The organism is Streptomyces sp. NPDC004327, assembly GCF_042873935.1.
GTDB lineage: Bacteria > Actinomycetota > Actinomycetes > Streptomycetales > Streptomycetaceae > Streptomyces.
The window spans coordinates 849,398-959,646 of sequence record NZ_JBIAME010000001.1 but is presented as its reverse complement, the minus strand read 5'-3'; the positions used below and the strand labels follow the sequence as shown (position 1 = coordinate 959,646).

Sequence of the window (110,249 nt, the reverse complement as noted above, 5' to 3'; positions counted from 1 at the left end):
CGGCGGCGGCTTCGGCGGAGGCGGCGGCGAGGGCCTCGGGCACGGCGGCATCTACGAGGGCGGCGAGGACGGCGGAGACTCCGGCGGAGGCGGTGAAAGCGGCGGGGGCGGCGGCGAAGGCGGCGGGGGCGACGGCAGCAGCAGCGAGAACGGACGACGGCCCGGCGGCGGCTCCGGCGGGGGTGACGGAGGCGGCGGTGACGGCGGCGGTGGAGGCGACGGCAGCAGCAGCGAGAACGGACGACGGCCCGGTGGCGGCTCCGGCGGGGGTGACGGAGGCGGCGGTGACGGCGGCGGTGGAGGCGACGGCAGCAGCAGCGAGAACGGACGACGCCCCGGCGGTGGCGGCCCCAGCGGCGGCGACGGCGGCGGTGACGGCGGCGGAGGTGGCGACGGCAGCAGCAGCGAGAACGGACGACGCCCCGGCGGTGGCGGCCCCAGCGGCGGCGACGGCGGCGGCGATCCCGGTGGCAGCAGTGGGGAGAACGGACGCCGGCCCAGCGGTGGCGGCGGGCTGCTGCGTCCCGGTCTCGACCGGCTCGCCGGCGGTGAGCTGCGCACCACCGGGCCCGGCCACGACACGCTCGGCGGCCCGGCCGCCGGCGGTTCCTTCGCCACCGGTTCCTGAGGCGCGGGACCGGACACCATGCTCTGCCATGCCTGTCGCGTCCACGTGCGGCGCGACTTCCCGTACTGCCTGCGCTGCGGCACGCTGCGCCGTGGCGCGGCCCCGGCGTCCTTCGCCGCGCCCCGGCTGCGCGGCGTCGACGACCCTGACCTGCTCGTATCGCTGACGGCCGAGGTCACGACGCTGGGCCGCGGCGCGGACAACGACGTCGTCCTGGCGGACGGCAGCGTGTCGCGCCGTCATGCCCGCGTGCTGCGTGACGCGTCGGGCTTCCGGGTCGAGGACCTGGACTCGTTCAACGGCACGGCCGTGGCCGGGGCGACCCTGCACGGCGGTTCGGCGCGCCTGGACGACGGCGCCGAACTGTCGGTCGGCGACGTACGGATGGTGTTCGAGCAGCCGCGTGACGCGCGGATCGGTTCCCGGACCGTCGTGGTCGGCACGCAGCTCACCGGACTGCCGGCGGGCGCCGCCCCGGAGCAGGACGCGCCGGAGGCGCACGGTCCGCTGACCGCGCGGCCGCGCCGCCGCGGCGGGTGGGCGCTCAAGCAGGTGCCCACGAGCGGCCGCGCGGAGCCGCACTGGGTGCTGAGCAACACGCGGACCGGCGGGTACCTCCGGCTCGACGAGCGCGAGGTGTTCCTGTGGAACGCCCTCGACGGCGACACCACCGTGCGGGACCTGCTTTTCGCGTACGCGAACGAGTTCGGGGAGCTGGCGCTGCCGCGGATCGAGGCCGCGCTCGCGGCGTTCGACGGCGCGGGACTGCTGCGCGGGCTGCCGGGCCGGCCGCAGGAGCGGGCGGTCTTTGGAGCGCGCCGGCTGTGGCGGGCGGTGTACCGGGCCCTGCTCAGGCTGGAGCTGTCGGTACCGGGCCTCGACGGGATCGTGACGCGGCTGTACGCCGGCGGCGGCTGGCGGTTCTTCACCCGTACCGGCGTGGCGCTCGTCTGGCTGTCGCTGCTCGGCGGCCTGGTGGTGTTCTTCGCGGTGGCACAGGGCCGTCAGCGTCTCCTCGACTTCGGCGGGTCCGGCGTCTGGGGCCCGGTGGCGCTGGCCGCCGGCTATGTGTCGGCGCTGGTGGTGCACGAACTCGCGCACGCCCTCGCGGTGAAGTCGTACGGCCGCAGGGTCCGGCGGGGCGGCTTCATGCTGATGATGGGGATGCCGTTCGCGTTCGTGGACACGAGCGACATGTGGTTCGGCACGCGCTGGTCGCGGGTCGTGGTGGCGCTGTCCGGGCCGGTGTCGACGGCCGCCCTGGCGGGCTGGTGCGCCGTGGGCGCGGCGTACCTGCCGGTGGGGCCGGTCTCGGCCGTGCTGTTCCACCTGTCGTTCGGGCTGTATCTGAACACCCTCTACAACTTCAATCCGCTGATGCCGCTGGACGGTTATCAGGCGCTCGCGGACGCGCTGCGCGTGCCGCGGCTGCGCGAGGAGGCGAGCGCGTACTTCCGCGCCGGGCTCTGGCGCGACCTGCGTGCGGGCCGCCGGCCGGGGCCGCGGCAGGCGGGCATGGCCGCGTACGGCCTGGCGGTGGTCGTCGGGACGTACGGCTTCCTGGTGCTCGCCCTGCTGGCCTGGCGGTCGCGGCTCGGCACGTGGCTGGAGGGGCGGGTGCCCGCGCCGTGGGACTCGGTGATCGTGGCCGTGGTCGTGGCGCTGGTGGCGTTCCCGGTGTGGGCGGCGCCGCTGCGGTGGCTGGTACGGGTGGTGAAGCGGCGCCGCGCGGCGGCGGCCGGGGGCCGGGCACATCCGGCGGACGGGGCGGCCGTGGACGGCACGGCCGTGGAGGGGACGGCATGAACGGCGCGGGGAACGGCACGCGGGGCGACGGCGGGGTGCCGGACGGAGGCTGGGCGGTGCCCGGCTACGCCGCCGTGCGCACGCTCGGCAAGGGCGCGGGCGGGCGGGTCGTCCTCGCCCGCCACGAGGCGACGGGGGTGCCCGTGGCCGTCAAGTACCTGAGCGAACGGCTCCACGGCGACCGGGACTTCCTGGCCCGCTTCCGCGCCGAGGCGCGGCTGCTGGGCGAGCTGCGGCATCCGAGCGTGGTGCGGCTGTACGAGTACGTGGAGGCACGGCGGGGCGCGGCGATCGTCATGGAGGCGGTCGACGGGGTCACCCTGCGCGCGCTGCTGCGCGAGCACGGGGGCACCGGCCCGGAGGCGGCCCTGGTCCTGCTCAAGGGCTCGCTGCTCGGGCTGGGCGCGGCCCACGCGGCCGGGGTGGTGCACCGTGACTACAAGCCGGAGAACGTGCTGGTGCGGGCCGACGGTTCGAGCGCGCTCGCCGACTTCGGCATCGCCGTGCGCGCGGGCCGCGAGGCGGAGGCCGCGGGCACGCCCGCGTACATGGCGCCCGAGCAGTGGGACGGCGAGCCGGCGGGCCCCGCGGGCGACGTGTACGCGGCGGCGGCCGTGTTCTACGAGTGCCTCACCGGCCGCCAGCCGTTCGTCGCCGACGACCTGATCGCGCTGCGGCTGCAGCACCTGCGGGCGCCGGTCGAGGTGGCGGACGTGCCCGAGCCCGTGCGCGACCTGGTCCGTGCGGGCCTGGCGAAGGACCCGGCGGACCGGCCCGGTATCGCGGCCTTCCTCGCCGGCCTCGAACGCGCCGCCGCGGACGGCTACGGCGCGGGCTGGGAGGAGCGCGGGCGCCGCGCGCTCGGCAGGCTCGCCGCCCTGCTCGCCCTGTTGTTCCCGTTCGCGACGACGGGAGCCGTGTACGAGGCGACGCCGGCGCTGACGCTTCTGGGACGCCTGCGGGGCGTCCTCGGCCGGACGCTGGTCGGGGCGGCCGTGCTGGCCGTGGTCGCGACCGGTGCGGTGGCGGTGGCGACGGCCGGATCGGCCGACGACACGACGACGACCGTGGCGGACTCCGTCCCCTCGGGAACTCCCCCCGCCGGTGTCCCGGTCCCGTCCTCCCTCTCCCCCTCGGCCTCGTCGACGCCGAGCGGATCGCCGTCCGCCGACGCCTCCGCCGAGCCGGCGCCGAGCGGCACGACGACGCCACCGGCCACGGACGGGACGCCGACCACGGACGCGCCCGGCCCGGGTCCCACGGCCACCACCCCCGACCCGACCACCACGACCGCGCAGGCGCCGACGCCCGGCACGGTCACGATCACCATCGGCCCGCTGCGCCGCGGGGCGGGCAGCAGGCTGATCGCCGACGTCACCGTCGACACCACCGGCACCGGGCCGCTGACGCTCACCGCCGACTTCTACGTGGACACGCCCGCCGAACCCTACGGTTCGCAGTCCCGCCGGCTGGAAGGCGGCACGCGCTACTCCGTGACCTTCGAGGGCGACTTCTCGAACCACCCGTGCCGGGACGCCTGGACGATCGCCGTCAGCAGCAGCCCGCAGTCCCCGGGCGGCACGCGGACGGCCTCCGTCGACGCACCGCCGTGCTGAGCCACCACCGAGGAGAACGAGGAGAACCACGCACGATGAGCACACCGCCGACGCCACCGACGCCCGCGGCACCCGCCACGGTCGCCGGGCGCGCCCTGTCGGACTGGTCGCGGGACGGGCGGTTCGGCACCTGGTACGCGCTGGGGCCCGCCGACGCGGACGAACCGCCGCTCGGCGTCCTGCGGATCCACCGCGCCCTGCTCGCGCCGGACGGTGCGCGCGAGCGGCTCACCGCCGCGGTGCGCTCCGTGGCGAAGCTGCGGCTGCCGGGTGTGCCGGCCACCGTCGACCTGCTGCGGGAGGCGGGTGACGTGTGGCTGGTCGTCGCGCGCCCGCCGGCCCGGACCGTCGCCGACCTGCTCGCCACGGGTGCGGCCGGGCTCGACGAGGGCAGTGCGGCGAGCGTGCTCAACGAGACCGCGCAGACGCTGCTCGCCCTGCACGCGGCCGGCCTCGCCCACGGTTCGCTCACCGCCGACCACGTGGTCCTCGCCCCGGACGGCACCGCGCTGCTCACCGAGACGTCGCTGGCCGGCGCACTGGCCGCCGACGGCGACGCCCCGGCCGGCTCCCTCCAGGACGCGGACATCACGGCGTGGGCGGCGCTCGCCCGTACCCTCGGCACCGCCTGGGCGGAGCCCGGCACACCGGCGGCCGGTCTGTTCGCCCGCTGCTCCGCCACGGCCGAGTCCGGCGGCCTGGCCGCCGCCCGTACGACGCTCACCTCGGGACGCGCCGCGCTGCCGCGGGACTTCCTGCGCAGGACGGCGCTGCGGACGGCGGCGGCCGCGGCCCTGGCGGAACTGACCGTGCCGGCCGTGGAGTCCCCGCGGCCCGCCGAGGCGCCGGAAGCGGTGGCGCGAGAGGTGCCGGACGCGGAGACGGACGCCCCGGGCGGCGTCGCGCCGCCCGGCATCGCCCCGGACGAGCGGGACACCGTCCTGGGCAAGCGTCATCGGAGCATGCCCGCCACGCCGTTGACGCCCACGTCCGCGCCGGGCGGCGGCGAGGACGGCGCGGAGGGCGCGGAGGACGACGGCGAGATCGTGCTGCGTTTCGGCCCGGGTGTCCCGCGCTCCGAGGAGGAGGCCCTGCGCGCCCTGTGGGCCGCCCCGGCACCCGCGCCCGTTCCCGCGCGCCGGCGGCGGCGCCGGGCCGGCCTGCTCGGCGCCGCCGCTGCCTTGGCGGCGGTCGCGGTCGTGCTGTGGCTGCTGCTGCGCCCGACGGCGGGCCCAACGGTCACGGCGGTCCGCGTCACCGCCGGGCCGCAGGCGTTGACGTGCGGCGGGACCGCCGACGTGACCGGCGTGGTGACCACGGACGGCCACGCCGGCCCCGTCACGTACCGCTGGCTGCGCAGCGACGGGCAGCGGTCCGGAGTCCTGACCCGGACGGCCCGCGCCGGCGAGGACGAAGTGGCGGTGCACCTGCGGTGGACCGTCCGCGGCCCGGGCCTGTTCCACGGCACCGCCCGCCTCGAGGTCCTGCGCCCCGGTACGACCCCGCTGGAGGCCGAGGCCGCCTTCGGCTACGCGTGCGCCGGCTGACGGGCCCGGCGGTCAGCCGGTGCGGCGCGGGGTGTCGCCGGCCCTGTCCGTGATGCCGCGGGTCAGAACGGCGGTGGTCGCGGTGATCTGGCCGGACCTGGCCCACGCGGTGTCCTCGGCCATGACGCTCCGCTCGCCGAGGAACTCCAGGGTGTTCCGGTCGAAGATCCACTCGGTGCGCTCGCCGGCGTGGACGCGGGCGACGGCGACGCCGTGGCGGCCGGCCGCGTCGACGGCGTCGTCGACGACGGTGACGCCGGGGATCCGCGCGGCGGCCCGGTAGAGGGCCGCAGCGACCTTCGGCGGAGCCACCTGCTCGCGCAGCAGGTCGCCGATGGTCACGAACGCCTCCTGGTCAGGCCCCGGTCCTGAGCCCCTGGTCTCGTCGTAGATCTTCTTCAGGAGCGTGCCGGGGTCGGTGGGCAACGACTCCAGGTAGCGGTAGGTGGGGTTGCCGAGGGTCGGAGCGGGGTTGCCGGCCGGGTGGTCGGAGACGGGCCGGCCGCTCTTGTCCACGTCGCCGGCGAGCGGGATCTCCATGCCCTTCTCGCGGAGCAGGCCGGGGCGGCTTCCGTCGACGGAGAGCCAGATCCTGCGGCTGTGGGGGGTGTCGAGCCGCGGGGCGGAGCCGTCCGCGCCCCGGCTGGACCAGGCCACCGTGCTGGCGACGTAGACGTACTGGTCGTCGCGGACGGCGGGTGCGGGCCTGGCCGCGGCGACGGTGGCGACGCGGTCCAGGAGCACCACGGCCGGCGACCGGTCCGGTGCGGGTGCCACGCCGGCGTGCGGGCGGGCGCCGGGCTCCCGGTCGAGCGCTCCGCTCGCCGCCAGGGTGACGGCCAGGGCGCCCGCGGCGAGCGGAACGGCGACGGCCGTCAGGCGGCGGGCGGCGGAGCGGGGCCCGGCGGCGGGAACGGTGTCCTGCCGGAACTCGCGCAGCAGCTGGTCCCTGAGGGCCTGGCGGTGACGGCCGGACAGCTCCCGCTCGGGCGGGACCGGCAACAGCCGGGCCAGCTCCTCGCGTTCGGCCGGGGTGGGCCGGACCGGTGCGGGCCGGGACGGGGTGGTGCTCATCGGGCGTCCTCCTGGGTGAGCCGGGACGGGGCGGTGTTCATCGGGCGTCCTCCTGAGTGGGCCGGACCGCGGGAGCGCGGTCACCTTCTTTCTGTCCGCGTGCCGGATCCGGGTTCCCGTCCCAGGGCGGTAGGCCGGATCCGGCGTACTTGTGCAGCTTCTTGCGGGCGCGGGACAGCCGGGACCGTACGGTTCCCACCGGTACGCCCAGTGCCTCGGCCGCGGCCGCGTAGTCCAGGCCCGACCAGACGCACAGGGCGACCACCTCGCGCTCCGGGCGCCGCAGCCGCGAGAGCGCAGCCCGCAGTCGCGCCACCCGCTCGGCGTCGTCGATGCGGCCGACCAGCTCGTCGGCGAAGTCGGGCAATGCCTCCTCGCGCGGCAGGCGGTTCACGGCCGCCTCGTGACGCCGGGCCGCGCGGCGGGTGTTCCGCACGACGTTGGTGGCGATCCCGAGCAGCCACGGCCGCAGCGACCCGCCGTCCGGATCCACCGACGCCCGCAGCCGCCACGCCTCCAGGAACGTCAGCGACAGCACGTCCTCGGCGACGGACCAGTCCCCGGTCAGCCGGAAGGCGTGGTGGTGCACCGCCCGCGCGTAGTCGTCGAAGAGACACCCGAACGCGTCGGGGTCCCCGGCTCGTATTCGAGCACGCACACTCATCTCCATATCCCCGGACTGTCCGGCCGCCCCGAAGCGGTTCCCGTTACGTGACGCACGCCACAGCCGTCCCGGCCGCCCGGGGCGCCGGGCGCGTGACCTAGAGTGCGGACGTGCCGTCGTACAGCATTGGGCAGGCAGCGCAGCTGCTCGGAGTGAGTTCGGAGACCGTTCGCCGGTGGGCGGACGGCGGCCGCCTCGCCATGGAGCGGGACGGCTCCGGCAAGCGGGTGATCGAGGGCACGGCCCTGGCCCGCTTCGCGCAGGAGCGCGGCGCCGGGCTGCACGCCGTCCCGGAGGACGACGTGGCCACCTCCGTCCGGAACTCCTTCGTGGGCATCGTGACGGGGGTGCGGGTCGACGACGTGGCCGCGCAGGTGGAGGTGCAGTCGGGCCCGCACCGGCTGGTCTCGCTGGTGACGCGGGAGGCCGTCGAGGAGCTCGGGCTCGACGTCGGCGTCACCGTGACCGCCCGGGTGAAGTCGACGAGCGTGCACATCGACGTGCCCTGACGGCCGCTCCCGCCCCACCGCGTGCCCCGTCCGCTCGCGGGGCGCCGTCCGTCAGCGGCCGAGCAGTCCGCGCGCAGGTCCGCCTTGTGGTCGAGCCGCGACAGGTCGCGGCCGGTGCGCGCCTCGATGCGGTAACGGGCCTGAGTGAGGGCGGCGTTCAGACCGTCTGCGATTTGCGGGCTCGCTCCCGCCGGCGTGCGGGCGGCGTTCAGACCGTCTGCCATTTGCGGGCTCGCTCCCGCCGGCGTGCGGGCGGCGTCCGGGCGGCAGCCCGTGGATCAACGGCCGGACGTCGCCCAGCCGCCCGCGTACGTCGGTCCGCGGCGCCGCGCGGCACCGATCCGTCCGCGGACTGAGACCGGCACGCGCCCCGCTCGTCCCTTCCTCCAGCGCTCTCTCATTCGCGATGGAGAGTCCCACGACTTTGTTGCAGATGAGAGCGATTCCCGCCTACGGTGTCGCACATGCAGTCCTACACCATCGGGCAGGCCGCGCGTCTGCTGGGCGTCAGCCCCGACACGGCGCGCCGCTGGGCGGACGCGGGCAGGGTCGCGACCCACCGCGACGAGAGCGGCCGGCGGGTGATCGACGGCAAGTCGCTGGCCGCGTTCTCCGTGGAGCTCGCGCAGGGCGACGAGGACGAGGACGCGTCGTACACCTCGGCGCGCAACGCCTTCCCGGGCATCGTCACCGCGATCAAGCTCGGCGACATCGCCGCCCAGGTCACGATCCAGGCCGGTCCGCACCGCCTGGTGTCCCTCCTCACCCGGGAGGCCGTGGAGGAACTGGGACTGGAAGTCGGCATGCAGGCCACCGCCCGCGTGAAGTCGACCAGCGTGCACATCGACCGCACCTGACCACCCCTCACGCACGACGCGACGCCCCTGGCCGTGTGCGCGGCCGGCCGCTGTCCCCGTACTTCCCTTTCGTCCCCCAGGAGTTCAGACCCTCATGTCCCTCACCCTCACCCTCACGCCCGCCAGACGCCGCGCCGCCGCTGCCGCCCTCACCGCGGCCCTGCTGGTCCCGCTCGCGGCCTGTTCCAGCGACGACACCAAGAAGGACACCGCCGGGTCCACGGCCTCCGGCTCCGCGAGTGCCGCACCTGAGGCGAACCTGACGGTGCTGGCCGCGGCCTCCCTGACCGACGTCTTCAAGACCGCCGGTGCCGCGTACGAGAAGTCGCACCCGGGCACCCGGCTGACCTTCTCCTTCGCCGGCTCGCAGGAGCTCGTCGCGCAGGTGTCGCAGGGCTCGCCCGCCGACGTCCTGGTGACCGCCGACACCAAGAGCATGGACAAGGTGAAGGCCGACACGAGCGCGCCGACGGTCATCGCGAAGAACCGCCTCGTGATCGCCACGGGCGAGGGCAACCCGCACAAGGTCGCCGCGCTCAAGGACCTCGCGGACACCAAGCTGAAGGTCGTCCTCGCGGCGCCCGAGGTGCCGGCCGGCAAGTACAGCAAGAAGATCCTCGACGCCCAGAAGATCATCGTGAAGCCGGTCTCGCAGGAGCCGAACGTGCGCGCCGTGCTCAGCAAGGTCGAGCTGGGCGAGGCCGACGCCGGGCTCGTCTACAAGACGGACGCCGAGAGCGCCAAGGACAAGGTCGACGCGGTCGAGATCCCCGACGACCAGAACGCCGTCGCCTCCTACCCGGCCGCCACGCTGAAGGACTCCAAGAACGCCGAGGCCGCCACGGCCTTCGTCGCCTGGCTGTCCTCGCCCGAGGGCCAGAAGATCCTTCAGGACGCCGGCTTCCAGAAGCCGTGACCGACGGGATCGCATGACCCGAGGGGCTGTCCGCCCGGGGGGACGGACAGCCCCTCTTCCTCTTCGGCCGCGTGCCCACGGCGGCGGCCCCATGACCCCATGGCGGCCCCGTCACCGCGTGGCCCCATGTCTCCGGGACCAACGATGAAACGAGCAGGCGTACGCACGCCCGGCAGCCGGCCGCCCCTGGCGCTGGCGCTGCCCGCGGTGGTGGCCGTGGCCTTCCTGACGCTCCCCCTGGCCGGCGTCCTCGTACGGACGCAGTGGGGCGAACTCGCCGACCACCTCGGCTCGCCGGGCACCGTCGAGGCGCTGAAGCTGTCGCTGCTCGTCTCCTTCTGGGCGCTCGGCCTGTCCCTGCTGCTCGGCGTCCCGCTGGCCTGGCTGCTCGCCCGGGTGTCCTTTCCCGGCAAGGCGTTCGTCCGCTCGCTCGTCCTGCTGCCCATGGTGCTGCCGCCGACGGTCGGCGGTGTCGCGCTGCTGCTCGCCTTCGGGCGGCGCGGGCTCCTCGGACCGTGGCTGGAGCACACCTTCGGCATCACCCTGCCGTTCCACACCTCGGGAGCGGTGCTGGCGGCGACGTTCGTCGCCATGCCGTTCCTGGTCATCAGCCTGGAGGGCGCCCTCGGCGGGCTGCGGCCGAGCTACGAGGAGACGGCCGCCTCGCTCGGCGCCTCGCCGGTCCGGGTCTTCTTCACCGTCACGCTGCCGATGGTGGCGCCCGGTGTCGTCGCGGGCGCGGCCCTCACCTGGGCCCGCGCGCTGGGCGAGTTCGGCGCCACCATCACCTTCGCGGGCAATCTGCCCGGCACCACCCAGACGCTGCCGCTCCAGGTCTATCTGCTGCTGCAGGACGAGCCGGAGGCCGCGACCTCCGTCTCGCTGCTCCTGCTCGCCATCGCCATGACCGTCCTGGTCGCGCTGCGCGGCCGGTGGACCGGCACGCCCGCCGACCGGGCGCGGCGCTCCACGCCCGGGGCGGGGGTGGACGCGGTCGCCACCGGGCGACCGACGGCCGACGTCCTCCCGCCCGGACCGCCCGGCGCAACCGCCCAGCCCGTCTCGGCCCAGCCCGCCGCGACCGCCCTGCCCGTCTCGCCCGGCGAACGCTGGGCGCTGTACGCCGAGGTCACCGGCTTCACCCGGCTCACGCTGGAGGCGGAGCCCGGCACCACCATCGCCGTCGTCGGCCCCAACGGGGCCGGGAAGACCACGCTGCTGCGGGCGCTCCTCGGGCTGACGCCGCGGGCCCACGCGGACCTCACGCTCGGCGGCACCGATGTCACCGCCCTGCCGCCGCACCGGCGACGGGTCGCGTGGGTGCCCCAGGACGGGGCGCTGTTCCCGCACCTGACGGCCCTCGCCAACACGGCGTACGGGCTGCGCGCCCAGGGCGTCGCGCGCGCGGAGGCCCGGCGCGAGGCCCAGGGCTGGCTGGACCGCCTCGGCGTGGGTCACCTGGCGCACCGCCGGCCGGCGCAGCTGTCGGGCGGGCAGGCCCAGCGGGTCGCGCTCGCCCGGGCGCTGGCCGCCCGCCCCCGGCTCCTGGTCCTCGACGAGCCGCTGGCCGCGCTCGACCAGACCACCCGGGCCCATGTCCGGCACACCCTGCGCACCCACCTCGGCGGGTTCGGCGGTGTCTGCCTCATCGTCACCCACGACCCGGTCGAGGCGGTCTCGCTCGCCGACCGGGTCCTCGTCCTCGACGAGGGGCGGGCCATCCAGGACGCGGCACCCGCCGAGGTGACCCGCAATCCCCGCTCGCCGTGGGTGGCGCGGATGCTCGGCCGCAACGCCTGGCCGGGCAAGACCACTGCGGAGGGCCTCGCGCTCGACGCCGGCGGCACCCTGGTCGCGGCCGAACCGCCGCCGCCCGGCACCCCCGCCCTCGCGATCGTCGCGCCCGAGGCGGTGTCCGTGCACCGCGAGAAGCCCGCCGGCAGCCCCCGTAACGTCTGGCCCGGCACCGTACGCGAGATCACCAGCAGCGGCAGCCGGCTGCGGCTGCTGATCACCTCCGACGAGGCCCCGGATCTCGTCGCCGAGATCACGCCGCAGGCGGCGGCCGAACTCGGCCTCGCCGACGGGGTGTCGGTCTGGACGAGCGTGAAGGCGACCGAGGCGACGGTCGTGGCACTCTGACCCGCCCGGAGAGGACCGCGCCGGAGCGGTGACCGCCCGCGGGCGCGGTCCCCTGTCCGGCCGCGTACGGGAGCGGCGGCGCCGGAGCCGGTCCGGCGCCCCGCGGCTCACGCTCCCGGAAGCAGCAGCACGTTCGGGGGCCGCGCTGCGGCCGTTCACCACGCCGCCCCCGGCGACGGCCCAGCCGACCACGCCGTAGCCCTTCCTCGGCGTCGTCGCCACCCACGCCTCCGACGTGGCCTTCACCAGGCACGGCGGGGTGGCGAGGAGGCGCGGCCCTCGTGTGCGGCTGAGGCGGCGGTCAGGCGGCGGCGAGGGAGATCTCGGTCGACTTGATCAGGGCGACGACGGGCGTGCCCACGCTCAGGCCGAGGTCCTCGACGGCGTCCCTGGTGATCGCGGCGGTCAGTTCGCCGCCGTCGACGGAGACCCTCACCGAACCCATGGCGCCGCCGGTCGAGACGTGGGTGACGGAGCCGGCGAGCTGGTTGCGGATGGAGATGCCCGCCACCGGGCCGGTCGCGAGGGCGACCTCGGTGGCCTTCACGAGGGCCCTGACCGCGGAGCCCTCGGCCAGGCCCAGGTCTTCGACGGCGTCGGCGGTGATGGCGGCGGTGACGTCCTGGCCGCCGGCCAGGCGCACCTTCACGATCGCCATGGCCTCGCCCGTGGTGACGGCGGTGACGGTGCCGGGGATCTGGTTGCGGATGGACAGGGTCATGGGAAGCACGCCTCGCAGAGCCGGAATCGAGCAGTCGTCACGTCTGTGACCTGCGCCACGGCCGACGCTACCGGAAGGGAATTCGCCTTTCTCCGCTCGCGTCGCATCCACCAGCCGAACGGACGCAATGTCCTCGCATTCCCGCACTCCGCACCCTGACAGCGGCAACTCCTGCCACACATCTGCAAGGTAAATCGCTTATGCGGGATGCAGATGTGAATCACTCACACTGCTAGAGTCCGCATCTGCGCCGCATGAGTGACCCTCAGCGCGAGAGCGCCGGGGCTCCCGTCCCCACATCAACGACCGGGCTTGCGGCGAACGAGCCGCCCGGCCCGCCCGTCCGCAGGGGAACGCCCCTCAGAGCCGTACCGGCCGGCCGACAAGAGGCCCTCCTCCCTCCCCCCTCCCCCTTCCACGGCGCTGCGCCCGAACGGGATCTCCGGTCCCCGGTCGCCGTGCCGGCCATCAGAGCCAGAGAGATGGACATCCGATGCCAAGAAACCTGTCGTGGCGCCCTGTTCCGAACAGGGCGCTGATCCTGGGCGCGATGCTGGCCCTGGCGACGCCGGGGACGGCGTACGCCAACACCGTGGCCGTCACCGTCAAGACGCCCGGGGCCACCAGCGGTCCCGCCTCCGCCAACTCCGAGGTGTCGACGCACGCCGACTGTTCCGGCGGGCTCGTCTCCGGCGGCGGGATCAACCAGGCCATAGGCACCGGCGCGAGCGGGAACGGCAACCACGTCGACGGCACCGCGCCGAGCTCCGACGGCACCACCGAGTACACCGGCTCCACGGGAGTCGTCGGCACCGACGTGACGCACTGGCTCGGCGTCGGCGGAAGCGGGGGCCAGGTCAACGCCTCCTTCTCCACCACTCCGTACGCCATGTGCCTCTCCAGCAGCCTGCTCAACCACACCCAGGTCGTCATGAACAAGGCCAACACGCCCACCACCGGGGCGACCGTGGGCCTCGTGACGGCGACCTGCCCGGCCAACACCCGGCTGATCGGCGGCGGCGCCCGGACCACCCCGGGCAACACGGGCGGCTTCAAGACGATCGCGAGCTTCCCCACCTTCTCCAACTCCGCACACGCCTTCGGCGCGAAGGCCGCGGCGGACGGCGAGACGAACCCCGACTCCTGGTCGGCGGTCGGCTGGGACTCCGGCGCCGACAGCGCCGACTACACCTACGCCTACGCGATCTGCAGCGGAAGCGGCATCAATGTCAGCGGCGCCACGGTGAAGGTCCGCTTCGCCGAGGTGAGCGGCCCGACGACGGGCAGCACCGGCCAGACGGCGACCGCGGGATGCGCCCAGGGCGACGGGAAGCTGGTCGGCGGCGGCGCGGCGGTCAGCGGGGGCAGCGTGACGACCACCGCCTTCACCGGTCCGGGTTCGCACGGCGACCACCTCAACGGCAGCTTCCCCAGCACCTCGGGCGGCGTCGCGGTCGGCGACGGGACCACGACGGCGGCGTACTGGACGGCCTCCTCCCACACCGGCGGCCAGTCCTCGCCCGGCACCGCCACCGACGTCTGGGCGCTGTGCGCCGACGACGGTGTCTGATCCGGCCGTTCCCGCCGAGCCGACAGCGGGCCACGCGCCGGCCGGTCACGCACGTGAACACAACAGGGAGAATCCGATGAGTACGCACCCCCGGCGGAGTTCCGCCACGGCCAGGGCACTGGTCCTGGCCGGCCTGCTGACCGTCGCGGTGCCGGGCGCCGCGTACGCCAAGACCGCCGACGTCACCGTCGTCACCCCCGGGGCCACCGCGGGCCCCGCGACCCCCTTCACCGGGGTCTCCTCGCACGCCGACTGCACCGGCGGCCTGGTCTCGGGTGGCGGCGCCGACCAGGCCATCGGCGACGACGAGATGTCCAACGGCAACCATGTGATGGGCATGGTGCCGAGCGCCGACGGCGCCACCGAGTACACCGACACGCCCGGGATCGTGGGCGGCGACGCCACGCACTGGATGGCGTTCGGCGGAAGCGGCAGCCGCAGCAGCGACGCCTTCTCCACCACGCCGTACGCGATCTGCCTGCGCAGCAACCTGATCAGGCACACCCAGGTGGTGATGAACAAGGTGTCCGGGCCGACCAGCGGGCTGTCGTCCAAGCTCGTGACGGCGACCTGTCCGGCCGGCACCGTCCTGATCGGCGGCGGCGCCCGCACCACCCCGGCCGACGTCGGCAGCCTGAAGCCGATCGCGAGCTTCCCCACCTTCGCCGATGCCGCGCACCACTTCGGCTCGATCGCGGCCGGCGACGGCGAGCGCGACCCGGATTCCTGGACGGCCGTCGGCGGGATCGGCGGCGGTCGCGGCGCGGACAACATGACCTACGCCTACGCGATCTGCGGCGCGGCCGGCATCGACCTCGACCACGTCGCCACGACGGTCCGCTTCACCGAGGCCAGCGGCCCGAACACGGCCTCCACGGGCCGGACGGCGACGGCCGGCTGCTCCCGCGAGGACGGACAGCTGGTCAGCGGTGGCGCGGCCATCAGCGGCGGCGACGTGACCACGACCGACTTCAGCAAGGCGACCTCGGGCGGCCCCCACCTCAACGGCAGCTTCCCGAGCGACGCGGCCGGTGCCCCGGCCGGCGACGGGGACGCCGACCCGTCGTACTGGACGGCGGCCACCCACAGCGGTGGTTCACCGTCCCCGGGCAGCTACTCCGACGTCTGGGCGCTCTGCCTGGACGTGCGCCACGGCCGGAAGCGGTAGCTCCGAGCGGCATCTGGCGGCATCTAGTTTTACTTTCAACAATCATGGAGGATGATAGACACCAAGGCGACCGAAGGAGCGACAGGTGAGCGACGACACGGCACTGACCCCGGCGACCGGGCGGATCCATCTCGACAAGCAGAGTCCGGCGGCGTACCAGGCGCTGGTCAGGACCGCCGAGACGGTCCGCACGACGGCCGCCGAGGCCGGACTCGACCGGATCCTGGTGGAACTGGTCAACCTGCGCGTGTCGCAGCTCAACGGCTGCGCCTCCTGCCTCGACGTGCACACCAGGGCCGCGCTGCGGGCCGGCGAGACCACCCGGCGCCTCGGTGTCCTCGCCGCGTGGCGGGACACCGAGCTCTTCACCCCGCGCGAGCGCGCGGCCCTGGCCCTGGCGGAGGCCACCACCCACCCGGCGGACGCCCTCGCCCAGGAGCGGGCCTACACCGCCGCCCGCGCGGTCCTGGACGAGGACGAGCTCTCGGCGGTGCTCTGGGTCGCCATCACCATCAACGCGTTCAACCGGGTCTCCATCCTCAGCAAGCACCCGGTGCGCGAGCAGGCCGCCACCCGCTGAGCCCCTCCGGTTCCTAGGGCGCGGCGGCCCAGCGCACGTCCGGCCCGGACACCCGCCACAGGACCGCCGCGCCCGCGACGAGGAGGGTCAGCGCCACGCCCAGTGCCACGGGCATCCCGGCCTTCAGGAGCAGCGCCCCCACCAGGGCGCCGAGGAACATCGCCAGGACGTTGAGGATCCGCCGGCCGCCCGCGCCGGCGTCCGCGGCGATCCCGGTCAGCGTCATGGTGAGCACGGTCGTGACGAGGTTCGGCACGCCGAGGCGCCGGGCCACCGCGTTCTGCAGTCCCATGGCGAGGGCGAGGAGCACGATCAGCGTGTACTGGGCGCCCGTGCCCACCCGCGCGTGCGCCCCGCCCTGCGCCGCGTCCCGCACCGCGCCCGCGATGCCGAGCGCCACCGCCACCAGCACCGCCTGTACGGCCATGGCCGAGGCGAGCAGCCGGCCGCGGTGCGCCCCGAACCGGAATCCGAACCGCAGCCCGAAGCGCCCGCCGACCGCCGCGCCCGCGAGGAAGGCCGCGAGCGAGGCGGCGGAGGCGGTCGCGGACAGGCCCGAACCGCCGGCGAGGGCGAAGCCCAGGAACACCACGTTGCCGGTCATGTTGGCGACGAAGACCTGCCCGAGCCCGAGGAAACTCACCGCGTCCACGAGCCCCGTCACGACCGTCAGCGCCAGCAGGACCGGCGGCAGCGGCCCGTGCCGGTCCCCTTTCGCCGGGACCAGCGTGCGGACCGCTTCGACCAGCAGCGTACGCATCCTCGTGACGCTCCTTCCGCGACGGGCCACGGCCGCGGTCCTGACGGTCAGTCGACCGCCGGGAGGCTGTCCATGAAGGACGACACCGAGAAGACCGCGCGGCCGGGGCCCGCCGGGCCGTAGCCGGGCGGTGAGCTGAGGCCGTGGGACTCCATGGTCGCGCGGTACGCCTCGAGAAGCCGGATGTGGTACTCCAGCGGCGCGCCCGCCGGGTTGGCCTTGCCGAGCGGGGTGGTGGGCTCGGGGCACCAGGTGGTGAAGCGGGGCGTGATGCCCCGGGACATGAAGTACTCCAGGCCCTCCGTCGTCGAGGCGATGGCCTCGTCGACCGTCGTGAAGCCGAAGGGCTCGGCCATCTCCACGCCCGCCACGAAGTTGGGGATGACGTTGCGCGGGCCGAAGACCTCCGCGGAGTCGAGGATGCGGCGGTGCCACTCGTCGCGGCCCACGTAACGCTCCTTGCCCGGGCAGTACAGCTCGAACAGGCGCTTGTCCCACACCTCGTAGTTGGGGTGGTAGATCTGGATGCCGTAGTCCTTGAAGCGCTGCACGTCCGCCTTGGGCAGCGCCTGGGCGACGACCTTGCCGATCCAGCGGCCGGGGAAGCGCTCCTCGATGGCCTCGGCGTACTGGCCGTAGAAGTCGGCCTCGTCCTTGCCGCCGATGTGCGAGGTGACGGCCCCTCCGGTGAGGGTGTACGCGGTGGAGGAGCCGGTCGTGTCGTACTTGTCGATGATCGCGAGCGCCTCCAGGACCTCCTCGACCGGCTTCACGCCGGTGTAGGGGCGTCCGGCGGCCTTGTGCTGGCGCCAGTTGTGGTTGATGTCGCAGTACTGGCACTCCTCCTTGGCGCCGAAGTACTGGCACACCCGGAAGACCGTCAGATAGATGAGATAGCCCCACTGGATGGTGGGGGCCACCTCCATCACGGACTTCCCGTTGGCGAGCGTGTGCCGGTAGTACTCGGGCATCGGCGGCAGACCGACGTCGGCGATCCGGCGGCCGTCCAGGTACAGCCCGAGCATCCCGTCGTCGCCCGCGGCGACCCGGTACGGCGAGGCGGGGTTCACCCGGACGGAGACCACGGTGCGGCGCAGCTCGTACGGGCCGCCGGTGAGCACGATCTCCTCCGGCGGCCGGCGCAGTGCGGCCTGCCCCAGCTCGGGCAGGGTGCGGTGGTCGAAGGAGAAGATGAAGTACGACTTGGGCTTGACCTCGCCCGACGCCTCGTCACCCGAGTCGGTGAGCGCCGAGTCGTCGAACGCGATGCCGCCGCGCAGCAGATCCTCCTTGATCACCGCCTCCTTGGGGACGTGCGGGAAGCGGTGCATGAGGTCTTCGACCTCGTCGGTGCGGCGGATCATGCGCGGATACATCTCCTCGGTCGTGCGGTCGCGAGCCGTGCGTGGCGGAACCCGCGTGGTGGGACCACCGACCTACCCTAGGACGCCGCCGCGGCGCCCGGCATCCGCCCCCGGTCGCAGAGCGGCCTCCGCCCCGGGACCGAGGCCGCCCGGCGCACGGGACACGTCCCGGTGCTCAGAAGTTGCCGTAGTTGACCTGCCAGGTCGGCAGGCCCATCCGGCGCCACACCGCGACCACCCGGTCCCGGTCGTCGAGCGAGACGCGGACCGCGTAGCGGTGCCGCACATGGGTGTCGAACAGCTCGGCCTTGACCAGGTCGTCGGAGCGGCCGTCGCCGGAGGGGCGCATCCACAGCTCGTCGTACGGGACCTCGTGGCGCGCGAGCCACGTCTCGGTCAGCTCGCGGTGGTCCTCGCTGCGGCCGGAGAGCAGCACGATCCTGTCGCGGTGGGAGCCCTGGAAGGCGCGCAGGGCGTCGCGGACCGGCACGTTGAGCAGGTCGAGGTCGCAGCGGCCGAAGTCGTACGGGCCGCGGTCGCCGCGCAGCGCGAGGGTGCCGTCGATGTCGCAGAGGACGGCGGACGGCAGGGCGGGGTCGGCGACGTACGGGGTGACGGCGGGTCGGTCGTTGAGCCAGTCGTCGGTGAGCCGCCAGCCGCCGCGGGTGGCCTTGGCGTGCTTGTCGGCGAGGATGCGGATGATCTCCTCGCCGACCGGGCGGGCGCGTGCGGCGTCGCGGCGCAGGCACTCCTCGACGGGCACATGGGTGAAGTCGTGTACGACGAAGGTGGCCTCGCGGCCGGCGACGGCGGCCTTGAGGCGCTTCGGGATGTGCGGGGTGAGGTGGGTGTTGTCGACGACGACGTCGAAGCCGTCGTCGACGGCGGCGCGGACCGCCGTGTCCTGGATGCCGAGCACGGTCTGCTCGTGGACGTGCGAGCGGCGGCCGTCGCCGGGCAGGTCGAGCATGGTGCGCAGGTCGTCGAGGTTGACGCGGCGCATCCGGCCCTCGGCCTGCTCCTGCAGGGCGCGGGCGGCGGTGGTCTTCCCGGAGGCGGGCAGTCCGGTCATGACGTGGACCACGGGCACGGTCAGTTCTCCTCGTCGGTGGTGAAGGGATCGGCGGTCTCGGGGCGCAGCGAGCGCCAGACCAGAAGGTCGGTGGGACGCCCGTCGAGGCGCATGAACAGGGCGGAGCGCACGTCCCGGTCGGGCAGCGCGCGGACGGCACGGGCGAAGGCGCCCCGGTCGCCGGCGAGGTGGGTCACCGTCGCGTACGCCTCGTCGATGGCGCGCTCGCGGGCGGCGAACTCCTCCTCCAGGCGGGCGATCACGGAGCGCACCCAGGCGTCGAACTCGTCGGGCACCTGCTCCAGCAGGGCGTCGAGCGGGCGCCCGCCCTCGGAGCGGATGCCGCCGAGCTCGGCCATGGAAAGGCCGAGGCCCTGCGCCAGGATCCTGGCGGAGGTGCCGGCGAAGCGCTGGATGCCGTGGCTCCGCCAGATGTCGCGCTCGGTGACGCCGGTGACGACCTTGTGGAGCCGCACGTACTCGGCGATCTTCGCCTTGGCGCGGACGCCGGAGGCGAAGCGCAGCACGAAGCCCTCGGCGTCGGTGCCCGTGGCCGGGCTGCCGTCGGGCAGCGTGCTGGTGTCGGTGAGCTTGAGCAGCTCGTCGAGCGGCATGGCCGGGTGCACGGTGACGACCGAGCCGATGCCCTGCCAGTCGGCGGCGGCCTCGGCGAGCGGCACCTCCGTGCCGTCGGGGCCGAACGCGGCGAGCAGCACGAGGTCGCGGCGCTCGCCGTAGTCGACGACGATCCGGTTCTGCGGGTAGACGATCTCGGCGAGGTACGTCACACCGGGTGCGAGCCTCGCGGTGTCGGCGGCGTCGAGGCGGCGCTGCGCCCAGGTGGCCTGGGCGCTGATGAACGAGCCCTTGGAGGCGACGTGCCAGCGGCCCTCGTAGTGGAAGACCACGCCGAGGCTGCCGTCGACCTTCTCGTACACCTCGAACGGCTCCTCGGGCAGGGCGGGCGCGTAGGCGCGGCCGGCGCGGTGCTCGGAGACGTTGAAGAACTTGGGCAGCGGCAGGGCGACGATCCGGCCCGTGCGGTCGTCGGCGACGAGGCCGCGGCAGCGGGTGGTGACCTGGTTCCAGACGCCCTCGTACTGGCAGGCCCTGGTGTACGTGTAGATCGACAGCGGCAGCTCGGGATGTGCCTTGCGGGTCACATGCCCGGCGTCGACGGCGGCGGCCAGCTGGTCGCGCGGCAGCAGCGCGTCGAGAGTCAGGTGCGTCGGGTACGCCTGGCTCATGGGTTCCCCTCCCGTGGTTCGTTCGGGCCCATTCTTCTGTGCTGCCGGGGACCTGACCAGCGATTTAGCGGCCTGCCGAGCGGGGCGGGCCGACCGGTGGCACGGGTGGCCGGCCGCGGGCGGGTCCGATGCCGCAGGCGCGGGATCCGGGGCCGCGCCGGTGGGCGGGCGTCCGGCCCCGTAGACTCGCCGCCCGAGAAGACTTTGCGGAAGCCGAGGAAGCGAGCCCATGAACTACGCGGACACCACCGCCCCCATCTACGCCGAGCTCATACGCGAGCAGGGGGACGTTCCCGGCGAGGTCCGTCGGACCGCCGAGGAGGTGCTGCGTGACCTCAGCCGTGTGATCCAGATGCCGCCGGCCGGGCTCGCGCCCACCGGTGCTCCGGCGGGCGCCCAGGTGGCGCCGACCGGTGCGCAGCTGGCGCCGATGGCGCCCTCGATGCAGCCGATGCCGTCCATGCAGCCGATGGCGCCGATGCAGCCGATGCACCCGCTGCAGTGACCGGACCGGCGCGGCCGGCACCGCGCCACCACGGCGACGACACGACCGGGGGGCCGTGGGCATGACGGGTACGGACGGCCAGGCGGGCGGGACCGGGGCGGGACCGGCGCCGGATCCCGCGGGCGACGGGCACGCGCGCGTACGGCGCAGCTACGACACCGTCGCGGAGGAGTACCGCGCCCGCATCGGCGACGAGCTCGCCGGCAAGCCCCTCGACCGGGCGCTGCTCGGCGCGCTCGTCGAGGAGACCGCCGACGGGGCGGTGATCGCCGATCTGGGCTGCGGGCCCGGGCACATCGCCGCCTGGCTGGCCGGGCGGCAGCGGCGCGTGGTCGGGGTGGACCTCTCCCCCGCCATGGTCGCGATCGGCCGTGACCGGCATCCGCAGGCCGAGTTCCGCGAGGGCGACCTGCTGCGACTGCCGGCCGGCGACGCGGAATTCGACGCGGCCGTCGCGCTCTACTCCCTGATCCATCTCGACCCCGGCGAACTCTCCCCCGCGCTCGCCGAGTTCCGCCGGGTGCTGCGCCCCGGCGCCCCGCTCCTGGTCGCCTTCCACATCGGCACCGAGGTGAGGAACCTGACCGAGTGGTGGGGGCACGCGGTGGACGTCGACTTCCATCACCTGCGGCCGGACGCCGTCGCCGGCGCGCTGCGGGAGGCCGGTTTCCGGATCGAGGCGGAGCTGGAGCGGGCGCCCTACCCCCATGAGGCCGCGACGCGGCGCGCGTATCTGCTGGCCCGCCGGGAGGACTGAGCGGGCGGGACGGACCGAGGGACAGGGGACGTTCGCCCGCTTGCGTGGTATACCAAGCAGGCGTCGCCGTTTTGTATACCAAGCCGTGCGGGGGCCGCACGGCCCGCTCCGCACCGGGCCGAGTGCACGCCGGCGTCCGCTGCTTCCCGTCCCGCGACCCACAGGAGACCCCGTGGCATCCCAGCCCTCCCCCGGCCCTTCCGTCACCGTGTTCCGCGACGTCCGCCCGTTCGGCGGGCCGGCCGTGGACCTCGTCGCCGTCGACGGGGTCCTGGTGGACTCGATGCCGGACGGCGCCGTGGCCGAGGTCGTCGACGGCGGCGGACGGATGGCGCTGCCGACGCTGGTCGACGCGCACATCCACCCGGACAAGACGGCGTGGGGCGAGTCCTGGCGGAGCCGGAAGGCCGCGCGGGGCATCGCCGACTACGTGGCGGGGGACGTGGAGCTGGCCCGGGCGCTGCCCACGCCGGTGGGCGAGCGCGCGTACCGGCTGATGGCGCACGCGGCCGCGCAGGGCACCCGGGCGATGCGGGCGCACGCGGACGTGGCGCCCGCGTTCGGGCTCGCCGGACTGGAAGGGATCGCCGGGGCGCGGGAGCGGCTGCGCGGGATCGTGGACGTGGAGCTGGTCGCGTTCCCGCAGCACGGCGTCCTGCGGATCCCGGGCGTGGTGGAACTCCTGGAGGAGGCCGCGGCGAGCGGGCTGATCACGCACGTGGGCGGGATCGACCCGGCCGGGTTCGACGCGACGGGCGGGCCGGGGGCCGTGGACGGCGACCAGCTGGACATCGTGTTCGCGCTGGCCGAGCGGCACGGCCTCGGGATCGACCTCCATCTGCACGACCGGGGCGAGAGGGGCCTCGTGCCGCTGCGGGACATCGCCGCCCGCGCCAGGGCGCTGGGCCTCGGCGGCAAGGTGAGCGTCGCCCACGCCTTCGCCGTCGCGCAGCTCTCCGGCAAGGAGCTGGACGAGACGGCGGACCTGCTGGCGGACGCCGGGGTGGCGCTGACGACGGTCGCGCTGTCCGAGGTGACGGTCCTGCCGTTCCGGCGGCTCGCCGAGCGCGGTGTGCGGGTCGGGCTCGGCTCGGACGGGGTGCGGGACAACTGGAGCCCGTTCGGCAACGCCGACATGCTGCACCGGGCCTGGCTGGCCGGCTGGGCCCTGGACGCGCGGCTCGACGAGGAGCTGACGGCCTGCTTCGACCTCGCCGCGCACGGCGGCGCGGAGCTGCTCGGCCTCGAGCGGGCGGACCTGCGGCCGGGTGCTCCCGCGGACTTCATGCTCGTCGACGGCGAGTGCGTGCCGCAGGCCGTGGTCGACGTGCCGCGCCGCGAGCTGGTGGTGCGGGCGGGCCGGGTGGTCGCCCGGGACGGCGCCCTGGTCTGAGGCCGCCGTCCCTCCGCCCCCACGGTCAGGCCGTGAGGGTCCGCCACAGGAAGGTGTGTTCCAGGGCGCTGTTGTAGGCGGTCTGTTCGTGGTCGCTGGCCCCGGCATGACCGCCCGACAGCGTCTCGTGCAGCAGCACCCGGTGGCCCAGCTCGCGCAGCCGGGCGGCGGCCTTGCGGGCGTGGCCGGGGTGGACGCGGTCGTCGCGGGTCGAGGTGGTCAGCAGCACGGGCGGGTAGGGGCGGCCGGCCTCCAGGTGGTGGTAGGGGGAGAGCGCGGCCAGGTGCGGCCGGTCGGCCGGGTCGTCGGGGTCCCCGTACTCGGCGGTCCAGCTGGCGCCGGCGAGCAGCGTGTGGAAGCGGAGCATGTCGAGCAGCGGGACGTGGCCGACGATCGCGCCGAACAGCTCGGGGCTGCGGACCAGCATCGCGCCCATCAGCAGGCCGCCGTTGCTGCCGCCGGTGATGCCGAGCCGGTCGGGAGTGGTGATGCCGCGCGCGACCAGGTCGCGGGCGACGGCCTCGAAGTCCTCGTAGGCGCGCGGCCGGTCGGCCTTGAGGGCGCTGCGGTGCCACCGGGGGCCGTACTCGCCGCCGCCGCGGATGCCGGCCACCACGTACGTACCGCCGCGGGCGAGCCAGGCCCGGCCGCGCACGCTGTCGTACGAGGGGGTGAGGGAGACCTCGAAGCCGCCGTAGCCGGTGAGCAGGGTGGGGCCGGGGAGCGCGCCGTGGCGGCCGACGACGGTGTACGGGACGCGGGTGCCGTCGGCGGAGGTGGCGAAGTACTGCCGGGCGTCGAGGCCGGTGGCGTCGAAGCGCTCGGGGGCCTGCTTGATCCGCTCGCCGGGGCCGCCGATCTCGCCGCGGTGCAGGGAGGGCGGGATGAGGTGGCCGGTGACGGAGAGGAAGTACTCGTCGCCGGTGTCGGGGTCGGTGTCGGTGAGGGCGGCGGAGGCCAGCGGCAGGATGTCGGCCAGCTCCTGGCGCTTCCAGTCGCCCGGTCCCGCGGGCGGGGTGAGGACGTGCATCCGGCTGGCGACGTCCTGGAGGGTCTCGACGACGAGGTGGTTGCGGGTCCACGAGTGGCCCGCCAGGGCGGTGCGCTCGTCGGGCGTGAAGAGGACCTCGGGCTCGCGCCGGCCGGCGAGGAAGGCCTCGAAGCGGAAGGCGAGCAGCGAGCCGGCGGGCCGGCCGAGCCAGGGCGCCTTGGGGGTGACGAGGAGCCAGTCGCGGTACACGGAGCTGTCGGCGTCGTCGGGGACGTCGATGCGGCGCAGCTCGCCGTCCTCGGTGATCAGGTGGGTCTCGTGGTGCCAGAAGTCCCGGTAGCGGGCGACGAAGTCGCGCTCGTAGCCCTCGGTCGGGTCGTGCCAGGCGGAGACGGCGAGGTCGGACTCGGCGCCCTCGTGGACGAGCTCGGCCCGCTCCAGCGGGGTGCCGCGGCGCCAGCGGCGGACGGTGCGGGGGTAGCCGGAGGCGGTCAGGGAGCCGGGCCCCTGGTCGGTGCCGACGAAGACGTGGTCCTCGTCGATCCAGCCGATGTCGGTCTTGGCCTCGGGCAGCCGGAATCCGTCCTCGACGAAGGCCCGCTCCACCAGGTCGTACTCGCGCACCACGACGGCGTCGCCGCCACCGCGCGCGAGGCTGACCAGCCCCCGCCGGAACGCCGGGCGCAGCACCTGCGCCCCCGCCCACGTCCAGTCCTCGCCCTCGGCGTCGGCCAGCGCGTCGAGATCGAGCAGCACGTCCCAGGCGGGCTCGTCGGTGCGGTACTCCTCCAGCGTCGTGCGGCGCCACACGCCCCGGGTGTGCCCGGCGCCCTGCCAGAAGTTGTAGAGGTGCTCGCCGCGGCGCCGGGTGTACGGAATCCGGTCCGGCGCGTCGAGCACTTCCCGCAGCCCGGCGACGAGCCCCGCGAACTCCTCCCCGCCGGCGAGCTCCGCCTCCGTCTCGGCGTTGCGCTCCCGCACCCAGTCGAGGGCGCGCTCGCCCTCGACCTCCTCCAGCCACAGATACGGGTCGTCGCTCACGCCCGGACCTGCTTCGGTTCGGTCGTCCGCCCGATGCCCCTCGTGTCCCGTCATGTCGACCATGGTGGACCATGCCACCGACAACGTCCGAGGCCGCCCATGCCGGAGCACTATTGGTTCGCCGCTGAACCAATTCGCCTCCGCCCCCACCCCCACACCTCACCGTCCTCCGCATGTTCACCAATCGATTACTGCACGACTGTATACCTTTGCGCCTCGTTCCCTCATCCTGTCCTCGGCGTGCCACCCGGGCACACCGGGACTGGAGAGGCGGGGCATGATTCCCATCAGCCGCAGAGGCTTCGTAGGGATCGGGGCGGGGCTCGTCGCAGGCGCGGCGCTGCCCGCCGGGGCGGCGCAGGCGGCCGGGGAGGCGGGCGTGGCGACGTCGGCGGCCGCGGCGGCGGCCACCGGGGCGATCACGGACGTCAAGCACGTGGTGATCCTGATGCAGGAGAACCGGAGCTTCGACCACTACTTCGGCCGGCTGCGCGGTGTGCGGGGCTTCGGCGACCGGGCCGCGGGCAACATCCCGGGCGGCTGGGGCACCTTCAACCAGCCCAACTGGGGCGGCCGCCAATACCCGTGGAAGCTGAGCTCCACCCCGCCGGCGGGCGGCGTGGACGGCGAGACGCTCGCGCAGTGCAACGGCGACCTGCCGCACAGCTGGACCTCGCAGCACGCCGCCTGGAACAAGGGGCGGATGGACAACTGGGTCACCGGCGTCGGCAACGTCCGCACGCTCGGGAACCTGGACCGCGGCGACATACCCTTCCACTACGCCCTCGCGGACAACTACACGATCTGCGACGCCTACTTCTGCTCGACGCTCAGCGCGACCGGCCCCAACCGCACCTTCCTGTGGAGCGGCAAGGTCGACTCCACCAGCAAGGACGGCGGCGAGGAGTCCGGGCTGACCTGGGAGACGTACGCGGAGGCGCTGCAGCGGGCCGGGGTGAGCTGGAAGGTGTACCAGAACGCCCAGGACAACTACGGCGACAACGGCCTCGCGTACTTCAAGAAGTTCACCGACGCCAAGCCGGGCGACCCGCTGTACGACCGGGGCATGGGCTCGGTGCCCAAGGTGACCGGCTCGACCCCGGACGACATCGCGGCCGCGATCCGCGCCGACGTCGTGGCGGGCACGCTGCCGCAGGTGTCGTGGGTGGTGGCGAGCGAGGCGTTCTCGGAGCACCCGTACGCCCCGCCGGGCGACGGCGCCCACTTCGTCGACCTGGTGTACCGGGCGCTCGCGGCGAACCCCGAGGTCTTCGACTCGACGGTCCTCTTCCTCAACTACGACGAGAACGACGGTTTCTTCGACCACGTGCCGCCGCCGGTCGCCCCGCCGGGGACGCCGGGCGAGTACATCGACGGCGTGCCGATCGGCCTGGGTTTCCGGGTCCCGATGATTGTCATGTCCCCGTGGACCCGGGGCGGCTGGGTCAGCTCCGAGGTCTTCGACCACACCTCCGTGCTGCGCTTCATGGAGGCCTGGACGGCCGCCCTCGGCACCCCCGCCACCTGCCCCAACATCAGCGACTGGCGCCGCCGGGTGAGCGGCGACCTGACCGGGGTCTTCGACTTCACCCGTCCGGTCTACGGCGTCCCGGCGAACCTGCCGTCCACCGCCAAGGTCATCGGCCAGGCCACCTGCGGCCCGCTGCCCAACCCGGCCCCGCAGGACAACGCCCTGCCGGCACAGGAGGCGGGCACCCGGCCGGCACGCGCCGTGCCGTACCAGGTCAACGGAAATCTGGACCGCTTCGAGTTCGGCGCCGCCGGCAAGATCCTCGCCTGGTTCTCCATGACCAACCAGGGCACCGAGGCGCGCCGCACCGCGCACTTCTCGATCCACCCGCACCAGTACCGGGACACCGCCGCCTGGCAGTACACGGTCGACCCGGGCACCACCGCCACCGACTACTTCAACATCGGCTTCGGCTCGGGCTCCGGCAAGTACGACATCTCGATGATGGGCCCCAACCGCTTCCTGCGCCGCTTCATCGGCGACGCCTCCAAGGCGGGCAAGGACATCGAGGTCGCGGCGCGGTACGCGACGGAGGCGGGCACCGGGAAGACGGCGATCAGGTTCAAGATGACCAACAACGCCTCCACCGCGGTCACCTTCACCATCCGCTCCGACGGCTACCGCTCGGACGGCCCCTGGACGTACACCGTGCCGGCGAAGTCGTCCCGCGAGGACTACTTCAACGCGGTCGCCTACACCGACGGCTGGTACGACTTCACGATCCTGGCCGACATCGACGGCACCTGGTCGCGCCGCTACACCGGTCACATCGAGACGGGCGCGCCCAGCGTCTCCGGCTGAGCCCGGCGGGTCCTGGCGGGCGGATCCTGGCGGGTACTGGCGGACGGACCTGGCGGGACCTGCCGGACGGGTCCTGACGGACGGGTCCTGGCGGGTCCCGCGGCCGGCTCAGCGCTGCGGCAGGACCGTCAGGACCCGCTCGATGAAGGTCTTGAAGTCCGCCATGAAATCGGCGAGGAACTGCTGGGTGGTGGGGTCGGTGACCTCGCCGTCCTCGCCGAAGAGCCCCGGGGTGAACTGGATGTACGCCTCCGGGGCGTTCATCTGCGGGGAGTTGCAGAAGCTCAGAACGGAGCGGAGGCTCTGCTGGGCCACCGCGGTGCCGATCTTGCCGGGCGAGGCGCCGATCACCGCCGAAGGCTTGTGGGTGAAGGAGTTGGTGCCCCACGGCCGGCTCGCCCAGTCGATGGCGTTCTTGAGCCCGCCCGGGATGGAGCGGTTGTACTCCGGGGTGACGAACAGGACCGCGTCGGCGGCGGCGATCGCCTCCTTGAGCGCCCTGCCCTCGGGCGGGTAGTCGGCGTCGAAGTCGTGGTTGTAGAGCGGCAGGTCCTTGATGGAGATCTCCCGGAACTCCAGGCCTTCCGGCGCGACCCTGATCAGGGCCCTGGACAGGATCCGGTTGATGGACTTGGCCGACAGGCTGCCGACGAAATAGCCGACCTTGTACGTGGTCATGCGCGTTGCCGTCCTTCGTCGCTCGTCGTACGTCTCACGTCGCTCGCCGCACCTCGTACGCCGCACCTCGTACGTCGTACCTCGCACGTCGCTCGTCACTCGTCGCCCGCGACCTCGTCGTGCGCGAGCGGGGTCCCGGCGAACGTAACCCGGCCCCGGGGTGTCGGCGACCGGTGTGCGTGAGACGTGCACACCCTTCCCCCAGCCTCTTGTCCTTTTGCCGGATATCAATGCTTTTCGGATGATGGGTTCGATCAGTGAGGGTGGACAAGGCGTGGAAAGGCGGTCTTACCCGTGGCTCGACCGAGAATCCTCGTGGTGGGCGCCGGCTTCGCCGGGGTCGGGTGCGTACGGCGCCTCGAACGCCGGCTGACCCGGCAGGAGGCGGCGATCTCCCTGCTGTCGCCCTTCTCGTACCAGCTCTATCTCCCCCTGCTGCCGCAGGTCGCCTCCGGCGTGCTCACCCCGCAGTCCGTGGCCCTGTCGCTGCGGCGCAGCGAGCGGCACCGGACCCGGATCATTCCCGGCGGCGCGGTGGGCGTCGACACCGACGCCAAGGTGTGCGTGGTGCGCACGATCACCGGGCAGCTGACGACGGAGCCGTACGACCATCTGGTCCTGGCCCCCGGCAGCGTCACCCGTACCTTCGACATCCCCGGCCTCGCCGAGCACGCGCGCGGCATGAAGACGCTCGCCGAGGCGGCGTACATCCGCGACCACGTGATCGCCCAGCTCGACCTGGCCGACGCCAGCGAGGACGAGGCCGAGCGGGCGGCGCGGCTGCAGTTCGTGGTGGTGGGCGGCGGTTACGCGGGGACCGAGACGGCGGCCTGTCTGCAGCTGCTCACCCGCAACGCGGTCAAGCGCTATCCGCGGCTCGACCCGGCGCTCATCAGATGGCACCTCGTCGACATCGCGCCCACCCTGATGCCCGAGCTCGGGCCCAAGCTGGGCGGGGCCGCCCTCGACATCCTGCGGCGGCGCGGCATCGAGGTCTCGCTCGGGGTATCGGTGGCGTCCGTCGACGACGAGAACGTGACGCTCACCGACGGCCGGGTGCTCCCCTGCCGCACGCTCATCTGGACGGCGGGCGTCGCGGCGAGCCCGCTGATCGGGACGCTCGGCGCGGAAACCGTCCGCGGCCGGCTCATGGTCGACCCGGACATGAAGGTGCCGGGACTCGACGGCGTGTACGCGATGGGCGACGCGGCCGCCGTGCCGGACCTGGCGAAGCGCCAGGAGGGCGCGATCTGCCCGCCGACCGCCCAGCACGCGATGCGCCAGGGCAAGGCGCTCGCGGACAACCTGGTCGCGTTGCTGCGGGGCGAGCGGACCTATCCGTACCACCACAAGGACCTGGGCCTGGTGGTGGACCTCGGCGGGCTCGACGGCGTCTCCAAGCCGCTGGGTGTCGAACTGCACGGCATGCCGGCGCAGGCGGTGGCCCGCGGCTACCACTGGTCGGCGCTGCGCACGAACGTGGCGAAGACCCGGGTGATGACGAACTGGCTGCTCAACGCGGTGGCCGGCGACGACTTCGTCCGCACGGGCTTCCTCGCCTCGAAGTCCGGCACGCTGAAGGACTTCGAGTACACGGACGCCTATCTCACCCCGGACCAGGTCCGCGCCCACACGGCGTCGCTGCGCGCCGGGAAGGCCTGAGCGGGCGGGGACCGTCCCGAGGGCCCGGGGACGTCCCCAGGGCCTCGGGGTCCCGAGGGCCTGGGGACGTCCCCTAGGGTGGGCTCCATGGAACCCGCCCGCCCCGCGTCCGTCCTGGTCAGTGCCTGTCTGCGCGGGATTCCGTGCCGTTACGACGGGCGGGCCAAGCCCTCGCCGGCACTGGACGCGCTGCTCGCCGGGCGGACGGCGGTGCCGTTCTGCCCGGAGCAGGCGGGCGGGCTGGACACTCCGCGGCGGCCCGCCGAGCTGGTCGGCGGTGACGGGCACGAGGTCCTGGACGGCACGGCCCGGGTGGTGGACGACGAGGGCACGGACGTGACGGCCGCGTTCGTCGACGGCGCCCGGCGTGCGCTCGCCGCGGCCCGCGAGGCGGGCTGCGGCGAGGCGGTACTGATGCCCCGGAGCCCTTCGTGCGGCCGGGGCCAGGTGTACGACGGCACGTTCGGCGGCGGTCTGGTCACGGGCGACGGGGTCACGGCGGCGCTCCTGGGGCGCCACGGAATCGCCGTGACGCCCGCCCCCGGGGTCTGATCCGGCCGTACCCCCGAACGAGCCGGATCCACCCGGCTCCGGGCCGGCAGCTGGAAGTTGCCGCCGCCAGCGGAGATGGCGCCGACCCGCCCGTGATTCGTCTCCAGCAAAGCCGGGCGCGCGGGCAGGGGCGGGTCTGGGCCTGAGCACCGGGAGGGCTTCGCCACTCGCCGGTTGGGGAGATGGTATTGACGCGGACATGAAGTCAGCGTTTCCTTTTACCTCACCGCGTGCGATTGCGATGCTTTTTGATTACTTGTGTGCTTCTCGTCAAGCGACCCCTCACCCCAGGAGCGCCGACCATGCACCTCGCCGTCCGTCACCGCGCGGCCCGGACCGCCGCGCTGGGCCTCGTCACCCTCCTCGGCCTGACCGCGTGTTCCTCCGGACAGACGTCCTCTGGCGGCGACGCCCCGGTGGCGAAGACGTCCGGCAGGATCTCGATCACGTACCTGCAGAAGCAGGGGGATCAGCAGTACTTCGTGGACGAGGCCGCGGGAGCGCAGGCCAAGGCGGCCGAGCTGGGCGTCGACCTGAAGGTCGTCAACCTCGGCAACGACGCCAACAAGACGGTCGGCGAGGTGCAGTCCGCCATCGCGCAGAAGAGCAACGGACTGATCATCGTGGTGCCGGACCCGGCCGTGGGCCCGCAGGTGGTCCAGACGGCCCGGGACGCCAAGACCGCGCTGCTCACCTCGGACGACCAGGTCTGCGCGAGCGGCCCCTCCCCGGCGCAGTGCGCCGCGGACGACCTGGTGCCGCGGATCGGCTTCTCCGGCAAGCAGATGGGCCAGGAGGTCGGCCGGCGTGCCGCGGAGGAGTTCAAGAAGGCCGGCTGGAAGGCGGCGGACACCCGGATCATCTCCGCGTGGAAGCAGGACGTCACCGTCTGCGGTGACCGCGTGAAGGCCGCGAAGGACGCCTTCGACCAGGCCGTACCGGGCGTCCGGGTCATCGACGTCGCCACCGACAACACCCCGACCGGCGCCCAGGACAAGACCGCCGCCACCCTCACCGCCAACCCGGGCGTCAAGCACTGGGTGGCCTGGGGCTGCAACGACGAGAACGTCCAGGGTGCCGTCACCGCCCTGCAGAACGCCGGGGTCGGCCCGGCCGACATCGACGGCGTCGGCCTCGGCGCCTACCTGGCGTGCAAGGACTGGACGTCCGGCAAGCCCTCCGGCATGAAGGCCGCGCTGTTCATCAACGGCAAGGACGTCGGCGCGCTCGCGGTGCGGACCATGTTCGACAAGCTCAGGAACGGCAAGGACTTCCCGAAGGAGGCGTTCGCCCCCACCAGGATGGTCGACGCCGCCACCTGGCGTGCCGCCGGCGTGTCCTGCAGCTGACACCGCGTCGGGCCACCGGTGCGGCGGACCCGCTCCGCTCCGCCGCACCGGGCCGTGCCCGCCCTCGGCCGCGCCTCCCACCGGGCCGCGCCTTCCCGAAGACCGAACCTCCGTGCCGTCGACGAGGCCCCGATGAGCGTTTGTGAACCCCACTCCACACCACCGCCGAGCACTCTGCCGGGCACTGTGCCCGGCGCCTCGCCCGGCCTCAGCGCCGAAGGCGTCTCCAAGAGCTTCGGCACCGTCCGGGCGCTGAGCGACGTCACCCTCACCTTCCCGCCCGGCGAGGTCACCGCCCTGATGGGCGAGAACGGCGCCGGCAAGTCCACCCTGCTGCGGATCCTCACCGGCGACCACCGCCCCACCGCGGGCCGCGTCCTGCTGGACGGCGAGGCCCTCGACCTGCACGCGCCACAGGACGCCCGGCGCGCCGGGATCCGGATCGTCCCGCAGGAACCCGAGATCATCCCGCACGTCTCGGTCGCCGAGAACGTCTACGCCGGCTCGCTGCCCCGCACCGGGCCGCGCCGCCTGGACCGCGCCGAACTCCGCCGCCGGATCACCGCCGACCTGCACCGGCTGGGCTTCGACAAGGTCCTCGACCCCGATCTGCTCGGCTCCGAACTCACCGCCGCCCAGCGGCAGCTGGTCGAGATCCTGCGGGCCCTGAACGGTGCCGTCCCGCCGCGCGCGATCGCCTTCGACGAGCCGACCTCGTCCCTCTCCGAGCACGAGGTCAAGGCCCTGTTCGCGCTGATCGGGAGGCTGCGCGACGAGGGCATCGCCGTCATCTACGTCTCGCACCGGCTGAAGGAGATCTTCCGGCTCGCCGACGGCATCGCGGTGCTGCGCGACGGCATGGTCGCCGGAGTGGTCCGGGCCGCGGCCACGGACGAGAGCGCGCTCGTGCGGCTCATGGTCGGCCGTGACCTCTCCTCCCTCTTCGCACGCCGGCAGGTCGCCACCGACCGGGTCGTCCTGGACGTGCGGAACCTCACCACCGACGACGTCAGCGACATCAGCCTCACCGTCCACGCCGGAGAGGTCGTCGTCCTCGCCGGCCTGATCGGCGCCGGGCGCTCCGAACTCGCGCTCGCCCTGGCCGGCGACGCACCCGTCCGCTCCGGCACCGTCGCGCTGGGCGGCCGGGTGCTCCGGCTGCGCGGCCCCCGGGACGCCATCACGGCCGGCATCGGCCTGGCCCCCGAGGAACGCAAGGCGCAGGCCCTGTTCCTGCAGCGCTCCATCCGCGACAACACCTCGCTGGTCAGCCTGGGCCGGCTGCGCCGCTGGCGGTTCGTCAGACAGCGCAGGGAGAAGGAGCTCGCCCAGCGGTACGCGGACCGGCTGCGGGTCCGCGCGCCCTCCGTGGAGGCGCAGGTCCGCACGCTGTCCGGTGGCAACCAGCAGAAGGTGGTCCTCGCCCGCTGGCTCGCCCGCAGGCCCGACCTGCTGGTCCTGGACGAGCCGACCCGCGGCGTGGACATCGGCGCCAAGGCCGAGATCTACCAGATCATCGCCGACCTCGCCCGCGAGGGCACGGCCGTCCTGGTCGTCTCCTCCGAACTGCCCGAGGTCCTCGGTCTCGCCGACCGCATCGTGGTGATGCAGAACGGCCGCACGACCGGCGAACTCACCCGCGACCAGGCCACCGAGGAGGCCGTCCTGGCCCTCGCCATGGCCGACGACCTCGCAGCCGGCATCACCGCCCCCGCCCCCGCACCGACCGGGCCGAGCATCTCCAAGGACGAGCGATGACCGCCACCACCTCCCCCAGCGCCCAGCTGCCGGACGACCGTCCCGGGGACGACCGGCCCGGCGGTCAGCACGGCCCGCGCGGCGCGCGCGGACTGCTCACCGCGATCGGCGGGCAGCAGCTCAGCCTGATCGGCGCCCTCGTCGCCGTCGTCGCCCTCTTCGGCACGCTCGACGCGAACTTCGTGAGCTGGGACAACATCCAGGTCATCGCCGAAGCCGCCACCATCTCGGGCCTGCTCGCCGTCGTCCAGACCGTGGTCATCATCTGCGGCGGGCTCGACATCTCCGTCGGTTCCCAGGCCGGGCTCGCCTCCGTCACCAGCGCCATGGTCTTCACCTCGACCGGCAGCAGCCCCTTCCTCGGCATCGGGGCCGCGCTCGCCATCGGGGCCGCCATCGGGCTGATCAACGGCATCGTGATCATCTACGGCCGGGTCAACCCGACCATCGCCACGCTCGCTGGGCTGGCCGCCTACAAGGGCGTCGCCCAGCTCGTCTCCGACGGCCGAGCCCAGGGCTACGTGCTGGGCGACCCGGTCTTCGTCTTCCTCAGCCGCGGGAAGATCGCGGGCCTGCCGACCATGGTCTGGCTGCTCGTCCTCACCGCCGCCGCCGTGCACGTCCTGCTCACCTACACGGACATCGGCCGCAACATCTACGCGATCGGCGGCAACGACACCGCCGCCCGGCTCGCCGGCATCAACCTGAACAAGTACCTCATCGCCGCCTACGCCCTCTCCGGCACGATCGCCGCCCTCGCGGGCGTCCTGCTCACCGCCCGCACCGGCTCCGGCCAGCCCGTCTCCGGCAGCGAGGGCCTGGAACTCCAGGCCATCACCGCCGCGGCCCTCGGCGGCTGCGCCCTCAAGGGCGGCAAGGGCACCATCGGCGGCACCCTGCTCGCCGTGGCGCTGCTCGGCGCGCTGCAGAACGGCCTCACCGTCCAGGGCATCAACACCTTCTGGCAGAACGTCGCACAGGGCGCGCTCCTGGTCGCCGCCGTCGTGATCCAGCAACGCCGCAACCGGGAGCGCGCGGTCGGGCTCCCCGCCTGACCGTCCGTCCCGAAGGGCCCGCGCGGCGTCCGGTGGCGGATCGGCGCCGGCGCGGGCGCGGGCGCGGGCCCAGGTCACGTTGACTGGGGGGCGGCCCACCGTCCCGCCCTGGTGCTCGCGTCCCGTTCGCCGGGGCGGCCCGCCGGCCCGCCCCGGTGACGGACGGGCCGGCGGGACTCAGCCGGCGATGACCGGCGCCGGGCCCATGACCACGACCGGCTCGCGCGCCGGGTCGAGGGCGCGCAGCAGCGCCTCCATGTTCTCGCGGGGCAGCGAGACGCACGCCTGGGTGGGGCCGCCGTGGTCGACGTGGATCCAGACGCCACCGCCCTTCTCCGGGCCGAGCGGACGCTCCTTGTCGAGCGGCGTGGTGCCGGAGACGCGGTTGTAGTCGATGGCGACGACGTAGTCGAAGGACCCTTCCAGGTCCTCGCCGAGGAAGCCGGTGCCCGACACGGCGAACTCGTCGTCCTGGTCGTACGGGAGGCGGGAGCCTGGGTCGGGGAGCCGGCCGCCGGCGTCGCCGAGCCGGAAGACTCCGGTCGGCGAGCGCAGATCGCCCGCGACGTGGTCGTCGGTCCAGCCGTCCAGGGCGTTGTGGCCGGTCCAGGGCCCGGCCGCCCGGTGCCATCGGCCGGCCGGGTCCCGGTCGTAGAGGACGGCGGTGGCGACGTTGCCGTCGGCCTTTTCGCCGCGCACCACGAGGACCTGGCGGGTGGCGGAGGGGATCCGGGCCTGGGTGCGCGGGCCGATGCCGGGAATGCGCGCGGGGGCGCCGGCGGGCGCCCGGGCGGGTGCGCGGCCGGCGGCTTCGGGTCCCGCGAGGGCGACGGCGGGCGCCCGGCCGGCGACTTCGGGTCGCGCGACCGGGGGCGGCTTCGCCGGGGCCGCGGCGGGCGGGGCGGCCGGCGGCCGCTGCGCGGCGGTGCAGCCGGTCAGCGCCAGGGCCGCGGTCAGGGCGCAGGTGAGCACCGTGGCGCCTGCAGTGCGGACGGGCATGCGGACGGGCATGGGTCGGCGACCTCCGTGGCGGGGACAATGCGGTCATGCGTACCCGGTCCGTACGCGGGCCTGTCGCCCCGCCCCTACGCCCTCACCCGTCCGGGCGACCTGCTCAAAGAAGTTGACGGAGTGCCACGCGCCCGGGTTACCTCGCCCCATGACCGACCTGCGCATCACCTCCGTCGACCCGGCCGGCCCCGCGGCCACGCCCGCGCCGCTCGCCGACTGGCGGCTGATCCACAACGCCATCATCCCGACCGCGCCGCTCTCCGAGGCCGACGTGCGCGAGCGCGCGGGCCGCAACCGTCTGGACGTCGCCTACGTGGACGGCGTCCCGGTCGGCTGCTCCACCGTCCGCCCGCCGGACGAGGAGACGTCGGCCGCCACGGTCATCTCCCGGATCCTGCCGGAGTACCGGCGCCGGGGGTACGGGACGGCGCTGTACGAGCGGGGCCTGGCGCACGCCCGGACGCTGAGCGACGCGGGCGTGGAGACGGTGGTGCTCGCGAGCAACACGGAGGGGCTGCGGTTCGCGCTGGCCCGCGGCTTCGTGGAGACCGAGCGGTATCTCCTGCCGGGCGACACGGTGCCGTTCGTGACGCTGCGCCTCGACGAGGCCGCGGCGGCGGCCCCGGACGCGTAGAGGAAAATCCGCTGGACCGATCGCCCGGGGTGCGGCACCATCGGGGCATGATCAACGGAATCGAGTACACCTCCGCCTGGTGAGCGCCCAGGAAGAGCGCACGGCGCTCACCTCCCGGCCCTCCCTGTACGCCTACGCCCTCCGCGGCACGAGCGACGCCCTGCCCGACGAGCCGCCCGGACCCGAGGGGCCGGGACTGCGCGGCCCGGAGGCCGCCGCTGCCGTACGGGCCTCCCTCGGCCCGCTCCTCGCCGGGCCCGACACCCCCGAAGCACTCGACGAGCTGCACCGCCGGCTCGCCGAACTCCCCGTCCTCACCGGCCATGTGGTGTCCGTCGCCTTGTCGATGCCGCTCGACGACGAGGCCGCGGCCCGTGCGATCGGCCGCCGCCTGGTCCGCACGGGCACGACACGCCGGCCGGTGAGTCTCGGCCTGGCGCTCCTGCGGCGGCTCGGCGAGCCCGAGGACGTGCCGAGTATCGTGGCGCTCTCCCGGCTGCGCCGGCTCTCCCGCCTGGCGGTGACTGCCCTGGAACGGCTGGATCCGCGGACCGCCGCGCTGCGCTGGCTGGACAGCCGGATCCGGGAGGCCGAACTGCGCCCGCTGGTGGACGCGCTGCTGTCCGACCCGGTGCCCGACATCCGCGAGCTGCTGATCCGGCAGCCCCTGGCCGCCCGGAGCATCGGGCCCGCGCCGGCCCGTCGCGTCGCCGAGGCCACCGGCCTCGCCGGGCTCCTCGCCCGCGACCCCGTGGACCCCCGTCTCCTCGCCCAGGCCGCCCGGCTGCTCGTCCGGATGGCGAGCCAGCAGGACTACGAGGCCGAGATCCTCCACTACGACGGGGCCGCGGCGGCGTGCGAGGCCCTGGTCCGGCGTGCCTCGGTGCTCCCGCCGACCGTCGAGCATGCCGCCGTGCTCCTCTCGCTCGCCGTGGACCTGCACAGCGGTCCGACACATCTGCTGCCGTGGCGGGACGGGCAGCGCGAACAGCTCCTCGACGCACTCGGCGCGCTGCTCGGCTCCCCCGCCTGGGCCGGCCTCTTCGCGGCGCCCGCCGCGGACGCGCCGCCCGCCGTGCGGCGCCGCGCGGCCTGGCTGACCTACACCTCCGACCGCGTCTTCCGGGCGCCCGGGCCTCCCGGCCGGCTCCGGATCGAGGTGCTCTCGCGCGATCCCGCCGATCTCACGGAGCGGGTTGAGACCCGGTTCCTGATCGACGGCCGCCCGCTGGTGCCCGAGGTCTTCGGGCGGGGCGCGGGCCATCCCCCGGAGGACTTCCTCGACACCGGCGCGCTGCGCGCCACCGAGGAGCCGCGTGAGGTGCAGCTCGCGGAGGCCTGGTGCACGGAGGGCTGCTGCGGCGCGCTGTACGTGACGGTCGTCCGCGAGGGCGGGACGGTGGTGTGGCGCGACTGGCGGCGCCCCGCCCGGCTCCCGTCCGGCGCGCCGGCGCCGGTGCTGCCCGCGTACCGCTTCGACGCCGCCGCCTACGACGCCGAACTCGCCCGCGCAGCCGGCGACGAGCGCTGGTCGTGGCCCGCCCGGACGACCGGGCGGCTGCTCGACGCGGCGCTGCGCAAGCGCCCGGAGCTGCTCGCGCGCTGGGACGCGCGGTTCCACTGGGCGGGCGCGGACTACCGGGACCCGGACACGACGGCGGTGTGGTTCAGGGAGACGGGCGCGCCCGGAGCGGATGGTCCCGTATCGCAGTTCGTCTGGCGGCTGCCCGACGACGGGGCGCCACCGGACGAGCGGGCCGCGGCCGCCCTCGACCGCCTCGGGCGGGAGGACCCACGGGGATACGCAGGGCCACCGTGACGCGACGGCGGACCCGGACCCGGACGCGAGCCCGTACTGACACTCCGTCAGATCAGTGCGGTCACGCCTCTGGGAACCTCACCTCCCCGGCGCTACCCTCCGCGCATGATTCCGACCGTGGTGTGGGGAACCGGGAACGTCGGGCGCGCGGCCATCCGGGCCGTCGACGCCCATCCGGCGCTCGAACTGTCGGCCGTCCTCGTCGCGAACCCCGCCAAGGTCGGCCGGGACGCGGGCGAGCTGGCCGGGCTCGGGCGCCGGCTCGGGGTCGCCGCCGAGGACGACGTGGCCGCCGTCCTGGCGCGCGGCCCGCGGGCCGTGGTGTACGCGGCGTCCGGCGACCTGCGCCCCGACGACGCGCTGGCCGACGTCGTACGGGCGGTGCGGGCCGGGGCCGTCGTGGTGACGCCCGCGCTGTATCCGCTGTACGACCACCGCGGCGCGCCGCCCGAGTTCCGCGAGCCGGTCCTGGCGGCGGTCGGGGAAGGCGGCGGTTCGCTGTTCGCCTCGGGCGTGGACCCGGGCTGGGGCAACGACGTGCTGCCGCTCCTCGTCAGCGGCCTCGGCAGCACCGTGGAGGCCATCCGCTGCCAGGAGATCTTCGACTACTCGACGTACGAGCAGGAGGAGTCGGTCCGCTATTTGGTCGGCATGGGGCAGCCGATGGAGTACGAGCCGCCGATGCTGCTGCCCTCGGTGCCGACCATGGTGTGGGGCGGTCAGCTGCGGCTGATGGCCCGGGCGCTCGGCGTCGAGCTCGACGAGATCCGCGAGACGCTCCAGCGCCGGCCGCTCGCGGCGACCGTGCGGACGCGGACGATGGGCGAGTTCGCGGCGGGCACCCAGGGCGCGGTGCGCTTCGAGGTGCAGGGCATTGTCGACGGCGAGCCCCGCCTGGTGATCGAGCACGTGACCCGGATCCATCCGGAGTGCGCGCCCGACTGGCCGGCGCCGCCGGACGGTTCGGGCGCGCACCGGGTGATCGTGGAGGGCCGGCCGCGGATCGAGGTCACGGTCGAGGCGTCGGACGAGGGCGAGAACCGGTCCGCGGGCGGGAACGCGACCGCGGTGGGCCGGCTCGTCGGGGCCGTCGACTGGCTGGTGGACGCGGAGCCGGGACTGTACGACGCGCTGGACGTGCCCTTGCGCCCGGCGGTGGGGAAGCTCGGAAGGAGACCGCGGTGATCATCGACATTCCCGAGGGGCAGGAGCCGATCGGGTACGTGTGGGGCGACATGGTGCCCGGGATCGGGATGGCGGCGGCGAACTTCTCGCTGTCCGTGTACGCCCATACGACCCTCGGGCTGCGCGAGTTCGAGGCGGCGCGGCTGCGGATCGCGCAGATCAACGGCTGCCGCTTCTGTCTGGACTGGCGCACGGACCGGGACGGCGAGAAGGTCGAGGAGGCGTTCGCGGACGCGGTCCTGCAGTGGCGGACGACGGACGCCTTCGACGAACGGACCCGTCTCGCCGCGGAGTACGCGGAACGCTACGCGCTCGACCACCACCACCTGGACGAGGAGTTCTGGGCGCGGATGACGGCCGCGTACAGCCAGGTGGAGATCGTGGAGCTGACGATGAGCCTGGGCTCGTGGCTGGCGTTCGGCCGGCTCAACCGGGTGCTCGGGCTCGACACGGTGTGCGTGCTGCCGACGCACTGATTCGCGCCGCGGGGCCGTGGGCGGTCCTGCGGGAAGGGGCCGGCCGGGATCTCCCGGCCGGCCCCCTCGTCGTCCCCCCGGGCGCGCCCGGCCCTCACAGGTCGGTGGCGATGATCTTCTCGATGTTGCGTTCGGCGAGCGCCGTGATGGTGACGAACGGGTTGACGCTGGTACTGCCCGGAATGAGGGCACCGTCGATGACGTACAGCCCGTCGTACCCGTACAGCCGGCCGTAGTTGTCGGTGGCCTCGCCGAGGACGGCGCCGCCGAGCGGGTGGTACGTGAGATGGTCGCCCCAGATCTTGTAGGCGCCGAAGAGGTCGGTCCGGTAGATCGTTCCCTCCTTGGCGTTGATGGTGTCGAAGATGGTCTTCGCCGCGTCGATGGACGTCTGCTTCCAGGCCCGGTCCCAGCCGAGGTCGACGCGCCCGGTGGCCGGGTTCCAGCTGAACTCGGCGCGGTGCGGGGTGCGGGTGATGGAGAGGTAGAAGGAGGCGTAGGTCTCGATGCCGGTGGGCAGCGGGGCGACCTCGGCGAAGGCGCCGCCGCGGTCCCAGTTGTCGATGCCGGCGGTGGGCATGGAGGACTGGAGCGTGCCGGTGGGGTCCCACATGTGGTTGGCCCGGCCGCACATGACGTTGCCGTTGTCGCCCCAGTTCTTGCCGACCCGGTCGTTGAGCGCGGGCAGCGCGCCGGTGGCCTTCAGCCGCGTGAGCAGCTTGCTGGTGCCGACGCTGCCGGCGGCGAAGAACACCCGGCCTGCGGTGACCCTCTTGGTCTCGACGACGGTCCCGGTGGTGTCGAGGCGGTCGATGGTGACGGTGTAGCCGCCGCCGGCCGCCGGGGTGACGCCGGTGACCCTGTGCAGGGGCGAGACGGCGACCCGGCCGGTGTCGGCGCACCGCGCCAGATAGGTCTTCTGCAGACTCTTCTTGCCGTGGTTGTTGCCGTAGATGACCTCGGCGTCCAGCGCGGACTTCGGTACGGCCCCGGTCGCCTCCTGCTTCATGTAGTCCCAGTCGTAGACGTTGGGCACGAAGACGAACGGGAACCCGGAGCGCTCGGCGTGCTTGCGGCCCACCCGCGCGTACTGGTAGCAGTCGGCGTTCTCCCACCAGGTGCGGTCGACGGAGCTGACGCCGAGACCCGCGTTGGCGCGCGGGTAGTAGACCCCGTACATCTCGGCGGGGTCCACGGTCGGCAGCAGGCTCGGGAACACCTCCTGGCGCGGGGTGACGGCCATGCCGCCGTTGACGAGCGATCCGCCGCCGACGCCCCGCCCCTGGTAGACGGTGATGCCGGCGAAGTCCTCGGCGTCGAGGATGCCGGTGTAGAGGGGCACGTCCTTGTCGAGCGGATAGCCGAGGAACTGGCTGATCGGCTGCTTGGTGCGGGTGCGCAGCCAGAACGAGCGGTAGTCGGGCCGGGTGGTGTTGGCGAAGATCTTCCCGTCGGACCCGGCGGTGTCCCAGGCCATCCCCATCTCGACCATGTGCACGTCCACCCCGGCCTGCGCGAGCCTGAGCGCGGCGACGGAGCCGCCGTACCCGGTCCCGACGACGAGCGCGGGCACCCGCGCGCCGTCCGGAATGGGCGCGCAGAGCCCGGCGGGCGTGGGGGCGACGGGGGTGTCCGCGCTCGCCGGGCCGGCGTGGCCGGCGAGCGCGAGACCGCCCAGAAGAGAACCTGTTCCCGTGACGAACCGACGACGTGTCAGGCCTCTGGATGCCGAGGCCGAATAGGATCTGTCACTCACGTGATGTTCCTCACTCTGGAGTGAATGGGAACATGTTCTACTGGCGGGTTCTTGGGAAGTCACGAGAAACCGACAGGTAACTTCGGCCGGATTTCACCTTTTGCGATCACCGGTCCGAGCGCGCGCGTGACACGCGCATCAGCCGGCCAGGAAGCCCTCGATCGCGTCCGCCAGTGCCTTCGGGGTCTCCTCCGGGGCGTAGTGGCCCGCGTCCGGGAGGACCGTGAGGCGGGCGTTGGGGTACCAGCGCAGCCAGGTGGCCTCCATGGCGGCCGCGCCGAGGGCCGGGTCGTGGGCGCCGACGACGAGGAGGACGGGGGCCGGGTTGTCGCGGACGCGCTCGTGGAAGTCGGTGCGGGACCAGGAGTCCAGGTAGGCGCGGAAGGCGATGGCGGAGGAGCGGGTCACCGAGCGGTCCACCAGGGCGGCGAGCCAGGCGTCGTCGTAGCGGCCGCCGGTGGTGTTGTCGATGATGGCCCGGCGGTTGCCGTGGTTCTCGGCGGCGCCGGCGAACAGCTCCCAGGTGTCCGGGTCGAGCGGGAAGCCCGCCGCCGAGACCGGGGAGATCCCGATGACCGAGCGCACCCGCTCGGGCGCGTCGAGCAGCATCAGCTGGGCCGCCTTGCCGCCCATCGAGTGGCCGACGACGGAGAAGGTGTCCCAGCCGAGGTCGTCGGCGACGGCGAGCGCGTCGGCCGCGACCTCCTCCATGGTGTACGCGCCGTCGGCGTCGATCGCCTCCCCGTAACCGCGGCAGTCCAGGAAGGCGTAGCTCGCGGCGGAGCCGTCGAGGTGCTCGCGCAGCGGCGCGAAGCTCGTGCGGTCGCCGAACCAGTTGTGCAGGACGAGGACGCGGTGCGGACCGCTGCCCTCCACGTCGTAAGGAAGAACCCGGCCCGTCATCGTGCCCCCTGGTCGTGAGATCCGTTGGAGCCCTCGAGTCTTCCGACCGCCCGTGGCCGCGGTCAATGCCCCCTGAGGGTGGTTCGGGGGGCGCCGGTTCCGGATGCGTGGGGCTTCCGGGCGGGCGCATCCTGGCTGTGTGACCTCGTACGGCGCGGCAGGCCCCGCCCCGTCGGCCGGGCCCGGGCCGCCGCCCCGGGACGGTGGTGCCGACGGGTCCGCGGCGGACGCCTTGACGGTGGTGCTCGCGGAGTCGGTGCTGCGGGCGGTCGAGGCGGCCGGCGGCTATGCGGGCGGGGTCTATCTGCAGTCGGGGACGCCGGGGCTGCTGCGTCTCGCGGTGCTCGCGGGGCTGCCGGGTCCGCTGTTCCGTCCGTGGTGGCGGATGCACGTCAACCGCCCGTTCCCGGTGGCGGAGGCCCACCGCTCGGGGCAGCCCGTCCACCTGGGGGACGTCGAGGAGGCCATGCGGCTGTTCCCGCAGCTCGTGGCGAGCCTGCCGTTCCCCTTCGCCTCCCTCTACACGCCCGTCATCGGCGGCCGCGAGCGCTTCGGCGTCCTCGTCATCCTGCGCGCCCCGACGCCCGGAGTGCCGGTCGACGCCCGGGACCGGACCCGGATGCTGCAGGAGGCGCGGCGGCTCGGAACCACCCTGAGCGGCCTGGCCCGGCACGGGACGCGGGTGGAGTGGCCGGGCGAACCCGTCTCCGTACAGCTGCCGGCCCCCATCGGGCCGCCGGTGCGGATCGGCTACTTCGACTGGAACCTGGCCACCGGCGCCGTCACCGCGGACTCCGGACTGCGGGAGATCCTCGGGGAACCCACCCCGCTCCCGTGGACCGTCGAGGCGCTGACCGGCCGGCTCGTACCGGAGGACGCGTACGCCCTGTGGGCGCTGGCCCGGCAGGCGGCCGAGTCGGGCGGTCCGGCCGCGCGCCGGATCCGCCTGAAGGGCCCGGACGGCGGACTGCACCTCCTGGAGATCACCGCGCGCACGGACGGGAACGTGCTGACCGGCTCGCTCGTCGACCTCGGCAGCGGGCTCGTCGGCTCGGACGCCACCGACCGGCTGCCACGGGCGATCCTCGCCATCGACCGGCTCGGCCGGATCACCTACGTCAACGAGCGCACCGAGGCGCTGCTCGGGCGGCCGCGCGGGGCGCTGGCGGGCCTCCCGCTGTGGGAGGCCCTGCCGTGGTTCGCGCATCCGTACCACGAGGAGCAGCTGCGCGGCGCGCTGCTGTCGGACCAGCCGATCCACTTCCTGGCCCACCCGGGGCGCGGCGAGTGGCTGTCCCTCTCGCTCTATCCGGGCCAGGACGGGGTCACGCTCGTCATGGAGCCGGAGAGCGACCCCGCCAAGCCGCTGCGGATCACGCCGATCGGCGAGGGCGACGGGGTGTCCTCGCCGGAGAGCCGGGCGGCGGCGCTGTACCGCCCGGTGGCGCTGGCCATCGCGCTCTCCGAGGCGGTGACCGCCCGCCAGGTGTCCGCGGTGGTCACCGACGAGCTGCTGCCGGCCTTCGGCGGCCGGCAGCTGGCCATCTACCTGCTCAGCGAACGGCACCTCTACCTGGCCTGGGAGACCGGCTTCCCGCCGGGCTTCCTGGAGCCCTTCGACGGCGTCGGCCTGGACGCCCACGTGCCCGGCGTGGAGACGCTGACGACCGGCCGGCCGCTGTTCTTCGAGTCGATGGAGCAGCTCGGCGCGGCCTATCCGGACATGCCGCTCGACGCGAACACGGGCGCCCGGGCGTTCCTGCCGCTGATCGCCTCGGGCCGGCCGGTGGGCACCTGCATCCTCGGCTTCGACCAGCCGCGCGGCTTCACCGCAGAGGAGCGCACCGTCCTCACCGCCCTCGCGGGCCTGATCGCCCAGGCCCTGGAGCGGGCGCAGCGCTACGACTCCGAGTCCGCGCTCGCCCGCGGCCTGCAGGACGCGCTGCTCCCGCACCGGCTGCCGGTGTACGAGGGCGTGGACACCGTCGGCCGCTATCTGCCGGGCACCCAGGGCATGGACGTGGGCGGCGACTGGTACGACGTGATCGAGACGGACGACGGCCGGCTGGCCCTGGTGATCGGCGACGTCCAGGGCCACGGGGTGGCCGCGGCGGCCACGATGGGTCAGCTGCGCAGCGCGGTACGGGCGTTCGCGCTCGGCGGGCACCCGCCCGAGGACGTGGTGCGCGGAACCAACCGGCTCCTCATCGACCTGGACCCGGGCCAGTTCGCGAGCTGCTGCTACGTCGCCCTCGACCCGGCGACCGGCGCGGCGGAGGCGGCCCGCGCCGGACATCCGCAGCCGCTGCTGCGCCGGTCGGACGGCACCTCGGAGGTGGTGGACCTCGCGGGCGGCGTGGTCCTCGGCGTCGACGGCACCGCCACGTATCCGGTGACCCGGCTGCGGCTCGCGCCGGGCGAGGTCCTCGCGCTGTTCACGGACGGCCTGGTCGAGCGACCGGGCAGCGACATCGACGAGGGCATCGAACGGCTGCGCCGCAGCTTCGCCGCCACCGGCACGGCCGCCCTCACCGAGACCGCCGACCGCCTGATGCGCGAGGCCCGCCAGGCCCCGGACCGGCCGGACGACATCGCGCTGCTGCTGGCGGCACGCTGGGGCCCCCGAAGGCAGCGCGCGTGACGGCGGGCCGGACGCGGCCGGACGGCGAACCGGTCAGGACAGGTGGTGGTTGTCGGTCGTCGGCACGCCGGACCGCACGTTGACGGACGAGGAGTTCATCCGGTCCCGATGCGCCTGTTCCCGGCGGGCCCGCTCCAGGACGAGCCCCTCGGCGTTCTCGGTGGAGCCGCCGCGCCTGCGCAGCAGGACGGCGATGAGCAGCCCGGCACTGGCCGCGAGGACGCCGAACAGTGTGAGGAGTGCGGTCATGGGATTCCCCCTTCGTTCCCCTGCCCGACCCTAACGCGCCGTCGTCGACACGGGAATGGCCGCGCCGCCCGGCTCGTCGTGCCGTGGCACAGCGGCCTCGCGGGCGCGGTGGCGGCCGGGTGCGGGGCAGCCGCCGTCACCCGGTCGGGTGGGCGGCGTGGTCGTGCGGGCGGTGCGCGGGGAGGCTGGGCAGCACCGGGGGATCGCTGGCAGGGCGTCCGAGGAGGAGATGTGCAGCAGGACAAGCAGCCGGAGTACCGGGCCGTGGTGTTCCGCGACAAGTCGGCCGGGTTCGCTTTTCTGACCCGGTCCACGGCGACGAGCGACCAGACCATCGACTGGGACGACGGCAACACGTACCCGGTGGTGGACGTGGAGATCTCGTCGGAGAGCCATCCGTTCTACACGGGCAAGGCGCGGACCGTGGACGCCCAGGGACGGATCGCGAAGTTCGAGGGCCGCTACGGCAAGAGCGACGACTGAGCCCGCCGCTTCCGAACAGCCGCGGAAAGTGGCCAGGAGATGGCCAGTTCACCTTCCAGGATGAGTGTCGTGACCACGGCGGGGCGGTTCCGCCCCGCCGGGTCGCTTCCTGATGACTTCTTGGAAGGAACACATCATGATCGTGGTCACCGGAGCGACCGGGAACGTCGGACGTCTGCTCGTGGCGGCTCTCGCCGGGGCCGGAGAGGACGTGACGGCGGTGAGCCGCCGGGCGGGCGCGGAGCCGCTGCCCGCGGGCGTGCGGCACCGGGCCGCCGACCTCGCCCGGCCGGAGGGACCGGCCGTCGCCTTCGCGGGCGCCGACGCGGTGTATCTGCTGGTCGCCGGGGTCGGTGCGGAGCTGGACCCGCGGGCGATCGTCGGCGCCGCCGTGGCGGCCGGGGTGCGCCGGATCGTCCTGCAGTCCTCTCAGCTCGCCGGCACCCGCCCCGACTCGCCGTCGCACGCCCCGCTGCGGGCGTTCGAGGCGGCGGTACGGGACTCCGGTGTGGAGTGGACGGTGCTGCGGCCGTCCGGTTTCGCCTCCAACGCCTTCCTCTGGTCCGAGTCGGGGCGCGCCGCCCGGACCGTCGCCGCGCCCTTCGCCGAGACCGCGCTGCCGGTCGTCGACCCGGCGGACATCGCTGACGTGGCCGCCGCCGCGCTCCGCGAGGACGGGCACCACGGACGGACGTACGTGCTGACCGGCCCGGCGGCGGTGAGCCCGCGCGAGCAGGCGGCGGCGCTGGCCCTGGCCGTGGACGCGCCGGTGCGGTTCGTGGCGCAGACCCGCACGGAGGCGCGCGCCCATCTGGTGCGGTTCCTACCGGAGCCGGCCGTCGACGGGATGCTGTCGGTGCTGGGCGAGCCGAGCGCCGAGGAGCGGCGGGTGAGCCCGGACGTGGCCCGGGTGCTCGGGCGCGCCGGGCGGCCGTTCGCGGCGTGGGCGGAGCGGAACGCGGCCGCGTTCGCCTGAGGTCCGAGCCGGTTCCCCGGGCGTTGTCAGTGGTGCCTCGTAGGGTGGTCGGTGCCGGTGGGGAGCCGGTCCTACGGGGAGAGTGCGGGAGGCAGGGCCATGCGGGAGCTGTATCTGACGGAGACGCGGGCGCACGTGCGGTGGCTCGATCTGCCGGGCGGCGGCGAGGGGCCGGCACGGGTGTTCGTGCACGGCCTCGGCTGCACGGCCGCCTCCGACTTCGCGCACGTCGCGGTGCATCCGGAGCTGGCCGGGCGGCGTTCGCTCCTGGTCGATCTGCTGGGCTTCGGGCTGAGCGACCGGCCGGCCGGTTTCGACTACCGGATGGAGTCGCAGGCGGCGGTCGTGGCCCGGATCCTCGACCACGAGGGCCTGACCGGCGTGGAGCTGGTGGGGCACTCGATGGGCGGGGCCGTCGCGATCCATCTCGCCGCGGCGCGGCCGGATCTGGTGGACCGGCTGGTGGTGGCCGAGCCGAATCTGTACGCGGGCGGGGGGATGTTCTCCTCCCCCGTCGCCGCGCAGGGGGAGGACGCCTTCGTGCGCGAGGGCTTCGCGGCGATGCTGGCGGCGCAGCGGCGGGCGGACTACGCGGCGCGGCTGCGGCTGGCGGATCCGCTGGCCGTGCACCGCAGCGCCGTGGCGCTGGTGGAGGGTTCGGTGCCGGCGGCGGGCGAGCTGTTCGCGGCACTGCCGCGGCCCCGGGCGTTCCTGGTGGGCGAGGCGAGTCTGCCGGACGCCGATGCCGAGAAGGTGGCGGCCGAGGGCATACCCGTGCTCGTGGTCCCGGCAGCCGGCCACAACATGATGATCGACAACCCGGACGGCTTCGCCAGGGCGCTGGCCCGGGCCCTTCGCTGACGGACAGGCGACCGCCCCCGGACCGGATGCGGCACGGGGGCGGGTGGTCGACGCCCGGCGCGGGGCCGGGCTGTCGGGAACCTCAGTCTCAGACGGTGCCGGAGGCGGCGACGCGGATGTCGGCCTTGGTGCGGCCGGACGGGGTGCCGTAGGACTCGATCTTCGTGACGATGTCCATGCCCTCGACGACCTCGCCGAAGACGACGTGCTTGCCGTCGAGCCAGGGGGTCACGACGGTCGTGATGAAGAACTGGGAGCCGTTGGTGCCGGGGCCCGCGTTGGCCATCGACAGCAGACCCGGGCGGCTGTGCTTGATCTGGAAGTTCTCGTCGGCGAACTTCTCGCCGTAGATGCTCTTGCCGCCGGTGCCGTTCTCGTTGGTGAAGTCACCACCCTGGAGCATGAACTCGGGGATGACACGGTGGAACGGGGAGCCGGCGTAGCCGAAGCCGTTCTGGCCGGTGCACAGCTCACGGAAGTTACGGGCCGTCTTCGGGACGACGTCGTCGTACAGCTTGAAGACGATGCGGCCGGCCGGCTGCTTGTCGATGGTGATGTCGAAGTAAACGTTCTCGCTCATGGGGACATCCTGTCATTTCCCAGGTACTGCGCGCGCACGGGCCACCGCCTGACGGGTGGTGGGTGGCATGGACGTGCCCCGCACGGCCCTGCCGGGAGGGCGGTGCGGGGCACGGACACCACGGGGGACGCGGTCAGAGCACGCCGCCGGTGTGCAGGGTCTGGACGGTGTCGCCGGCCTTCTCGACGGCGCCGTGCAGGAGGGCGCCGGCGCCCTGGTCCTCCTGGAGCAGGCCGGTGATCCCGTCGACCGGGCCGCTGCTCTCCGCGGCGGAGGCGTGCGGGGGCGGGGAGACGAGGGCGGTGACGACGCCTGCCGCGAGGGAGGCGATGGCGAGCATGCTGCGCTTCTTCATGGCCTGGTCAACTGACGAGGAGCGGCGAGGTTACGGGCGGCGGCGCGCCGGTTCCCGTACGCCCGCCCCGTTTCCCTGCGAATCGGAAGAAGTTCTCATATAAGGAGGAACCGTACGACCGTGGCGTATGTCTCTCCCAGTGACACCACTGTCCCCGCCACCGAAGAGATCCGGGGGACGTCATGCTCCACCGTCAGAGCCTCGCGGCCGCGGCCGCGGGCATCCTCCTCGCCGCCGGGATCGGGGCCACCGTCCCCGCCGGCGCCACCACCGCACCGCCCCGGACGACGGCCCCGCCGGCCACGGCCCAGGTCGTCGACGTCCGCTGGGGCGGTCACCCCGCCTTCGACCGGCTCGTCATCGACGTCCGGGGCAAGCTGCCCCCGGTGACCGTCAAGCCGGTGAAGGTGCTGCGCTACGACGGCTCGGGCAACAGGGTTCCGCTCCCCGGGACGTTCTTCCTGGAGATCAGGCTCTCTCCGGCGACCGCGCACAACGCCGCCGGCCAGTCCGTCTACCGCGGACCCCGGCTGGTCAGGATCCAGCTGCCCGCGCTCAAGGGGATCGCCCTGACCGGTGACTTCGAGGGCGTCGTCACCGTCGGAGCGGCCTTCCACGCCAAGCCCGTCTACACGTCCTTCGTACTGCACTCCCCCGAGCGCTTCGTGCTCGACATCGCCCACCCGATGGGCCACTGCGGGCGGTGAGCCCGCTGGCGCCCCGCCCCGGGGCGGCGACCGTCCTGCGACGGCCACCGCCCCTCGTCGCGCCCGGGCTTCCCAAGGCTCCGGCTCAGCAGTCGTAGCCGGACTCCAGGTACAGGGTGGCGCCGGTCCTGCGGGCCCGGTCGACCTCGGCGAGACGGCGGAAGGAGCGCGGGTCCATCTCCGTCTCCCACTCCGCGAGGGTCCGCAGCCGGTACTCGGTGTGCTCGGTCGGGTCGAGCACCACGGCCGCGATCTGCTCGTCGGTCAGCTCGCCGCCGTCGAAGATGAAGCCGATGTGGTTCGCCGGCCACTGCTCGCCGCGGTCGGTGGTGAAGTGGGCCGCGAGCAGTCGCTGTTCGCCCTCGTGCACCAGCCCCGTCTCCTCCCGGCACTCCCGGACGGCCGTTTCCCAGGGCGTCTCCCCCGGGTCCATGTTCCCGCCGGGCCACTGCCAGACTCCGGGCTCCCAGGTCGCGCGCAGCTGGAGCGGGCGGCCGCGGGTGTCGGTGAAGTAGAGACAGGCGTACGCGGTCGCTCTCGGCAGCGTCGCGATGAACTCGGCGGGCGGCAGCCAGGTGTTCGCCATGGGCGGCTCTCTCTCGGCGGGCGAATGGATCACCACCCATCCAAGCGGTCCGGGCGCCCCGGCCGGCCCCGGAGCCCGGTCATCACCCCGATCGGGTGATCGCCCGGCATCGCCCCTGACCAGTGCGTCTCAGGGCTGGTCGGAGCGGGGCGGCTCGCGGTTGAGCCGGCGCAGCAGGAGGAGCTCGTGGACCAGGCGGCCGACGAGCGCGCCGCCGTAGACGACGAAGCCGACGCCGACGAGCCAGGACTGCAGGACCAGGACGGTGCCGAACTGGCCGTACGTCACCGCGTTGGAGGCGATCAGCGGGGAGAAGACGTACTGAGAGAAGACCCGCAGGCCGAGCAGGCCGAACGCGGTGAGGACGGCGCCGGGGAACAGGGCCCGCCAGCGGATGCGGCCGCACAGCAGGAAGCGCTGCGACCACCAGAAGAACAGGAAGGTGCCGGCGACGTCGCCCGCGGCGACGAGCGCGGTGACTCCGGCGGAGGCGTGGTCCGGGGCGGGGGTGGCGACGTACAGCAGGAGCGCGGCGACGAGGACGGCGAGCCAGACGACGTGACGCCACATGGTGTGCCAGCGGGCGGTGGGCAGGTCCCAGACGCGTTCGTAGCCGGTCTGCACGGCCGAACCGAAGGTCACGCCGAAGGCGGCGAGCGCGGCGAGGCCGAAGGCGGTGGTGCGCTCCAGGGCAGCCCCCGGCTGCCCGAAGAGCCGTTCGACCTCCTCCCGGGAGACCGCGGAGACGCCGAGGCCCTCGATGAGCCAGCGGGCGAAGCCGTGGCCGCTGGCGAGGTCGGCGGCGGCGACCACGATGAGGAGCGGGACGAGGGTGAGCAGGCTGAGCGCGGCGAACCCCATGGCGCGGTGCATGAGCTCCATCTCGCGCCCGCGGTTCCACACGAGCCCGACGGGTGACGTGAGGACCCGGGCGTGCAGCCGGGGGAGCCAGTGGCCGTTCTCGCTGAGGGGACCGCCGTGCGGCGCACCGGAATTCGGGGGCATGCCTCGTGGGGTACCCCGCGAGGCGGCCGAACCCGTCCGGTGTGCCGCCGAACGGGTGGGTCCGGGTTCAGAAGCGGGCGAACGGGCGCCCGGTGCGGGTGCAGTGGTCGGGGGCGGTGTCGTCACCGGGGTACGGGTCCCCGGTGGCCTGGAGGGCGGCGCTGACGAGGGTCGCCAGGAGGTCGATGTCCGATCCCATGTCCAGACGGACCGTCACCCAGCCGGAGCCGGCGCGCAGTCGGAGCGCGCTGGAGCCGAGGAGGGCCGGCCGGAGCCGGGCGATCATGGCACGGGTGAGGTGGACCTCGGCCTCGTGCTCGCCGTGGAAGTGCACGATCTCCTGCGTCGCGGTGCGCAGTCCGAGCTCGGCGCCGCACGGCGTGCGGTCGGCGATCAGCGAGGGCCAGCTCATCAGGCGTTCACTGGCGTGCCTGGCTGTGTTCATACCGAGGAGACTGCCGCGCCGCGCGGACCGGCACAAGCGTCCGGCCGAAAGAATCCCGCCTTGACCGAAAACCGTTGACTCGCCTCAGTGGACGGGGCGTTCGCGGACCCGGGCGGCGAGCACGGCGACGTCGTCCTCGGCGGTGTGCGCGTCGAGCCGGCGCAGCACCTCGCGGACGACCGCCTCCGGGCCCGAACCCGCCGGCAGTCGCAGTGCGGCGAGCCGGGCGAGGGAGACGTCGATGTCCTCGCCGCGCCGTTCCACCAGGCCGTCGGTGAAGAGCAGCAGGGTGTCGGCGGGGGTGAGGGTGCGGACGGCCGGCTCGTAGCCGCCGAGGCCGGTGCCGAGCGGCGGGCCGACGGGGAGGTCGACGAGTTCGGCGGAGCCGTCGGCAGCGAAGACGACGGGCGGCAGATGGCCGGCACTGGCGAAGGTGGCGGTGGAGCGGGCCGGGTCGACCTGGATCAGCAGACAGGTGGCGGGGCGGCGGCCCTCGTCCTCGGCGACGACGGCGTCCAGCTGGCGCAGCACCCGGTGCGGCGGCAGGTCGGTGGCGGCGACCTCGCGCAGGGCGCCGCGGTAGGCGTTCATGTCGACGGCGGCGTCCAGGCCGTGGCCCATGACGTCGCCGACGACGAGGAGGCTGCGGCCGAAGTGGAGCCGCACGGTCTCGAACCAGTCGCCGCCGACGAGGGTGCGCGGCCCGGCCGGCAGATAGCGGCCGGCGATCTCCAGGTTGGGGTGCGGGCGGCCGGGTTCGGCGACCAGGGCGCGCTGCAGGTGCAGGGCGGTGGCCTCGGTGGCCGCCAGCCTGCGGGCGTGTCCGAGGTGGACGCCGGCGAGCCGGGCGGCATGGGCGAGAACGGCCGTGTCGTGTCCCGAGAAGCCCCCGCCGGCCCGGGCCACCCGCACCCGGCCCAGCTCCTCTCCCGTGGCCGCCAGCAGCGGCACGGCGAGGACGGTGCGGCCCGCGCTCTCGGCGTCGGGGACTTCGGCGTCGAGGTCTTCGGCACCGGGGGTTTCGGCGCCGGGAGCTTCGGCGTCCTTCAGCAAGGCGGCGTTTCCGGCCACCGCGGCGGGTCCGGGAAGAGCCGGGGCGCCGTCCTGGCGGCGGAGGTCGACCGCTGCCGCATCGGCGACCCGGCGCAGGAGGAATCCGGCCAGTTCGGCGCAGATGACGTCCTCGTCGAGCCGCGTCCCTATCTCCGCGGCGGCGTGCTCCAGGGCGTCGACCCGGGCGAGGACGGCCTCGTACTCCCCCACCGGCAAGGACCGCTCCCCTGCTCGTTCGGACACCGTGCCTCCACCGCCGTTCCGCCTCCCCCCATTCCATCAGCGGCCCGCCCGCGCCGCGCGCGGCACCCTCCGGACCAGCGAAGGTTCACCCTCCGTGAGGCTCAGGGGCAGACTTCGGCAGGCGGCGGCATCGTACCCGTGGGGCAAGCCTGTCGCATGGAGACGCGCCGGACGCTACGCTGCGACTACTGGCCGGTAACCATTGCTCGCACTCCGGGGGAACAGCCATGACGACCGGGTACTTCAGCTCCGTCGACGACGTCGCCGCACGCCTCGCCGCCACCGGCTATCTGGCCTCGCCCGCCGTCGCCACCGCCGTCTTCCTCGCCGACCGGCTGGGCAAGCCGCTGCTCGTCGAGGGGCCCGCCGGGGTCGGCAAGACCGAGCTGGCGAAGGCGGTCGCGCAGGTCGCCGGGGCACGGCTCGTCCGGCTGCAGTGCTACGAGGGCGTCGACGAGTCCCGGGCACTGTACGAGTGGAATCACGCCAAGCAGCTGCTGAGGATCACCGCGGGCCGCGGCGAGAGCTGGGACGAGACCCGCACGGACATCTTCGGCGAGGAGTTCCTGCTCCCCCGGCCGCTGCTCACCGCCATCCGCTCCGCGGAGCCGACCGTGCTGCTCGTCGACGAGACGGACAAGGCCGACGTGGAGGTCGAGGGGCTGCTCCTGGAGGTCCTGAGCGACTTCCAGGTGACCGTGCCCGAGCTCGGCACCATCACCGCCACCCGCCGCCCCTTCGTCGTGCTCACCTCCAACGCCAGCCGCGAGCTCTCCGAGGCCCTGCGCCGCCGCTGCCTCTTCCTGCACATCGGCTTCCCTGAGGAGGAGCTGGAACGCCGGATCGTGCGGAGCAAGGTGCCCGGCATCGACGAGGCGCTCGCCGCCTCCCTGGTCCGAGTGGTCGGCGCGCTGCGGGCCATGGACCTGCGCAAGGCGCCCTCGGTCGCGGAGACCGTCGACTGGGCCCGCACACTGCTGGCGCTCGGCGCGGACACGCTCTCGGAGGAGGTCGTGCGCGAGACCCTGGGCGTGATCCTCAAGCACCAGGAGGACATCCGGAAGGCGGCGGCCAAGCTCGACCTGGACGCGGCGTGACGCCCGGCCGGGAGCCGGCCGGGGCGGGCGACCGGGTCACCGGCCTCGTCCGGGCCCTGCGGGCGCACGGCTTCTCCATCGGCACCGGCGAGACCGTCGACGCCGGGCTCGCGCTCACGGCGGTGGGCTTCGAGGACCGGGGACGGATGCGGGAGGCGCTCGCGGCGACGCTGCTGCACGGCGAGGGACAGCGCACGGTGTTCGACCGGGTCTTCGACCTGTACTTCCCGCTCGTCGAGGGACGCGAGACGGACCCCGGCCCGGCGGCGGCCGACGACCCGGCGGCCGACCCCGCGGCGGCCCTCCGGGAGCTGCGGGAGCGGCTCGCCGCCGCGCTCGCCGCGGGCGACGGCACCGGGCTCGACGCGCTCGCGGCCGAGGCCGTCGGGACGCTCGGCGGCTACGGCGCCACGCCCGGCTCGGACGGCTGGTCCTCGTACCAGACCCTGTCCCGGCTGCGCCCCGAGACCCTGCTCGCCCGGATCCGGACGGCGCTGCGCCAGGAGGAGAGGGGGCCGGAGTTCACCGACCGGCTCACCGACGACGAGATCCGCCGGCGCATCGAGGACTTCCGGGAGCGGGTGCGCACCGAGGCGCGCCGCCGGGTCGCGCAGCGGCAGGGCCGCGACCGGGTGGCCCGGCGCGCCGTCGAGGCGAGCGCGGACCGGATCGACTTCCTGCTCGCCGGCCGGGCCCAGCTGGACGAGCTGCGACGTACGGTACGGCCGCTGGCGCGGCGCCTGGCGACCCGGCTCGCCGCGCGCCGCCGGCGGGCCGCGCGGGGCGAGATCGATCTGCGGCGCACCCTGCGCCGCTCGCTGTCGACCGGCGGCGTGCCGATGCGGCCGGTGCTGCGGCAGCGGCGCCCGGGGCGGCCCGAGCTGGTGCTGCTGTGCGACGTGTCGGGCTCGGTGGCGGGCTTCGCGCACTTCACGATGCTGCTCGTGCAGGCGCTGCACGACCAGTTCAGCCGGGTGCGGGTGTTCGCCTTCGTCAACCGGGTCGACGAGGTGACGGACCTGGTGGCCCGGGGCCGCGCGGACCCGGCGGGGCTCGGTGAGCGGATCCTGGCGGAGGCGGAGCTGACCGGCTGGCACGGGCAGAGCGACTACGGGACGGCGCTCGGCGAGTTCGCCGAGCGGTACGCGGACGCGGTGGGCCCGCGTACGGTCGTCTTCGTCCTCGGCGACGCCCGCACCAACCGGAGCGACCCGAACCTGCCGGCCCTCAAGCGCATCGCGGACCGGGCCCGCCGGGTGTACTGGCTGAATCCGGAGCAGCCCGCGCTCTGGTCCACCGGCGACTCCGTCGCGCACGCCTACGCGGACCTGGTCGACATGCGCCCCTGCCGCAACGCCCGCCAGCTCGCCGACCTGGTCGGACGGCTGCTCCCGGTGTGAGCGGCCGGCGGGCGGCCCGGTGCGCGGCACCGGGTAGCGTGGCACGCATGGAACTCATCGGTGAGATCACGACCGGCCGCCCGCTCCTCGTCCTCGCGGTCAAGGAGGAGGCCCAGCACCTCGACACCGACCTGCCCGTGCTGCTCACCGGCATGGGCAAGGTCAACGCGGCCACCGCGCTGGCGACCGCCCTGGCCCGCGGCCCGCGGCCCTCCGAGGTGGTCAACCTCGGCACGGCGGGCGCGCTGCGCCCGGGCTGGACCGGCACGCATCTGATCGGCACCGTGCTCCAGCACGACTTCGACGGACAGCTCCTCGCCACCCTCACCGGCGAGACCTACGGCGCCCCGCTGACCCTGGCCGGCGGCGGCGAGGCCGTCCTCGCCACGGGCGACGCCTTCATCGCCGACGAGGCGTCCCGCGAGCGCCTCGCCGCCCGCGCCGCGCTGGTCGACATGGAGGGCTACGCCCTCGCCTCGGCGGCGGCCCTCGCCGGGGTGCCGCTGCGCATGGTCAAGCACGTCAGCGACGACGCCGGGGAGGGCGCCGGCCGCAGCTGGCGCGAGTCGGTCGCCCAGTGCGCGCGCGAGCTCGCGGACTGGGCGGAGGCGAACACGCCGTACCGGGGCTGAGCGGGCCTCAACTCAGCCCCGGGCGGCCGTCCTTCCCAGCTCCTCACCACCGGTCGCCCTTGACATTCCGGAACCGCCCCTGCCTAAGCTGGGGCGGTTCCCCCTTTTGGACGTCCGGCCCCGTGGAGGCCCCCGTGCACGCACCGATCGCCGCGCAGCGCCGTGGCCGTCGTGCCGTGCGGGCCGGGGCCCTGCTGAGCTGCCGGCGGCATGTGGACTTCTGCCGCACCGCCTCCGCCATCTGTCCTTCCGCGCACCGCTGATCACCGCCCCGCCGCCGCGCGAGCTGCCTGGTTCCGCTCGCCGCGCCGCGCTCCCGGGCCGTCCTGTGCCGCGCACCCGCTGACACCCCTCCGTACCGCCGCCTCGCCCTGCCCGCATGGCGGCGTGGCGTGACGGAGTCGTGCCTCCGTGCCGGTGCGGCGACGGTCCGTCCTGTCGCCTCAGCCCTTCGGAAGGACCCCCATGCCTCACCCTCCCCTGCACCTGGCCGTCGAGATCGACGGCGACGGTGACCATCCGGCCGCCTGGCGCCGTTCCGCCCACGCGCCAGGAGCGCTGCTCGGACCGCGCCGGGTCGCGCGGACCGCGGCCGTCGCGGAGAACGCCGGATTCACCCTGGTCACGCTCGACGACGACATCCTGCCGCCCGGCTCCGCCGCCTCCGGCGGCCCGGCGGGGCGGCTCGGGGCCGTCGAGCGGGCCGCGTTCATCGCCGCGTCCACCAGCGTGATCGGCGTCGCTCCGGTCGTCGCCACCACCTACGCCGAACCGTTCCACGTCTCCAGCCGGCTCGCCTCGCTCGACCACGTCTCCGTCGGCCGGGCCGGCTGGGTCGTGGGCGTCGAGGAGACGGCCGAGGCGGCCCGGGCCTGGGGGCGGCCCCGGGTGACGGGCGAGGCGGCGCTGCGCCGGGAGGCGGTCGACGGACTGCGGGTGGTGCGCGACCTGTGGGACTCGTGGGAGGACGACGCCGTCGTCCGGTCGGTGGCGAGCAGCCGCTATCTGAACGGCGAGCGGCTGCACTACGTGGACTTCGAGGGCGAGACCTACAGCGTGAAGGGCCCGGCGATCGTGCCCCGCCCGCCGCAGGGCCGGCTCGTGGTGCTCGCGCCGGCCGGTCTCGTGCCCCAGGCCCTCGTCGACATCGCCCTGGTGGACGGCTCCTCGCCCGCCCTGCTCGGCGAGGCGGCGGCCGCCTCGGGCGCGCCGCTCGCGTTCGCCGAGATCGAGGTGGCCCTGGACACGCCCGGCGAGCCGGCGGCGGAGCGGATCGCGGACCTGGAGCGGTACGCGCCCTGGGACACCGCGCCCGGCAGGCCACCGGGCAGGCTGCGCTACACCGGCCCGGCGCGCGGACTCGTCGCGCTCCTGGAGGAGCTGAGCGGTCTGGTCGACGGGGTGCGGCTGCACCCGCTGGTCCTGGACGAGGACCTGTCGGTCCTCTCCCGGCTCGTGCTGCCCGAGCTGTTCGTGCGGCGGGTGGCGGCGCGCCCGCTGCCCGGCGCCACGCTCCGCACCAACCTGGGGCTCCCCCGTCCCGAGAGCCGCTTCGCCACCACCGCCGCCCTCACCACCGCCGCCACGAACTCCCGGGAGGGGAACCGATGACGCGCACCGACCCCCAGGACGTCCCCCGCCCCGACGCCCAGCTGCACTTCGGCGTGTTCTTCCAGGGCGTCAACCACTGGACCGTCTGGTCGCACCCGGACAGCGGCTCGCAGATCGACCCGGCCTCCTTCCGCCGGATCGCGCAGACCGCCGAGCGCGGGCTGTTCGACGCCTTCTTCCTCGGCGACGGGCTGCGGCTGCGCGAGACCGACGGCCGGGTGCACGAACTGGACGTGGCCGGGCGGCCGGACGCGCTCGTGCAGCTGTCCGCGCTCGCCGCCGTCACCCACCGGATCGGCCTGGTGTCGACGTCCAACACGACCTTCAACGAGCCGGGCGACCTGGCCCGCCGCTTCGCCAGCCTCGATCTGCTCTCCGGCGGCCGGGCCGGCTGGAACGTCGTCACCACCGACAACGCCTGGACCGGCGCCAACTTCCGCCGCGGCGGCTTCCTCGACCACGACGACCGCTACATACGCGCCGAGGAGTTCCTCCGCGTCGCCCGGTCGATCTGGGACGGCTGGGCGGACGGCGCGGTCGCCGACTCGGCCGACGCCCGCACCTGGTCCGTGCCGGGCGCGATCGGCCAGGTACGGCTCAAGGGCGCGCAGTTCGACGTGGAGCTGACGCCGACGCAGCCGCGCAGCCCGCAGGGGCATCCGGTGATCTTCCAGGCGGGCGACTCGCCGGCCGGCCGGGACTTCGGGGCGCGCAACGCGGACGTCATCTTCTCGGCGCACGGTCAGGACTTCGACGACGCGCTGGCGTTCGCCGAGGACATCCGGCGGCGGCTGCGCGCGGCCGGGCGGCCGGAGGACGCACTGCGCATCCTTCCGGGCACGGAGATCATCATCGGCGCGACGGAGAAGGAGGCCGAGGAGAAGGCCCGCTGGGTCCGTCTGGAACAGGTCACCCCCGCGACCGCGCTCGCCATCGCGAGCCGGCTGTGGAACCTGGACCTGTCGGAGCGGGACGCCGACGGGCCGCTGCCCACCGAGGACCCCGTGGTGCTGGAGCACACCGGCGAGTTCGGCACGCGGCAGTTCCGCGACCCGCGGGCCGAGGTCGCCGAGTGGCGGGCCAGGGCGGAGGCGAACGGCTGGTCGCTGCGGGAGACGGTGATCGAGCTGGGCCCGCAGCGCGGGCACATCGGCACCCCGTCCGGACTCGCCGACAAGTTCACGCGCTTCGCCCGGCACGGCGCGGTCGACGGCTTCAACATCACGCCGTACCTGATCCCGGACGGCCTCGACGACATCGTGGAGCTGCTCGTGCCGGAGCTCCAGGAGCGCGGGGCGTACCGGACGGCGTACACGGGGACGACGCTGCGCGAGCACCTGGACCTGAGGCCGGTGGCCGAAGCCGCGCCGGCCTGAACCATTCCTTGCGAGTGATACCCCCCAGGGGTATAAATGAATCAACGGAATACCCCTACCGGGTATCACCACGGCGGGGTATCACGCGCACTGGCTCAGGAGGTTCCCATGTCCACGTTCTCCACCACCTACAAGGTCTCCGGCGTCAACAGCGGTCACTGCAAGGCGATCGTGACCGAGGCCCTGCGCGGTCTTGAGAGCGTCGACACGGTGCACGTGGAGATCTCCACCGGTCTCGTCACGGTCCACACCAGCGCCGAGCCCGACGACGCGCTGATCTCCGGGACGATCGACGACGCCGGCTATGACTTCCACGGCCGCGCCTGACCCGAGCTCAGCCACGGAAGACACCGGCGTGGGGCCGGGCGACACGTCGCCCGGCCCCGCGCCGCGTTCACCGCGCCCGGATCGTCCGGCCCGGACGGCCCGACGGCCCGGACGGCCCGACGGCCCGGACGGCCCGGTCAACCGAGCGGCAGTTCGAGCACCGCGGGCGCGCCCGCGCGCGCCGAGACGACGGTCTGCGTCCAGACGACCGACAGGTCCCCGTACAGCGGGTCCTTGCTGTCGATCACCAGCATCAGCCGGTGCCCTTCGGGGATGTCGTACGCGGCGGCCTGCAGCTCCCAGGAGACCGCGCGGTCCTCACCCGGCGTCAGGCCGTCGACGTTCAGCGGCTCGTGGGTGATGATCCGGGCCGTGTCGTCCTCGGCGACGTCGAAGAGATGGGCGACGAGGGTCGCCGAGCCGGCCGCGGAGCGGACGCTGAGGGCGAGTCTCGGGATGCCGCGCACCCGGCGGGCGGCGGTGCTCCCGGCCGGACCGGTGAGCGGCCCGGTCGTCCAGACCAGGGCGTGGGTGCGGTCGATCTTCTGCGTGTCGTAGATCCTGGGATTCCCGGCCCACTCCTCCCGGCCGGTCTCCAGCATTCCCGCCATGGCGGTGGCCTCGGTGTCGACGCCCGCGACGAAGGGCCGTTCCCAGTGCTCCGCGGCGGCGTCCGGGGCCGCGGGGACGAGGCCGCCGTCGGCCCCGCCCGCGCCGCCGCCGGTCAGGACGAGCCGTTCGAATCCGGTGGTGACCTCGGCCCAGTCCCGGCGGTTCTCGCGCAGGGCCGGCTCGACGATCTCGTACTCGCCGGTCGGCCGCCCGGTCTCGGGGTCGCGCAACGGCACCGTGCGGTACGTGAACATGACCTGGCTGCTGACCGCGGCCCAGTCCTCGACCCCGTTCCGGTCGCCCTTGAGGTGGTGGTCGAGCCAGGCGTAGGCCTCCTGCACCGGGATGTTGACGTCACCGGGCCTCACGGGCGGGGCGATCAGTCCGCGGCCCTCGGGGACGGCGTGGTCGCCGATCCACATGTTGAGCCGCTTGGGCACGGTCAGCGCGTTGAAGGTGTCCAGCGTCTGGTTGGCCGCGAAGAGGCTCTCGTGCCAGGTGTTCGAGAAGAAGGTCGGCGTGCCCTTCTCGTTGGTCAGCTCGACGTACGACCGGGGCGCGCGCAGGGTGCCCCAGTCGACCACGGCCGCCATGTTCGCGCCGGCCCGGAAGTGGGCGAGGATCTCCCGGGTCTCCTCGTCGAACCTCTCCTCGGCCGAGGTGCCGCCGGTGAGTCTCAGGAGCGCCGTGACGGCTTCGACGTGGCGGACCCCGTTCGCGTACAGACTGGTGGCGAGGTCGCCCCAGGTGGAGAGGGCCGCGACGGCCTGGACCCGGTCGTCGTGGGCGGCGACGAGCTGGCTGATGCCGGAGCCGTACGACGTGCCCAGGAAGCCGATGACGCCGGGTCCGAACGCGTCGACGGCGTAGTCGATGACGGCGGAGCCGTCCGCCCAGTCCTTCGGCCCGGCGACGTCGATGTGGCCGGGCGAGGTGGAGGGCAGGCCTCTGAGGCCGAGGCCGCGGGGTGTGTAGGCGACGACGTGGTAACCCCTGGCGGCCAGGGTGAGGTAGGCGTACATGAAGAGCGCCCAGCCCAGTGGCTGCCAGCCGGCCGGCACGACGACCAGCGGGTGCGGTCCGGGGCCGAGCTGGCGGAGGGTGAAGGCGGAGAGCCGGACGTCCTCGTCGTCGGTCTCGATGCGCGGGAAGCCGGGCACCGCGATCGCGCGCACCTGGGCGACGAGCTCGGCGAGTTCGACGGGCAGCAGCGCCGCCCGTGACTCGTCCTCCAGAGCGGCGGCCAGCGTCTGGCCGAGCCGGACGGCGTCGGGGTCGAGCGTGCCGCCGGGCGCCCACATCCCGTGCGCGGCGACCCGGGCGACATCGCTTTCGGTGACGGCTTCGCTGACGAGCGAGCCGAAGGAGGTGAAGGAGCTGAAGGTGGTGGCGTCCTCGGGCACGTGCACCCGTTCCTCTCGTCCGGACCGGCGGATCCCGTGCGCCGCCCGGCCGGTAACGGGAAGGTGACGCACGGTCAGCAAGGTTGTCCCATGGGGGACAGAGCCACCAGAGAGCGCAGGAAGGGCGCAGGGAACACCGGATCGGGGCAACAGCGACACCGATTGCCCGGTTTCATACGTTTGGAACGGGCCGGGCCCGTTACGGCAGGGCCGCGGGTGCGGCCGCCCCGGTCACGGCGGCCGGTTCCGGCGGGCGCACGACCAGGAGCGCGGCGACGTCGTCGTCGATCCCGCCGGCACCGTACGCGGTGAGGTCGCGGTGGAGCAGCGGGAGCACCCGGTCGCCCGGCTCGTCGGTCCAGCGGCCCAGCCGCTCCTCCAGGGGGTAGAAGTCCCCGGCCCGGTCGCGGGTCTCGCTCACTCCGTCGGTGTAGAGCAGCAGCCGGTCGCCTGGGCCGAACGGCACCTCCTCGACGTGGTGCCGGGAGGCGCACAGCCCGGCGAGGTTGAGCGGCAGCGACGGGTCGGTGAGCGGGACGGGCCGGACGTGGCCGTCGTGCTGGAGCAGCGGGGCGGGGTGGCCGCAGCTGAGGAGTCGGGCGACGTCCCCGTCGTCGGGGAGTTCGAGGAGCAGGACGGTGGCGAAGCGTTCGGCGGCGTCGGAGTCGGGATCCCAGGCGCCGTAGCGGGCCAGGCCCTCCTCCAGGCGGTCGGCGAGGGAGGGGAGGTCGGGCGCGTCGGTGACGGCCGCGCGGTAGGCGCCGAGGAGCACGGAGGCCGTCTCGACGGCGCCCAGGCCCTTGCCCTGGACGTCGCCGAGCATGACGCGGACGCCGCCGGGCACCCGGACCGCCTCGTAGAAGTCGCCGCCGATGCTCGCCTTGGCCGCGGCGGCGACGTACAGCAGGTGCAGTTCCACTCCGCCGAGCCGGGGCGCGAGCGGGCGCAGCACCACCCGCTGGACGACCTCGGCGACGGCCATCACGTCGCGCAGGTCGCGCTCGTAGTGGGTGCGGGCCTGGCTGACCCAGACGGCGGCGACGGTGACGGCGGCCAGGACGAGTTCGGCGCTGATGGTGTCGGCGGCCGTGTCGTCCTGCGCGATGGCGAGGAAGAGGCGCAGCACCATCGAGAGGAGGCCGATGGCGAGGGTGCCGCGCACGCTCCAGGTGATGGCGGCGAGGGCCGGGCCGACGACGAGGAGCCGGTCGAAGTGCTGCCCCTGCGAGGAGATGAGGTCGGCCACCACCACGAGGGCGAGGGCCAGGAAGGGCAGCGCGAGACCGAGGGTGAACTGGGTGCGCGTCCCCGTCGGGGAGGGGACACGGTGACCACCTGAGGGCATTTCATGATCGTACGTTCGGAGGCGGGGCAGAAGCGGACGTTACGCCCCCGCTGGCGTGTCCGGCCCCGGCGCCGCGCCCCGGCAGTCCGAGGCAGGCGGGGACGGCGAGCGCGGCGACGGCGGCGAGCACGGGAAGCGCCGGGGACGCGGCGCCGGAACCGAGCAGGAGGCTCGCGAGGGCGACGCCGACGACGGGCCCGGTGTTCATGGCGGTCTGCTGGAGTCCGCCCGCGACCCCGGCGTGCCGCTCTTCCGCGCGGTGCACGACGACGGACGTCGCCGTCACCATCACCGCCCCGAAGCCCGCCCCGATCATCCCGGCGCACAGGCCGGTCGCGAGCGCGGAGCCGGTGCCGGCGGCCCGTCCGAGCAGGCCGATCCCGGCCGCGCAGAGCACGGCTCCCGCGCTCGCGACGCGGCGCGGGCCGTACCGCGCCTTCAGTACCGCGCTCACCGGCGCGCCCGCCACGATGAGCAGCGCCAGCGGCACCATCCGCACGGCGGTCGGCATCGGCCCCAGCCCCAGCGCGTCCTGGAAGAGGTACGTCGCCGTGAACAGCGTCCCGGACAGCGCCGCCGACACCGCGAGCAGCGCTCCGAGCCCCGCCGCGACGGGCCCGGGCCGCAGCATGGAAGGCGGCACCAGCGGGTGCGGGGCGCGCGCCTCGTGCCGTACGAAGGCGAACGCGGCCACGGCCGAGACGGCGAGCGCGAGCGCGGTGCCGGCGAGGGCCGCCGGGCCGAAGCCGTGCGCGAGCCCCTGGACGAGGCAGGCGAGGGCGAGGCCGAGCAGGCCCGCGCCGGGCAGGTCGAGGGCGGCGGCTTGCCCGCCGGCCCGGCGCGGCTCGGGCACGGCCAGGCTGAGCAGGGCGATCGCCAGCGTGGGCGGTACGCCGAGGAGGAAGACCGCGCGCCAGCCGTACGCGTCGACGAGCGCGCCCCCGATCAGCGGGCCGGTCGCGGCGGCGAGACCGATGGCGCTGGTGCGCAGGGCGACGGGCATGCCGAGGCGGTCGGGCGAAAAGGCGGCGCGGAGCATGCCGAGGGTGGCGGGCTGGAGCAGGGCGCCGAAGACGCCCTGGAGCGCGCGCAGGGCGATGACGGCGCCGATGCCGGGCGCGAGGGCGAGGCCGGCGGAGGTGGCGGCGAAGCCGAGGCAGCCGGCGGCGAAGAGGCGGCGGTGGCCGTACCGGTCGCCGAGGCGGCCGGCGAAGACGAGCAGCGCGGCGACGGCGACGAGGTAGGCGGTGCTGGTCCACTGCACCTGGGCGGTGTCCGCGCCGAGGTCGTGCTGGAGGACGGGCTGGGCGATGGTGAGGACGGTGCCGTCCAGGGCGACGACGGCGGCGCCGACGACGCTGCAGGCGAGGGCGGCCCGGCGGTGGCCGCGGCCGCTCATCGGCCGTCCCGGGCGGGTCCGAGGTGGGCGTCGAGCACGGCGGCGAGCAGCGGTGCGACGTCGTCGGCGCCGGTCGCGAGGCGGAGGCTGCCCCAGCGGGACAGCTGGGCGATGCCGTGGAGGTTGGCCCACAGTGCGCCGGCGGCGGTGGCGGGGTCGGCGGTGCCGTCCGGGCGGGCCCGGACGAGGAGCTCGGCGAAGTGGGCGAAGAGCGGCAGGCTCGTGTCGCGCAGGCCGAGCCGGCCGCTTTCCAGGAGGTCGTGGCGGAACATCAGCTCGTACATCCCGCCGCGCGTGGCCGCGAAGTCGAGGTAGACCCGGGCGAGGGCCTCGACGCGGGCCCGGGGCTCCGTCTCCGGCACCCCGGCGACCCGTGCGCCGAGCTCCCGGAAGCCCTCGCGGGCGATGGCGGAGAGCAGGTCGAGGTGGGTCGGGAAGTGTCGGCGGGGCGCGCCGTGGGAGACGCCGGCGCGGCGGGCGATCTCGCGGAGGGAGAGGGCCTGGGCGCCTTCGGTGTCGACGAGCTCGACGCCGGCGCGCACCAGCCGGTCACGAAGCCCGGCGGCTTCGCCCTCGGTTTCAGGGGCGGTGTCTTCGGTCATGGGATCTGTCTACCCGATCTTGGTAGACACTGTCTACGATTTTCGTAGACAGTGTCTATGGAGTCCGGTGGCGCCCTCCGGTACACTGGTCGGCAGCGAAGGGGAGTAGCCCTGCGAACCGGTCGTCGACACACTGGAGCCCCCGGGTTCCCGGTGACCGGGTCCGAGCGTCATGTGAGAGCGCGGGCGGGCGAGACCTTCGGCCAGGCAGTGCGCCGCGTCCGCGACCGTGTGGGCGTGGTCCGTCATGCCGGGCCGAGTGGTCCTCCCGTCGCCCATCGAGGCGCGTGCCGGACCCGGGCCCGGTCCGAGCAGAGAGCCCCGGTATGCACCTCGACCCCTTGGCGATCATCACCGCCTTCGGGCTGATCTTCCTCGCCGAGCTTCCCGACAAGACGATGTTCGCGTCCCTCGCCATGGGCACGCGTATGCATCCGCTGTACGTGTGGTTCGGCACCTCGACCGCGTTCATCGCGCACGTGGCCATCGCCGTCGGCGCCGGCAGCCTGCTCGGTCTCCTCCCCGGCTGGAGCGTCAAGCTCGCCTCGGCCGCGATGTTCGCGTTCGGCGCGTTCATGCTGCTGCGCGGCGGGGGCGACGACGAGAACGGCGAGGACGAGGGCGGCAGGACCGTGACCGGCTTCTGGCCCGTCTACTCCACCGCCTTCATGGCCGTCTTCATCAGCGAGTGGGGCGACCTCACCCAGATCACCACCGCCAACCTGGCCGCCACCAACGGCACCTGGTCGACGGCGATCGGCTCCGCCGCCGCCCTGATGACCGTCTCGGCGCTGGCGCTCGTCGCCGGCCGCTTCATCGCCAAGCGCGTCCCGCTGAAGACGGTGCAGCGCATCGGCGGTGTGTTCATGGCCGGACTGGCCATCTGGTCGGTCGTGGAGATCTTCCGCGGCTGACCCCTGCTCCTCCCGCCTCCACCGATGCCCGCGTGCCCCGCACGCGGGCATCGGCGCGTTCCTGCCCCCTCGCCCGGCCGTGCGATCCCTTGCTGAAGCAGTGAATCACTGCTTCACTCCTTGCATGGTCTACCGACGCACGCCCGCCGTCCAGGCCCGGCTCGACGACCGGCGCACCGCGATCGTCGAGGCCGGTCTCGGACTGCTCGCCGAGCACGGCTACGCGGGCTGCACGATGGCCGCCGTCGCCGCGCGGGCGGGCATCGCCACGGGAAGCGTGTACCGCCACTTCCCCAGCAAGGCCGAGCTGTCCGTCGAACTGTTCCGCACCGTCGTCGGACGCGAGGTCGCCGCCGTCTCCGAGGCCGCCGCGCTGCCGTCGCACCGGACCGCCGCCGACCGGGTCGTCGCGGTCATCGAGACCTTCGCGACCCGGGCCCTGAAGGCGCCGCGGCTCGCGTACGCGCTGCTCGCCGAGCCGGTCGACCCGGCCGTCGACGCCGAGCGGCTCGTCTTCCGGCGCGCGTTCCGCGACGTCTTCGCCGAACGGATCGCCGCGGGCGTACGGGACGGCGAACTGCCGCCCCAGGACGCCTCCCTCACCGCCGCCGCACTGGTCGGCGCGGGCGCGGAGGCGCTGACCGGCCCGCTGTCCGGCACCTGGACGGCCGGGGCCCCGAGCCCCGGCACCGTTCCCGCCCTGGTCACCTTCACCCTGCGAGCCCTGGGAGTCACCGATGCCGACCACGCATGAGGTCACCAACCAAGTTCCGCCGCTCACCGGTTACGACGTCTCGGCCGACCCGGCCCTCCTGGAGTCGCTGCACCGCGAGGGCGCGGGCTGGGCGGAGGACGAGGTGCGCGAGCTCGGCGTGCGGGCCGGCGGGGCGCAGGCCCAGGAGTGGGGCCGGCTCGCCGAGCGCCACTCCCCCGTCCTGCACACCCACGACCGCTACGGCCACCGGATCGACGAGGTCGAGTTCCACCCGTACTGGCACGAGCTGATGACCGTCGCCGTGGAGCACGGGCTGCACGGCGCGCCCTGGGCCGACGCCCGGCCCGGCGCCCATGTGGCGCGCGCGGCGAAGGTGTTCGTGTGGGGGCAGGCCGACGCAGGGCACCTGTGCCCGGTCTCGATGACCTACGCGGCGGTGCCCGCGCTGCGCGCCGACCCGGAGCTGGCCTCGGTGTACGAGCCGCTCCTGACCTCCCCGTACTACGACTTCGGGCTCAGGGTCCCCACCGGCAAGCGCGGCATCATCGCCGGGATGTCGATGACCGAGAAGCAGGGCGGCTCGGACGTCCGCGCCAACACCACCCGCGCGGTGCCGGCCGGCGAGCCGGGCATGTACGCGCTGACCGGGCACAAGTGGTTCACGTCCGCGCCGATGTCGGACGTCTTCCTGACGCTCGCCCAGGCACCGGGAGGGCTCTCCTGCTTCCTGGTGCCGCGGGTGCTGCCGGACGGCTCGCGCAACCCGGTCCGCTTCCAGCGCCTCAAGGACAAGCTGGGCAACCGCTCCAACGCCTCCAGCGAGATCGAGTACGAGGGCGCGCTCGGCCGGCTCGTCGGCGAGGAGGGCCGCGGGGTGGCCACCATCATCCGGATGGTGAACATGACCCGGCTCGACTGCGCCATCAGCTCCGCCTCCGGCATGCGCCTCGGCCTGGTCCAGGCCGTGCACCACGCCACCCACCGCAGCGCGTTCGGCGCCCGGCTCGTCGAGCAGCCGCTGATGACCAACGTGCTCGCGGACCTCGCCGTCGAGGCGGAGGCGGCGACGATCGCCGCACTGCGCCTCGCGGGCGCCGTGGACCGGGCGACCGCCGGCGACGCCGAGGAGGACCAGCTGCGCCGCCTGGGCCTCGCCGTCACCAAGTACTGGGTGTGCAAGCGGGCCCCCGCGCACGCGGCCGAGGCCCTGGAGTGCCTCGGCGGCAACGGCTACGTCGAGGACTCGGGCCTGCCCCGGCTCTACCGCGAGTCCCCGCTCCCCTCCATCTGGGAGGGCTCGGGCAACGTGGCCGCCCTCGACGTGCTGCGCGCCATGGCGAAGCAGCCCGCCGCCGTGGAGGCCTTCTTCGCCGAGGTCGACCGCGCCGCCGGCGCCGACCGCCGCCTCGACGCGGCCGTCGCCCGCCTCCGCAAGGACCTCGCCGGTCTCGCCGACCCGGCCGCCCTCCAGTACCGCGCCCGCCGCCTGGTCGAACGCCTCGCCCTCGTCCTCCAGGGCTCCCTCCTCGTCCGCCACGGCCACCCCGCCGTCGCCGACGCCTTCTGCGCCTCCCGCCTCGACGGCGACTGGGGCATCGCCTTCGGCACCCTGCCGCCCGGCGTGGACACGGCCGCGATCATCGAGCGGGGGGCGCCGGGCTTCCCGGCGGCGTAGGGGGCGTCCGGCGGATCGGGCTCACGGGTTGGTCCCGGACGGGCGCCGGCGGGCGAGAGCGAGGCTGGTCAGCGTCGTGATCGCCATGGCGCCGATGCCGACCAGCGCCGCGGTGGTGTAGGCGCTGTCGTCGGGGAAGAGGCGTCCTGGGCCGGTGCCCGCGGCGAGGATCAGGCCGCCGGCGGCGCTGCCCAGGGAGTACCCGACACTGCGGACGACGTAGTTGAAGCTCATGGCGCTCGACGTCTCGCTCGTGGGGGTGACGGCCAGGATGACGCCGGGCATCGCGGCCGAGAAGCCGCCGACGCCGAAGCCGAGCACGCCCATCGCCGCGAACAGTTCGGCCAGGTCCGACCGGGCCGCCGCGAACAGGGCGAAGCCGCCGCCGACCACGACGGCGCTGCCGGCCAGGAGCAGGGGGTCGGCGATCCGCGTCCGGACCCGCGGCGTGAGCTTGCCGGCGACGAACCCCAGCACCGAGAACGGGATGAGGACCAGCCCGGCGACGAAGGTCGTCAGCCCGAAGCCGTAGCCGGCGCCGTGCGGCGTCTGCGCGTACCGGGTGATGAGCGTGAGCAGGAGGTACATGCCGATCCCGCCGGCGAACATGGCGAGGTTCGCCCCGGCGACCGCCGGGTGCCGCACCGCCCGCACATCGACCAGGGGCGTCGTGCCGCGCAGCTCGATGACGGCCCAGACGCAGAGCAGCACCACCGCGACGACGGCGAGGCCCGCCGCCACGGCGAGGTGACGGCTCCACAGAGTCCGTTCGCCGGCGAGGAACAGCACCAGGAGCAGCGCGGCGGCCAGGACGACCGCGCCTGCCACGTCCACGTGGGCGGAGCGGCCTTCGGGGGCTTCGGGCATGGAGCGCCACGCGGTCAGGAGGGCGGCGGCGGTGACGACCAGGCCGAGGCCGTAGGCGGCCCGTACCCCGCCGAGCTCGGCGAGCAGTGCGGCCAGCGGGTAGCCGGCGCCGGCCCCGATGATCGAGACCACCGAGATCAGGGCGATCACGGCCGCACTGCGCTCCTCGGGGAGGTGGTCCCGGGCCACGCCCATCATCAGCGCCGTGAGCCCGAGCCCCACGCCTTGTGCGGCCCTGCCGGCCAGCAGCCACGCGAACGGCAGCGGCAGCACGGTGAGCGCGCTGCCGGCGACGACGACCGCCAGCGTGGCGAGGATCGTGGCCCGCCGGTGCGGGCCGGCTCCGAGCCGGCCGAGGACGGGCGTGGCGACGGCGCCGCTGAGCAGCGCGACGGTCAGTGTCCACTGCGCGCTGTCGAGCGAGACGTGGAACGTGGTCGCCACGCTGGTGATGAGCGGCGCCCCGAGGCTGCCGACCGCCGCCACCACCAGAGCGACGAATATCAGGGCGGGGACCAGTAGCCGCGCCTCGGAACGCACCGCCGGGAGCGTCTTCGCCGCGGCCCCGCCGCCGACCGGCCGCCCGGTCACTGCTCGGGCCCTTCGCGGCCTGGGCTTTCGAGCTCTGCCAGGTGCTTGAGCGCCGGGAGGGCCGCCACCAGCGCCTCGACCTCGTCGCCGGTGAGCTCGCCGATCAACCGCTCGAACGCGTGGACGCCCGCCTGGCGCCGCGTCCGGACGTAGGAGGCGCCGGCCTCGGTCAGGCACACCAGCGTGACCCGCTTGTCGGACGCGTCGCCCCGCCGCTCGACCAGGCCGGACTCCTCCATCACCCGGACCAGGGTGGTCATCGCGGGCTGGGTGACGCCCTCGACCGCCGCCAGATCGGTGATGCGCCGAGGGCCGGTCCGGTCCAGGGTGGCCAGGGTGGCGGCGGACGTCAGGCTCATGTCCCGGGGCAGGCGTCTCGCGGCCCTGGTGGCCAGGCCGTAGAGGGCTGCCCCGATGGCGGCGGACGCGCCGGCAGTGGTGTCGTGACGACTCATGCGCCGAAGCATAGCGCTTTTATATTCATCATTTATGGAAATGGTCACGCACGGGCACGCAGTCCGTGGCCATCTCACCGGAACGCTCACCTCGGAGTGAATCTCCACCGATGATCACCTCTTCGTGTGACGTCCGCTCCCCGACACCCGGCCGCCCCTGCCAAGCTGCCCCGGACCACGGAGAAACGGAACGCCCGGAAGGGGAACGGCGTGACACGGGAGGGCAGGGACGACCAGGCGGTACTGCTGGTCGCGGGGCTCGCGGACCTGGCGGTGAGCACGCTGGGCACGGCGCTCGGGACGGTGCGGGGGCTGTTACGGCGCTCGGACACCGCACAGCTGGTGGACGACGCCGAGCGGGAGCTGACGGCGCGCGGGCGGCTCGCCCTCGACCGGTACGCGACGGTGCCGCCGGCCCATCTGGAGGTGCTGGCCCAGCACGTCCTGGCCGGGCGGGCCGCGGAATCCGGGCACACGGAACCGGACCCGCGGGCCGGGCAGGACATCCCTGTCGCACACCCTCGCGACGATGGCTGAGGCGGCCTGGAACCCGGCCGCCTTCCGGGCCCGGGTGGACGAGGTGCTGCGCCGGTTCGTCGCCGAGGAGGCCGACAGCCTGACGGCCGTCGACGCGTCGCTCGGACCGGTGGCCGAGGAGCTGGAGGCGGCCGTCGCCTCCGGCAAGCGGCTGCGGGCGGCGTTCTGTTACTGGGGCTGGCGGGGCGGTGGGCAGCCGGACAGCGACGCGCTGGTGCGGGCCGCGGCCTCGATGGAGCTGGTGCACGCGGCGGCCGTCGTGCACGACGACCTGATCGACGGCAGTCCGCTGCGGCACGGCCGGCCGACCGCGCACCGGGCGCTGCGGGCCGCCGTACCGCACCATCCGCGGCCCGCCGCGGCCGCCCGGTCGCTCGCGATGCTGGTCGGGGACCTGCTGATGTCGCTGGCCGGGCAGTTGTTCGTGACGAGCGGGCTGCCGGCCGCCTATCTCAACCGGGCGCGTCCGCTGTGGGCGGCCCTGGCCCGCGAGCTGATCGCCGGTGAGTGCCTGGAGATCCTGCACACCGGCGCGGCCCCGGACACGGCGGCCTCGCTGAAGGTGATCCGCTACAAGACCGCCAAGTACACCGTCGAACAGCCGCTGCTGATCGGCGGCGCCCTGGCGGGGGCCGCGCCCCGGCTCGGCGAGGGCTACTCGGCGTACGGGCTGCCGCTGGGCGAGGCGTTCCAGCTGCGGGACGACCTGCTCGGGCTGTTCGGCGACCCGGTCCGCACCGGCAAGGCCGACTCCGACGACCTGCGCGGACGCCGGCCCACGGCCCTGCTCGCGGAGACCTGGCGGCTCGCGAACGCCGCCCAGCGCACCCGCCTGGACGCCCTTCTGGAACGGGACGACGCCGACCCGGAGGACGTACGCGCCCTGATGCGCGGCCTGAAGGCGCCCGAGCGGGTCGAGCACATGATCGCGGCCCGGGTCGATGAGGCCCTGCGCGCGCTCGACGAGCTCGACGCGCCGCCGGCCACGATCGACGCCCTCGCTTCGCTGGCGCACTCGGCGTCGGCCCGGCAGTCCTGACACCCCCGGTGCCGGCCCCCCCGGGTCCTGACACCTCCGGTCCCGGCACCCCTTCCCGACACCGTGTCCCGGCATCCCGCCACGGAGCCCCCGAGGAGCCCCGCATGATCCCCACCCAGGCGTCCCTCGACGCCCTGCGCCAGGCCGGCGACGAACTCGCCGACGCCACCGTCGCCACGCTCTTCGAGCGCGGCGAGGTCGGCACCTTCAACACCCTGATGCGGTACGTGTCCACGGCCGGCGCCCCGCTGCCCGACGGACTGCCCGACGTGGCCCGCGAGTACCTGCACGTCACGAGCGCGGCGCCGGCGTGGGTGGACTGGTCCGAGATGGAGAAGGCACGGCTCTTCTTCACCGACAACGACGTGCACATCACCACGGCGCTGTCCTTCGCCTCCATGCCCGCCTGCTATCTCGTGCCGCACGTGGCGAAGCTGCTCGCCACCACGCACGGCCTGAAGTACCCGTCCAAGCGCATGGCGGAGACCGGCCAGTTCACGCTCTACCTGATGCGGCCGGACGCCTTCGAGGCCGGCAGCCGCTTCGTGCCGGCCGCGCAGAAGGTGCGGCTGCTGCACGCCTCCATCCGCCACCACCTGAAGCGCGAGGACCGCTGGGACACGGCGGCGCTCGGCGTGCCGATCTGTCAGGAGGACATGATCGGCGGGCAGATGTTCTTCTCCATGCTGGTCCTCGACAGCCTGCACCGGCTCGGCATCCACATGTCCACGGAGGGCGCGGAGGCCTACTACTACGCGTGGCGGGTGGTCGGCGCGATGCTCGGCGTCGACCAGGAGGCCGCACCGCGGACCCTCGACGAGGCCCGCGCCTTCCTCGACCTCTACATGCTGCGGCACATGGGCCCCTCGGACGACGGCGCCCTGCTCACCCGCCAGCTCATCGAGCTGTACGAGGAGGTCGTGCCCGGCACCTTCTTCGACCCGATCGTCTCCGCGCTGATCCGCCACCTCGTCGGCGACACCTGCGCGGACTGGCTGGAGGTGCCCCGCACCCCCTGGGACACGGTCGTCAAGGCGGTGCCGCACCTCCTCGGCGTCCTGGAGACCGTGGAGGACCGCTCCCCGCTCGGCTCCTGGTTCCTGGACCGGCTCGGCCATCTCACCACGGTCTTCGAGCTGTCCTCGCTCACCCGCGGCCGGGTGATGCACTACGCGATCCCGGAGCACCTGAAGAAGGACTACGGGGTGTCGACGTCCGTCAACCCGAAGCGCCGCTGGAGCCCGCCGCCGGCCGTCCTGGACCTCTAGTCCCCGGCCTCGGCCCCCGGGTCTCCGGTCCCGGGTCTCCTGTCCCGGGGGCTCCCGTCCCGGACCTCTCGTCGCGGACCCGTGCCGCCGTCTCCACGAAGGCCCTGATCAGGGCGGTTTCGGCGGCGGTCGCCCAGACCAGGCCGTACGTCAGTGGCGCGGCGTCGTGGAACGGCACGTACGCGATGCCGGGGCGCGGGTGGTAGCGGGCGCCGCTCGCCGCGCCCGGCGAGACGCCGTGGCCCGCGCCGACCAGGGAGAGCAGCTCCTCCCAGGTGGCGGCGGCCGGGCCGTGGGCGACGGGCGCGCCGGAGGGCGTGCGGGTCGGGTAGTGGGCCTCGCGCCAGGCCCGGGGCCGGCCGCCGCCGGTGGTGACGAGGGTCTGTCCGGCGAGGTCCTCCAGGCCGACGGAGGCGCGGGCGGCGAACGGGTGGGCGGCCGGGACGAGGAGCACGCGGGCCTCGCGGACCAGGACCGGGCCGGTGGTGAGGCCCGGAACGGCGGCGGGCAGGGCGGCGTACTGGACGTCGAGTTCGCCGTCCTCGACGGGGCGGGTGCCGGCGTCGACGGGGACCTCGCGGAGGGTGAGCTCGCAGCCGGGGTGGCGGGCCAGGAAGGCGTCGGCGGCGGCGGTGAGCAGCTCTCCGCCCCAGGGGGAGCCGAAGCCGATCCGCAGGGTGCCGAGCATGCCACGGCCGGCCGCGGTGGCGCGTTCGAGGGCGGCGAGGATCAGGGTGTGGGCGGGGCGGAGTTCGTCGTGCAGGCGGCGGCCGACCGGGGTGAGGGCGACGCTGCGGCTGGTACGGGCGAACAGCGGCGTGCCGACGCGCCGTTCGAGCTTCCTGACGGTCTGGCTGACGCGTCCGGTGGAGACGCCGAGGCGTTCGGCGGTGCGGCCGAAGTGGAGTTCGTCGCCGAGGGTGAGGAACGTCTCGAGTTCGTGCCGTTCGAGCACCGGACCGCCCCTCATCGTTTAGCTGCGCTCAACGCCGGTTGCATTCTTTCACCTTGATGGGCGTGTCCGGCCGGCGGGAGGCTGATGCCCATGCCCGACCTCCCCTCCCGTTCCCGCCCCTCCTCCGTCCTGGTCCTTGCCGTCGCCGGCGCCGTGACGGTGGCGAACATCTACTTCCCGCAGCCGCTGCTCGCGGCGATCGCCCGTGGCCTCGCCGTCTCCGACCGGACCGCCGGCCTGGTGGCGACGGCCGCCCAGCTCGGCTACGCGCTGGGCATCCTGCTCCTGGTGCCGCTCGCCGACACCGCCCGGCTGCGCCGGCTCACCCGGGTCCTGCTGGCCGTGACCAGCGCGGCCCTGCTGGTCGCGGCCACGGCCCCGAACGTCCTCGTCCTCGCCGTCGCGACCCTCGCCCTGTCCACGACCACGGTGCTCCCGCAGATCCTGACCCCGGTCGCCGCGGCCCTCGCGGGCCCGGAGCGGCGCGGCCGGGTCGTCGGCGTCATCGGCCTGGGCCTCACCCTCGGCTCCACGCTGTCCCGTACGGTCTCGGGCGCGGTCTCCGACGCGACCGGCAGCTGGCGGACCGCCTACGCCGTGGCCGCGGTCGCGACGGCGGGTCTGCTGTGGGTGCTGCCGCGCGCCCTGCCCGAGCGGCTCGGCGGCCCGGATACGCGCCCGGTCCCGTACGGCCGGATGCTCGCGGGACTGCCCGGGCTGCTCGTCGCGCATCGCGCGCTGCGGGTCTCGGCGCTGCGCGGGGCGGGGGTGTTCGCCGCGTACAGCGTCTTCTGGGCGGCGCTCGTCTTCCATCTGGCCGCCCCTCCGCTGGGGTACGGGCCGGGGGCGGCGGGCCTGTTCGGGCTGCTCACCGTGCCGGCGGCGCTGGCGTCGGCGTACGCGGGGCCGCTCACCGACCGGTACGGGGCGGACCGGGTCCAACCGGTGGCCCTGGCCTGCGTGGGGCTCGCCCTGGCGGTGGCGGGCCTGGCGCCGGTCTCACCGGTGGCGCTGGTGGCGGCCGCCGGTCTCGTGGTGCTCGGCACGAGCGCCTGTCAGGTCGCGAACCAGGCGCGGGTCCTGGGCCTCGGCCGGGCGGTGGCGGCCCGGGTGAACACGGTCTTCATGCTGGCCACCTTCGCCGGGGGCGCGCTCGGCTCGCTGACGGCGGCCTGGTTGTACGGGGCGTACGGCTGGAGGGCGGCGCTCCTCGCGGCGGCGGGGTTCCTCGTGGTCGCGGTCGCGCCGACCGGACGGGAGCGGCGGCCCCGACTTGCGGGACGCGCGGCAGGCGCAAGGCTGGGGGTACCGGTCCGCGCACCCCGCAGGGAGACACGATGCAGGAGCCCGCACCCTTCGACCTCACCGCCCTCGCCGACGAGCACCTGACGAAGGCGCGGGCCGCGGCGCACGGCCGCAGCGCCCATCTGGTGGTGCACGACGGGGTGCTGCGGCAGAGCGTGATCGCGATGACCTCGGGCACGGCCCTGGACGAGCACAACGCGCCGCCCGCCGCCAGCATCCAGGTCCTGCGCGGCCGGGTGCGGCTGACGGCGGCGGGCCGGTCCGAGGACCTCGCGGCCGGTCAGCTCCAGATGATCCCGAAGGAACGGCACGGGCTCGCCGCGCTCGACGACGCGGTGGTGCTGCTCACGGCCGTCAACGACTGACGCGCGCCGTCACGTCGCCCGGCGCCATACCCGGGCCCCTCGTTTATGGCTGCCGGGCCCATAGGGCCGGGTGCGCACCGCCCCTACGCTCCGGCGGAATCCCCACCGTCCGAGCCGCACGGGAGTCCGCATGCGACCGAAACGAACACGCGTACGCGCACCACGGCTGCTGTCCGCCGTCGCAGCCGCCACCGCCCTGCTCCTCTCGGCGCCCGCGGCCGCCCCCGCCGAGGCCGCCGCGCCCGCGCCGGTGCCGGGGAGCCTCACGCCGTACGCCATCGGCGCGGTGTACACCGCCGGCGTCTCGTCGGGCGGCTACATGGCGACCCAGCTGCACGTGGCCTATTCCGGGACGGTCTCCGGCTCGGCGGCGTTCGCCTCCGGGCCGTACGACTGCGCGCGGGGCAGCCTGCCCACGGCGCTCAACGCCTGCATGGACACCACCCAGGACCTCCAGCTCGCGCAGCTGGAGCAGACGACCCGGGACTGGTCGGCGCAAGGGCTCGTGGATCCGATATCCAATCTCGCGGGGGATCCGGTCTACGTTTTCAGCGGGACCCAGGACTCCACCGTGAAGCAGCCCGTCGCCACCGCGCTCGCCGGCTTCGCCGCCGACTTCGGGGCCCGGGTCCGCTACAACCGCACCACGGCCGCCGGGCACGCCTGGATCAGCCCGCTGGGCCCCAACTCCTGCGCGGTGACGCAGAGTCCCTGGCTCAACGACTGCGGGTTCGACGCCGAGCGCGAGATGCTCGGCCAGCTGCTCGGCTCCGTGGCGGCGCCCGCCGCCGCGCCCTCGGGGTCGCTGATCCGCTTCGACCAGAACGCGTACGCGCCGGGCGGTTCGGCGGCGGCCCTGTCGATGGGCGACGACGGCTTCGCGTACGTGCCGAAGTCGTGTGCGGGCGGGGCCAGCTGCACGTTGCTCGTGGCGCTGCACGGCTGCAAGCAGGGGTACGCGTACCAGGGCTTCGGGACCCGGTTCGTCGAGGGCGCGTATCTGAACGAGTACGCGGACACCAACGACATGATCGTGCTCTATCCGCAGGCGGCGCCGACCGCGACCCTGGACAATCCGAACGGCTGCTGGAACTGGTGGGGTTATCTCGGCGACAGCGCCTACGCCCGGCACGGCGGGAAGCAGATCGAGGCCGTGATGGGCATGGTCCGGGCGCTGCGCGGCACCACTCCCCCGCCCACGGGCGGCGGTTCGGTGACGCTGCCGAGCGTGGACGCGCAGGACGGCTACGTGAAGGCGGCGGCGGACGGTTCGGGCGCGGCGGTCGGCACGCTGGAGGACCTCTACGGCTTCGCGCTCGGCCGGGGCACGGACGGCAGGGTCAACCGGACGCTGCTGTCCTTCGACACCTCGCGGATCCCGGCGGGCAAGCAGATCACCCGCGCCTATCTGTCGGTGACCAGGTCGAGCGGTGCGGGCGACCCGTGGTCCTCGCCCGCCGGCAACCGGCTGCTCGTGGACGTGCGCACGGGCTGCTTCGGCGGCTGCGCGGTCGAGCCGTCGGACTGGGCGGCGCCGGCGACGGTGCCGGGCGCGGCGGAGATCGGCGCGTTCTCCTCGGGCGGCGCGGTGTCCACGGACCTGTCCGCGGCGGCGCTCGCGGCCCTGGACCGGTCCGGGACGACCCAGTTCCGGCTGGGCTTCGCGAGCGCGCCGGCCTCGACCGGGTACCTCTTCGTCAACCAGGCGGCGCCGGTGACGCTGACCGTCGAGTACCGCTGAGGCGCCCCGGCGGGCCGTTCACCGCTCCGGCGTCACCAGCACCAGCGGCGTGCCCGCACAGGGCGTCAGCCGCAGGTCGCCGTGGCGGTGGACGGCCGCCGGCCCGGCGTCCGCGGCGGCGGCGAGCACGGCGGCGAAGTCGGGCCCCTTGGTGAGGGAGCCGGCGAGATGCGCCGGGTCCGTGGAGGCGGCGACCCGGCCCCGGGCGTTGACCAGGCGTGCCGGGACGGGGAGTTCCTGGAGCACGGGCAGCACGGCCGCCTCGAAATGCCGCAGATAGACGTCGGCGGCGGCGACGCCCACGAACCGTCCCGCGACATGGACCGGCTCGGACAGCGTCAGCCCGTACTCGTCGGAGCAGAGGTAGTCGACGTACGGCCCGGCGACGGCCCGGCGGCCGGTCTCACGGGGCAGGGCGTACCAGTCCCAGTGCGTGTAGTCGGAGTACGCCGAGTGCTCGGGGTCCAGGTCGAGCAGCAGCGGCCGCACCGCGCCGTCCGGGCCGCGCTGCCACCACTCCAGCCAGGCCGGCACGTCGGCGAGGAGTCCGGGCGCGGCGACGAAACCGATGCCGGAGACGAGCGCGTGACGGCCGAGCCGCTCGTGCAGCCCCGGCCGGAGGGCGGCGAGTGCGGCCACCACCGGCGCCGGCGCCCCGCCGCCGGCCGGGCCTGCGAGCAGCGCGGCCGTGTCCTCGCGGGTGGCGGCGACGGCGGCGAACACCCCGTCGAGCGTCTCGCGCACCCGGACCGACACGGCGTCGGCTCGGGCGCGGCGGGAGTCGGAAGCGGCGGCGGGCGCGGTGGACTCCGGCAGGGCGCCGGCCGGACCGGAGGCGCCGCGCGGGCCGCCGGGCGGGCCCGCGGCCGCGCTCGCCGGGGCCGCCGCACGCATCGCCCCCGTGTCCCCCACCCCCGCCGCCTCGGTCGCGGCTGCCGTGCCGTGGGCGAGCGCGGGGGGTGTGGACATCGGGGTCCTCCTACGGACGCGGCCCGGGGGCGCGGGTGGGGGGTGCGAGGCGCAGGGCGATCAGGCGGCCGACGGAGTCGCGCACGCACTGTTCGGCCAGCATTCTGGCCCGCTCGTCGGCCTCATCCTGCACGGCGGAGATCACGGAGCGGTGACGATCCGCCACGCATTCGAGATACGCGGTGTCGTCGAGGACGAGGACGAGCAGGGCGCCCAGTTCGGTCTGGAGGGCGATCTCCTCGCGGGTGAGGCGCGCGGACTGGGCGGCGGCGGCGAGTTCGACGTGGAATCGGCCGTAGAGCCGGCTGCGGGCGGCGGGGCCCTCGGCGCGGGCGAGTTCGTCGACGGTGCGGGTGAGCGGGCGCAGGTCGCCGGGCTGGGTGCGCCGCGCGGCGAGCAGCGCGGCGGCGCCGGAGACGGCGGCCCAGTGGTCGCCGAGGTCGCGCAGCTCCTCGGTGGACCAGTCGGCGAGGCGGTCGCGCAGCCGGTCCCCGGTCGGGCCCTCGGGGAGGGTGACGAAGCTGCCGCCGCCGCGGCCGCGGCGGGTGGTGACGAGGCCCTGCTGGCGCAGGGCCATGAGGGCCTCGCGCAGGGTCACGGTGGAGACGCCGAGCTGGCCTGCGAGCTCGGCCTCGCCGGGCAGTTGCTCGCCGTCGGCGAGGAGTCCGAGCTCGATGGCGTCGCCGATCCGGCGGACCACGGTGTCGACCCGGGCCCGGGTGTCGACGGGGGTGAACACGGCTCGGCGCGCGCTCCCGTGCGCGCCCTCGCCCTGTCTGCCGCCTGGTTCCACGTTTACCACCTCGCGTGCTGACTCAGGCTTTACCTTAAAGGGGTCTTGAGATTTGAACTATGACTTCATATGTTTACGCCCACTCGTCAGAACGCGCCCCCGCATCAGAAAGGTTCCCGCCCATGGAGGGAATGGCGATCCGGCTCTCGGGTCTCCGCAAGAGCTACGGCCGGACCGAGGCGGTGGCCGGGGTGGACCTGGAGATCGCCGACGGCGAGTTCTTCTCGATGCTCGGCCCCTCCGGCTCCGGCAAGACGACCGTGCTGCGGATGATCGCCGGCTTCGAGACGCCGAGCGCCGGCAGCGTCGAGCTGGCCGGCGAGGACGTCACCCGGCGCGCCCCCTTCGAGCGGGACGTCCACACCGTCTTCCAGGACTACGCCCTCTTCCCGCACATGACGGTCGAACAGAACGTCGCGTACGGCCTGAAGGTGCGCGGTGTCCCCAAGGCCGAGCGGCTGGTCCGGGCCCGCGCCGCGCTCACCCAGGTGCGGCTCGAAGGACTCGGCGGGCGCCGCCCCGGCGAGCTGTCCGGCGGTCAGCGCCAGCGCGTGGCGCTCGCCCGCGCCCTGGTCGGCCGCCCCCGCGTGCTGCTGCTCGACGAACCGCTCAGCGCGCTGGACCTCAAGCTGCGCGAGCAGATGCAGGTCGAGCTGAAGGCCATCCAGCGGCAGGTCGGGATCACCTTCGTGTTCGTCACCCACGACCAGGAGGAGGCCCTGACGATGAGCGACCGGATCGCCGTCTTCCACCAGGGCCGGATCGAGCAGGTCGGCACCCCCGCCGAGATCTACGAGCGCCCCGCCACCCCGTTCGTCGCCGGCTTCGTCGGCACGTCCAACCTGGTCAGCGGGGAGGCCGCGCGGAGCGTGGTCGGCGCCTCCGGCACGTACAGCATCCGGCCGGAGAAGATCCGGGTCGTCACGGACCCAGCCGCGCCCGCCGAGGACGGTCACGCCCGGGCCACCGGCACCGTCGCCGAGGTGGTGTACCTGGGCGACGCCACCCGCTTCCTCGTCGACCTGGACGCGGGCGGGCGGCTCACCGCCGTCCAGCAGAACCTGGAGACCTCCTCCGCCGACCTCGCCGCCTTCCGCGGCGCCCGCGTCGCCCTGCAGTGGCACCCGCGCCACGCGGTTCCCGTCCCGGTCCCTGTCCCGGCCCCGGCCCCCGAGGCGCCGTAGGACACCACGCCGGGCCGAACGGCCGGCGCCGAACCCGTCACGCGCCGCCGACCCGTACCGCGCCCCCGGGCCCCGTCACGCCCGTACGCCCCGTCACGCCCGAACACTTCACGGCACCACCCCTCGCACCGCACCCTCACGTCCCTCACGTCCCTCACGCAACGGAGAAACACGTGCGCCTGCACCGCTCGCTCCTGACGGCCGCCGCCGTCTCCGGACTGCTGCTCGTCACCGCCTGCGGCTCCGCCGACCAGGCCGGTGCCGGGAAGTCCGGCGGCCTCAACCCGCCCGACCTCAAGGCGCCCACCTCCCTCGGCAAGCCCGAGGGCCAGGTCAACCTGATCGCCTGGGCCGGGTATGCCGAGGACGGCTCCAACGACCCCAAGGTCGACTGGGTGACGCCCTTCGAGAAGCAGACCGGCTGCCAGGTCAACGCCAAGACCGCCGCCACCTCCGACGAGATGGTCGCGCTGATGAAGACCGGCGAGTACGACGCCGTGTCAGCCTCCGGCGACGCCTCGCTGCGGCTGATCGCGTCCGGCGACGCCGCGCCCGTGAACACCGCGCTCGTCCCGAACTACAAGGACGTCTTCGCCGGTCTGAAGAACCAGGGCTGGAACTCGGTCAAGGGCGTCGCCTACGGCATCCCGCACGGCCGGGGCGCCAACCTCCTCATGTACGACACCACCAAGGTGAAGCCCGCCCCGACGTCGTGGTCCGCCGTCTTCGACCAGGCGTCCGCGCACAGCGGCAAGGTCACCGCGTACGACTCCCCGATCTACATCGCCGACGCGGCCCTCTACCTCATGGCCACCAAGCCGGAGCTCGGCATCAAGGACCCCTACGCCCTCGACCAGAAGCAGTTCGAGGCGTCCGTCGATCTGCTCAAGCAGCAGAACAAGCACGTCGGCGAGTACTGGAGCGACTATCTGAAGGAGGTCTCCGCCTTCAAGAGCGGTGACTCCGTCGTCGGCACCAGCTGGCAGGTCATCGCCAACCTCACCAAGGCAGAGGGCGCCAAGGTCGAGGCGGTGCTGCCGAAGGAGGGCGCCACCGGCTGGTCCGACACCTGGATGGTGTCCGCCAAGGCCAAGCACCCCACCTGCGCCTACAAGTGGCTCGACTGGATCGTCTCGCCCAAGGCCAACGCCCAGGTCGCCGAGTACTTCGGCGAGGCCCCGGCCAACTCCAGGTCCTGCGCCGAGACGGCCGACAAGAACCACTGCGCGGTGTTCCACGCGAGCGACGAGGCGTACTGGAAGAACGTCCACTTCTGGACCACGCCCATCGAGCAGTGCCTCGACGGCCGCACCGACGTCCACTGCGTGCCGTACGCCAAGTGGGTGCAGGCCTGGAACGAGATCAAGGGCTGACGACGGCGCATGACCACCCTCACTCCCGCACCGCCGGCCCCCCGCGCCGGCGAGGCCGACCGAGCCGCCGGCCCCGTCCGGCGGCTCGCCGCGGCCCTGCACCGAAGGCCCCGGGTCCGGCTGGCGGCCCTGCTCACCGCGCCGCTCCTCTGGCTGGTGCTCGCCTATCTGGGCTCGCTCGCCGCGCTGTTCCTGTCCGCGTTCTGGACCACCGACTCCTTCACCTCCGAGGTGGTCCGGGTCTGGTCGGCGCAGAACTTCCAGGAGCTCGTGACCTCGCCCGTCTACCGCACGGTCGCCCTGCGCACGGTGGGCGTGGCCCTGACCGTGACCGTGCTGTGCGCGCTGATCGCCTTCCCGCTGGCCTTCTACACCGCCCGGGTGGCGAGCCCGCGCCGCCGGCCGCTGCTCGTGGTCGCGATCCTCACCCCGCTGTGGGCGAGCTATCTCGTCAAGGTGTACGCGTGGCGGCTGATCCTGTCCGAGGGCGGGCCGCTGGACTGGGTGCTGAAGCCGCTGGGCCTGACCGGCCCGGGATACGGGCTGACCGCCACCGTCCTCGTGCTCACCTACCTCTGGCTGCCGTACATGATCCTGCCGCTGCACACGGCGCTCGAACAGCTCCCGGACAGCCTGCTGCACGCCTCCGCCGACCTCGGCGCGCGCGCCGGGCGGACCTTCGTGTCGGTGGTGCTGCCCCTGGTGTGGCCGGCGATCGCGGCCGGTTCCGTCTTCACGTTCTCGCTCAGCCTCGGCGACTACATCACCGTGCAGATCGTCGGCGGCAAGACCCAGCTGATCGGCAACCTCGTCTACTCCAACGTCACCCTCAACCTGCCGCTGGCCGCCGCGCTCGGCACCGTGCCGGTGGCCGTCATCGTCCTCTACCTGCTCGCGGTGCGGCGCACCGGCGCGCTGCGCAGCCTGTGACCGGGGGCCACTCCCCGGGCCGGAAGGACCTCCCCCGATGAACCTCTCCCGTCCCGCGCGGATCGCGCTGCGCACCGCGGCCGCGTTCGGCTTCGCCGTCATCTACCTGCCGCTGCTGCTCGTGCTCCTCGGCTCGCTCAACCCGGACCGCTCCGCGAGCTGGCCGCCGCCCGGGCTCACGCTGAAGTGGTGGTCGGCCGCCTGGGCCAACGAGGGCGCGCGCGAGGCGCTGTGGACCTCGGTGCGGACGGGTCTCGCGGCGACGGCAGTGGCGCTGGTGCTCGGCACGCTGATCGCCTTCGCCGTGCAGCGGCACCGCTTCTTCGGACGCGAGGCCGTGTCGTTCGCCGTGGTGCTGCCGATCGCGCTGCCCGGCATCGTCACCGGCATCGCGCTCAACTCGGCCTTCGGCACCGTCCTGAAGCCACTGGGTGTGGGCCTCGGGCTCTTCACGGTGATCATCGGGCATGCCACCTTCTGCATCGTGGTGGTCTTCAACAACGTGGTCGCGCGGCTGCGCCGGCTGCCCGGTTCGTACGAGGAGGCGGCCATGGACCTCGGCGCGCACACCTTCCGTACCTTCTGGGACGTCACCTTCCCGCTGCTGCGCTCGGCGCTGCTCGCGGGCGGGCTGCTCGCCTTCGCGCTCTCCTTCGACGAGGTCGTGGTGACCACGTTCACCGCCGGTCCCGGGGTGCAGACCCTGCCGCTGTGGATCTTCGACAACATGACCCGGCCTCAGCAGGCGCCCGTGGTGAACGTGGTGGCCGCGCTGCTCGTGCTGCTGTCCGTGCTCCCGATCTACGCGGCGCAGCGGCTCTCCTCGGACACGGCGGGCGGCGGGCGGGTCTGACGCCGCCGGCCGGGCCTCGCTGTCGCGTTGCCGCGATGCGGCCAAAGCGGCGAATGCCCTCGTTCGACGTGCGCGGCCTCACCCGCCGGGCGGTGGGGGCTGACCGCTCGCACAGACGCGCCCGGCTTGCGACGGGGCGGTGCGGGGCGAGGATCGACAGAGACGATCACCGCCTCCCTACCGTCGTAACGCCTCCCTGCCGTCGTAACGAAGAGGAGCCGCATGGACCGGCAGCCGCAGCAGTCGACACCGCGGGCCTACCGCCTGCCGGCCATCCGTTCGGCGCGCTTCCTCCGGTGCCTCGGCCTGGTCATGCTGATGCTGGGACTGACGACACCGGCGGCCGCGGCACCGACGGATCCCCCGCTGGGACACGCGGGCCGCTGGCTCACGGACGGCCAGGGCCGCGTGGTCACCGTGCACGGCGTGAACATGGTCTACAAGTACCCGCCGTACTTCCCCGCGGCGGGAGGTTTCGGTGAGAAGGACGCCCGGTTCCTGGCGGAGAACGGGTTCAACGCGGTGCGGCTGGGCTTCGCGTGGAACGCGGTCGAGCCGAAGCCCGGAGTCTACGACGACGCCTACATCGAGCAGATCAGGCAGACCCAGCGGCTGCTGGCCCGGTACAAGATCTACAGCCTCGTCGACTCCCACCAGGACGCGTTCAACGAGTCCGTGGGCGCGAGCTGGAGCGGCTTCCCAGCCTGGGCGGTGTTCGCCGACGGGTTCCCGGTGAAGCCGAATCCGGGCTTTCCGGAGGTGTACTTCACGAGCCCCGCGCAGAACCAGACGTGGGCGAACTTCTGGCACGACCGGACCGCTTCCGACGGCGTCGGGCTCCAGGAGCACTACGCGGCCATGTGGGCGCACGTCGCGCAGCGCTTCGCGGACCAGCCGTACGTGCTGGGCTACGACCTGATCAACGAGCCGTGGCCCGGCTGGGAATACCCGACCTGCTTCCCGAACGGCTGCCCCCGGTTCGAGGGCGAGGTGCTCGCTCCGTTCGAGGCGAAGGTCATGAAGGCCATCCGCCACGTCGACGCGGATCACCTGCTGTTCTACGAGCCGTCCCTGACCAACGACTTCGGCACGCCGGACTGGATGCCGAACCCGACCGGTGACCCGAAGGCGGCGCTGAGCTTCCACGACTACTGCGTCGGCCAGACCGACACCTGTGTGACCAACGGGCTGGCCCGCGCCGCCGCCGACGGCGTCGCCGGGGTGGTGACCGAGTTCGGCGCCACCAAGGACGCGACGAGGCTGACGAACCTCACCGATCGGTTCGACGACAACATGGCCTCCTGGATGTTCTGGTCCCAGCCGCAGAATCAGACACCCGGTCATCACCAGGAGCCGCCGACCGGCCCCAACCTGATGGACCCGACGGTCGTCCGGCCGTATCCGCGTGCGGTCGCGGGTACCCCTCAGCAGTGGGGCTACGACACCACGACCGGGACGTTCACCCTGCGGTACAGCGCCCACCGCGCCGATTCCGGGCAACCGTTCGCCCCCGGAGTCCCCACCGAGGTGTATCTGCCGCTGAGCGGCTACCCCGACGGTTACCAGGTCGAGAGCCAGGGCGCCGAGGTCGTGTCGTCACCCGATGCCCGGATCCTCCGGCTCACCACCAGTCCGGGGCAGGACACCGTGCAGGTGACCGTGACGCGCAAGTGAGCGCGGATCCCCGGCCTGCTCACGGGGTGTGCTTGTCCCATTCCAGGGTGACGCGGAGGGTCGCGTTGGCGCTGCCCTGGACGACGAGGGCGGTGAGCTTGCCGCTCTGCAGGCCGAGTTGGCAGCCGAACTCGACGACGGCCCGGTCGGGCGCGGCCCGGTGCACCGAGTCGCCGAGCTGCTGGGCGAAGGAGGAGAGCGCGGCGGTGACGCCGGAGAGGTCGGGGAGGTCCGGGAGGCGGTCCGTGAACCCCTCCAGTTGTTCCTCCTCGTCCGGGGGTCCGAGCGGCACGGCCTCCACGTGGAGCACGCCGCCGCCGGCGAGTTCGACCCTGGTGATCTCCGTCATCGTCGCTCCCTTCGTCCGTGAACGTCGGCCCGGTGACCGTCCGCCGGGTGACCGTCGGCTCGGTGACCGTCCGTCGGGCGGTCGTCCGGCTGGTGGTCGTCCGGCTGGTGGTCGTCCGGCCGCACCCGTTCACCCGTACCCGTTCGTCCGTGCTGTCAGAGGGCGGGGCGCAGGCCGCCGTCGGGTCCGCCCGTGCCGTCGGCGGCGGGGCCGAAGGCGCTGCCCCGGCGCCAGGCGGGCCAGCTCATGTTCCAGTCGCCGAAGCCGTTGTCGAACGGCGTCATCTCCTCGCCGTAGCCGTTGACCACCCGGACGAGGTCGCCCTCGCGGAGCGTGTCGAAGAGCCAGGCCGCGTCCTCGGTGCTCATGCCGGTGCAGCCGTGGCTGACGTCGTCGTTGCCCTGCGCGTCGAGCGACCAGGGTGCGGCGTGCAGGTACTCGCCGCTCCAGGTCACCCGGGTGGCCCAGCGGACCTTGAGGTCGTAGAAGTCGCCGCTGCCGCGCTCGATGCCGATGGTGTCGCCGCGCATCCGGACGGTGGCCTCCTTGCCGAGGACGACCTTGACGCCGCCTCGGGTGCGGTAGCCCTCCTTGCCGGTGGTGACCGGGATGCTGCGGATCTCCTGACCGTCGCGCAGCACCGTGAGGGTGTGCGCGGCGACGTCGGTGACGGCCTCGATCCGGTCGCCGATGGTGAGGGTGAGCGGCTCCGAGGGGCCGCCGTAGAGCCGGCCGATGACGGGGACGCCGTCGAGGGCGCTGGTGACGCGGACGGTGGCGTGGGCGGGCCAGTAGGCGCGCGGACGGTAGTGGAGGGTGGTGGGCGAGACCCAGTACCAGGAGCCCTCGACGTACGGCTCGGAGCTGACGTGCAGCGCGCGCTCGACGGTGCGGCGGGCCGTGGGGTCGGTGGCGGCGACCGGGTGGCTCAGCTCGGCGGTGAGCGGCTGGCCGACGCCGTACGTGCCGTCGCCCGGGCCGAGTTCGGCGGTCAGCCGCTCGCCGCGCGGCGCGGCCGGGACGCGCAGGTCGAGCCGCGCGCGGTGGCGCGGCGAGCGCCCGCCCTCGCCCTCCACGGTGAGGCGCAGGGCGTAGCGGGCGTCGGCGGCGAGCGGGGCGGTGCTGGTCCAGTGGCTGCCGTCGGCACTGACCGTGCCGGCGATCCGGTGTCCCTGCCGGTCGCTGACGGTGACGTCGGTGAGCCGGCCGGTGGTGCGCAGGGCTAGGTCGAGGGGGCCGCCACCGGTGCGGGTGCCGGGGCCGTCCAGGGTGAGCGTCCGGCCGTCGAGGACGGCGAGGCGGCGGGGTGTGGCGCACATCCGGCCGTCGGGCGGGCAGCTGCCGAGGGAGACGACCACGGTGCCGGCGGGCGCGGAGTGCGTGCCGGCGGGCGGGGGCCCGGCGGCGCCGAGGGTGAGGACGGTTCCCGCGGCGAGGGACAGCGCGCCCCAGCCCGTGAGGTTCCTGGCGCGCGTGCGTGACGCCATGTCGGACACCGCCTCTTCTCGCCGGCCGGACCTGGTCTGACCGGTGCATCAAAGCGGATCCGGGACGGAAAAGATGATCAGCCGACCGGGCGTGGCGCGTGAGAGCCCCGCGAGACGACTCGAAAGCACCAACGCGGGCCGCGTCGCGCACGTGTTTCGGCAGGCGCGGTCAGCGCGGGACGTCGGGCAGTTCCTCGCCGGTCTCCAGGAGGCTCTTGAGGCTGGAGACGATCGCCGGCCAGCCCTCGCTGACGAGCGCGCGGATGGTGCCGTCGGGTTTCAGGTCGCCGTGGACGACGGTGAGCTTGACCATGTCGCCGGCCGGCTCGATGTCGTAGGTGACCTTGGAGCGGCCCTCCTCGACGAGGCGCGCGTAGATGTCCTCGCCGATGCGGACCGCCTGGGCCCACTCGGGGGTGAAGGTGTGCCAGGCGTACGACAGGCGCCGGCCGGGCTCGGCGACGAGGACGACCTGCAGCGGGTCGGCGGTCGTCCGCCCGCCCTCCTCCCAGACCATGGGCGAACCGGGGATCCAGTCCGTCTCGAAGGCCACGCCCCAGTAGCGCCGGGTGAGGGCCGGTTCGGTGAGGGCCTTCCAGAGCTCGTCGGGCGTGGTGCGGATGTACGACGTGTAGACGAAGGCGCTGTTGTCCATGGTGTCTGTCTCGGTCTCGGTGGTTTCGCTGGTGTCGGTGCCCGTCGGAGCCCGCTCCATCGCTGACGTCGGTCGGCGCGGGCGTCCCGTCGGGCGCACCCGCTCACGGTCGCAGGGCCGCGGCCACGAGCCCTTCGATCTCCTCTCTCGTGTCCCTCGCCCCCGTGCTGTCCCCGGTGCCGGCCCGGTCGCCCGTGGCGTCCTCGCCGGCGACCACCCGGTCCAGGACCAGGCCGTCCACGCACGCGAGCAGGGTCAGGGTGCGGGCCTCGGGGTCCGTGACGCCCCGGCCGGCCAGGAAGTCGCGCACGGCCCGGCGGCCCGGGTTCTCCCTCGGCACCAGGATGTCGCGCAGTTCGGGGTCTCGCACGCTCTCCAGGACGCAGGCGTAGCGGGCGAGTGAGCGGCGGCGCCCCTCGCCGCCGGTCCGGGCGGCGACCAGCGCGACCAGGCCCCGCACCAGATCGGCCTCCGTCAGGGGTACGGGGGTGTGCTCGGCGGCGGTGCGCAGCTCGGTCTGGTCGAGTTCGACGAGCCGGCGGACGAGCGCGGTGAGCAGGGCCGAACGGGTGCGGAAGTACGCGGACGTCGTCCCCGTGGGCAGTCCCGCGGCGGCGTCGACGGCCCGGTGGGTGAGGCCGCGCATGCCGGCGTCGGCGAGGACCGCGAGCGCGGCGTCGGCCAGCAGGGTGCGGCGGGATCCGGGCGCGGGCGTGGTCGGGGAGGACGGAGTCACCCTCCCTTTCTACACCTGTAGAGGGCGGGGGAGCGCGAGGGTCTACTCTTCTACAGATGTAGAAATCATGGAGCGGATGGATGAGGGGCACGGACATGGGACAGACCGCCGTCGTCGTCGGCGCCGGGATCGGCGGGCTCGCCGCCGCCGTCGGACTCCGGAAGATCGGCTGGGAGGTGACCGTCGTCGACCGCGCGCCGGTCCTCGCGGACGCCGGGGCCGGCATCTCGCTCGCCGCCAACGGCATCCGCGCCCTGGACGCGCTGGGCGTCGGCGCGGCCGTGCGGGCCGCCGGGCGCGGCCAGTACACCGGTGGCACCCGCACCCCCCGCGGCTCCTGGCTGGCGAGGATGGACGGCGCCGCCCTCGAACGCGCCCTCGGCTCCCCCATCGTCGGCATCCCGCGCGCCGAGCTGCACCGGCTGCTGCGCGAGGCGCTGCCGCCCGGCACGCTGCGCACGGGAATCACGGCCACGGTCGCCGTACCGCGGCAGGAGGGGCAGAGGGCGCGGGTGGCGCTCGCACCGGCGGGCGGCGGTGCGAGCGAGCCGGCGGAGGCGGACGTGATATCAGCGGACGCGAGGGCGGCGGATGCGAGGGCGGCGGAGTCGGTCCAGGCCGACGCGAGGGCAGCAGACGCGAGGGCGGCGGATGCGAGGGCGGCGGCGTCGGTCCAGGCGGATGCGACGGGGACGCACCTGGTGGAGGCGGATCTGGTCGTCGCCGCCGACGGGATCGGCAGCCGGACGCGTACCGCCCTGTTCCCCGGCCATCCGGGACCGGTGCACAGCGGCTCGACCGTGCTGCGCGCCGTCACGGACCGCCCGCTGGACCTCCGCACCGACTTCGAGATCACCTGGGGGCGCGGGGCCGAGTTCGGCCACATCGCCTTCGCCGACGGGCACGCGGAGTGGCACGCGGTCCTCAACGCGCCCGCCGGCGTGCGCCATCCCGACCCGCTCGCCCTTCTGCGCCGGCGCTTCGCGGACTGGCACGAGCCCATTCCCGAGCTGCTCGCGGCCACCCGCCCCGAGGACGTCCTCCACCACGACATCGGCGAACTGGCCACGCCCCTGCCGTCGTACGTCTCCGGCCGCACGGTCCTGCTCGGCGACGCCGCCCACGCCATGACGCCCAACCTCGGCCAGGGCGCCTGCCAGGCCCTGGAGGACGCCGTGGTCCTCGCCGCCGAACTCGACCGGACGGGTGACGTGGACGCCGCCCTCGTCCGCTACGACGCGGTGCGGCGCCCGCGTGCCACGGCCGTCGCGGCGGCGGCCCGGCAGGCCGGCCGGATGGGGCAGCAGCTCGCCCATCCGCTCGCCGTACCGCTGCGGAACACGCTGATGCGGCTCGCCCCGTCGGGCACGGCCGTACGGATGATCCTTCGTCACGCGTCCTGGACCCCGCCCCTCACCAGGTCTTTCGCCGGTGAATAGGTGTGGACCGAAGTATTCAACAGGCTGCTAGTTTGTCCGGATGTCTCTCAAGCACGCGGTCCTGGCGGCTCTCCTGGAAGGAGAGGCGTCGGGGTACGACCTGGCCAAGCTCTTCGACGTGGCCGTGGCCAACTTCTGGGCGGCCACGCCGCAGCAGCTCTACCGGGAGCTGGACCGGCTCTCCGAGGCCGGACTCATCACAGCCCGGGTGGTCCAGCAGGAACGCCGCCCCAACAAGCGCATGTTCACCCTCACCGACGCCGGCCGCCGGGACCTGATCGCGTACACCGCGCACCCGCCGAAGCCGACGGCGGTCCGCGACGAACTCATGGTGCAGGTCCAGGCGTGCGACGAGGGCGACACGGCGGAGGTCCGCGAGCACGTACGGGAGCGCATGGAGACGGCCCGCGCGAAACTCGCGCGCTACGAGCGGCTGCGGGAGCGGCTGCTCGACGGCCTCGACGAGGTCACCTATCTGGCACGCACGGAGCGGGTCGGGCCGTATCTGACGCTGCTGCGCGGCATGGCCTTCGAGGAGGAGAACGTGCGCTGGGGCGAGCGGGTCCTCGCCGTGCTCGCGGAGCGACAGGAACGGCAGCGGCGGCCGGAGCGGCATCAGGTGACACAGGGCTGAACCCGCTCCTCCGGTTCATCCGCCGGACGGGTGACGCACGGGGCTACCGTGAGGTAACGTCCGGACGCATGAAGGTCGGTGACATCGTCGAGGACTTCACCCTTCCGGACGAGACCGGGCAGCCCCGTTCGCTGTCCGGGCTCCTGGCCGAAGGCCCGGTCGTCCTCTTTTTCTACCCCGCGGCACTCACTCCCGGCTGCACCGCCGAGGCGTGCCACTTCCGTGACCTCGCGGGCGAGTTCCGCGCCGCCGGCGCCCGGCCCGTCGGCATCAGCAGCGACGAGGTCGCCCGGCAGCAGGAGTTCGCCGAGCGGCACTCGCTCGGCTATCCGCTGCTCTCCGACCCGTCGGGCGAGATCCGCGACCGGTTCGGGGTGACGCGGGGCTTCTCGCTCGCCCCGACCAAGCGGGTCACCTTCGTCATCGACGAGGAGCGGCGGGTGCTCGAAGTGGTCCGCAGCGAGCTGCGGATGAGCGCGCACGCGGACCGGGCGCTGGCGGCGCTGCGGGGCCGCGAGGGCTGACGGGGGCGCCGGAGCCCGCCACGACATGCGGGGGCGCTCCGGTTCGACAACACTCCTTGGTACGCGGGGCCGTACCGGCCCTCCGCGGGAACGGAGTGCAGGCCCATGAACGACTACCCCCTCCTCGACCTCTTCCTGACCATGCTCTGGTTCTTCCTCTGGATCATGTGGCTGTTCCTGCTCTTCAAGGTCTTCGCGGACATCTTCCGCGACGACGAGATGAGCGGCTGGGGGAAGGCGGGCTGGGTGATCTTCTGCATCGTGCTCCCCTTCCTCGGCGTGCTCGTGTACCTCATCGCCCGCGGCAAGAGCATGACCCAGCGCGACGTGAAGCAGGCGAAGGAGACCGAGGCCGCGTTCCAGGACTACATCCGCAAGACCGCCGGCACGACGGGCGGCGGCGAGGGCGGCAGCGCGGCCGAGCTGGCACGGCTCGCCGAGCTGAGGGACCGCGGCGCCATCACGCCCGAGGAGTTCGAGAAGGCGAAGGCCAAGGTCCTGGCCTGAGGGCCGCGGCACCGAGGACGAGGGGCTGCCGGGAGCGATCAGGCAGCCCCTTAATACGACTCCGAGATACGAGTTTGATAGCGTCGAGCCGTGCGGCTGACGAAGTTCACCGACCTGGCGCTGCGTGCCGTGATGCGCCTGGCGGTCTCCGAGCAGGACAGCTCCCCCACCACACGCGAGGTGGCGGAGTCCATGGCGGTGCCCTACGCCCACATGGCGAAGGTCGTCACCCGGCTCCAGCACCTCGGAGTGGTGGAGGCGCGGCGCGGCCGGGGCGGCGGGCTCACGCTCACCGAGCTCGGCCGGCGCTCCTCGGTGGGCTGGCTGGCCCGGACGCTGGAGGGCGAGGAGGAGGTCGTCGCCTGCGAGGGTGATCCGCCGTGCCCGCTGCGGACGGCCTGCCGGCTGCGCGGCGCGCTGCGCGAGGCGCAGGACGCGTTCTACCGCACGCTCGATCCGCTGACCGTCGCGGATCTGGTCGGACCGCCCACCGGACCGGTGCTCGTCGCGCTGTCCGCCGGCCCTCACGACGGCTGACCACCCCGTCCCCACCTTCGCTCCATCCCCGCGCCCCGGCGCGGGCTTCCCGCGACTTTAAATACGTAGATCATCTACCAGATTTGGAGGCGTCATGCTCTCCGAGCAGGCCACCCCCGTCGTCCGTGCCACTCTTCCCGCCGTCGGCGGGGCGCTCGACGAGATCACCGAGCGGTTCTACGCGGGCATGTTCGCCGCCCACCCCGAGCTGCTGCGGGACCTGTTCAACCGCGGGAACCAGGCCACCGGCGAGCAGCGCAAGGCCCTGGCCGGCTCCATAGCCGCCTTCGCCGGCGCGCTCCTGGAGAACCCCTGCACCCGGCCCGACGTGATGCTGTCGCGGATCGCCCACAAGCACGCCTCCCTCGGCGTCACCTCCGAGCAGTACAAGGTGGTCCACGAGCACCTCTTCGCCGCGATCGTCTCCGTGCTCGGCGAGGCCGTCACGCCGGAGGTCGCGCAGGCGTGGGACGAGGTCTACTGGCTGATGGCGAACGCGCTGATCGCCCTGGAGGCGCGGCTCTACGAGGAGCGGGGCGTCGCCGAGGGGCAGGTGTGGCAGGAGCTGGAGATCGCCGGCCGGCACGAGGAGACGCCCGACACGGTCTCCTTCTCGCTGCGGCACCCGGACGGGCTGCCGCTGACCGCGTTCCGGCCCGGGCAGTACGTCAGCGTCCAGGTCGAACTGCCCGACGGGGCCCGGCAGATCCGCCAGTACAGCCTCTCCGCCGCGCCCGGCCGTCCCGAGTGGCGGATCACCGTCAAGCGCGCCGACGGCGACCCGGCCGGCGAGGTGTCGTCCTGGCTGCACGCGCACGGCCGCGTCGGCGACCGGGTCGGCGTGTCGGTGCCGTTCGGCGACCTCGTCCTGCCCGAGGGCGACGGGCCACTGCTGCTCGCCTCCGCGGGCATCGGCGCCACGCCCATGCTCGCGATGCTCGACCACCTCGGCCGGACCGGCTCCACCCGCCCGGTGACCGTCGTCCACGCCGACCGCTCCCCCGCCGCCCACGCCCACCGCGAGGAGCTGCGCCGGCTCGTCGACGCGCTGCCGCAGGGCACGCTGCACCTCTGGTACGAGGAGCCGGGCACGGCCGACGCGCACTCGGGCCGCGCGGACGTGACGGCACTGGAGCTGCCGGCGGGCCTGACCGCGTACCTCTGCGGCCCGCTGCCCTTCATGCGCGCCGTCCGCGGCGATCTGCTGGCCGCCGGGGTCGCCCCGGCGGACGTGCACTACGAGGTGTTCGGCCCCGACCTGTGGCTGGGCACGGCGGCCTGACGGAGCGGGAACGGGCGCGGACCGACTCCCGGATCCCGTACGGACCGCCCGCCCGTCGCCCCCGGTGAGGGGCGGCGGGCGGGCGGTCGTGCGTCCGGCGCGGGCCGTGGGTCAGCAGCCGGTGGCCCAGATGTGGGAGTCGCCGCGGTCGTTGGCCGCGCCGTCGTAGCCGACCTCCTGGCCGGGCGCGAGACAGATCGTCATGGAGCCGCCCTGCCAGGCGGACTCGTAGACCTGAACGTAGTCCTTGATGCCCGGGCCGGAGATGCCGTGGTTGGCCCAGGAGGAGTCGGTGTCGGCGATCCAGCTCTCCCACCAGCCGTCGTCGCCGCTCCAGTTGGCGCGCTGGCCGCCGAAGTTGGCCTCCTGCCACACGCAGAACTCTCCGGAGGGGCAGTCGGCGGCAAAGGCGGTGGCGGACGTGGTCAGGGCCGGCCCGCCGGCGAGGGCGAGCAGGGCGGCGGCGAAGCCGAGGAGTCGCTTCATGAAGCGTCGTTGCCTTTCTTCCCGGTGGAGGTGGCGGACAGTTCGGCTGCCCGCCGCAGCGCGCGGGTGCGCAGCTGCTCGTAGGCGGCGACCTGGTCGCGGTGGAGGGTGCGCACGGTGGCCAGCTCGGCGGGTTCGAGCCGGGCGCGGACGTCGGCGAGTCCGCTCTCGCGGGTGCAGCGCGCGGCGACGGCCGGGTCGGGGCGGCCGGTGCGCGGCCCGCCGGCGGGCGCGGCGCAGCGGGACCAGCGGTCCAGGGCGGCCCGGTGCGCGGGGTCGTCCTTCATCCGGGCCTGGGCCTCGGCGCGCAGGTTGTCGACGGTGACCTGGGCGCGGAACCAGCGGTCCTGGTCGCCGTAGAGCGTGGCGCGGGCGGTGGCGACGCAGCCGTCGCTGTTGGCGGTGACGGTGAGGCCGGTGGCGAGGGTGAGGGAGAGTTCCCTGGGGTCCTTGCCGAAGAGGGCGGCCTGGAGGCGGGCGTCCTGGGCGGCGGGGGCGCGCGCCTGGGTGACCGGGGGCAGGGAGAGGCCCTGGCCGTCGAGGCAGGTGGCGACGAGCCGTTGCTCGGTGGCCGCGAGGAGCCGGTCCTGTTCCTGCCGGGTGGCGGGCGCGGTGGTTCCGGCCGTGCCGGAGGGGTCGACGCGGCCGGGGCGTACGGTGGCGCAGCCGGCGAGGACGAGGGCGGCGGCAGCGGTGACGAGGGCGCGGTGGGTCGTGTGTCGCATGGTTCCCCCTGGTGGCGGGCCCGGGCGGCGGTGACCGGCGGGCGGAGTGCCACCGGTTTCGTGGCGATCAATGCCCGGTGCCGGTCGGGCCATGCGGTGGGTGCGGGCGACTCACTCGAAGGGGGCGAACGCGCCGGAGCACGCGCCGCTCATGGGCGTACGGGCGCCCCTGCCGCGGGAACGACACAGCCCCGGTTGGACGGGGGATTCCAACCGGGGCCGTTTGCCGTGACGCGGCGAAGAGCGGTCACCTCACGGGGGGGAACCTGGGGACCGGGCCCCTTCGGCGTCACATACAGATGAACGATAAACCTTCACCGCTTGTTCCGGTGTGTCCCCTGTGTCCAATGTGAGTCACCTCACCCCGTTTGACGCCTTCGGGCGGCGCGGTCCTAGTCGTCCTGCTCCGGCTTCTCCGGGCGGTAGACGGTGCCGGGCTCGACCTTCCCGGGGGCGAGCAGCTGCGGGACGGTGACGAAGGTGTAGCCCCGCCGCTTGAGCTCGTCGATGATGCCGGGCACGGCCGGGACCGTCCCGCCGTAGATGTCGTGGAGCAGGATGATGCCGTCGCCGTGGGCCTGGTCGAGCACCCGCTGCCGGATCAGCGCGGAGTCCTCGGTGGAGTAGTCCTTGGCCGTGATGCTCCACAGCACCTGCGCGAGGCCGAGTTCGCGCGCCACGTCGGAGACGGTGCCGTCGGTGCGGCCCTGCGGCGGGCGCATCAGGGTGGGTTTGCGGCCGGTGATCTTCGCGATGGCGTCCTGGGTGCGGGAGAGCTCGTCGCGGACCTCGGAGGCGTCGAGGTCGGTGAGGATGCGGTGGCTCCAGGTGTGGTTGGCGACCTCGTGACCCTCGCCGGCGATCCGCTTCACGACCTCGGGATAGCGCTTGACGTGCTTCTCGCCGAGGAGGAAGAAGGTCGCCTTGACGTTCTTCTCCTTCAGTATGTCGAGCAGGCGCGGGGTGTCCTTGCCGGGCCCCGCGTCGAAGGTGAGGGCGATGCACTTCACCTTGGCGCAGTCGACGGAGCCGCGGGCGGCGTCGGCCGCCTTGGCCTCGCCGCGCGCGTCGGCGGGCGTGACCGTGTCGGCGGCGCAGCCGCCGAGGGTGAGGACCAGCGACGCGGCGGCGAGGAGGGCGAGCACCGGCCCCCGGCGACGGCCCGGCTCGGTTCGGAACATGTGCAACCCGCTTTCCCCGACGATGGTTCGACTGCCGGGGCCCACGCCTGGTCATGGCGGGGCCCTGCGGCTCGTTCGAGAACTCTACACACGGTGTATAGCCGGGGACGGCAGGGGGTCGGCGCGGGTCGGAAGGCAGGAGTCCGGAAGGCGGGAGCACAGGAAGGCGGGCGTGACGAGCGGGCGAGGCCGGGGGCGGGCGGGCACGGCGAGGGACGTCACCGGGGCATGCCGCCTCCGGGCGGCGACTCCCGTCCGCTCCGCCCGGGGAGAACCGGGCGCCCGTCAGCGCGACGCGAGGAGGAGGCGGGCCTCGGTCTCCTGGTCGCCAGAGACGGACTGGAGCGACTCGATGTCGAAGCTGCGGGACAGCACCTTCTCGACCTCGTCGACGGCGTGGTAGCCGCCGGTGAGCACGGCGCCGACCTTCCCCGTCAGCCGCGGGGGCGAGGTCTCCTCGTGCCGGCCGCCGGCCGTGTCGAAGGTGGCCATCCAGACGGTGGCGGCGGGGGCGGTGGCCGCGTGCGGGCCCGGCTCGGTCATGTCCTCGAGCTGGTAGGTGTGGTCCAGGACCTCGAAGACGGCCTGGGCGTCCTCCCGGCCGCATTCGCTCAGCTGCACGGTGACGTCGGTGTCGATATGCAAGTCGTACACGTCGCTCATCTCCTCGGGTGCCGCTTCCAGCATCCCTCTCGACGGGGCGTCCCGCGAGGTTCGTGCCACGGTGGAGGGAGATCCGTACGAGCGCGACACGAGCGCGATACGGGCGGCGGACGGGAGGCCGGCGTGGACGGTGAGGCGCAGGGGGCCGACGGGCCCGACCGGCCCGCGGAACCCGACACCGACGGGCTGTTCCTGGGTCGCCACGAGACGCCGAACGAACGCGCGGACCGGCGCTGGACCGAGCTGATGCAGGAGATCAGGGTCGCCCAGACGGGCGTACAGATCCTCTTCGGTTTCCTGCTGACCGTCGTCTTCACACCGCGCTTCCCGGAGCTGTCGCACAGTGACCGGACCATCTACATCGCCACGATCACACTGGCCGCCGCCGCGACGGGGACACTCATCGGCCCCGTCTCCTTCCACCGGATCGTCGCGGGCCGCCGGATCAAGCCCAGGGCCGTGACCTGGGCCTCCCGGATGACCTTCCTCGGACTCCTGCTGCTGCTCGCCACGCTCGGCTCCGCGCTGCTCCTGGTCCTGCGCGTCGCGACGCGCGCCGCCTACGTGCCGTGGCTGGTGGGCGGTCTGCTCGTCTGGTACCTGCTGTGCTGGTTCGCCCTGCCGCTGTGGGTCCGGCGCCGCCACACGGCCGAGCCGCAGGACTGAGAGCCGCCGGAAAGAAACGGGGCGGACCGGGCTGCGCCGGATTCAGTCCGCCGCGGCCAGCTCGGCCAGGTGCGCGCGCAGGACGTCGAGGCACGCCTCCGGACCGAGGAGCCGGGGGTGCAGGACGCCACTGAGGCCGAGGCCGTCGATCAGGGCCGTCAGCCGCTCGGTCTCCAGGTCCAGGTCGAGTCCGGCCCGGAGGGTGCCCGAGGCGTCCAGCCGGGCGAGCACCCTGCGTACGAGATCCCGCGCGCCCTCCGCGGTCCGGCGGGACAGGTCGCCGAAGGCCGGGTCGGTACGGGCCGCGGTGTTGAAGTCGAGGAAGACGGTGACCTCGGCGCGGCGGCGTTCGTCGAGGGGGAGCAGCTCGGCGAGCAGGCCGGCCGCGAGCGGGATCCGCTCGGCGCGCGGGCGCTGCCCGAGGTCGCCGATCCGCTCGACGTGCGCCAGCAGCCGGGCGCCGACCCGGTCGAGCATCGACTCCATGGCGAAGCGCATCAGGTCCTGCTGGCTCGCGAAGTAGTGCCGCAGCGAACCGATGTTGAGCTGCGCCTCGTCGGCGACGGCGCGCAGCGAGGTGCGCTGGAGGCCGTCGCGGACGACGACACGGAACAGGGCGTCGACGACGTGGCGGCGACGGGCGTCCGGATCCACCTGCTTGGGCATGGAGCCTTTTTATCACGACTGTGATACAACTGGATTTATCACAGGCGTGATAAATCTCTGGAGGGTTCTCATGGAGACGGTCCTGAACCTCATGCTCATCCGCTTCGGCCTGATAGCGGCCGGCCTCGTCGTCCTCGCGCTGCTCGCCTTCGCCATCGCCCTGCGCCTCAAGCGCCGGGGCCGTCTCGACGACTTCCGCCGCTACGCGGACCCCGCCCTGAAGACCGCCCTGCGCGCCGCGGCCCGCCGCCTCGACGGCACCCGCGGCGAGACCTCCGGGCCGCGCCGACCGGGTGGCCACCGATGACCGCCCTCGCCCTGGAGTCGTCGGAGCTCCTGCACCACCTGCTGCTCGACCGGGCGCTCAAGGTCGTCATCGTGGTGGCGGCCCTGACGGTGCTGGCGCTCGGCCTCCGCGCCCTCTGGCGCCGGGCCGGCCGTACAAACAGGCCCCCCGACTGAACGGCTCACACCGCATGACCGGCCTGCGCAGCCCGGACGCTCCTGCCGGCGCCCCCCGTTTCAGCCGATCGCCAGGACCCGCTCGATCGTGTCCGCCTCGGCCGCCCGCTTGTCCGGGCGGTGGCGGAGGACCCGGGCGAAGCGGAGGGTGACGCCGGCCGGATAGCGGGGCGAGCGCTGGAGGCCGTCGTAGGCGATTTCGACGACGACTTCGGGGCGGACGTGGACGGTGAAACCGTCGTCGGAGACGGCGAGTTCGCGCAGGTGCTCGGTCTGCCAGCGGAGCATCTCGTCGGTGAGGCCCTTGAAGGTCTTGCCGAGCATCACGAACGTGCCGTCGGCGGCGAGGGCACCCAGGTGCAGGTTGGAGAGCAGTCCGGTGCGGCGGCCGTGGCCCCATTCCGCGGCCAGGATCACCAGGTCGAGGGTGTGCACGGGCTTCACCTTCAGCCAGGTGCGGCCGCGCCGTCCGGCGACGTAGGGCGCGTCGAGGGCCTTGACCAGGACGCCCTCGTGGCCGCGCGCCAGGGTGTCCCGGAAGAATGCCTCGGCCCCGTCGACCGCCCCCGGGTCCGCCGGGTCGGCGACGACGGTGCGGCGCACCCGCAGCGGCTCGGACAGCAGCCGCACGAGCACGGCGTGCCGTTCGCCGCCCGCCCGGTCCACCAGGGGCTCGCCGTCCGCCGCGAGCACGTCGAAGAAGACCGGCGACAGGGGCAGGGCGGCCCGCGCCGTTTCCACGTCGACGCGTGAGCCGACCCGGGAGGCGATGTCCTGGAAGGGCATCGGGCGGCCCGTCGCCGGGTCGAGGGCGATGACCTCCCCGTCCAGGACGAACGGAGCGCCCTCGGTGTCCCGCGCGACGCCGACGACCTCCGGGAGCCGGTCGGTGATGTCGTCGAGTGAGCGGGTGTAGACGCGGACCTCGTCGCCGTACCGGTGCACCTGGATGCGGATCCCGTCGAGCTTCTCCTCCACCACGCAGGGCCCGAGGGCCGCGACGGCCTCGGTGACGCTGCCCGCCGTGTGGGCGAGCATCGGCTGCACGGGGCTGCCGACCCGCAGGGTGAACCGGTCGAGCGCACCCGCCCCTTCGGCGAGGACGGCCCTGGCGACCCGCGGCAGCGAGCCCTCCAGCATCACGGCTCGCCGCAGCTCCGCGGGGGCGACCGAAGCGGCCCGGGCGACGCCTTCGAGGGCGACGGCGTCGAGCGCGCCCTGGCGGACGTCGCCGGAGAGCAGCCGGATCAGGAACTCCTGTTCCGGCGGCGTCGCCGCGGCGAGCAGCTCGCGCACGAGCCCGAGCCGCCGCGCCTGCGCCCCGGCGCCGGACACGCCGGCCAGTTCGCTCATCGCCGTGTCGGTGTCCGTCAGGGTGAGCCGCGGCTCAGCGGCGGGCGGCACGGCCGGCGGCAGGACGTTCTTGAGCACGCTCCAGCCGACCCCGATGCGCCCCTGCGGGAGCCGCCCGGAGAGATAGGCGATGACGAGCGGGCTTTCCTCGGGCTCGGCCTCCGTGAACAGTCCGGCGAGCAGGGCGGTCTTGCGCGACCGCGCCGACGTGGCGGCGACCTGCCCCGACACCTCCGCGACCCTGGCAAGGAGCATGCGCCCATCGTGCCCGGGCCCACCGGCCCCCGCACCCCGGCCGCACCGTCACTCCCCCCTGGATCTCGCCGCCTTCCGCCCGCGCAGCCGATCGAGCAGGCCGCGCCGGACCCGCCTGCCCGGCGGGCGCACCCCCGTCGGCGGGCGCCCGGGAGCACTGACGGCCCGGGGCTCCGGCCGAACCGTCGGCGCGGGCACAGGCCCGGGCGCGAAGGCGGGCGCGGGCCCGGGCGCGAAGGCGGGCGCGGACAGAGACACACGGGCTGAGGCAGGGGCAGGGGCAGGGGCAGACGTAGTCGTAGTCGTAGTCGTAGGCGTAGGCGTAGGCGTGGACATCGGCGCAGGCGCGTGCGCAGGTGCGGCCAGGCCCGCGGATACCGGGCGCACCGCTCCCGGGCGCGGCACGTCGCGGTCGGCGCGGGCCTCGTCGAGGGCGAGGGCGAGACTCATGCGGTGCCAGAGGATCTCGTCCGGATCGTCGGCGAGCAACATCCGGTCGAAGGTCTCCCGCGCGACCGGAGAGACGGGCCGCCAGGTGGGCGGGGCAGGCCGGAGCCGGGTCAGATAGGCCCGTTCGAAAGGGTCGTCGACGACCTCGGCCAGATGGGCGGAATCGAGGAGCGAGGCGATCGCGGCCGTGCGCACCCAGGGATCCTCATGGGCACGCAGCAGCATGCCGAGCCGTCTGGCCCGCCAGTTGCGCGGCCGCCAATCCGGACACTCCTCCTCCCGCTCCCGGACGTCGAGCGGGAAGCGGCCGGCGAGCAGCCCGGGGTGATCGATGGCGAACTCCCCCAGCTCGGCGGCCGGATAGAGCCAGACGACCGCGCGGTAACGGTTGACGTAGAACCGCGCGGGACTGAAGTGCCCCGTACGCGCGAGGCGCGCGAAGCGGCTCGTGGTGATGGCGAGCAGTGCGGCGCCCTCGTTCGTCCCGACGGTCCGGACGCGCTCGTGCAGTCCTGCCGGGAAGTCCTCGGCCGTCCTCAGCCGGTCGATCTCGGCGCGCCGCACCCGGCGCCGCGCCAGGTCCACCGGGCCGTCCGCCGGGCCGGGTGCGGGGCACCGTACGGACGATTCCCGTGTACACGGCGAACTCGAACTCGTCGCGCCTCAGCCTCAGTTCGCGTGCGGCGCGCCCCGGAGCCACCGTCGCCGAGGGGTCCGGGTCAGCCGCGATCTCCGCCGTCCGCGTCACCGGCTTCGCCCAGGCGACCCCCGTCGTCCGTGCGATCCGCGTCGCCACTGCCATCTGAGGCGCCTCGGCCGCCTCAGGCATCCCCAGGAGCTCAGGCACGCCCAGCACCTCAGGCACCTCCGACGCCGGAGGCGCCTTTGTCGCCTCTGACGTCTCCGCCGCCTCTGCCGTCGCTGCCGTCGCTGTCGTCTCGTGCATGGTCATGCGGTCGGTCCTCCCCCGTCACGCGTTCCTTGCGAACACTTTCGGTGACGACCGTAACGCACGGTGACGACAGCCCGCTTGCCCTGTGGATAACTCTCGGCGGACGACGCTCAGTCGTCGATCGCGCCGCCCGGGTGCCGCGCCGCCACGCCCAGGTGCTCGCCCACCCGGTTGACCAGCAGCGTCATCTCGTAGGCGACCTGACCGACATCGGCCTCGGCCGCGCTGAGGACGCAGAGGCAGCTGCCCTCTCCGGCGGCCGTCACGAAGAGCAGGGCCTCGTCGAACTCGACCATCGTCTGCCGCGCCCGGCCCGCCTTGAAGTGACGGCCCGAGCCGCGGGCCAGGCTGTGCAGGCCGGAGGAGACGGCGGCGAGGTGCTCGGCGTCCTCCCGTGCGAGTCCGCTGCTCGCGCCCGTCACCAGTCCGTCGTTCGACAGCACGAGCGCGTGCTGTATGGCATCGACCCGGCGGGTCAGGTCGTCGAGCAGCCAGTCCAGCCCTCGGTCCAGCGCCATGTGTCCTCCCCCTGTGGCCCCGTGCGGGCCCCTGTGCGTGTGTCTCCGGCCAGCCTTACGCACTGTCGTGGACAGGGCAAGCACCCCTCCCCGCCCGCGCGCCGCCGTCAGCCCACGGAGTCGAGGATCCGCGCGGTGTGCATCCGGCCCGCGTACTCCACGAGCCGGATGAGCACCTCCTTCCCCGAGTCGCGGTCCCGCGCGTCGCACAGCACCACCGGAGTGCCGCGGTCCAGGTCGAGGGCGCGCGAGACGTCGTGGGCGCCGTAGGTCCGTGCCCCCGAGAAGCAGTTGACGGCAACGACGAACGGGATGCGCCGGTGCTCGAAGTAGTCGACGGCCGGGAAGCAGTCCTCGAGGCGCCGGGTGTCGGCCAGGACGACAGCGCCGAGCGCGCCCTGCGACAGCTCGTCCCACAGGAACCAGAAGCGGTCCTGGCCCGGTGTTCCGAAGAGGTAGAGGGAGAGTCCGGAGCGGATGGTGATGCGGCCGAAGTCCATGGCGACGGTCGTGGTGGTCTTCTGGTCGACGCCGCCGGTGTCGTCGACGGACTCGCCGGCCCGGCTGAGCTGTTCCTCGGTGCGCAGCGGGCGTATCTCGCTGACCGCGCCGACCAGGGTCGTCTTGCCGACGCCGAAGCCGCCGGCGACCAGGATCTTCAGGGCGAGGGCGGTGGTGTCCGCATCGCTCGCCGACCCGCTCCGGGTGTTCTGGGTGGGCTCAGAGCGCTCGTAGGCCATCGATGACTTCCCTCAGGATCCGTTCGTCAGGGAGCTGTGCGGGCGGTACGGGTCTGCTGACCTTCACGAAGCCCGATTCGAGGAGGTCGCCCAGAAGCACCCGCACGACTCCGACGGGAAGGTCGGCGTCGGCGGCGAGTTCGGCGACGGACTGGGTCTCCGCCCTGCACAGCTGGAGCAGGGCGCGGTGTTCGGGGCCGAGCAGGGACTCGGCGGCCCGGTCCGGCGGGTGGTCGTCGACGACGACGAGCGCGATGAGGTCGAACCGTACGTTGCTGGGGCCCGGCTTGGTGCGGCCACCGGTCATCGCGTACGGCCGGACGAGCGGCCCCGCCTCGGCGTCGTACCACTGACTGCCCGGCACGGCCTCGCCCGTCGCGCCACCACCACCGCCGCCGGTTCCGGTGCTCGTGCCGGCGCTGTCCTCGTTCATGGGGGTCTCCGGTCAGCCGGCGGCCGGCGGGGTCACCGTGAGCCGCGGCGGGGTGTGCAGGTGCTCGCCGACCCGCTTCACCAGGCGGGCCATCTCGTAGGCGATGAGGCCGATGTCGGCGTGGGCGCCGCTGAGCACGGCCAGGCAGGAACCGTCGCCGGCGGCGGCGACGAAGAGGAATCCGTCGTCCATCTCGACCATCGTCTGGCGCACTCCGCCGGCGTGGAACTGGCGTCCGGCGCCCTTGGCGAGACTGTTGAAGCCGGAGGCGATGGCGGCCAGGTGCTCGGCGTCCTCGCGGCTCAGGCCGCTGGAGGAGCCGACGGCGAGTCCGTCGTTGGAGAGCACTACGGTGTGGCGGACCTCGCGGACGCGCAGGGCGAGGTCGTCCAGGAGCCAGTCGAGTTCGCCGGAGCGGTGGTGGGAGATCCTCTCGTGGTCGATCATTCGTCGTCTCCTTCACGGGCGGGGTCGCTGGGTACGGGGCCACGGCCGGAGTCCGGGGCGTGGCCGTTGCCGAGAGTCCGCCGCGGGGCGGCGGGGACGTCGGGAGTGCCGGAAAAGCTGGAGGTACTGGAAGTACTGGAGGTGCCGGGGGCGGCTCCGCCGCCGCGCCGCCAGCCGTCGCGATAGGCGGACATCCGGTCCCTGACCTGCTCCGGGGTCCGCGTCTCCGGGGCGTCGACGTCGCCGAAGAGGGAAGCCGGATCGGGCGCCGGCGGCGCCTGGCGCAGTTGCGGTACGAGGCTGGCCTGGCGCACGCGGCGGGGCAGGTCCCCGATGTCGCCGCCGTCGCCGTTCTCGCGTTCGCCCTGTTCCTGGCGCCGGCCCTGCTGCGAGCCGTCCTCCCGGGCGTCCTCCTGGCCGTGCTCCTGGCCTGGTTCCTGGGCCTGCCCCTCGCCCCGGCCGTCGTCCGGCGCCGAGTTGCGGGTCCGCAGGCTGGTGACTCCGGCCGGCGGCGGACCCGGTTCCGCGAGCGCGCGGGGCGAAGGGGACTCGGGGGCCGCGGGTGCGGAGGTACGGGGCGGGCCGGCGGCGGTACGGGGCCGGGGCACGGCGGGCTGGGCCGCGGCCGCCCACTCGCCCGCGGCACCGGGTCCGGCGGCGTGCGAGACCGTCTCCGGGGCGAGGGTGCGCCCGGGTGGGAGGGCGCCCTGCAGCACGTCGGTCGGGAGGAGGACGACGGCCGTGGTGCCCCCGTACGGCGAGGTCCGCAGGTGCACCTTGATGTCGTGCCGCGCGGAGAGGCGGCTGACCACGAACAGGCCGAGCCGGTCGCTGTCGAAGAGGTCCAGGGCCTCGGACCGGTCGATCCGGGCGTTGGCCTCCGCCAGGGTCTCCCTGCCCATGCCGAGGCCGCGGTCCTCGATCTCCAGGGCGTAGCCGTTGCCGACGGGCTCGCCGCTGATCCGCACCTTGGTGTGCGGCGGCGAGAACTGTGCCGCGTTCTCGATGAGTTCCGCGAGGAGGTGGGTGAGGTCGGCGACGGCGCCGCCGGTCACGGAGGTCTCGGGGAGCTGACGCAGCTCCACGCGCGCGTAGTCCTCGATCTCGGAGACGGCGGCACGGACGACGTTGGTGAGGGGGACCGGCACCCGCCAGGCGCGGCCCGGGGCGGCGCCGGAGAGGATGATGAGGCTCTCGGCGTGGCGGCGCATCCGGGTGGTGAGGTGGTCGAGCCGGAACAGGTCTCCGAGCTCGTTCGGGTCGTCAACCCGGCGCTCCATGCTGTCGAGCAGGTTGAGCTGACGGTGGACCAGGACCTGGCTGCGTCGGGCGAGGTTGACGAAGACGCCGGAGATTCCGCTGGCGAGTTCGGCGCGTTCCACGGCGGCGGACAGGGCCGCGCGGTGGACGGTGGTGAGGGCCTCGCCGACCTGGCCGATCTCGTCGAGCGGGGCGGGCCCCGGCGGCGCCTCGGCGTGCACGTCGAGTTCCTCGCCGGCGCGCAGCCGGCGCATCGCGGCGGGGAGCTTGCGGCGGGCGATCTCCAGGGCGGTGTTGCGGAGGCTGACGAGTTCGACGACCAGACCGCGGCCGATGCGTACGGAGATCGCGAGCGATGCGGCGACGGCGGCCAGGCCGAGCAGGACCGCGGCGGCGCCGGCCAGCGGCACACCGCCGCCGAAGGGGTCGTGGCGGTCGGCCGCCGCCGCGCGGGCGGCCTGTTCGACGGTGGTGGTGCCGTCGCGTACGAAGGCGTGGGCGGTGTCCCAGTCGCCCGGGGTGACGGCCTGGGCGGCGTGCCGGCCGGGCGTGGCGGCGAGGAGCCGGTCCTCGGCGGCGGTGAGCCCTCGGTAGCCGGGTGTGGCGGCGAGTTCGCGCCACGCGGTGCGCTGCGCGGTGGGCAGGTCGGCGGTCGCGGAGTCGGTGAGCGTGCGCCGGGCCGCCACGGCGCCGCCGAACTCGCGCAGCGGCCGGGCCTCGAAGTGGCCGGTGAGCTGGGCGGCACCGAGGAGTGTGTCCTCGCGGGCGAGCATCTCGCCGGAACGGGCGAGTTCGAGGAGCACGCGCGCCTCGGGGCCGCTGCGCGGGTCCTCGATGGAGGCGAGGGCGCCGCCGACGGCGAAGCCGGCCGCGATGGTCTCGGTGTACGTGGTGTAGAGCCGGTCCGCGTCGGCGCTTCCGGCGACGGCCGCGCCGCGGAGCCGGTCCAGGGACGCGGCCCGGGTCACGAAGGCGGCGAGCCGGGTGGAGACGTCGGCGGGCAGGCCGCCGCTGTCGGCGACGGTGTGCCGGTCGTCGAGGCGGAGCCGGGCGACGGCGGCGTCGGTGGCCCGGGCGCGGTCCTTCAGCTCGGCGGCGCGTCCGGCACCGGGGGCGGCCGCCTGGCGTACGGCGGCGCGGCGCTCGTCCTGGAGGGCGGCGAGGGCATGGACGACCGGCTGACGGACGTCGATGTCCACGGACTGGAGGAGCCGCAGGCGCGCGATGTCCTGGGCGGTGGTGACGGTGGCGAAGCCCCAGAGGGCGAGGAGCGAGACGACCGGGACCATGAGCAGCGAGACGATCTTCGCGCGGACGGTGCGCGGGCGCAGGCCGTGGGGGCCGCGGGCGGGTGGTCCGGCCGGCGCGGGCTCCGGCGGCGCGTCCGTCACGGGCGCGGTGGCGGGCGTGGTGGCCGCGGGCCCGGAACCGGCCCGGGTCGGCGGCTCCTGGGTGCGCGTGGAGTAGGGCTCGGAGGTCCGTGCGGCGGGGTGTTCCGCGGTCGGCTCGGCCGTCCAGGCGCGCGGTGCGGCCGGCTCGTCGGCGGGTGGTCCGGCGTGCGCGCGGCGGCCGCGGGCCGCGGTGGGCGGCTGTGCGGGAGCCCCGTCGTCCGGGGTCCTGCGGGGAGTTCGCATGGCCTCCTCGTTCCTTCGTGCACGGACCCGGTGGGAGCGGCGGGTCCGTTGGTGCTGGCGTGTGCGGGCGGGGGTTGACGAGGTCGGACGGGGGCCGACGGGTGTTGGGGGATGGCGCCTCGGGTGGGCGGGGCGGACTGGGTTGCGGGGATGGAGGGGTCGCGGGGTTGGGGGTTGCGGGGCGGCCGCGGTGGCCGGAGGTGCGGGGGTACGAGGCGGGGCGCGGTCGGGCGCGTGGACGAGGCCGGGCCAGGCGGGGGCGGGCGGAGGAACGGGACGGGACGGATGCGGCGGACGGAAGGGGGACCGGGACGGGATGAAACTGGGTGCGGCGGACGGGAATCCGGGGCCCGAGCGGGACGGACGGGCGTACGGGGCCGGCCGGGCGGACGACTTGCGCGGCCGGGCCGGCGGGTCAGGCGGGTGCGTCGCGGGGGTCGACCGGGCCGTGCACGGGGCCGGACCGGTGGGCGTAGGCGGGCGTGCGGCCGGGACCGGGGGCAGGGTCCTGCTCGTGGCGGAGGGCGGCGGGTGCGACGTCGACGGCGCGGTCGTCGGGTTCGGTGAGGCGCTCGGCGGAGGCGTAGGCGGCGCGTTCGCTCGCGGTCGGCGAGAGGGCGACGAAGGCGGCGGTGATGAAGAGATAGGAGCCGAGGCCGACGGCGAGCGGGAAGATGAACTGCATGGCGCTGACTCCGGACAGCGGCGCGGCGGAGGGGGCGACCTCGATCCCCACGGCGAACATGCCGGTGTAGTGCATGCTGCTGACGGCGGCGCCCATGACGAGGGAGGCGATCGCCACGGCCGCCGGGCGGTGGATGTGGAGCGCCGCCCAGAGGGCCGCCGTGGCGGCCACGACCGCGATGACGACGGAGAGGCCGACGAGCACCGGGTCGTAGGTCACCCGGCCGTGCAGCCGCAGGGCGGCCATGCCCGTGTAGTGCATGCTCGCCACGCCGACGCCGGTGGTGAGGCCGCCGACCAGGAGCGAGCGGATCCGGTCGCGGCCGTATCCGACGGCGAAGACCCCGGTGCCGACGACCAGCATGGCGATGACCAGGCTCAGGAGGGTGAGGGGCACGTCGTAGCGGATGTCGGTGCCGGTGACCCCGAAGCCGAGCATGGCGACGAAGTGCATCGTCCAGATGCCGGTGCCGATGGCGGAGGCGGCGGTGAGCAGCCAGTTGCGGCGTGAGCGGCCGGTCGCCTCGAGGGCGCGGACGGTGCAGCGCAGGCCGAGAGCGGCGCCGATGCAGGCCATCGCGTACGACAGCGCGGGTGTCAGCCAGCCGTAGGTGGCGTGGTCCAGGTGTCCCATGACTCGGGGACGCTAGTGGGCCTCCGGGGGCGCATCGGGGGCGCATTTCGAAAGCTGCTGGAATATGACAGAGAGACGTTCCCGCACGATCAGGGCTGGCTCGAACGTGCACACAGAAAGTTCACTCTTCCGGGCGATAAAGCGGTACATGGCGCCTTTGGAATCACGCCTGCGAGGGACAGCGGAGGCGCTTGGGCGTGACGGATCATGGGACACATGAGCGATGACCCCACACAGGTACGGGAGTTCTTCGGCGCCCGCGCCGCCTCCTGGGACTCCCGGTTCCCCGACGACGGCCCCGCCTACGCCGCCGCCGTCGCCGACCTCGGCCTGCTCCCCGGCGACGCCGTCCTGGACGCGGGCTGCGGCACCGGCCGCGCGCTGCCTCCGCTGCGCGCGGCGGTCGGGCCGACGGGCACGGTGATCGGCGCCGACCTGACGCCCGAGATGCTCATAGCCGCGGCGGACGCGGGCCGCGCCGGGGCCGGCGCGCTGCTGCTCGCGGACGTGGCCCGGCTGCCGCTGCGGGACGGGGCGCTCGACGCCGTGTTCGGCGCGGGACTGATCTCCCATCTCGCCGACCCCGGCCGGGATCTGCGCGAGCTGGCCCGGGTGGTGCGCCCGGGTGGACGGCTCGCGCTGTTCCATCCGATCGGCCGCGCCGCGCTCGCCGCCCGGCACGGCCGCCGGATCACCGACGACGACCTGCGTGCAGAGCCCCGTCTCCGTCCGCTGCTGACCGGCTCGGGATGGGAATTGCGCAGCTACACGGACGAGGACGACCGCTATCTGGCTCTGGCCGTGCGGAGTGACCGGTAAGGAGCGGCGCCACCACCTGACGGTCCCCGGGCACGGACGGACGGAGGCTGCCGGCCCGAAGCGGCCTGCGCGGAGCGGTCGACCGGCACGGGATCGCCGCTCAACGAATCCGGCTGTCGAGAAGTTCCGGAACTTCCGGGGAGATCAGGGAACAGCTCTCGACGGGCGGGTTACTCACTGGTTAGGGTGCGCCGACGACCAGACGGGGACGCAGAAGGGGAGGCTGACGTGGGTGCACCGGAACCCGCCGCGAGCGGCACCGCCACCGGCACGGCCGGCGACACCGGCGCCGACGCCGCGGACGACGACGCGCTGTTCGTGCTGACGGCGGCACTGCTCACGCCCGCTCAGTTCCCCAGCGTGCTCGGCGACGACTATCCGGCGGCCTGCGCGGCCCTGCGCCTGGAGGCGTGGCCCGGCGGCTACGGGCTCGTGCTCGGCCAGGACGGCACCGGCGCCCGGTGGACGGTGATCGTCGACGACGTGTCACTGGTCGCGGTCGCCATCGCCTCCTGGGACTGCGGCATGGAGTACGACCTCTCCCCCGACGAGCGGTCCGTGGTGTGCGCGCTGCCCGGCTGGCCGCTCGCCGTCGCCACCGCCGCGCCCGGCCTCCCGGCGCCCCACGACCCCGCGCCCGAGGAGGGCGACCCGGCGCCGCTCGCCCCGCCGGACGGCGCCGCCTGGGGTCCGGCCCAGCGGCGCATGGGCGCCGACATGGTCGCCCTGCAGTGGGCGCAGTGGCGGGCCCGCACGGGTGACGCCGGGGACGGCGGGACCGAGGCGGTCGCCAGCGGGAGCGGCCCGGGTGCGGACGGACCGGACGGGGCGGGTGGCGAGGCCGGGGGCGATGCCTCCGGGCCGTCCGGCGCGGTGCGCCGGGTCCTTCGGGAGCTGGGCGCGTACGTCGAGGAGGCACCGCCCGTGGGCCGGGTCCGGTCGGCGTTCGCGGCCGGAGAGGCGCGGATGCTGCGCGCCGACGGCCCCGGCTGGTCGCTCGTGGCCCGCACCGACGACATGGCGTTCGTCCTGCTCGACGACGCGCCGAACGAGGTGCTGCCGGTGACGCGCGGCCCCCGGCTGCCCGCGCTGCTCGACGCGCTGGACGCGATGGCCGTACGGCCGAGCTGAGCACGCGCCACATGGTGCGTGCCGAGGTGGTGTGGTCCGGCCCCATGGCCCGGCGGTCGGGGTGCTCGCAGGATGTGGCGGCGCCCATCCGGCGCGCCTGAACCGCGTCCGTACCGCGCGCTCCTGACCGCGCGCCCGTACGGCTGCCCTGCCGTCCCATCGGAGGCCCCATGCGCCCGTCCCGAGGCGTTCCCCTGCTCGCCGCGCTCCTCACGAGTCTCGCCGTCCTCGGTCCCGCCGCGCCGGCGGGGGCGCGGGAAGCACCGCCCGGAGCGGTCGGCCACTGTGCCCGGCTCGACCGGATCGACGTGCCGGGTGCGGAGCGCCAGGAGCCGGCCTGTCTGGCGGATCTGACGACGGCCGGCCTTGCCGGCACGCCGTACACCGACCTGGCCGACCAGGCGGGACTGTCGGCGAGGGGCACGATCAGCCCCTCGGGCGTGCCCGGCGTCCAGATCGACGGCTACTTCCCCGACGACTCCCGGCTGAACGCCACCCACGGCTGGGCGCACGACGCCCAGTTCGTGATCCGGCTGCCCGACCGCTGGAACGGCGGCCTCGTCGTCACCGGCGCGCCCGGCACCCGCCGCCAGTACGCCACGGACACGATCATCTCCGACCAGGTCCTGGCGCAGGGCTTCGCCTACGCCGCCACCGACAAGGGCAACACCGGCCCCGACTTCTTCACGGACGGACGGGCGCCCGGCGACGCCGTCGCCGAGTGGAACCGGCGGGTGACCGAGCTGACGAGGGCCGCGAAGAAGGCCGTACGGCAGCGGTACGGGACCGCCCCGCGCCGCACGTACATGACGGGCATCTCCAACGGCGGGTATCTGACCCGCTGGCAGCTGGAGAACCGGCCCGAGCTGTACGACGGCGGCGTCGACTGGGAGGGCGTGCTGTGGACCGCACACGGCCCCAACATGCTCACCAGCCTGCCGGTGACCGTGGCCCGGCAGTTCGGCACGGCGACCGACGAGGACCTGCTGCGGGCGGGCTTCGCTCCCGGCTCGCGCTTCCTGTGGCCGTACCACGAGCGGGCGTACTGGGGGCTGACGCAGAAGGTGTTCCGGGCCGAGTTCGACCCTTCGTACGACCCGAAGTGCCCGGGCGCGACGGCCGGTTCGACGGTGGAGCAGATCCTCGCCCCGTGCGCGTCGGACGCCTCGTACGACTATGCCGCGCGGCCCGCTCCGGTGCGGCGGGCGGTGGCGCGGGTGGCGCTCACCGGGCGGATCGGGAAGCCCCTGATCACGCTGCACGGCGACCTGGACACGCTGCTGCCGATCGCCACCGACTCGGACGTGTACGCGCGGATGGTGGACGGGCGGGGGCGGGGCGCCCTGCACCGCTTCTACACGGTCCAGGACGGCACCCACACCGACGGCCTGTACGACAGCTTCCCGGACCGGCTGCGGCCGGTCCTGCCGTGCTACCGCTCGGCCTTCACGGCCCTGACCCACTGGGTGGAGGAGGGCGACGTGCCGCCCGCGGACCGGGTGATCGCCCGGCCGGCGAGCGGTGACGTGGTCAACTCCTGCGCCCTGAAGGGGTAGCGGGCAAGGAGAGGGTCAGACCATCTCCAGGGGGCGGTGCGGCTGCGCCGGCAGTTCGACCCGGATCGCGTCGCCGGGCCGCACCTCCCCGCCGG

Annotated in this window: 106 protein-coding genes and 2 pseudogenes (2 of these 108 running past the window's edge); 61 read left to right on the top strand and 47 right to left on the bottom strand. The window is 74.1% G+C overall.

Features of this window, described 5'->3' with window-relative positions; genetic code table 11:
• The 4 genes in view from ACFYU9_RS04125 to ACFYU9_RS04110 are tightly spaced (at most 35 nt apart) and all read left to right on the top strand, a layout consistent with a single transcriptional unit that may run on beyond the window.
• On the top strand, positions 1–628 hold the end of the coding sequence (locus tag ACFYU9_RS04125; protein WP_389342171.1) for a hypothetical protein. It extends 836 nt beyond the left edge of the window; only the last 628 of its 1,464 coding nucleotides appear in the window; its start codon lies beyond the left edge, outside the window; the stop codon is at positions 626–628.
• 18 nt (positions 629–646) lie between these two features.
• Positions 647–2,434 (top strand): FHA domain-containing protein, encoded by a 1,788-nt coding sequence (locus ACFYU9_RS04120; protein WP_389342168.1) that lies wholly within the window; start codon positions 647–649, stop codon positions 2,432–2,434.
• Positions 2,431–4,050 (top strand): serine/threonine-protein kinase, encoded by a 1,620-nt coding sequence (locus ACFYU9_RS04115; RefSeq protein ID WP_389342165.1) that lies wholly within the window; start codon positions 2,431–2,433, stop codon positions 4,048–4,050. Before ACFYU9_RS04120 ends, ACFYU9_RS04115 begins: the two co-directional genes overlap by 4 nt.
• Positions 4,051–4,085: 35 nt before the next feature.
• Positions 4,086–5,597, top strand: a complete 1,512-nt coding sequence (locus ACFYU9_RS04110) for a hypothetical protein (protein ID WP_389342162.1) — start codon at positions 4,086–4,088, stop codon at positions 5,595–5,597.
• A gap of 12 nt (positions 5,598–5,609) precedes the next feature.
• On the opposite strand, the gene ACFYU9_RS04105 is transcribed toward ACFYU9_RS04110, so the two are convergent.
• A complete protein-coding gene (locus ACFYU9_RS04105) occupies positions 5,610–6,671 on the bottom strand; it encodes a CU044_5270 family protein (protein WP_389342159.1) in 1,062 nt (353 codons plus the stop codon).
• Positions 6,672–6,708: 37 nt separating this feature from the next.
• Positions 6,709–7,341: an RNA polymerase sigma factor gene (locus ACFYU9_RS04100; protein ID WP_389342156.1), complete on the bottom strand. Its 633-nt coding sequence runs from the start codon at positions 7,339–7,341 to the stop codon at positions 6,709–6,711.
• A gap of 104 nt (positions 7,342–7,445) precedes the next feature.
• Between ACFYU9_RS04100 and ACFYU9_RS04095 the strand changes: the two genes are divergently transcribed.
• From ACFYU9_RS04095 to ACFYU9_RS04080, 4 genes are all read left to right on the top strand, one after another.
• Positions 7,446–7,844 (top strand): molybdopterin-binding protein, encoded by a 399-nt coding sequence (locus ACFYU9_RS04095; RefSeq protein ID WP_389342153.1) that lies wholly within the window; start codon positions 7,446–7,448, stop codon positions 7,842–7,844.
• Positions 7,845–8,308: 464 nt separating this feature from the next.
• Complete coding sequence (locus ACFYU9_RS04090) at positions 8,309–8,701, top strand: molybdopterin-binding protein (RefSeq protein WP_389214930.1); 393 nt, start codon at positions 8,309–8,311, stop codon at positions 8,699–8,701.
• Between the two features lie 94 nt (positions 8,702–8,795).
• Entirely contained in the window at positions 8,796–9,617 is an 822-nt protein-coding gene (modA, locus tag ACFYU9_RS04085) for a molybdate ABC transporter substrate-binding protein (protein WP_389342150.1), read from the top strand.
• A gap of 144 nt (positions 9,618–9,761) precedes the next feature.
• Entirely contained in the window at positions 9,762–11,759 is a 1,998-nt protein-coding gene (locus ACFYU9_RS04080) for an ABC transporter permease (RefSeq protein WP_389342147.1), read from the top strand.
• Between the two features lie 301 nt (positions 11,760–12,060).
• Here the strand turns inward: ACFYU9_RS04080 and ACFYU9_RS04075 are convergent, their stop codons facing one another.
• Positions 12,061–12,480, bottom strand: a complete 420-nt coding sequence (locus ACFYU9_RS04075) for a molybdopterin-binding protein (protein ID WP_389214937.1) — start codon at positions 12,478–12,480, stop codon at positions 12,061–12,063.
• Between the two features lie 493 nt (positions 12,481–12,973).
• Here ACFYU9_RS04075 and ACFYU9_RS04070 point away from each other — a divergent pair, with 493 nt between their 5' ends.
• The 3 genes from ACFYU9_RS04070 to ACFYU9_RS04060 all read left to right on the top strand — a co-directional run bounded on the left by ACFYU9_RS04070 (position 12,974) and on the right by ACFYU9_RS04060 (position 15,798).
• Positions 12,974–14,050 carry a hypothetical protein gene (locus tag ACFYU9_RS04070; RefSeq protein WP_389342144.1) on the top strand — a complete coding sequence of 359 codons (1,077 nt, stop codon included), beginning with the start codon at positions 12,974–12,976 and terminating at the stop codon, positions 14,048–14,050.
• A gap of 76 nt (positions 14,051–14,126) precedes the next feature.
• Positions 14,127–15,218, top strand: coding sequence for a hypothetical protein (locus ACFYU9_RS04065; RefSeq protein WP_389342141.1), 1,092 nt, complete (start codon positions 14,127–14,129; stop codon positions 15,216–15,218).
• 85 nt (positions 15,219–15,303) lie between these two features.
• Positions 15,304–15,798 (top strand): carboxymuconolactone decarboxylase family protein, encoded by a 495-nt coding sequence (locus ACFYU9_RS04060; RefSeq protein WP_389342138.1) that lies wholly within the window; start codon positions 15,304–15,306, stop codon positions 15,796–15,798.
• Between the two features lie 13 nt (positions 15,799–15,811).
• On the opposite strand, the gene ACFYU9_RS04055 is transcribed toward ACFYU9_RS04060, so the two are convergent.
• The 4 genes from ACFYU9_RS04055 to ACFYU9_RS04040 form a co-directional block, all read right to left on the bottom strand.
• The gene (locus ACFYU9_RS04055) at positions 15,812–16,558 is read right to left on the bottom strand and encodes a YoaK family protein (RefSeq protein ID WP_389342135.1); all 747 of its coding nucleotides are present in this window, start codon (positions 16,556–16,558) and stop codon (positions 15,812–15,814) included.
• Between the two features lie 47 nt (positions 16,559–16,605).
• On the bottom strand, positions 16,606–17,922 hold the full coding sequence (locus ACFYU9_RS04050; protein WP_389214952.1) for a radical SAM protein: 1,317 nt from the start codon (positions 17,920–17,922) through the stop codon (positions 16,606–16,608).
• 175 nt (positions 17,923–18,097) lie between these two features.
• On the bottom strand, positions 18,098–19,012 hold the full coding sequence (locus ACFYU9_RS04045; RefSeq protein WP_389214955.1) for an AAA family ATPase: 915 nt from the start codon (positions 19,010–19,012) through the stop codon (positions 18,098–18,100).
• 2 nt (positions 19,013–19,014) lie between these two features.
• Complete coding sequence (locus ACFYU9_RS04040; protein ID WP_389342132.1) at positions 19,015–20,241, bottom strand: T4 RnlA family RNA ligase; 1,227 nt, start codon at positions 20,239–20,241, stop codon at positions 19,015–19,017.
• Positions 20,242–20,470: 229 nt separating this feature from the next.
• Between ACFYU9_RS04040 and ACFYU9_RS04035 the strand changes: the two genes are divergently transcribed.
• The 3 genes from ACFYU9_RS04035 to ACFYU9_RS04025 all read left to right on the top strand — a co-directional run bounded on the left by ACFYU9_RS04035 (position 20,471) and on the right by ACFYU9_RS04025 (position 22,896).
• Entirely contained in the window at positions 20,471–20,746 is a 276-nt protein-coding gene (locus tag ACFYU9_RS04035) for a hypothetical protein (protein WP_389214960.1), read from the top strand.
• 61 nt (positions 20,747–20,807) lie between these two features.
• The gene (locus tag ACFYU9_RS04030; RefSeq protein WP_389342129.1) at positions 20,808–21,503 is read left to right on the top strand and encodes a class I SAM-dependent methyltransferase; all 696 of its coding nucleotides are present in this window, start codon (positions 20,808–20,810) and stop codon (positions 21,501–21,503) included.
• An 85-nt stretch (positions 21,504–21,588) separates the two neighbouring features.
• Positions 21,589–22,896 (top strand): amidohydrolase, encoded by a 1,308-nt coding sequence (locus ACFYU9_RS04025; RefSeq protein ID WP_389342126.1) that lies wholly within the window; start codon positions 21,589–21,591, stop codon positions 22,894–22,896.
• A gap of 25 nt (positions 22,897–22,921) precedes the next feature.
• Here the strand turns inward: ACFYU9_RS04025 and ACFYU9_RS04020 are convergent, their stop codons facing one another.
• Positions 22,922–24,928: a prolyl oligopeptidase family protein gene (locus ACFYU9_RS04020; protein WP_389342123.1), complete on the bottom strand. Its 2,007-nt coding sequence runs from the start codon at positions 24,926–24,928 to the stop codon at positions 22,922–22,924.
• Between the two features lie 277 nt (positions 24,929–25,205).
• On the opposite strand from ACFYU9_RS04020, the gene ACFYU9_RS04015 reads away from it, so the two are divergent.
• Entirely contained in the window at positions 25,206–27,260 is a 2,055-nt protein-coding gene (locus ACFYU9_RS04015) for a phosphocholine-specific phospholipase C (RefSeq protein WP_389342121.1), read from the top strand.
• 108 nt (positions 27,261–27,368) lie between these two features.
• Here ACFYU9_RS04015 and ACFYU9_RS04010 read toward each other — a convergent pair whose 3' ends face one another.
• Positions 27,369–27,938, bottom strand: a complete 570-nt coding sequence (locus tag ACFYU9_RS04010) for an NADPH-dependent FMN reductase (protein ID WP_389214975.1) — start codon at positions 27,936–27,938, stop codon at positions 27,369–27,371.
• A 294-nt stretch (positions 27,939–28,232) separates the two neighbouring features.
• Between ACFYU9_RS04010 and ACFYU9_RS04005 the strand changes: the two genes are divergently transcribed.
• The 5 genes from ACFYU9_RS04005 to ACFYU9_RS03985 all read left to right on the top strand — a co-directional run bounded on the left by ACFYU9_RS04005 (position 28,233) and on the right by ACFYU9_RS03985 (position 34,314).
• Positions 28,233–29,600 (top strand): NAD(P)/FAD-dependent oxidoreductase, encoded by a 1,368-nt coding sequence (locus ACFYU9_RS04005; RefSeq protein WP_389214978.1) that lies wholly within the window; start codon positions 28,233–28,235, stop codon positions 29,598–29,600.
• Between the two features lie 87 nt (positions 29,601–29,687).
• Positions 29,688–30,152 carry a DUF523 domain-containing protein gene (locus ACFYU9_RS04000; protein ID WP_389342119.1) on the top strand — a complete coding sequence of 155 codons (465 nt, stop codon included), beginning with the start codon at positions 29,688–29,690 and terminating at the stop codon, positions 30,150–30,152.
• Between the two features lie 302 nt (positions 30,153–30,454).
• Positions 30,455–31,501, top strand: a complete 1,047-nt coding sequence (locus ACFYU9_RS03995; RefSeq protein ID WP_389214983.1) for a substrate-binding domain-containing protein — start codon at positions 30,455–30,457, stop codon at positions 31,499–31,501.
• A 186-nt stretch (positions 31,502–31,687) separates the two neighbouring features.
• Positions 31,688–33,259 (top strand): sugar ABC transporter ATP-binding protein, encoded by a 1,572-nt coding sequence (locus ACFYU9_RS03990; protein WP_389342116.1) that lies wholly within the window; start codon positions 31,688–31,690, stop codon positions 33,257–33,259.
• A complete protein-coding gene (locus ACFYU9_RS03985) occupies positions 33,256–34,314 on the top strand; it encodes an ABC transporter permease (RefSeq protein WP_389342113.1) in 1,059 nt (352 codons plus the stop codon). Before ACFYU9_RS03990 ends, ACFYU9_RS03985 begins: the two co-directional genes overlap by 4 nt.
• Before the next feature lie 177 nt (positions 34,315–34,491).
• Here ACFYU9_RS03985 and ACFYU9_RS03980 read toward each other — a convergent pair whose 3' ends face one another.
• Entirely contained in the window at positions 34,492–35,313 is an 822-nt protein-coding gene (locus tag ACFYU9_RS03980) for a hypothetical protein (protein ID WP_389342110.1), read from the bottom strand.
• A 160-nt stretch (positions 35,314–35,473) separates the two neighbouring features.
• On the opposite strand from ACFYU9_RS03980, the gene ACFYU9_RS03975 reads away from it, so the two are divergent.
• The 4 genes from ACFYU9_RS03975 to ACFYU9_RS03960 all read left to right on the top strand — a co-directional run bounded on the left by ACFYU9_RS03975 (position 35,474) and on the right by ACFYU9_RS03960 (position 39,439).
• Positions 35,474–35,959 (top strand): GNAT family N-acetyltransferase, encoded by a 486-nt coding sequence (locus ACFYU9_RS03975; RefSeq protein ID WP_389342107.1) that lies wholly within the window; start codon positions 35,474–35,476, stop codon positions 35,957–35,959.
• Between the two features lie 79 nt (positions 35,960–36,038).
• The gene (locus ACFYU9_RS03970; protein WP_389342104.1) at positions 36,039–37,778 is read left to right on the top strand and encodes a hypothetical protein; all 1,740 of its coding nucleotides are present in this window, start codon (positions 36,039–36,041) and stop codon (positions 37,776–37,778) included.
• Positions 37,779–37,883: 105 nt separating this feature from the next.
• Positions 37,884–38,963: a dihydrodipicolinate reductase gene (locus ACFYU9_RS03965; protein WP_389342101.1), complete on the top strand. Its 1,080-nt coding sequence runs from the start codon at positions 37,884–37,886 to the stop codon at positions 38,961–38,963.
• Entirely contained in the window at positions 38,960–39,439 is a 480-nt protein-coding gene (locus tag ACFYU9_RS03960) for a carboxymuconolactone decarboxylase family protein (RefSeq protein ID WP_389215000.1), read from the top strand. The genes ACFYU9_RS03965 and ACFYU9_RS03960 overlap by 4 nt, the downstream gene beginning before the upstream one ends.
• Positions 39,440–39,533: 94 nt before the next feature.
• On the opposite strand, the gene ACFYU9_RS03955 is transcribed toward ACFYU9_RS03960, so the two are convergent.
• On the bottom strand, positions 39,534–41,195 hold the full coding sequence (locus ACFYU9_RS03955) for a GMC oxidoreductase (RefSeq protein WP_389342098.1): 1,662 nt from the start codon (positions 41,193–41,195) through the stop codon (positions 39,534–39,536).
• Between the two features lie 138 nt (positions 41,196–41,333).
• On the bottom strand, positions 41,334–42,098 hold the full coding sequence (locus ACFYU9_RS03950; RefSeq protein WP_389215006.1) for an alpha/beta fold hydrolase: 765 nt from the start codon (positions 42,096–42,098) through the stop codon (positions 41,334–41,336).
• Positions 42,099–42,237: 139 nt separating this feature from the next.
• Between ACFYU9_RS03950 and ACFYU9_RS03945 the strand changes: the two genes are divergently transcribed.
• Positions 42,238–44,739 (top strand): SpoIIE family protein phosphatase, encoded by a 2,502-nt coding sequence (locus tag ACFYU9_RS03945; protein WP_389342095.1) that lies wholly within the window; start codon positions 42,238–42,240, stop codon positions 44,737–44,739.
• A gap of 33 nt (positions 44,740–44,772) precedes the next feature.
• Here the strand turns inward: ACFYU9_RS03945 and ACFYU9_RS03940 are convergent, their stop codons facing one another.
• Complete coding sequence (locus ACFYU9_RS03940) at positions 44,773–44,988, bottom strand: hypothetical protein (RefSeq protein ID WP_389342092.1); 216 nt, start codon at positions 44,986–44,988, stop codon at positions 44,773–44,775.
• Positions 44,989–45,219: 231 nt separating this feature from the next.
• Here ACFYU9_RS03940 and ACFYU9_RS03935 point away from each other — a divergent pair, with 231 nt between their 5' ends.
• The 3 genes from ACFYU9_RS03935 (at position 45,220) to ACFYU9_RS03925 (ending at position 47,308) form a co-directional block, all read left to right on the top strand.
• Complete coding sequence (locus tag ACFYU9_RS03935) at positions 45,220–45,471, top strand: type B 50S ribosomal protein L31 (protein ID WP_389215014.1); 252 nt, start codon at positions 45,220–45,222, stop codon at positions 45,469–45,471.
• Between the two features lie 136 nt (positions 45,472–45,607).
• Positions 45,608–46,447: an SDR family oxidoreductase gene (locus ACFYU9_RS03930; RefSeq protein ID WP_389342089.1), complete on the top strand. Its 840-nt coding sequence runs from the start codon at positions 45,608–45,610 to the stop codon at positions 46,445–46,447.
• Between the two features lie 99 nt (positions 46,448–46,546).
• Positions 46,547–47,308: an alpha/beta fold hydrolase gene (locus ACFYU9_RS03925; RefSeq protein WP_389215020.1), complete on the top strand. Its 762-nt coding sequence runs from the start codon at positions 46,547–46,549 to the stop codon at positions 47,306–47,308.
• A gap of 88 nt (positions 47,309–47,396) precedes the next feature.
• Here the strand turns inward: ACFYU9_RS03925 and ACFYU9_RS03920 are convergent, their stop codons facing one another.
• Positions 47,397–47,888: a peptidylprolyl isomerase gene (locus ACFYU9_RS03920; protein WP_389215023.1), complete on the bottom strand. Its 492-nt coding sequence runs from the start codon at positions 47,886–47,888 to the stop codon at positions 47,397–47,399.
• Between the two features lie 133 nt (positions 47,889–48,021).
• A complete protein-coding gene (locus ACFYU9_RS03915) occupies positions 48,022–48,243 on the bottom strand; it encodes a hypothetical protein (RefSeq protein ID WP_389215026.1) in 222 nt (73 codons plus the stop codon).
• A 182-nt stretch (positions 48,244–48,425) separates the two neighbouring features.
• On the opposite strand from ACFYU9_RS03915, the gene ACFYU9_RS03910 reads away from it, so the two are divergent.
• Positions 48,426–48,950, top strand: coding sequence for a hypothetical protein (locus tag ACFYU9_RS03910; RefSeq protein ID WP_389215028.1), 525 nt, complete (start codon positions 48,426–48,428; stop codon positions 48,948–48,950).
• 85 nt (positions 48,951–49,035) lie between these two features.
• On the opposite strand, the gene ACFYU9_RS03905 is transcribed toward ACFYU9_RS03910, so the two are convergent.
• The 4 genes from ACFYU9_RS03905 to ACFYU9_RS03890 form a co-directional block, all read right to left on the bottom strand.
• On the bottom strand, positions 49,036–49,536 hold the full coding sequence (locus tag ACFYU9_RS03905) for an NUDIX domain-containing protein (protein ID WP_389342086.1): 501 nt from the start codon (positions 49,534–49,536) through the stop codon (positions 49,036–49,038).
• Between the two features lie 129 nt (positions 49,537–49,665).
• Entirely contained in the window at positions 49,666–50,541 is an 876-nt protein-coding gene (locus ACFYU9_RS03900; RefSeq protein WP_389215032.1) for a YhjD/YihY/BrkB family envelope integrity protein, read from the bottom strand.
• A gap of 67 nt (positions 50,542–50,608) precedes the next feature.
• Positions 50,609–50,986, bottom strand: coding sequence for a luciferase family protein (locus ACFYU9_RS03895; protein WP_389215035.1), 378 nt, complete (start codon positions 50,984–50,986; stop codon positions 50,609–50,611).
• 84 nt (positions 50,987–51,070) lie between these two features.
• Positions 51,071–52,249: a PP2C family protein-serine/threonine phosphatase gene (locus ACFYU9_RS03890; RefSeq protein WP_389342980.1), complete on the bottom strand. Its 1,179-nt coding sequence runs from the start codon at positions 52,247–52,249 to the stop codon at positions 51,071–51,073.
• 260 nt (positions 52,250–52,509) lie between these two features.
• Here ACFYU9_RS03890 and ACFYU9_RS03885 point away from each other — a divergent pair, with 260 nt between their 5' ends.
• The 6 genes from ACFYU9_RS03885 (at position 52,510) to ACFYU9_RS03860 (ending at position 58,725) form a co-directional block, all read left to right on the top strand.
• Positions 52,510–53,379 (top strand): AAA family ATPase, encoded by an 870-nt coding sequence (locus ACFYU9_RS03885; protein ID WP_389342083.1) that lies wholly within the window; start codon positions 52,510–52,512, stop codon positions 53,377–53,379.
• A complete protein-coding gene (locus tag ACFYU9_RS03880; RefSeq protein ID WP_389342080.1) occupies positions 53,376–54,779 on the top strand; it encodes a VWA domain-containing protein in 1,404 nt (467 codons plus the stop codon). Before ACFYU9_RS03885 ends, ACFYU9_RS03880 begins: the two co-directional genes overlap by 4 nt.
• A 47-nt stretch (positions 54,780–54,826) precedes the next feature.
• Entirely contained in the window at positions 54,827–55,411 is a 585-nt protein-coding gene (locus ACFYU9_RS03875; RefSeq protein ID WP_389215044.1) for a nucleosidase, read from the top strand.
• A 465-nt stretch (positions 55,412–55,876) separates the two neighbouring features.
• Positions 55,877–57,022, top strand: coding sequence for an LLM class flavin-dependent oxidoreductase (locus tag ACFYU9_RS03870; RefSeq protein ID WP_389342077.1), 1,146 nt, complete (start codon positions 55,877–55,879; stop codon positions 57,020–57,022).
• Entirely contained in the window at positions 57,019–58,398 is a 1,380-nt protein-coding gene (locus ACFYU9_RS03865; protein ID WP_389342075.1) for an NtaA/DmoA family FMN-dependent monooxygenase, read from the top strand. The genes ACFYU9_RS03870 and ACFYU9_RS03865 overlap by 4 nt, the downstream gene beginning before the upstream one ends.
• Positions 58,399–58,506: 108 nt before the next feature.
• Positions 58,507–58,725, top strand: coding sequence for a heavy-metal-associated domain-containing protein (locus ACFYU9_RS03860; RefSeq protein WP_389215055.1), 219 nt, complete (start codon positions 58,507–58,509; stop codon positions 58,723–58,725).
• 137 nt (positions 58,726–58,862) lie between these two features.
• Here ACFYU9_RS03860 and ACFYU9_RS03855 read toward each other — a convergent pair whose 3' ends face one another.
• The 4 genes from ACFYU9_RS03855 to ACFYU9_RS03840 form a co-directional block, all read right to left on the bottom strand.
• Positions 58,863–60,740 carry a CocE/NonD family hydrolase gene (locus tag ACFYU9_RS03855; RefSeq protein WP_389342072.1) on the bottom strand — a complete coding sequence of 626 codons (1,878 nt, stop codon included), beginning with the start codon at positions 60,738–60,740 and terminating at the stop codon, positions 58,863–58,865.
• 199 nt (positions 60,741–60,939) lie between these two features.
• Positions 60,940–62,085, bottom strand: coding sequence for a PP2C family protein-serine/threonine phosphatase (locus ACFYU9_RS03850; RefSeq protein ID WP_389342069.1), 1,146 nt, complete (start codon positions 62,083–62,085; stop codon positions 60,940–60,942).
• 1 nt (position 62,086) lies between these two features.
• Positions 62,087–63,484 carry an MFS transporter gene (locus ACFYU9_RS03845; protein WP_389342066.1) on the bottom strand — a complete coding sequence of 466 codons (1,398 nt, stop codon included), beginning with the start codon at positions 63,482–63,484 and terminating at the stop codon, positions 62,087–62,089.
• The gene (locus ACFYU9_RS03840) at positions 63,481–64,086 is read right to left on the bottom strand and encodes a TetR/AcrR family transcriptional regulator (protein WP_389342063.1); all 606 of its coding nucleotides are present in this window, start codon (positions 64,084–64,086) and stop codon (positions 63,481–63,483) included. The genes ACFYU9_RS03845 and ACFYU9_RS03840 overlap by 4 nt, the downstream gene beginning before the upstream one ends.
• A 326-nt stretch (positions 64,087–64,412) precedes the next feature.
• Here ACFYU9_RS03840 and ACFYU9_RS03835 point away from each other — a divergent pair, with 326 nt between their 5' ends.
• The 3 genes from ACFYU9_RS03835 to ACFYU9_RS03825 all read left to right on the top strand — a co-directional run bounded on the left by ACFYU9_RS03835 (position 64,413) and on the right by ACFYU9_RS03825 (position 67,390).
• Complete coding sequence (locus ACFYU9_RS03835) at positions 64,413–65,000, top strand: TMEM165/GDT1 family protein (RefSeq protein WP_389342060.1); 588 nt, start codon at positions 64,413–64,415, stop codon at positions 64,998–65,000.
• Between the two features lie 124 nt (positions 65,001–65,124).
• Complete coding sequence (locus ACFYU9_RS03830) at positions 65,125–65,754, top strand: TetR/AcrR family transcriptional regulator (protein ID WP_389218222.1); 630 nt, start codon at positions 65,125–65,127, stop codon at positions 65,752–65,754.
• Entirely contained in the window at positions 65,738–67,390 is a 1,653-nt protein-coding gene (locus ACFYU9_RS03825; RefSeq protein ID WP_389342057.1) for an acyl-CoA dehydrogenase family protein, read from the top strand. The genes ACFYU9_RS03830 and ACFYU9_RS03825 overlap by 17 nt, the downstream gene beginning before the upstream one ends.
• A gap of 21 nt (positions 67,391–67,411) precedes the next feature.
• Here ACFYU9_RS03825 and ACFYU9_RS03820 read toward each other — a convergent pair whose 3' ends face one another.
• Positions 67,412–68,848, bottom strand: coding sequence for an MFS transporter (locus tag ACFYU9_RS03820; RefSeq protein ID WP_389342054.1), 1,437 nt, complete (start codon positions 68,846–68,848; stop codon positions 67,412–67,414).
• A complete protein-coding gene (locus tag ACFYU9_RS03815; protein ID WP_389218268.1) occupies positions 68,845–69,207 on the bottom strand; it encodes a MarR family winged helix-turn-helix transcriptional regulator in 363 nt (120 codons plus the stop codon). Before ACFYU9_RS03815 ends, ACFYU9_RS03820 begins: the two co-directional genes overlap by 4 nt.
• Positions 69,208–69,513: 306 nt before the next feature.
• Between ACFYU9_RS03815 and ACFYU9_RS03810 the strand changes: the two are divergent.
• The 3 genes and pseudogenes from ACFYU9_RS03810 to ACFYU9_RS03800 form a co-directional block, all read left to right on the top strand.
• Positions 69,514–69,774, top strand: a pseudogene (locus ACFYU9_RS03810) (polyprenyl synthetase); the annotation flags it as partial.
• Positions 69,775–69,832: 58 nt separating this feature from the next.
• Entirely contained in the window at positions 69,833–70,879 is a 1,047-nt protein-coding gene (locus ACFYU9_RS03805; protein ID WP_389342051.1) for a polyprenyl synthetase family protein, read from the top strand.
• A 104-nt stretch (positions 70,880–70,983) separates the two neighbouring features.
• Positions 70,984–72,147 carry an oxygenase MpaB family protein gene (locus ACFYU9_RS03800; RefSeq protein ID WP_389218212.1) on the top strand — a complete coding sequence of 388 codons (1,164 nt, stop codon included), beginning with the start codon at positions 70,984–70,986 and terminating at the stop codon, positions 72,145–72,147.
• Here ACFYU9_RS03800 and ACFYU9_RS03795 read toward each other — a convergent pair.
• On the bottom strand, positions 72,098–73,102 hold the full coding sequence (locus ACFYU9_RS03795; protein WP_389342048.1) for a LysR family transcriptional regulator: 1,005 nt from the start codon (positions 73,100–73,102) through the stop codon (positions 72,098–72,100). The genes ACFYU9_RS03800 and ACFYU9_RS03795 overlap by 50 nt on opposite strands.
• Before the next feature lie 90 nt (positions 73,103–73,192).
• Here ACFYU9_RS03795 and ACFYU9_RS03790 point away from each other — a divergent pair, with 90 nt between their 5' ends.
• From ACFYU9_RS03790 to ACFYU9_RS03780, 3 genes are all read left to right on the top strand, one after another.
• Positions 73,193–74,491 (top strand): MFS transporter, encoded by a 1,299-nt coding sequence (locus ACFYU9_RS03790; RefSeq protein WP_389342045.1) that lies wholly within the window; start codon positions 73,193–73,195, stop codon positions 74,489–74,491.
• Positions 74,440–74,772 (top strand): cupin, encoded by a 333-nt coding sequence (locus ACFYU9_RS03785; protein ID WP_389218203.1) that lies wholly within the window; start codon positions 74,440–74,442, stop codon positions 74,770–74,772. The genes ACFYU9_RS03790 and ACFYU9_RS03785 overlap by 52 nt, the downstream gene beginning before the upstream one ends.
• A 130-nt stretch (positions 74,773–74,902) precedes the next feature.
• Complete coding sequence (locus ACFYU9_RS03780) at positions 74,903–76,513, top strand: poly(3-hydroxybutyrate) depolymerase (protein WP_389342042.1); 1,611 nt, start codon at positions 74,903–74,905, stop codon at positions 76,511–76,513.
• 18 nt (positions 76,514–76,531) lie between these two features.
• Here ACFYU9_RS03780 and ACFYU9_RS03775 read toward each other — a convergent pair whose 3' ends face one another.
• Positions 76,532–77,482, bottom strand: a complete 951-nt coding sequence (locus ACFYU9_RS03775) for a cache domain-containing protein (RefSeq protein WP_389342039.1) — start codon at positions 77,480–77,482, stop codon at positions 76,532–76,534.
• Positions 77,483–77,492: 10 nt separating this feature from the next.
• Complete coding sequence (locus ACFYU9_RS03770) at positions 77,493–78,221, bottom strand: FadR/GntR family transcriptional regulator (RefSeq protein ID WP_389218195.1); 729 nt, start codon at positions 78,219–78,221, stop codon at positions 77,493–77,495.
• Between the two features lie 176 nt (positions 78,222–78,397).
• On the opposite strand from ACFYU9_RS03770, the gene ACFYU9_RS03765 reads away from it, so the two are divergent.
• The 5 genes from ACFYU9_RS03765 (at position 78,398) to ACFYU9_RS03745 (ending at position 84,289) form a co-directional block, all read left to right on the top strand.
• A complete protein-coding gene (locus ACFYU9_RS03765; protein WP_389342036.1) occupies positions 78,398–79,459 on the top strand; it encodes an ABC transporter ATP-binding protein in 1,062 nt (353 codons plus the stop codon).
• A 173-nt stretch (positions 79,460–79,632) separates the two neighbouring features.
• Positions 79,633–80,832, top strand: a complete 1,200-nt coding sequence (locus tag ACFYU9_RS03760) for an ABC transporter substrate-binding protein (RefSeq protein ID WP_389342033.1) — start codon at positions 79,633–79,635, stop codon at positions 80,830–80,832.
• 9 nt (positions 80,833–80,841) lie between these two features.
• Positions 80,842–81,762 (top strand): ABC transporter permease, encoded by a 921-nt coding sequence (locus ACFYU9_RS03755; RefSeq protein ID WP_389342030.1) that lies wholly within the window; start codon positions 80,842–80,844, stop codon positions 81,760–81,762.
• 37 nt (positions 81,763–81,799) lie between these two features.
• Positions 81,800–82,615, top strand: a complete 816-nt coding sequence (locus ACFYU9_RS03750) for an ABC transporter permease (RefSeq protein WP_389218185.1) — start codon at positions 81,800–81,802, stop codon at positions 82,613–82,615.
• Positions 82,616–82,837: 222 nt separating this feature from the next.
• Positions 82,838–84,289 (top strand): cellulase family glycosylhydrolase, encoded by a 1,452-nt coding sequence (locus ACFYU9_RS03745; protein ID WP_389218183.1) that lies wholly within the window; start codon positions 82,838–82,840, stop codon positions 84,287–84,289.
• Positions 84,290–84,308: 19 nt separating this feature from the next.
• Here ACFYU9_RS03745 and ACFYU9_RS03740 read toward each other — a convergent pair whose 3' ends face one another.
• From ACFYU9_RS03740 to ACFYU9_RS03725, 4 genes are all read right to left on the bottom strand, one after another.
• A complete protein-coding gene (locus ACFYU9_RS03740) occupies positions 84,309–84,638 on the bottom strand; it encodes a CU044_2847 family protein (RefSeq protein WP_389218180.1) in 330 nt (109 codons plus the stop codon).
• A 155-nt stretch (positions 84,639–84,793) separates the two neighbouring features.
• Entirely contained in the window at positions 84,794–86,125 is a 1,332-nt protein-coding gene (locus ACFYU9_RS03735) for an Ig-like domain-containing protein (RefSeq protein WP_389342027.1), read from the bottom strand.
• Between the two features lie 169 nt (positions 86,126–86,294).
• Positions 86,295–86,780, bottom strand: coding sequence for an SRPBCC family protein (locus ACFYU9_RS03730; protein WP_389342024.1), 486 nt, complete (start codon positions 86,778–86,780; stop codon positions 86,295–86,297).
• A 103-nt stretch (positions 86,781–86,883) separates the two neighbouring features.
• Positions 86,884–87,426, bottom strand: coding sequence for a TetR/AcrR family transcriptional regulator (locus ACFYU9_RS03725; RefSeq protein WP_389218266.1), 543 nt, complete (start codon positions 87,424–87,426; stop codon positions 86,884–86,886).
• A 185-nt stretch (positions 87,427–87,611) separates the two neighbouring features.
• Here ACFYU9_RS03725 and ACFYU9_RS03720 point away from each other — a divergent pair, with 185 nt between their 5' ends.
• The 6 genes from ACFYU9_RS03720 (at position 87,612) to ACFYU9_RS03695 (ending at position 92,439) form a co-directional block, all read left to right on the top strand.
• On the top strand, positions 87,612–88,955 hold the full coding sequence (locus ACFYU9_RS03720) for an FAD-dependent monooxygenase (protein ID WP_389342022.1): 1,344 nt from the start codon (positions 87,612–87,614) through the stop codon (positions 88,953–88,955).
• A gap of 40 nt (positions 88,956–88,995) precedes the next feature.
• Positions 88,996–89,589 carry a PadR family transcriptional regulator gene (locus ACFYU9_RS03715; RefSeq protein ID WP_389218169.1) on the top strand — a complete coding sequence of 198 codons (594 nt, stop codon included), beginning with the start codon at positions 88,996–88,998 and terminating at the stop codon, positions 89,587–89,589.
• Between the two features lie 68 nt (positions 89,590–89,657).
• Positions 89,658–90,113 carry a peroxiredoxin gene (locus ACFYU9_RS03710; RefSeq protein WP_389218167.1) on the top strand — a complete coding sequence of 152 codons (456 nt, stop codon included), beginning with the start codon at positions 89,658–89,660 and terminating at the stop codon, positions 90,111–90,113.
• 105 nt (positions 90,114–90,218) lie between these two features.
• Positions 90,219–90,620, top strand: coding sequence for an SHOCT domain-containing protein (locus ACFYU9_RS03705; protein WP_389218164.1), 402 nt, complete (start codon positions 90,219–90,221; stop codon positions 90,618–90,620).
• Between the two features lie 90 nt (positions 90,621–90,710).
• Positions 90,711–91,157 (top strand): RrF2 family transcriptional regulator, encoded by a 447-nt coding sequence (locus tag ACFYU9_RS03700; protein ID WP_389342019.1) that lies wholly within the window; start codon positions 90,711–90,713, stop codon positions 91,155–91,157.
• Positions 91,158–91,251: 94 nt separating this feature from the next.
• Entirely contained in the window at positions 91,252–92,439 is a 1,188-nt protein-coding gene (locus tag ACFYU9_RS03695) for a globin domain-containing protein (RefSeq protein ID WP_389342016.1), read from the top strand.
• Between the two features lie 111 nt (positions 92,440–92,550).
• Here ACFYU9_RS03695 and ACFYU9_RS03690 read toward each other — a convergent pair whose 3' ends face one another.
• The 4 genes from ACFYU9_RS03690 to ACFYU9_RS03675 form a co-directional block, all read right to left on the bottom strand.
• The gene (locus ACFYU9_RS03690) at positions 92,551–92,925 is read right to left on the bottom strand and encodes a peptidase inhibitor family I36 protein (RefSeq protein ID WP_389218155.1); all 375 of its coding nucleotides are present in this window, start codon (positions 92,923–92,925) and stop codon (positions 92,551–92,553) included.
• Positions 92,922–93,650: a hypothetical protein gene (locus ACFYU9_RS03685; protein ID WP_389342013.1), complete on the bottom strand. Its 729-nt coding sequence runs from the start codon at positions 93,648–93,650 to the stop codon at positions 92,922–92,924. The genes ACFYU9_RS03690 and ACFYU9_RS03685 overlap by 4 nt, the downstream gene beginning before the upstream one ends.
• Before the next feature lie 392 nt (positions 93,651–94,042).
• Entirely contained in the window at positions 94,043–94,831 is a 789-nt protein-coding gene (locus tag ACFYU9_RS03680) for a polysaccharide deacetylase family protein (RefSeq protein WP_389342010.1), read from the bottom strand.
• A gap of 285 nt (positions 94,832–95,116) precedes the next feature.
• Complete coding sequence (locus ACFYU9_RS03675; protein WP_389218145.1) at positions 95,117–95,494, bottom strand: hypothetical protein; 378 nt, start codon at positions 95,492–95,494, stop codon at positions 95,117–95,119.
• A 186-nt stretch (positions 95,495–95,680) separates the two neighbouring features.
• Here ACFYU9_RS03675 and ACFYU9_RS03670 point away from each other — a divergent pair, with 186 nt between their 5' ends.
• A complete protein-coding gene (locus tag ACFYU9_RS03670) occupies positions 95,681–96,160 on the top strand; it encodes a DUF6328 family protein (protein ID WP_389218263.1) in 480 nt (159 codons plus the stop codon).
• 42 nt (positions 96,161–96,202) lie between these two features.
• Here the strand turns inward: ACFYU9_RS03670 and ACFYU9_RS03665 are convergent, their stop codons facing one another.
• Entirely contained in the window at positions 96,203–96,826 is a 624-nt protein-coding gene (locus ACFYU9_RS03665) for a TetR/AcrR family transcriptional regulator (RefSeq protein ID WP_389342007.1), read from the bottom strand.
• Positions 96,827–96,896: 70 nt separating this feature from the next.
• Between ACFYU9_RS03665 and ACFYU9_RS03660 the strand changes: the two genes are divergently transcribed.
• Together ACFYU9_RS03660 and ACFYU9_RS03655 are read left to right on the top strand one after the other, a co-directional pair.
• Positions 96,897–97,133 carry a hypothetical protein gene (locus ACFYU9_RS03660; protein ID WP_389218139.1) on the top strand — a complete coding sequence of 79 codons (237 nt, stop codon included), beginning with the start codon at positions 96,897–96,899 and terminating at the stop codon, positions 97,131–97,133.
• The gene (locus tag ACFYU9_RS03655) at positions 97,130–97,288 is read left to right on the top strand and encodes a hypothetical protein (RefSeq protein WP_389218136.1); all 159 of its coding nucleotides are present in this window, start codon (positions 97,130–97,132) and stop codon (positions 97,286–97,288) included. Before ACFYU9_RS03660 ends, ACFYU9_RS03655 begins: the two co-directional genes overlap by 4 nt.
• Before the next feature lie 60 nt (positions 97,289–97,348).
• Here ACFYU9_RS03655 and ACFYU9_RS03650 read toward each other — a convergent pair whose 3' ends face one another.
• The 9 genes and pseudogenes from ACFYU9_RS03650 to ACFYU9_RS03610 form a co-directional block, all read right to left on the bottom strand.
• Positions 97,349–98,896: an ATP-dependent DNA ligase gene (locus ACFYU9_RS03650; RefSeq protein WP_389342004.1), complete on the bottom strand. Its 1,548-nt coding sequence runs from the start codon at positions 98,894–98,896 to the stop codon at positions 97,349–97,351.
• Positions 98,897–98,944: 48 nt separating this feature from the next.
• Entirely contained in the window at positions 98,945–99,931 is a 987-nt protein-coding gene (locus tag ACFYU9_RS03645) for a DUF6397 family protein (RefSeq protein WP_389342001.1), read from the bottom strand.
• A 55-nt stretch (positions 99,932–99,986) separates the two neighbouring features.
• Positions 99,987–100,148, bottom strand: a pseudogene (locus ACFYU9_RS03640) (hypothetical protein); the annotation flags it as partial.
• Positions 100,149–100,408: 260 nt separating this feature from the next.
• A complete protein-coding gene (locus tag ACFYU9_RS03635; RefSeq protein WP_389218126.1) occupies positions 100,409–100,816 on the bottom strand; it encodes a roadblock/LC7 domain-containing protein in 408 nt (135 codons plus the stop codon).
• Positions 100,817–100,923: 107 nt separating this feature from the next.
• Positions 100,924–101,556: an ATP/GTP-binding protein gene (locus ACFYU9_RS03630; RefSeq protein WP_389218123.1), complete on the bottom strand. Its 633-nt coding sequence runs from the start codon at positions 101,554–101,556 to the stop codon at positions 100,924–100,926.
• Positions 101,537–101,989: a DUF742 domain-containing protein gene (locus ACFYU9_RS03625; RefSeq protein ID WP_389341998.1), complete on the bottom strand. Its 453-nt coding sequence runs from the start codon at positions 101,987–101,989 to the stop codon at positions 101,537–101,539. The genes ACFYU9_RS03630 and ACFYU9_RS03625 overlap by 20 nt, the downstream gene beginning before the upstream one ends.
• 12 nt (positions 101,990–102,001) lie before the next feature.
• Positions 102,002–102,436, bottom strand: coding sequence for a roadblock/LC7 domain-containing protein (locus ACFYU9_RS03620; protein ID WP_389218117.1), 435 nt, complete (start codon positions 102,434–102,436; stop codon positions 102,002–102,004).
• Complete coding sequence (locus ACFYU9_RS03615; RefSeq protein WP_389341995.1) at positions 102,433–105,330, bottom strand: nitrate- and nitrite sensing domain-containing protein; 2,898 nt, start codon at positions 105,328–105,330, stop codon at positions 102,433–102,435. Before ACFYU9_RS03615 ends, ACFYU9_RS03620 begins: the two co-directional genes overlap by 4 nt.
• 415 nt (positions 105,331–105,745) lie before the next feature.
• Entirely contained in the window at positions 105,746–106,648 is a 903-nt protein-coding gene (locus ACFYU9_RS03610; protein WP_389341992.1) for an MHYT domain-containing protein, read from the bottom strand.
• A 216-nt stretch (positions 106,649–106,864) separates the two neighbouring features.
• Here ACFYU9_RS03610 and ACFYU9_RS03605 point away from each other — a divergent pair, with 216 nt between their 5' ends.
• The 3 genes from ACFYU9_RS03605 (at position 106,865) to ACFYU9_RS03595 (ending at position 110,154) form a co-directional block, all read left to right on the top strand.
• Positions 106,865–107,467, top strand: coding sequence for a class I SAM-dependent methyltransferase (locus tag ACFYU9_RS03605; RefSeq protein ID WP_389341989.1), 603 nt, complete (start codon positions 106,865–106,867; stop codon positions 107,465–107,467).
• A 228-nt stretch (positions 107,468–107,695) separates the two neighbouring features.
• Positions 107,696–108,598 (top strand): hypothetical protein, encoded by a 903-nt coding sequence (locus tag ACFYU9_RS03600; RefSeq protein WP_389218105.1) that lies wholly within the window; start codon positions 107,696–107,698, stop codon positions 108,596–108,598.
• 170 nt (positions 108,599–108,768) lie between these two features.
• A complete protein-coding gene (locus tag ACFYU9_RS03595) occupies positions 108,769–110,154 on the top strand; it encodes a tannase/feruloyl esterase family alpha/beta hydrolase (protein ID WP_389341986.1) in 1,386 nt (461 codons plus the stop codon).
• Between the two features lie 15 nt (positions 110,155–110,169).
• Here the strand turns inward: ACFYU9_RS03595 and ACFYU9_RS03590 are convergent, their stop codons facing one another.
• Positions 110,170–110,249 carry the 3' end of an MOSC domain-containing protein gene (locus ACFYU9_RS03590; RefSeq protein WP_389342977.1) on the bottom strand. 478 nt of this gene lie beyond the right edge of the window, so only the last 80 of its 558 coding nucleotides appear in the window; its start codon lies beyond the right edge, outside the window — the gene reads right to left on this strand; the stop codon is at positions 110,170–110,172.

What these genes read in the sequence shown, in the direction of transcription:
- ACFYU9_RS04120 (WP_389342168.1), top strand. Translation starts at nt 647, where the DNA reads ATGCTCTGCCATGCCTGTCGCGTCCACGTGCGGCGCGACTTCCCGTAC.
- ACFYU9_RS04115 (WP_389342165.1), top strand. Translation starts at nt 2,431, where the DNA reads ATGAACGGCGCGGGGAACGGCACGCGGGGCGACGGCGGGGTGCCGGAC.
- ACFYU9_RS04110 (WP_389342162.1), top strand. Translation starts at nt 4,086, where the DNA reads ATGAGCACACCGCCGACGCCACCGACGCCCGCGGCACCCGCCACGGTC.
- ACFYU9_RS04105 (WP_389342159.1), bottom strand. Translation starts at nt 6,671, where the DNA reads ATGAGCACCACCCCGTCCCGGCCCGCACCGGTCCGGCCCACCCCGGCC.
- ACFYU9_RS04100 (WP_389342156.1), bottom strand. Translation starts at nt 7,341, where the DNA reads ATGGAGATGAGTGTGCGTGCTCGAATACGAGCCGGGGACCCCGACGCG.
- ACFYU9_RS04090 (WP_389214930.1), top strand. Translation starts at nt 8,309, where the DNA reads ATGCAGTCCTACACCATCGGGCAGGCCGCGCGTCTGCTGGGCGTCAGC.
- modA (WP_389342150.1), top strand. Translation starts at nt 8,796, where the DNA reads ATGTCCCTCACCCTCACCCTCACGCCCGCCAGACGCCGCGCCGCCGCT.
- ACFYU9_RS04080 (WP_389342147.1), top strand. Translation starts at nt 9,762, where the DNA reads ATGAAACGAGCAGGCGTACGCACGCCCGGCAGCCGGCCGCCCCTGGCG.
- ACFYU9_RS04075 (WP_389214937.1), bottom strand. Translation starts at nt 12,480, where the DNA reads ATGACCCTGTCCATCCGCAACCAGATCCCCGGCACCGTCACCGCCGTC.
- ACFYU9_RS04070 (WP_389342144.1), top strand. Translation starts at nt 12,974, where the DNA reads ATGCCAAGAAACCTGTCGTGGCGCCCTGTTCCGAACAGGGCGCTGATC.
- ACFYU9_RS04065 (WP_389342141.1), top strand. Translation starts at nt 14,127, where the DNA reads ATGAGTACGCACCCCCGGCGGAGTTCCGCCACGGCCAGGGCACTGGTC.
- ACFYU9_RS04055 (WP_389342135.1), bottom strand. Translation starts at nt 16,558, where the DNA reads ATGCGTACGCTGCTGGTCGAAGCGGTCCGCACGCTGGTCCCGGCGAAA.
- ACFYU9_RS04050 (WP_389214952.1), bottom strand. Translation starts at nt 17,922, where the DNA reads ATGATCCGCCGCACCGACGAGGTCGAAGACCTCATGCACCGCTTCCCG.
- ACFYU9_RS04040 (WP_389342132.1), bottom strand. Translation starts at nt 20,241, where the DNA reads ATGAGCCAGGCGTACCCGACGCACCTGACTCTCGACGCGCTGCTGCCG.
- ACFYU9_RS04035 (WP_389214960.1), top strand. Translation starts at nt 20,471, where the DNA reads ATGAACTACGCGGACACCACCGCCCCCATCTACGCCGAGCTCATACGC.
- ACFYU9_RS04030 (WP_389342129.1), top strand. Translation starts at nt 20,808, where the DNA reads ATGACGGGTACGGACGGCCAGGCGGGCGGGACCGGGGCGGGACCGGCG.
- ACFYU9_RS04015 (WP_389342121.1), top strand. Translation starts at nt 25,206, where the DNA reads ATGATTCCCATCAGCCGCAGAGGCTTCGTAGGGATCGGGGCGGGGCTC.
- ACFYU9_RS04010 (WP_389214975.1), bottom strand. Translation starts at nt 27,938, where the DNA reads ATGACCACGTACAAGGTCGGCTATTTCGTCGGCAGCCTGTCGGCCAAG.
- ACFYU9_RS04000 (WP_389342119.1), top strand. Translation starts at nt 29,688, where the DNA reads ATGGAACCCGCCCGCCCCGCGTCCGTCCTGGTCAGTGCCTGTCTGCGC.
- ACFYU9_RS03995 (WP_389214983.1), top strand. Translation starts at nt 30,455, where the DNA reads ATGCACCTCGCCGTCCGTCACCGCGCGGCCCGGACCGCCGCGCTGGGC.
- ACFYU9_RS03985 (WP_389342113.1), top strand. Translation starts at nt 33,256, where the DNA reads ATGACCGCCACCACCTCCCCCAGCGCCCAGCTGCCGGACGACCGTCCC.
- ACFYU9_RS03980 (WP_389342110.1), bottom strand. Translation starts at nt 35,313, where the DNA reads ATGCCCGTCCGCACTGCAGGCGCCACGGTGCTCACCTGCGCCCTGACC.
- ACFYU9_RS03975 (WP_389342107.1), top strand. Translation starts at nt 35,474, where the DNA reads ATGACCGACCTGCGCATCACCTCCGTCGACCCGGCCGGCCCCGCGGCC.
- ACFYU9_RS03965 (WP_389342101.1), top strand. Translation starts at nt 37,884, where the DNA reads ATGATTCCGACCGTGGTGTGGGGAACCGGGAACGTCGGGCGCGCGGCC.
- ACFYU9_RS03950 (WP_389215006.1), bottom strand. Translation starts at nt 42,098, where the DNA reads ATGACGGGCCGGGTTCTTCCTTACGACGTGGAGGGCAGCGGTCCGCAC.
- ACFYU9_RS03940 (WP_389342092.1), bottom strand. Translation starts at nt 44,988, where the DNA reads ATGACCGCACTCCTCACACTGTTCGGCGTCCTCGCGGCCAGTGCCGGG.
- ACFYU9_RS03930 (WP_389342089.1), top strand. Translation starts at nt 45,608, where the DNA reads ATGATCGTGGTCACCGGAGCGACCGGGAACGTCGGACGTCTGCTCGTG.
- ACFYU9_RS03925 (WP_389215020.1), top strand. Translation starts at nt 46,547, where the DNA reads ATGCGGGAGCTGTATCTGACGGAGACGCGGGCGCACGTGCGGTGGCTC.
- ACFYU9_RS03920 (WP_389215023.1), bottom strand. Translation starts at nt 47,888, where the DNA reads ATGAGCGAGAACGTTTACTTCGACATCACCATCGACAAGCAGCCGGCC.
- ACFYU9_RS03915 (WP_389215026.1), bottom strand. Translation starts at nt 48,243, where the DNA reads ATGAAGAAGCGCAGCATGCTCGCCATCGCCTCCCTCGCGGCAGGCGTC.
- ACFYU9_RS03910 (WP_389215028.1), top strand. Translation starts at nt 48,426, where the DNA reads ATGCTCCACCGTCAGAGCCTCGCGGCCGCGGCCGCGGGCATCCTCCTC.
- ACFYU9_RS03905 (WP_389342086.1), bottom strand. Translation starts at nt 49,536, where the DNA reads ATGGCGAACACCTGGCTGCCGCCCGCCGAGTTCATCGCGACGCTGCCG.
- ACFYU9_RS03900 (WP_389215032.1), bottom strand. Translation starts at nt 50,541, where the DNA reads ATGCCCCCGAATTCCGGTGCGCCGCACGGCGGTCCCCTCAGCGAGAAC.
- ACFYU9_RS03895 (WP_389215035.1), bottom strand. Translation starts at nt 50,986, where the DNA reads ATGAACACAGCCAGGCACGCCAGTGAACGCCTGATGAGCTGGCCCTCG.
- ACFYU9_RS03885 (WP_389342083.1), top strand. Translation starts at nt 52,510, where the DNA reads ATGACGACCGGGTACTTCAGCTCCGTCGACGACGTCGCCGCACGCCTC.
- ACFYU9_RS03875 (WP_389215044.1), top strand. Translation starts at nt 54,827, where the DNA reads ATGGAACTCATCGGTGAGATCACGACCGGCCGCCCGCTCCTCGTCCTC.
- ACFYU9_RS03870 (WP_389342077.1), top strand. Translation starts at nt 55,877, where the DNA reads ATGCCTCACCCTCCCCTGCACCTGGCCGTCGAGATCGACGGCGACGGT.
- ACFYU9_RS03865 (WP_389342075.1), top strand. Translation starts at nt 57,019, where the DNA reads ATGACGCGCACCGACCCCCAGGACGTCCCCCGCCCCGACGCCCAGCTG.
- ACFYU9_RS03860 (WP_389215055.1), top strand. Translation starts at nt 58,507, where the DNA reads ATGTCCACGTTCTCCACCACCTACAAGGTCTCCGGCGTCAACAGCGGT.
- ACFYU9_RS03850 (WP_389342069.1), bottom strand. Translation starts at nt 62,085, where the DNA reads ATGCCCTCAGGTGGTCACCGTGTCCCCTCCCCGACGGGGACGCGCACC.
- ACFYU9_RS03845 (WP_389342066.1), bottom strand. Translation starts at nt 63,484, where the DNA reads ATGAGCGGCCGCGGCCACCGCCGGGCCGCCCTCGCCTGCAGCGTCGTC.
- ACFYU9_RS03840 (WP_389342063.1), bottom strand. Translation starts at nt 64,086, where the DNA reads ATGACCGAAGACACCGCCCCTGAAACCGAGGGCGAAGCCGCCGGGCTT.
- ACFYU9_RS03835 (WP_389342060.1), top strand. Translation starts at nt 64,413, where the DNA reads ATGCACCTCGACCCCTTGGCGATCATCACCGCCTTCGGGCTGATCTTC.
- ACFYU9_RS03830 (WP_389218222.1), top strand. Translation starts at nt 65,125, where the DNA reads ATGGTCTACCGACGCACGCCCGCCGTCCAGGCCCGGCTCGACGACCGG.
- ACFYU9_RS03825 (WP_389342057.1), top strand. Translation starts at nt 65,738, where the DNA reads ATGCCGACCACGCATGAGGTCACCAACCAAGTTCCGCCGCTCACCGGT.
- ACFYU9_RS03815 (WP_389218268.1), bottom strand. Translation starts at nt 69,207, where the DNA reads ATGAGCCTGACGTCCGCCGCCACCCTGGCCACCCTGGACCGGACCGGC.
- ACFYU9_RS03805 (WP_389342051.1), top strand. Translation starts at nt 69,833, where the DNA reads ATGGCTGAGGCGGCCTGGAACCCGGCCGCCTTCCGGGCCCGGGTGGAC.
- ACFYU9_RS03800 (WP_389218212.1), top strand. Translation starts at nt 70,984, where the DNA reads ATGATCCCCACCCAGGCGTCCCTCGACGCCCTGCGCCAGGCCGGCGAC.
- ACFYU9_RS03790 (WP_389342045.1), top strand. Translation starts at nt 73,193, where the DNA reads ATGCCCGACCTCCCCTCCCGTTCCCGCCCCTCCTCCGTCCTGGTCCTT.
- ACFYU9_RS03785 (WP_389218203.1), top strand. Translation starts at nt 74,440, where the DNA reads ATGCAGGAGCCCGCACCCTTCGACCTCACCGCCCTCGCCGACGAGCAC.
- ACFYU9_RS03780 (WP_389342042.1), top strand. Translation starts at nt 74,903, where the DNA reads ATGCGACCGAAACGAACACGCGTACGCGCACCACGGCTGCTGTCCGCC.
- ACFYU9_RS03775 (WP_389342039.1), bottom strand. Translation starts at nt 77,482, where the DNA reads ATGTCCACACCCCCCGCGCTCGCCCACGGCACGGCAGCCGCGACCGAG.
- ACFYU9_RS03765 (WP_389342036.1), top strand. Translation starts at nt 78,398, where the DNA reads ATGGAGGGAATGGCGATCCGGCTCTCGGGTCTCCGCAAGAGCTACGGC.
- ACFYU9_RS03755 (WP_389342030.1), top strand. Translation starts at nt 80,842, where the DNA reads ATGACCACCCTCACTCCCGCACCGCCGGCCCCCCGCGCCGGCGAGGCC.
- ACFYU9_RS03750 (WP_389218185.1), top strand. Translation starts at nt 81,800, where the DNA reads ATGAACCTCTCCCGTCCCGCGCGGATCGCGCTGCGCACCGCGGCCGCG.
- ACFYU9_RS03745 (WP_389218183.1), top strand. Translation starts at nt 82,838, where the DNA reads ATGGACCGGCAGCCGCAGCAGTCGACACCGCGGGCCTACCGCCTGCCG.
- ACFYU9_RS03740 (WP_389218180.1), bottom strand. Translation starts at nt 84,638, where the DNA reads ATGACGGAGATCACCAGGGTCGAACTCGCCGGCGGCGGCGTGCTCCAC.
- ACFYU9_RS03735 (WP_389342027.1), bottom strand. Translation starts at nt 86,125, where the DNA reads ATGGCGTCACGCACGCGCGCCAGGAACCTCACGGGCTGGGGCGCGCTG.
- ACFYU9_RS03730 (WP_389342024.1), bottom strand. Translation starts at nt 86,780, where the DNA reads ATGGACAACAGCGCCTTCGTCTACACGTCGTACATCCGCACCACGCCC.
- ACFYU9_RS03725 (WP_389218266.1), bottom strand. Translation starts at nt 87,426, where the DNA reads ATGCGCGGCCTCACCCACCGGGCCGTCGACGCCGCCGCGGGACTGCCC.
- ACFYU9_RS03720 (WP_389342022.1), top strand. Translation starts at nt 87,612, where the DNA reads ATGGGACAGACCGCCGTCGTCGTCGGCGCCGGGATCGGCGGGCTCGCC.
- ACFYU9_RS03715 (WP_389218169.1), top strand. Translation starts at nt 88,996, where the DNA reads ATGTCTCTCAAGCACGCGGTCCTGGCGGCTCTCCTGGAAGGAGAGGCG.
- ACFYU9_RS03710 (WP_389218167.1), top strand. Translation starts at nt 89,658, where the DNA reads ATGAAGGTCGGTGACATCGTCGAGGACTTCACCCTTCCGGACGAGACC.
- ACFYU9_RS03705 (WP_389218164.1), top strand. Translation starts at nt 90,219, where the DNA reads ATGAACGACTACCCCCTCCTCGACCTCTTCCTGACCATGCTCTGGTTC.
- ACFYU9_RS03695 (WP_389342016.1), top strand. Translation starts at nt 91,252, where the DNA reads ATGCTCTCCGAGCAGGCCACCCCCGTCGTCCGTGCCACTCTTCCCGCC.
- ACFYU9_RS03690 (WP_389218155.1), bottom strand. Translation starts at nt 92,925, where the DNA reads ATGAAGCGACTCCTCGGCTTCGCCGCCGCCCTGCTCGCCCTCGCCGGC.
- ACFYU9_RS03685 (WP_389342013.1), bottom strand. Translation starts at nt 93,650, where the DNA reads ATGCGACACACGACCCACCGCGCCCTCGTCACCGCTGCCGCCGCCCTC.
- ACFYU9_RS03680 (WP_389342010.1), bottom strand. Translation starts at nt 94,831, where the DNA reads ATGTTCCGAACCGAGCCGGGCCGTCGCCGGGGGCCGGTGCTCGCCCTC.
- ACFYU9_RS03675 (WP_389218145.1), bottom strand. Translation starts at nt 95,494, where the DNA reads ATGAGCGACGTGTACGACTTGCATATCGACACCGACGTCACCGTGCAG.
- ACFYU9_RS03665 (WP_389342007.1), bottom strand. Translation starts at nt 96,826, where the DNA reads ATGCCCAAGCAGGTGGATCCGGACGCCCGTCGCCGCCACGTCGTCGAC.
- ACFYU9_RS03660 (WP_389218139.1), top strand. Translation starts at nt 96,897, where the DNA reads ATGGAGACGGTCCTGAACCTCATGCTCATCCGCTTCGGCCTGATAGCG.
- ACFYU9_RS03655 (WP_389218136.1), top strand. Translation starts at nt 97,130, where the DNA reads ATGACCGCCCTCGCCCTGGAGTCGTCGGAGCTCCTGCACCACCTGCTG.
- ACFYU9_RS03650 (WP_389342004.1), bottom strand. Translation starts at nt 98,896, where the DNA reads ATGCTCCTTGCCAGGGTCGCGGAGGTGTCGGGGCAGGTCGCCGCCACG.
- ACFYU9_RS03635 (WP_389218126.1), bottom strand. Translation starts at nt 100,816, where the DNA reads ATGGCGCTGGACCGAGGGCTGGACTGGCTGCTCGACGACCTGACCCGC.
- ACFYU9_RS03630 (WP_389218123.1), bottom strand. Translation starts at nt 101,556, where the DNA reads ATGGCCTACGAGCGCTCTGAGCCCACCCAGAACACCCGGAGCGGGTCG.
- ACFYU9_RS03625 (WP_389341998.1), bottom strand. Translation starts at nt 101,989, where the DNA reads ATGAACGAGGACAGCGCCGGCACGAGCACCGGAACCGGCGGCGGTGGT.
- ACFYU9_RS03620 (WP_389218117.1), bottom strand. Translation starts at nt 102,436, where the DNA reads ATGATCGACCACGAGAGGATCTCCCACCACCGCTCCGGCGAACTCGAC.
- ACFYU9_RS03615 (WP_389341995.1), bottom strand. Translation starts at nt 105,330, where the DNA reads ATGCGAACTCCCCGCAGGACCCCGGACGACGGGGCTCCCGCACAGCCG.
- ACFYU9_RS03610 (WP_389341992.1), bottom strand. Translation starts at nt 106,648, where the DNA reads ATGGGACACCTGGACCACGCCACCTACGGCTGGCTGACACCCGCGCTG.
- ACFYU9_RS03605 (WP_389341989.1), top strand. Translation starts at nt 106,865, where the DNA reads ATGAGCGATGACCCCACACAGGTACGGGAGTTCTTCGGCGCCCGCGCC.
- ACFYU9_RS03595 (WP_389341986.1), top strand. Translation starts at nt 108,769, where the DNA reads ATGCGCCCGTCCCGAGGCGTTCCCCTGCTCGCCGCGCTCCTCACGAGT.